Source organism: Collinsella sp. LCP19S3_H3, from assembly GCF_052119145.1.
Classification (GTDB): domain Bacteria; phylum Actinomycetota; class Coriobacteriia; order Coriobacteriales; family Coriobacteriaceae; genus Collinsella.
Genome location: NZ_JBQKFW010000002.1, coordinates 57,672 through 173,014 on the forward strand (window position 1 = coordinate 57,672; position 115,343 = coordinate 173,014).

General features: G+C 60.0%; 108 protein-coding genes and 1 tRNA gene (2 of these 109 cut by a window edge). 15 read left to right on the top strand and 94 right to left on the bottom strand.

Going from position 1 to position 115,343, the window contains the following annotated elements; genetic code table 11:
- Positions 1–816 carry the 3' portion of a DegV family protein gene (locus tag ACTQZF_RS01200; RefSeq protein ID WP_441554325.1) on the top strand. It extends 51 nt beyond the left edge of the window, so 816 of the gene's 867 nt are visible here — the last part of the coding sequence; its start codon lies off the left edge, out of view; it ends in the stop codon at positions 814–816.
- Positions 817–889: 73 nt separating this feature from the next.
- Here the strand turns inward: ACTQZF_RS01200 and ACTQZF_RS01205 are convergent, their stop codons facing one another.
- Together ACTQZF_RS01205 and ACTQZF_RS01210 are read right to left on the bottom strand one after the other, a co-directional pair.
- Positions 890–1,501, bottom strand: coding sequence for a DUF1836 domain-containing protein (locus ACTQZF_RS01205; RefSeq protein WP_427726793.1), 612 nt, complete (start codon positions 1,499–1,501; stop codon positions 890–892).
- Positions 1,502–1,655: 154 nt separating this feature from the next.
- The gene (locus ACTQZF_RS01210) at positions 1,656–2,594 is read right to left on the bottom strand and encodes an NAD(P)/FAD-dependent oxidoreductase (RefSeq protein ID WP_441554326.1); all 939 of its coding nucleotides are present in this window, start codon (positions 2,592–2,594) and stop codon (positions 1,656–1,658) included.
- Between the two features lie 117 nt (positions 2,595–2,711).
- Here ACTQZF_RS01210 and ACTQZF_RS01215 point away from each other — a divergent pair, with 117 nt between their 5' ends.
- Positions 2,712–4,013 carry an MGDG synthase family glycosyltransferase gene (locus tag ACTQZF_RS01215; protein WP_441554327.1) on the top strand — a complete coding sequence of 434 codons (1,302 nt, stop codon included), beginning with the start codon at positions 2,712–2,714 and terminating at the stop codon, positions 4,011–4,013.
- 451 nt (positions 4,014–4,464) lie between these two features.
- Here ACTQZF_RS01215 and dut read toward each other — a convergent pair whose 3' ends face one another.
- The 3 genes from dut to ACTQZF_RS01230 are packed head-to-tail and all read right to left on the bottom strand — an operon-like array spanning position 4,465 to position 5,857.
- Positions 4,465–4,908, bottom strand: coding sequence for a dUTP diphosphatase (gene dut, locus ACTQZF_RS01220; protein ID WP_154516364.1), 444 nt, complete (start codon positions 4,906–4,908; stop codon positions 4,465–4,467).
- A gap of 4 nt (positions 4,909–4,912) precedes the next feature.
- Positions 4,913–5,356 (bottom strand): transcriptional regulator NrdR, encoded by a 444-nt coding sequence (nrdR, locus tag ACTQZF_RS01225; RefSeq protein WP_154516361.1) that lies wholly within the window; start codon positions 5,354–5,356, stop codon positions 4,913–4,915.
- A gap of 51 nt (positions 5,357–5,407) precedes the next feature.
- A complete protein-coding gene (locus tag ACTQZF_RS01230; protein WP_441554328.1) occupies positions 5,408–5,857 on the bottom strand; it encodes a LysM peptidoglycan-binding domain-containing protein in 450 nt (149 codons plus the stop codon).
- 163 nt (positions 5,858–6,020) lie between these two features.
- Between ACTQZF_RS01230 and lexA the strand changes: the two genes are divergently transcribed.
- Both lexA and ACTQZF_RS01240 read left to right on the top strand, forming a co-directional pair.
- Positions 6,021–6,665, top strand: a complete 645-nt coding sequence (gene lexA, locus ACTQZF_RS01235) for a transcriptional repressor LexA (RefSeq protein WP_427717464.1) — start codon at positions 6,021–6,023, stop codon at positions 6,663–6,665.
- On the top strand, positions 6,665–7,369 hold the full coding sequence (locus ACTQZF_RS01240; RefSeq protein WP_427748033.1) for a heparan-alpha-glucosaminide N-acetyltransferase: 705 nt from the start codon (positions 6,665–6,667) through the stop codon (positions 7,367–7,369). The genes lexA and ACTQZF_RS01240 overlap by 1 nt, the downstream gene beginning before the upstream one ends.
- Here the strand turns inward: ACTQZF_RS01240 and hflX are convergent.
- The 42 genes from hflX to pyrR all read right to left on the bottom strand — a co-directional run bounded on the left by hflX (position 7,354) and on the right by pyrR (position 53,170).
- Positions 7,354–8,643, bottom strand: coding sequence for a GTPase HflX (gene hflX, locus ACTQZF_RS01245; protein ID WP_441554329.1), 1,290 nt, complete (start codon positions 8,641–8,643; stop codon positions 7,354–7,356). The two genes, ACTQZF_RS01240 and hflX, sit on opposite strands and share 16 nt — an antisense overlap.
- Positions 8,643–9,581 (bottom strand): tRNA (adenosine(37)-N6)-dimethylallyltransferase MiaA, encoded by a 939-nt coding sequence (miaA, locus tag ACTQZF_RS01250; protein ID WP_441554331.1) that lies wholly within the window; start codon positions 9,579–9,581, stop codon positions 8,643–8,645. Before miaA ends, hflX begins: the two co-directional genes overlap by 1 nt.
- Positions 9,581–10,951, bottom strand: coding sequence for a tRNA (N6-isopentenyl adenosine(37)-C2)-methylthiotransferase MiaB (miaB, locus tag ACTQZF_RS01255; RefSeq protein ID WP_441554332.1), 1,371 nt, complete (start codon positions 10,949–10,951; stop codon positions 9,581–9,583). Before miaB ends, miaA begins: the two co-directional genes overlap by 1 nt.
- A gap of 64 nt (positions 10,952–11,015) precedes the next feature.
- Entirely contained in the window at positions 11,016–11,333 is a 318-nt protein-coding gene (locus ACTQZF_RS01260; RefSeq protein WP_118079896.1) for a stage V sporulation protein S, read from the bottom strand.
- 74 nt (positions 11,334–11,407) lie between these two features.
- Positions 11,408–12,493 (bottom strand): ATP-binding protein, encoded by a 1,086-nt coding sequence (locus tag ACTQZF_RS01265; protein ID WP_427717475.1) that lies wholly within the window; start codon positions 12,491–12,493, stop codon positions 11,408–11,410.
- A 1-nt stretch (position 12,494) separates the two neighbouring features.
- Positions 12,495–14,048: a ribonuclease Y gene (gene rny, locus ACTQZF_RS01270; protein ID WP_441554333.1), complete on the bottom strand. Its 1,554-nt coding sequence runs from the start codon at positions 14,046–14,048 to the stop codon at positions 12,495–12,497.
- Between the two features lie 257 nt (positions 14,049–14,305).
- Positions 14,306–14,998 (bottom strand): regulatory protein RecX, encoded by a 693-nt coding sequence (locus ACTQZF_RS01275; protein ID WP_441554334.1) that lies wholly within the window; start codon positions 14,996–14,998, stop codon positions 14,306–14,308.
- 11 nt (positions 14,999–15,009) lie between these two features.
- Positions 15,010–16,158, bottom strand: a complete 1,149-nt coding sequence (recA, locus tag ACTQZF_RS01280) for a recombinase RecA (RefSeq protein ID WP_154516331.1) — start codon at positions 16,156–16,158, stop codon at positions 15,010–15,012.
- 257 nt (positions 16,159–16,415) lie between these two features.
- Positions 16,416–16,931: a CinA family protein gene (locus tag ACTQZF_RS01285; protein ID WP_441554335.1), complete on the bottom strand. Its 516-nt coding sequence runs from the start codon at positions 16,929–16,931 to the stop codon at positions 16,416–16,418.
- Between the two features lie 27 nt (positions 16,932–16,958).
- Entirely contained in the window at positions 16,959–17,507 is a 549-nt protein-coding gene (pgsA, locus tag ACTQZF_RS01290; RefSeq protein WP_441554416.1) for a CDP-diacylglycerol--glycerol-3-phosphate 3-phosphatidyltransferase, read from the bottom strand.
- A 99-nt stretch (positions 17,508–17,606) separates the two neighbouring features.
- On the bottom strand, positions 17,607–18,956 hold the full coding sequence (gene rimO, locus ACTQZF_RS01295; RefSeq protein WP_441554336.1) for a 30S ribosomal protein S12 methylthiotransferase RimO: 1,350 nt from the start codon (positions 18,954–18,956) through the stop codon (positions 17,607–17,609).
- 26 nt (positions 18,957–18,982) lie between these two features.
- A complete protein-coding gene (locus ACTQZF_RS01300; RefSeq protein WP_154516322.1) occupies positions 18,983–19,480 on the bottom strand; it encodes a YajQ family cyclic di-GMP-binding protein in 498 nt (165 codons plus the stop codon).
- A gap of 26 nt (positions 19,481–19,506) precedes the next feature.
- On the bottom strand, positions 19,507–20,997 hold the full coding sequence (locus ACTQZF_RS01305) for a RodZ domain-containing protein (RefSeq protein ID WP_441554337.1): 1,491 nt from the start codon (positions 20,995–20,997) through the stop codon (positions 19,507–19,509).
- On the bottom strand, positions 20,997–23,777 hold the full coding sequence (locus ACTQZF_RS01310; RefSeq protein ID WP_441554338.1) for a DNA translocase FtsK 4TM domain-containing protein: 2,781 nt from the start codon (positions 23,775–23,777) through the stop codon (positions 20,997–20,999). Before ACTQZF_RS01310 ends, ACTQZF_RS01305 begins: the two co-directional genes overlap by 1 nt.
- A 1-nt stretch (position 23,778) precedes the next feature.
- On the bottom strand, positions 23,779–25,449 hold the full coding sequence (locus ACTQZF_RS01315; RefSeq protein ID WP_117654800.1) for a ribonuclease J: 1,671 nt from the start codon (positions 25,447–25,449) through the stop codon (positions 23,779–23,781).
- Positions 25,450–26,101: 652 nt separating this feature from the next.
- Positions 26,102–28,348, bottom strand: coding sequence for a polyribonucleotide nucleotidyltransferase (locus ACTQZF_RS01320; RefSeq protein WP_441554339.1), 2,247 nt, complete (start codon positions 28,346–28,348; stop codon positions 26,102–26,104).
- A 150-nt stretch (positions 28,349–28,498) separates the two neighbouring features.
- On the bottom strand, positions 28,499–28,777 hold the full coding sequence (rpsO, locus tag ACTQZF_RS01325; RefSeq protein ID WP_154516313.1) for a 30S ribosomal protein S15: 279 nt from the start codon (positions 28,775–28,777) through the stop codon (positions 28,499–28,501).
- Between the two features lie 138 nt (positions 28,778–28,915).
- Positions 28,916–29,665 (bottom strand): DNA repair protein RecO, encoded by a 750-nt coding sequence (gene recO / locus ACTQZF_RS01330; RefSeq protein WP_154516310.1) that lies wholly within the window; start codon positions 29,663–29,665, stop codon positions 28,916–28,918.
- A 15-nt stretch (positions 29,666–29,680) separates the two neighbouring features.
- On the bottom strand, positions 29,681–30,754 hold the full coding sequence (era, locus tag ACTQZF_RS01335) for a GTPase Era (RefSeq protein WP_441554340.1): 1,074 nt from the start codon (positions 30,752–30,754) through the stop codon (positions 29,681–29,683).
- A 12-nt stretch (positions 30,755–30,766) separates the two neighbouring features.
- Positions 30,767–31,144, bottom strand: a complete 378-nt coding sequence (locus ACTQZF_RS01340; protein WP_099431794.1) for a diacylglycerol kinase family protein — start codon at positions 31,142–31,144, stop codon at positions 30,767–30,769.
- Between the two features lie 9 nt (positions 31,145–31,153).
- The gene (gene ybeY, locus ACTQZF_RS01345; protein WP_441554341.1) at positions 31,154–31,663 is read right to left on the bottom strand and encodes an rRNA maturation RNase YbeY; all 510 of its coding nucleotides are present in this window, start codon (positions 31,661–31,663) and stop codon (positions 31,154–31,156) included.
- The gene (locus ACTQZF_RS01350) at positions 31,660–32,646 is read right to left on the bottom strand and encodes a PhoH family protein (protein WP_441554342.1); all 987 of its coding nucleotides are present in this window, start codon (positions 32,644–32,646) and stop codon (positions 31,660–31,662) included. Before ACTQZF_RS01350 ends, ybeY begins: the two co-directional genes overlap by 4 nt.
- Complete coding sequence (locus ACTQZF_RS01355; protein ID WP_441554343.1) at positions 32,627–33,919, bottom strand: MiaB/RimO family radical SAM methylthiotransferase; 1,293 nt, start codon at positions 33,917–33,919, stop codon at positions 32,627–32,629. The genes ACTQZF_RS01350 and ACTQZF_RS01355 overlap by 20 nt, the downstream gene beginning before the upstream one ends.
- Before the next feature lie 9 nt (positions 33,920–33,928).
- Positions 33,929–35,077 (bottom strand): molecular chaperone DnaJ, encoded by a 1,149-nt coding sequence (gene dnaJ, locus ACTQZF_RS01360; RefSeq protein WP_427726832.1) that lies wholly within the window; start codon positions 35,075–35,077, stop codon positions 33,929–33,931.
- A gap of 81 nt (positions 35,078–35,158) precedes the next feature.
- Positions 35,159–36,280 carry a DnaJ domain-containing protein gene (locus ACTQZF_RS01365; protein ID WP_441554344.1) on the bottom strand — a complete coding sequence of 374 codons (1,122 nt, stop codon included), beginning with the start codon at positions 36,278–36,280 and terminating at the stop codon, positions 35,159–35,161.
- A gap of 58 nt (positions 36,281–36,338) precedes the next feature.
- Positions 36,339–37,571: a radical SAM family heme chaperone HemW gene (hemW, locus tag ACTQZF_RS01370; RefSeq protein WP_441554346.1), complete on the bottom strand. Its 1,233-nt coding sequence runs from the start codon at positions 37,569–37,571 to the stop codon at positions 36,339–36,341.
- A gap of 2 nt (positions 37,572–37,573) precedes the next feature.
- Complete coding sequence (gene dusB / locus ACTQZF_RS01375; RefSeq protein ID WP_427717514.1) at positions 37,574–38,617, bottom strand: tRNA dihydrouridine synthase DusB; 1,044 nt, start codon at positions 38,615–38,617, stop codon at positions 37,574–37,576.
- A gap of 4 nt (positions 38,618–38,621) precedes the next feature.
- On the bottom strand, positions 38,622–40,433 hold the full coding sequence (gene lepA / locus ACTQZF_RS01380) for a translation elongation factor 4 (RefSeq protein WP_441537017.1): 1,812 nt from the start codon (positions 40,431–40,433) through the stop codon (positions 38,622–38,624).
- Positions 40,434–40,529: 96 nt separating this feature from the next.
- Positions 40,530–40,796, bottom strand: a complete 267-nt coding sequence (gene rpsT, locus ACTQZF_RS01385; protein WP_022094714.1) for a 30S ribosomal protein S20 — start codon at positions 40,794–40,796, stop codon at positions 40,530–40,532.
- A gap of 133 nt (positions 40,797–40,929) precedes the next feature.
- Positions 40,930–41,892, bottom strand: coding sequence for a DNA polymerase III subunit delta (gene holA / locus ACTQZF_RS01390; protein ID WP_427747932.1), 963 nt, complete (start codon positions 41,890–41,892; stop codon positions 40,930–40,932).
- Between the two features lie 78 nt (positions 41,893–41,970).
- The gene (locus ACTQZF_RS01395; protein ID WP_441554347.1) at positions 41,971–44,274 is read right to left on the bottom strand and encodes a DNA internalization-related competence protein ComEC/Rec2; all 2,304 of its coding nucleotides are present in this window, start codon (positions 44,272–44,274) and stop codon (positions 41,971–41,973) included.
- Entirely contained in the window at positions 44,271–44,981 is a 711-nt protein-coding gene (locus tag ACTQZF_RS01400) for a helix-hairpin-helix domain-containing protein (RefSeq protein ID WP_441554348.1), read from the bottom strand. The genes ACTQZF_RS01395 and ACTQZF_RS01400 overlap by 4 nt, the downstream gene beginning before the upstream one ends.
- A 214-nt stretch (positions 44,982–45,195) precedes the next feature.
- Complete coding sequence (gene thiI / locus ACTQZF_RS01405; RefSeq protein WP_427726849.1) at positions 45,196–46,440, bottom strand: tRNA uracil 4-sulfurtransferase ThiI; 1,245 nt, start codon at positions 46,438–46,440, stop codon at positions 45,196–45,198.
- Positions 46,441–46,722: a DNA-directed RNA polymerase subunit omega gene (locus tag ACTQZF_RS01410; RefSeq protein WP_370450597.1), complete on the bottom strand. Its 282-nt coding sequence runs from the start codon at positions 46,720–46,722 to the stop codon at positions 46,441–46,443.
- A 5-nt stretch (positions 46,723–46,727) separates the two neighbouring features.
- Positions 46,728–47,297 (bottom strand): guanylate kinase, encoded by a 570-nt coding sequence (gmk, locus tag ACTQZF_RS01415; RefSeq protein ID WP_441554349.1) that lies wholly within the window; start codon positions 47,295–47,297, stop codon positions 46,728–46,730.
- Complete coding sequence (gene mihF / locus ACTQZF_RS01420) at positions 47,298–47,606, bottom strand: integration host factor, actinobacterial type (protein WP_006236130.1); 309 nt, start codon at positions 47,604–47,606, stop codon at positions 47,298–47,300.
- A gap of 240 nt (positions 47,607–47,846) precedes the next feature.
- On the bottom strand, positions 47,847–48,563 hold the full coding sequence (gene pyrF / locus ACTQZF_RS01425) for an orotidine-5'-phosphate decarboxylase (RefSeq protein WP_441547812.1): 717 nt from the start codon (positions 48,561–48,563) through the stop codon (positions 47,847–47,849).
- Positions 48,557–49,465 (bottom strand): dihydroorotate dehydrogenase, encoded by a 909-nt coding sequence (locus tag ACTQZF_RS01430; RefSeq protein WP_427717595.1) that lies wholly within the window; start codon positions 49,463–49,465, stop codon positions 48,557–48,559. The genes pyrF and ACTQZF_RS01430 overlap by 7 nt, the downstream gene beginning before the upstream one ends.
- A 14-nt stretch (positions 49,466–49,479) precedes the next feature.
- Complete coding sequence (locus ACTQZF_RS01435) at positions 49,480–50,247, bottom strand: dihydroorotate dehydrogenase electron transfer subunit (protein WP_154516544.1); 768 nt, start codon at positions 50,245–50,247, stop codon at positions 49,480–49,482.
- Between the two features lie 116 nt (positions 50,248–50,363).
- Complete coding sequence (locus tag ACTQZF_RS01440; RefSeq protein ID WP_154516264.1) at positions 50,364–51,653, bottom strand: dihydroorotase; 1,290 nt, start codon at positions 51,651–51,653, stop codon at positions 50,364–50,366.
- A complete protein-coding gene (locus ACTQZF_RS01445) occupies positions 51,637–52,581 on the bottom strand; it encodes an aspartate carbamoyltransferase catalytic subunit (protein ID WP_035138537.1) in 945 nt (314 codons plus the stop codon). The genes ACTQZF_RS01440 and ACTQZF_RS01445 overlap by 17 nt, the downstream gene beginning before the upstream one ends.
- Before the next feature lie 4 nt (positions 52,582–52,585).
- Entirely contained in the window at positions 52,586–53,170 is a 585-nt protein-coding gene (gene pyrR, locus ACTQZF_RS01450; RefSeq protein WP_138374176.1) for a bifunctional pyr operon transcriptional regulator/uracil phosphoribosyltransferase PyrR, read from the bottom strand.
- Between the two features lie 450 nt (positions 53,171–53,620).
- On the opposite strand from pyrR, the gene rpmB reads away from it, so the two are divergent.
- Positions 53,621–53,809 (top strand): 50S ribosomal protein L28, encoded by a 189-nt coding sequence (gene rpmB / locus ACTQZF_RS01455; protein WP_022094725.1) that lies wholly within the window; start codon positions 53,621–53,623, stop codon positions 53,807–53,809.
- Positions 53,810–54,038: 229 nt separating this feature from the next.
- Here rpmB and ACTQZF_RS01460 read toward each other — a convergent pair whose 3' ends face one another.
- A complete protein-coding gene (locus ACTQZF_RS01460) occupies positions 54,039–54,482 on the bottom strand; it encodes a hypothetical protein (protein WP_441548254.1) in 444 nt (147 codons plus the stop codon).
- A gap of 233 nt (positions 54,483–54,715) precedes the next feature.
- On the opposite strand from ACTQZF_RS01460, the gene adhE reads away from it, so the two are divergent.
- Together adhE and ACTQZF_RS01470 are read left to right on the top strand one after the other, a co-directional pair.
- A complete protein-coding gene (gene adhE / locus ACTQZF_RS01465) occupies positions 54,716–57,364 on the top strand; it encodes a bifunctional acetaldehyde-CoA/alcohol dehydrogenase (RefSeq protein WP_154516260.1) in 2,649 nt (882 codons plus the stop codon).
- An 87-nt stretch (positions 57,365–57,451) separates the two neighbouring features.
- Complete coding sequence (locus ACTQZF_RS01470; protein ID WP_441554350.1) at positions 57,452–58,216, top strand: phosphotransferase; 765 nt, start codon at positions 57,452–57,454, stop codon at positions 58,214–58,216.
- A gap of 173 nt (positions 58,217–58,389) precedes the next feature.
- Here ACTQZF_RS01470 and ACTQZF_RS01475 read toward each other — a convergent pair whose 3' ends face one another.
- The 26 genes from ACTQZF_RS01475 to rpsP all read right to left on the bottom strand — a co-directional run bounded on the left by ACTQZF_RS01475 (position 58,390) and on the right by rpsP (position 85,152).
- Positions 58,390–60,111, bottom strand: a complete 1,722-nt coding sequence (locus tag ACTQZF_RS01475) for a proline--tRNA ligase (protein WP_229770666.1) — start codon at positions 60,109–60,111, stop codon at positions 58,390–58,392.
- Complete coding sequence (gene ispG, locus ACTQZF_RS01480; protein ID WP_441554351.1) at positions 60,112–61,194, bottom strand: flavodoxin-dependent (E)-4-hydroxy-3-methylbut-2-enyl-diphosphate synthase; 1,083 nt, start codon at positions 61,192–61,194, stop codon at positions 60,112–60,114.
- A 13-nt stretch (positions 61,195–61,207) separates the two neighbouring features.
- Positions 61,208–62,569 carry a M50 family metallopeptidase gene (locus ACTQZF_RS01485; protein ID WP_441554352.1) on the bottom strand — a complete coding sequence of 454 codons (1,362 nt, stop codon included), beginning with the start codon at positions 62,567–62,569 and terminating at the stop codon, positions 61,208–61,210.
- A gap of 25 nt (positions 62,570–62,594) precedes the next feature.
- On the bottom strand, positions 62,595–63,782 hold the full coding sequence (gene dxr, locus ACTQZF_RS01490; protein ID WP_441554353.1) for a 1-deoxy-D-xylulose-5-phosphate reductoisomerase: 1,188 nt from the start codon (positions 63,780–63,782) through the stop codon (positions 62,595–62,597).
- Positions 63,782–64,681 carry a phosphatidate cytidylyltransferase gene (locus ACTQZF_RS01495; protein WP_441554355.1) on the bottom strand — a complete coding sequence of 300 codons (900 nt, stop codon included), beginning with the start codon at positions 64,679–64,681 and terminating at the stop codon, positions 63,782–63,784. The genes dxr and ACTQZF_RS01495 overlap by 1 nt, the downstream gene beginning before the upstream one ends.
- A gap of 2 nt (positions 64,682–64,683) precedes the next feature.
- Positions 64,684–65,478: an isoprenyl transferase gene (locus ACTQZF_RS01500; protein WP_441048376.1), complete on the bottom strand. Its 795-nt coding sequence runs from the start codon at positions 65,476–65,478 to the stop codon at positions 64,684–64,686.
- A 1-nt stretch (position 65,479) separates the two neighbouring features.
- Positions 65,480–66,016, bottom strand: a complete 537-nt coding sequence (gene frr / locus ACTQZF_RS01505) for a ribosome recycling factor (RefSeq protein WP_006236112.1) — start codon at positions 66,014–66,016, stop codon at positions 65,480–65,482.
- Between the two features lie 2 nt (positions 66,017–66,018).
- Positions 66,019–66,741 carry a UMP kinase gene (pyrH, locus tag ACTQZF_RS01510; protein ID WP_427717558.1) on the bottom strand — a complete coding sequence of 241 codons (723 nt, stop codon included), beginning with the start codon at positions 66,739–66,741 and terminating at the stop codon, positions 66,019–66,021.
- A gap of 117 nt (positions 66,742–66,858) precedes the next feature.
- Positions 66,859–67,728, bottom strand: a complete 870-nt coding sequence (gene tsf, locus ACTQZF_RS01515) for a translation elongation factor Ts (protein ID WP_022094736.1) — start codon at positions 67,726–67,728, stop codon at positions 66,859–66,861.
- Between the two features lie 45 nt (positions 67,729–67,773).
- Positions 67,774–68,502 carry a 30S ribosomal protein S2 gene (rpsB, locus tag ACTQZF_RS01520; RefSeq protein WP_055285135.1) on the bottom strand — a complete coding sequence of 243 codons (729 nt, stop codon included), beginning with the start codon at positions 68,500–68,502 and terminating at the stop codon, positions 67,774–67,776.
- Between the two features lie 230 nt (positions 68,503–68,732).
- Complete coding sequence (locus ACTQZF_RS01525; RefSeq protein WP_427717601.1) at positions 68,733–69,686, bottom strand: tyrosine recombinase; 954 nt, start codon at positions 69,684–69,686, stop codon at positions 68,733–68,735.
- Positions 69,650–70,987, bottom strand: a complete 1,338-nt coding sequence (trmFO, locus tag ACTQZF_RS01530) for a methylenetetrahydrofolate--tRNA-(uracil(54)-C(5))-methyltransferase (FADH(2)-oxidizing) TrmFO (protein ID WP_441554356.1) — start codon at positions 70,985–70,987, stop codon at positions 69,650–69,652. The genes ACTQZF_RS01525 and trmFO overlap by 37 nt, the downstream gene beginning before the upstream one ends.
- Before the next feature lie 14 nt (positions 70,988–71,001).
- Entirely contained in the window at positions 71,002–71,934 is a 933-nt protein-coding gene (locus ACTQZF_RS01535) for a DNA-processing protein DprA (protein WP_427717562.1), read from the bottom strand.
- Entirely contained in the window at positions 71,934–73,457 is a 1,524-nt protein-coding gene (locus ACTQZF_RS01540) for a YifB family Mg chelatase-like AAA ATPase (RefSeq protein WP_427717565.1), read from the bottom strand. The genes ACTQZF_RS01535 and ACTQZF_RS01540 overlap by 1 nt, the downstream gene beginning before the upstream one ends.
- Complete coding sequence (locus ACTQZF_RS01545; RefSeq protein WP_427717567.1) at positions 73,457–73,942, bottom strand: YraN family protein; 486 nt, start codon at positions 73,940–73,942, stop codon at positions 73,457–73,459. The genes ACTQZF_RS01540 and ACTQZF_RS01545 overlap by 1 nt, the downstream gene beginning before the upstream one ends.
- 188 nt (positions 73,943–74,130) lie before the next feature.
- Positions 74,131–74,919 (bottom strand): ribonuclease HII, encoded by a 789-nt coding sequence (locus tag ACTQZF_RS01550; protein WP_154516244.1) that lies wholly within the window; start codon positions 74,917–74,919, stop codon positions 74,131–74,133.
- 93 nt (positions 74,920–75,012) lie between these two features.
- Positions 75,013–75,354, bottom strand: coding sequence for a 50S ribosomal protein L19 (rplS, locus tag ACTQZF_RS01555; RefSeq protein ID WP_117583231.1), 342 nt, complete (start codon positions 75,352–75,354; stop codon positions 75,013–75,015).
- Positions 75,355–75,563: 209 nt separating this feature from the next.
- Positions 75,564–78,314: a pyruvate, phosphate dikinase gene (gene ppdK / locus ACTQZF_RS01560; protein ID WP_441554357.1), complete on the bottom strand. Its 2,751-nt coding sequence runs from the start codon at positions 78,312–78,314 to the stop codon at positions 75,564–75,566.
- 357 nt (positions 78,315–78,671) lie between these two features.
- Positions 78,672–79,547: a pyruvate, water dikinase regulatory protein gene (locus ACTQZF_RS01565; protein WP_154516238.1), complete on the bottom strand. Its 876-nt coding sequence runs from the start codon at positions 79,545–79,547 to the stop codon at positions 78,672–78,674.
- A 34-nt stretch (positions 79,548–79,581) separates the two neighbouring features.
- Positions 79,582–81,678, bottom strand: coding sequence for a glycine--tRNA ligase subunit beta (gene glyS / locus ACTQZF_RS01570; RefSeq protein ID WP_441554358.1), 2,097 nt, complete (start codon positions 81,676–81,678; stop codon positions 79,582–79,584).
- Between the two features lie 3 nt (positions 81,679–81,681).
- Positions 81,682–82,593, bottom strand: a complete 912-nt coding sequence (locus ACTQZF_RS01575) for a glycine--tRNA ligase subunit alpha (RefSeq protein ID WP_117716653.1) — start codon at positions 82,591–82,593, stop codon at positions 81,682–81,684.
- A gap of 59 nt (positions 82,594–82,652) precedes the next feature.
- Entirely contained in the window at positions 82,653–83,216 is a 564-nt protein-coding gene (lepB, locus tag ACTQZF_RS01580) for a signal peptidase I (protein ID WP_441554359.1), read from the bottom strand.
- 2 nt (positions 83,217–83,218) lie between these two features.
- Complete coding sequence (gene trmD, locus ACTQZF_RS01585) at positions 83,219–83,977, bottom strand: tRNA (guanosine(37)-N1)-methyltransferase TrmD (RefSeq protein ID WP_427747915.1); 759 nt, start codon at positions 83,975–83,977, stop codon at positions 83,219–83,221.
- A gap of 10 nt (positions 83,978–83,987) precedes the next feature.
- Positions 83,988–84,479 (bottom strand): ribosome maturation factor RimM, encoded by a 492-nt coding sequence (rimM, locus tag ACTQZF_RS01590; RefSeq protein WP_441554360.1) that lies wholly within the window; start codon positions 84,477–84,479, stop codon positions 83,988–83,990.
- Between the two features lie 34 nt (positions 84,480–84,513).
- The gene (locus ACTQZF_RS01595) at positions 84,514–84,759 is read right to left on the bottom strand and encodes a KH domain-containing protein (RefSeq protein ID WP_154516529.1); all 246 of its coding nucleotides are present in this window, start codon (positions 84,757–84,759) and stop codon (positions 84,514–84,516) included.
- A 42-nt stretch (positions 84,760–84,801) separates the two neighbouring features.
- Positions 84,802–85,152: a 30S ribosomal protein S16 gene (rpsP, locus tag ACTQZF_RS01600; protein WP_427717582.1), complete on the bottom strand. Its 351-nt coding sequence runs from the start codon at positions 85,150–85,152 to the stop codon at positions 84,802–84,804.
- 201 nt (positions 85,153–85,353) lie between these two features.
- Between rpsP and dinB the strand changes: the two genes are divergently transcribed.
- Positions 85,354–86,610 carry a DNA polymerase IV gene (dinB, locus tag ACTQZF_RS01605; protein ID WP_427794791.1) on the top strand — a complete coding sequence of 419 codons (1,257 nt, stop codon included), beginning with the start codon at positions 85,354–85,356 and terminating at the stop codon, positions 86,608–86,610.
- Positions 86,611–86,838: 228 nt separating this feature from the next.
- On the opposite strand, the gene ACTQZF_RS01610 is transcribed toward dinB, so the two are convergent.
- The 20 genes from ACTQZF_RS01610 to ACTQZF_RS01705 all read right to left on the bottom strand — a co-directional run bounded on the left by ACTQZF_RS01610 (position 86,839) and on the right by ACTQZF_RS01705 (position 107,812).
- The gene (locus tag ACTQZF_RS01610; RefSeq protein ID WP_441554362.1) at positions 86,839–87,588 is read right to left on the bottom strand and encodes a transposase; all 750 of its coding nucleotides are present in this window, start codon (positions 87,586–87,588) and stop codon (positions 86,839–86,841) included.
- 228 nt (positions 87,589–87,816) lie between these two features.
- Positions 87,817–88,272 (bottom strand): ribosome silencing factor, encoded by a 456-nt coding sequence (gene rsfS, locus ACTQZF_RS01615; RefSeq protein ID WP_441554363.1) that lies wholly within the window; start codon positions 88,270–88,272, stop codon positions 87,817–87,819.
- 28 nt (positions 88,273–88,300) lie between these two features.
- Positions 88,301–88,834 carry a bis(5'-nucleosyl)-tetraphosphatase (symmetrical) YqeK gene (gene yqeK, locus ACTQZF_RS01620; protein ID WP_427718844.1) on the bottom strand — a complete coding sequence of 178 codons (534 nt, stop codon included), beginning with the start codon at positions 88,832–88,834 and terminating at the stop codon, positions 88,301–88,303.
- 87 nt (positions 88,835–88,921) lie between these two features.
- Positions 88,922–89,599 carry a nicotinate-nucleotide adenylyltransferase gene (gene nadD / locus ACTQZF_RS01625; protein WP_441067780.1) on the bottom strand — a complete coding sequence of 226 codons (678 nt, stop codon included), beginning with the start codon at positions 89,597–89,599 and terminating at the stop codon, positions 88,922–88,924.
- A 3-nt stretch (positions 89,600–89,602) separates the two neighbouring features.
- Positions 89,603–91,069 (bottom strand): GTPase ObgE, encoded by a 1,467-nt coding sequence (obgE, locus tag ACTQZF_RS01630; RefSeq protein ID WP_441554364.1) that lies wholly within the window; start codon positions 91,067–91,069, stop codon positions 89,603–89,605.
- Between the two features lie 85 nt (positions 91,070–91,154).
- On the bottom strand, positions 91,155–91,412 hold the full coding sequence (gene rpmA / locus ACTQZF_RS01635; protein ID WP_154516202.1) for a 50S ribosomal protein L27: 258 nt from the start codon (positions 91,410–91,412) through the stop codon (positions 91,155–91,157).
- 33 nt (positions 91,413–91,445) lie between these two features.
- Positions 91,446–91,820, bottom strand: a complete 375-nt coding sequence (gene rplU, locus ACTQZF_RS01640) for a 50S ribosomal protein L21 (RefSeq protein ID WP_035138585.1) — start codon at positions 91,818–91,820, stop codon at positions 91,446–91,448.
- 67 nt (positions 91,821–91,887) lie between these two features.
- Positions 91,888–92,700 (bottom strand): TIGR03936 family radical SAM-associated protein, encoded by an 813-nt coding sequence (locus ACTQZF_RS01645; protein WP_427726904.1) that lies wholly within the window; start codon positions 92,698–92,700, stop codon positions 91,888–91,890.
- Positions 92,697–94,574 carry a TIGR03960 family B12-binding radical SAM protein gene (locus ACTQZF_RS01650; RefSeq protein WP_427748094.1) on the bottom strand — a complete coding sequence of 626 codons (1,878 nt, stop codon included), beginning with the start codon at positions 94,572–94,574 and terminating at the stop codon, positions 92,697–92,699. The genes ACTQZF_RS01645 and ACTQZF_RS01650 overlap by 4 nt, the downstream gene beginning before the upstream one ends.
- A gap of 9 nt (positions 94,575–94,583) precedes the next feature.
- Positions 94,584–95,513 carry a YcjF family protein gene (locus ACTQZF_RS01655; RefSeq protein ID WP_441554366.1) on the bottom strand — a complete coding sequence of 310 codons (930 nt, stop codon included), beginning with the start codon at positions 95,511–95,513 and terminating at the stop codon, positions 94,584–94,586.
- Between the two features lie 18 nt (positions 95,514–95,531).
- Positions 95,532–96,758, bottom strand: coding sequence for an FtsW/RodA/SpoVE family cell cycle protein (locus tag ACTQZF_RS01660; RefSeq protein ID WP_154516190.1), 1,227 nt, complete (start codon positions 96,756–96,758; stop codon positions 95,532–95,534).
- A gap of 9 nt (positions 96,759–96,767) precedes the next feature.
- On the bottom strand, positions 96,768–98,837 hold the full coding sequence (gene mrdA, locus ACTQZF_RS01665; protein WP_441554367.1) for a penicillin-binding protein 2: 2,070 nt from the start codon (positions 98,835–98,837) through the stop codon (positions 96,768–96,770).
- 13 nt (positions 98,838–98,850) lie between these two features.
- Entirely contained in the window at positions 98,851–99,417 is a 567-nt protein-coding gene (locus ACTQZF_RS01670) for a hypothetical protein (protein WP_441554368.1), read from the bottom strand.
- Positions 99,418–99,429: 12 nt separating this feature from the next.
- Positions 99,430–100,371, bottom strand: a complete 942-nt coding sequence (gene mreC / locus ACTQZF_RS01675; RefSeq protein WP_427726915.1) for a rod shape-determining protein MreC — start codon at positions 100,369–100,371, stop codon at positions 99,430–99,432.
- Between the two features lie 78 nt (positions 100,372–100,449).
- Positions 100,450–101,481, bottom strand: a complete 1,032-nt coding sequence (locus ACTQZF_RS01680; RefSeq protein ID WP_006236061.1) for a rod shape-determining protein — start codon at positions 101,479–101,481, stop codon at positions 100,450–100,452.
- A gap of 127 nt (positions 101,482–101,608) precedes the next feature.
- On the bottom strand, positions 101,609–102,913 hold the full coding sequence (locus ACTQZF_RS01685) for a tetratricopeptide repeat protein (RefSeq protein ID WP_441554369.1): 1,305 nt from the start codon (positions 102,911–102,913) through the stop codon (positions 101,609–101,611).
- Between the two features lie 12 nt (positions 102,914–102,925).
- Positions 102,926–103,468, bottom strand: a complete 543-nt coding sequence (locus tag ACTQZF_RS01690; protein WP_154516178.1) for a peptidylprolyl isomerase — start codon at positions 103,466–103,468, stop codon at positions 102,926–102,928.
- A 105-nt stretch (positions 103,469–103,573) separates the two neighbouring features.
- The gene (locus ACTQZF_RS01695) at positions 103,574–104,728 is read right to left on the bottom strand and encodes a zinc ribbon domain-containing protein (RefSeq protein ID WP_441554370.1); all 1,155 of its coding nucleotides are present in this window, start codon (positions 104,726–104,728) and stop codon (positions 103,574–103,576) included.
- Positions 104,729–104,942: 214 nt separating this feature from the next.
- A complete protein-coding gene (locus tag ACTQZF_RS01700; protein ID WP_441554371.1) occupies positions 104,943–107,660 on the bottom strand; it encodes an HAD-IC family P-type ATPase in 2,718 nt (905 codons plus the stop codon).
- A gap of 75 nt (positions 107,661–107,735) precedes the next feature.
- Positions 107,736–107,812: transfer RNA gene (locus ACTQZF_RS01705), tRNA-Arg, on the bottom strand.
- 203 nt (positions 107,813–108,015) lie between these two features.
- Here ACTQZF_RS01705 and aroF point away from each other — a divergent pair.
- From aroF to ACTQZF_RS01740, 7 genes are all read left to right on the top strand, one after another.
- Positions 108,016–109,038 carry a 3-deoxy-7-phosphoheptulonate synthase gene (gene aroF / locus ACTQZF_RS01710; protein ID WP_441554372.1) on the top strand — a complete coding sequence of 341 codons (1,023 nt, stop codon included), beginning with the start codon at positions 108,016–108,018 and terminating at the stop codon, positions 109,036–109,038.
- Between the two features lie 3 nt (positions 109,039–109,041).
- Positions 109,042–109,956: a prephenate dehydrogenase gene (locus ACTQZF_RS01715; RefSeq protein ID WP_441554374.1), complete on the top strand. Its 915-nt coding sequence runs from the start codon at positions 109,042–109,044 to the stop codon at positions 109,954–109,956.
- Positions 109,957–109,992: 36 nt separating this feature from the next.
- On the top strand, positions 109,993–111,099 hold the full coding sequence (gene aroB, locus ACTQZF_RS01720; protein WP_441554376.1) for a 3-dehydroquinate synthase: 1,107 nt from the start codon (positions 109,993–109,995) through the stop codon (positions 111,097–111,099).
- On the top strand, positions 111,093–112,412 hold the full coding sequence (aroA, locus tag ACTQZF_RS01725; protein WP_427794801.1) for a 3-phosphoshikimate 1-carboxyvinyltransferase: 1,320 nt from the start codon (positions 111,093–111,095) through the stop codon (positions 112,410–112,412). Before aroB ends, aroA begins: the two co-directional genes overlap by 7 nt.
- Before the next feature lies 1 nt (position 112,413).
- Entirely contained in the window at positions 112,414–113,511 is a 1,098-nt protein-coding gene (gene aroC / locus ACTQZF_RS01730; RefSeq protein WP_441554377.1) for a chorismate synthase, read from the top strand.
- Positions 113,512–113,680: 169 nt separating this feature from the next.
- Entirely contained in the window at positions 113,681–114,826 is a 1,146-nt protein-coding gene (gene pheA / locus ACTQZF_RS01735; protein WP_441540737.1) for a prephenate dehydratase, read from the top strand.
- A protein-coding gene (locus ACTQZF_RS01740; protein WP_441554378.1) for a shikimate kinase crosses the window boundary here: on the top strand, positions 114,827–115,343 show its 5' portion. It continues 722 nt past the right edge of the window; the window shows 517 of its 1,239 coding nt (coding positions 1–517); the start codon lies at positions 114,827–114,829; its stop codon lies beyond the right edge, outside the window.

Sequence of the window (115,343 nt, forward strand, 5' to 3'; positions counted from 1 at the left end):
CCAACCGCACCTCATACCACCTTTGCATTTGCACCCCTTAAGATCCGAGTGGGGGAGCGTGAATTTGTCGACGATCTCTCGCTCGATGTTCACGAGCTTAATGTTGCCATTCAATCGGAATCCAGCGCATCATCGAGCTCCTGCCCAAGCGTAGGGGAGTGGGCTGAGCTCTTTAAGCTCGCCGACAAGACGATCTGCATGCCCATCTCCGAGGGCGTCTCGGGAAGCTACAATGCCGCGGCCACGGCACGTGACATGGTGCTTGCCGAAGAGCCCAATCGTAAGATTCACCTGGTTAATTCGCGCGCAGCAGGCGGCAAGATGGACCTGATCTTCTTACTGTTTGATCGTTATCTAGCAAGTAAACCGGATGCCTCCTTTGAGGAAGCCTGCGCCTACTTCGATAGCTTGGAGCAGAACAGCAAGATCCTCTTTAGTTTATGCAATTACGAAAACCTTGCGAAGGCCGGACGTATCCCCAAGGCGGCCGGTGTTATTGCCAACAAGCTCAACATCCGCATTTTGGGCACGGCGAGCGAAGCGGGTGAAATTGAACTCGTTGGGCATACGCGTGGCGAAAAGAAGATGCTCGCCAAGATTGTCGACACCATGGAGGCCGAGGGTTTCACGGGCGGCGAGGTCATCATCGATCACGTTGAGAACGAAGCTGGAGCCCAAGCGCTTGCCGACCGCATTGTGGAGCACTGGCCAGGCTCCAAGATTATCATCATGCCCTGCAACGGCCTAGATTCCTATTACGCCGAGATGCATGGTCTCATCATCGGCTACGGCATGGGCATGGCTTCGGGCCAATAAAGCTCAACCAAGCAAAAACGCGGGCGGGACAAAGTGCCTGATGGCTCTTTATCCCGCCCGCGTTATACGTCGCCTAGCTATTAAACCCATTAAACTTGAGGTAGCTCATCAGATACGCCTTCGATACAAAGGACGAAACCGCACTGCGTACGAGCAATGACTCGCGCGTAACCTGATGTGCGGTATCGGGCACCGGAGTCTGCTCAAGGGAAAAAGCCGCACGAATCGATGCCTCAAGCTGATCGACTACATAATCGAAAGCCGTCGGAGCGTCGTAGCTCAAGCGCTGAATATTAAAGAGCGCCTGAACCGCAGCGATGGGCAGCACCTGCTTAAAGATACAAATGGCGATGAGACGCGCAATCTGCTCACGGCCATACTGCTTTTTAACCGGAGCAGGAACGAGGCCGACCTTTACGTAGTTATTGATCATCGAAGGCGTGATAACGGGCTGCTCTACGCAAATCGAAAGCGGCTCCATCCACAGCGCAACATATTCAATAACCTGATCGCGATAGAGTGTTACGTTGGGTAGCTGGTCATAGCGTGGCAGGCTCAACGCATTGAGTTTACCCACCATATCGGACTGAATAAATGCATCCGGCAGCACCGTCGGCTGAATATCCTCCGGCTTAATGCTGACCGATGTATCGGACATCGGGATAACATGTTTGACGTGGTTCATAAGAGGCCTCCGTTCGTTTTCTATATTGTATTCTAGATTATCTAGTTTTGCATACCACATAGCCGCTAAGTAAAAGTGGTTGGACAGCACATTGACGCACCGTCCAACCACTATGTATAAAGATAGCAACCTTACATAAGATATATTATCGTACTTATCCTCGTAAGAAGGCGTATGCGCTGGTTGCCGCTATGGCTCCGTCCGAAACGGCGGTCACAACCTGGCGTAAACGCTTGGAACGGATATCGCCGGCAGCAAACAAGCCCGGCGTGCGCGTGGCCATCGAGTCGTCGGTAACGATACCGCCGTCAGGCGCCAGATCCACCAGATGCTGTACAAGCTCGGTATGGGGCTGTGTTCCGGCAAAGACAAAGATGCCAAACGAACCTGGATCGAAGGACTCGGAATAGGTATCACCGGTGGCGTTGTCCTTAAACGTGATAGTTGTAGGCATGGCCTCGCCCGATAGCTCCACAATACTAGTTTGGTACCTAACAGAAATATTATCTTTTGCGAGCACCTTTTGAACCACGCCATCGGGAGCACGGAACTGATCACGGCGCAAGACGATGGTCACGCTGCTGGCAATTTCTGATAAGAACAGGGCTTCCTCGCAGGCAGCATTACCGCCGCCAATGACAAAGACCTGTTTGCCACGAAAGAACATGCCGTCGCACGTCGCACAATACGAAACGCCGCGACCGCGATACGTATCCTCGCCAACAAAACCAGCAGAGCGCGGCGTGGCGCCCATGCAAGCGATAACACTCGAGGCCACCGTGTCGCCCGTATCGTGATGCACCGTAAACAGCGCCGCATCCGTATCGTAATCGATACCCGTCACCATGCTCCATACGACCTGCGCACCCAGGCCCTCTGCATGTTGCTGAAAACGCTCGCCGAGTTCGGCGCCGCTCAAGAGCGGAATGCCCGGATAGTTTTCGACCTCATTGGTTGTGGCGATCTGTCCTCCCGACATGCCTTGCTCAATCACGGTCGTCGTTAGATTGGAGCGCGACGCATAAATGGCTGCAGCATAGCCCGCTGGGCCGCCGCCGATAATCGCAACATCGATCGGCTGATTGGTAGTCATGGAGTGTCCTCTCATCGAAACATTGGTGTTCTTTGCGCTCATACCCAAATTTAGGAGAACATGACAGTCATGCACTACAATGATTCTTTGCGAAACAACGATGAAGGGGAGTTATCGATGGATCAAACGCAGATGGGCAATGACGCTCCCCTGCCCACGCAAAGCGCCCCTCAATCGGAGCAATTGATGCCGTCACCTGGACAAAAGCCCTTAGTGACCATTGTCCACGCATCGGTTGGTTCGGGACACAAAGCGGCAGCCAATGCTATCGCACAAGCATTCGAGCTTATACGCGGTACCAAGGGCATACCGCAGGATGTCGAGATTGAGGTCTTGGATATCCTCGATTTTGGACGCATAAAATTCGACGGCAACAAAACGGCCGCATCGTTTACCGGCGCCACACGCCCAATTTATGACTTGACCTGGCGATATACCCTTACCGGACACCTGCTTTGGGGCGGCGGCACGGCATGGTCGCGCATTATGTTCCCCGCATTTAACGAATACGTTCGCACTCGTAGGCCTATTGCCGTGGTCGCCACACATATCACGGCAGCCAACGTTGCGGTTGGTGCGCGCGTCATTACGGGCATCGACTATCCCGTCATTTGCGTGCCGACCGATTACGAGGTCGAGGGCTGGTGGCCCCATAAGGACACTGACTTATTCTGCGTGGCAAACGAGTTTATGGCCGAGACGCTCCGCCCACGCAAGGTTCCCGAGGCAAAGATACGCATTACGGGCATCCCTATTCGCACTGGATTTGACACGGATTACAATCGTGAGGAAGAACTCGAGAAGTTCAATCTCCCTATCGACAAGACCATTGTGCTGGTAATGGCCGGCGCCAGTTTGCCTCAACCGTACGTTCGCTTTCGCGCGGCGATGGACCACACCCTCCCCTTCCTCCGTAGCTTCGAGGATATGCACTTTGTCTTTTTGCCGGGCAAGGACACGGAATACGCCACGCGCCTGAAAACGCTCTTCGAAGCCATGAAACTCGAAAACGTCACGGTCCTTGACTATGTCGATGACATGGCAGCGCTCATGCACGGCTGCGATCTGGCCATTCTCAAATCGGGCGGACTCACTGTTACCGAATGCCTGTGTGCACACCTGCCGATGATTCTGCTGGGCAAGTCCTATGGCCAGGAAAAGGCCAACACCACCATGCTCACCGACTTGGGCGCCAGTATGCATGTCACCACCGCACGCGAGCTCATCGTGACGCTGCGCCATCTCCACGATCATCCCGAGTCGCTCAAGGCACTGCTCATCAATGGCGAAGTGCTACGCCGTCCACACGCGGCCGAGGACATCGCCATCGCAACCATGGAACTTGTAGGCAAGCCCCAAAAGCGCAAACGAGCCTTCTGCCGCTTCTACTGGGGCGGAAAACCCGCGCATATCCGCTAGCATTGGACTGTCCGCTTGCCTGCGGGAGGCCCCTATATATCATCCCGTGCTCAAACATTCTCGCTTCGCTGCGAAACTGCGCGCGGGACGATATATAGGGGCCTCCCGCAGGCAAGCTGCGTTTACGTATTAGCAGCTATACCAGATTCCCCACCATTAGAATCTGCAAAGGCGAAACCGGAAAATTCAAATGTAGTAAGCCAATGCGACAAAGGGACTGTTCCTTTGTCGAATTGGCTTACTAGAATGTAAATATTTTTCAAGCGAGTAGCCGCCCGCCCGCCTCTCACACATATCGTTCCACGCGCAGTTTCGCAGCGAGCGAAGCGAAGCGAGAATGTTTGAGCATGGAATGATATGTGTGAGAGGCGGGCGGGAGGGATACGAGCGCCCCCGCGAGAATGTTTGAGCATGGAATGATATATAGGGGCCACCCACGGGTGAGCGGACATTACAATACGCCGCTAGAACCGAAACCGCCGGCTCCTCGGTCGGTTTCGTCTAGTTCGTCTACCTCCACGAGATTGACCGTGGGAACTTCTTGGATGACAAGTTGAGCGATTCGGTCACCCTTGTTGATCTGGATTTCATTGGATGGATCCAGGTTGATAAGGATGACTTTGAGTTCTCCTCGGTAGTGGGCGTCGATGAGGCCAGGAGTGTTGACTATAGACAGACCCTGCTTAATAGCCAGGCCACTGCGAGGCTGAACGAAGCCAGCGTATCCATCGGGCAGCGCGATCGCAAGGCCAGTAGAGACCAAGCGTCGCTCGAAGGGCTTAAGGGTACAGTCCTCATTGGCACGGAGGTCCAAACCGGCATCAGTGGGATGGGCGTATTTGGGAAGCTCGATCGTAGGGTCGAGACGCTTAATGTTGACCGTAATGTTGGACATAAAATCACCTTAGCTTGTCGAGCTCTTGCAAAAACTCATCGATGTCTTTGAAATCGCGATAGACCGAGGCAAAGCGAATGTAGGCCACCTTGTCGATCTTGGCCAAGCGCTTAAGCACCATGTCGCCCAGGTCGTGGGACGTAACAGCCGTCAGCGTACGGGAACGCAGCTCCACCTCGATGTCATCGATGAGCTCATTGAGCTTTTTCGTGTCGATGTCGCGCTTAATCGTAGCGCGCATTAAGCCGACCAGCAGCTTATTGCGATCGAACCGCTGCTTTGACCCGTCAGATTTGATGACCTCGATGGGGTCTTCGCATCGCTCGAATGTTGTGAAGCGATAGTTGCACGAACAACATTCACGACGACGTTTAATGGTGTTATTAGATTCCTGCATACGGGAATCGACAACACGGGTATGTGCATTGCCGCATCTGGGACAGCGCATGGTACCTCCTCCAAAACGATAACAAGGGTACCATGTGCCGGAGTTTAAATCTTACGAACGCGCAGGAACTTTAAGAACGTCACCCGCATCGAGTGACCCATGCTCCAGATGATTGACACTGCGAATTATGTCAGAAGTCTCCTGTGTAGAAAGACCGTCGACGGAATGCTCCTGAGCAAGCGACCACAAGGAATCTCCGGACTGTACATGAATCGTCTCGTAGGTAACGTTGGCAACGGAATCAGCATATGCTGCATGACGAGCAGAAAAGACTGAAGCGGAAAGAACAAAAAACAAGGTGAACGCTACGGCAACAGCGACTATTGTCGAGGCCTTTAGGGCAACGGGAGCCGAAACAGCGACTGCATGTTTGGAGCGAACAGGCCCAGCGGCCATGGCTTGAAAATCGCAGCGTCCGCCCTTCACGACCGTAAAGGAAGGCGATACGGGCGTCTCATACTTAAGGGCGAGGTTTCCCTGGACCATATCCGTTGCATTCATCATGTTCTCCTCTCGCGTTTTTTGACGAGAACTGTTTTATCAAGCCGCGAGGACAAAAAAGTCTAGCGCGGGAACGAGTGTTCGGTTATTATTATCTTCGAACAGTTGTTCCTGTCAAGCAAACATAGAACATTTGTTTGGGTTAGGTAGAGAGGAATCCCTGATGGCTCGCAAAATTACCAAGCGACAGCAGCAGATTTACGACTTCATCAAGGAGTATCAGCAGGAAAAGGGCTATCCGCCCAGCGTGCGTGAGATGGCTTCGGCTGTGGGTCTTTCCTCCCCTAGCACTGTACATGCACATCTCTCCGCACTGGAAGCACGCGGCCTGCTCAAACGTGACGCCACCAAGCCTCGTGCCCTAGAGCTCTTTGACGAGGACGGAGCCTCCGTCTCCATCTCAAAGTCCGATGAGCCCACGGCACCCCGCGGAACCGTATCGCTACCCCTCGTGGGCCGTGTCGCCGCAGGGATCCCCATCCTTGCCGAGCAGAATATCGAGGACACCTTTACCATCCCGACCGAGATCGCAACGGACCAGGGGTCTTTTATCCTCGAGGTCCACGGCAATTCGATGATTAACGTCGGTATCCTTAACGGCGACTATATCATCGTTCGCGAACAGAAGAGTGCCATGAATGGCGAGATCGTTGTGGCCATGATCGATGGCTCCGCAACGGTCAAAACGTTCTACAAGGAGCAGGGACGAGTTCGCTTGCAGCCCGAAAACGACACCATGGAGCCCATCTATGCGACAAATCCGACGATCCTGGGCAAGGTTGTTGGATTGATGCGCCGGTTCTCGTAATGCAAAACCGCATCACGGTCTTTGATACCATTCGCGGATTTACCATGCTGTCGATGGCAGGATTTCATGCTTGCTACGATCTTGCCTATCTTTATGGTTGGGATATGCCCTGGTTTACTCAGACCATCTTCCAAGACATCTGGCGTGCCAGCATCAGTTGGGTTTTTTTGTTTATTGCCGGCTGGATGTGCACCCTCTCGCGCAACAACATCAAGCGTGCCGTCAAATATGCCGCTGCCGCTTTTGTCGTATGGGTCGCGACGACGCTCGTCTCAGTCGATGACTCGGTGAACTTCGGCATCATGTTCTGCATGGCGGCCTGCACCGCCATTGTCGCGCTCGCGCGTCCGGTGATCGTTAAAGTGCCGTCGGTATGGGGTATAGCAATTTGCCTCACACTTTTTACCCTTACCTGGAGCATTCCTAAAACGGTTTATCCTATCCCCTATTTAGCTTGGCTGGGTTTCCCAAGCCCAGACTTTGTCTCTGGTGATTACTATCCAGTCATACCATTCTTATTTATGTACCTTGCAGGCTTCTTTGCCGCCCACACGACTCAGGAAGCAAACTATGAGGCGCCGGGATGGGCCTATGCGAATCCCATCCCGGCGCTCGCAAGTCTCGGGCGCCATGCGCTGCCGTTCTACCTGCTGCATCAACCGGTTATCTTGGGTGTACTGGAGCTGATTTACTCTGTTCGATAACGCTCGAGACGCGGTGCGATACGGGCTGGAAGCTTTGCCACAATACGAACGCCGTCCTCGAGGTATTCCTCGTGCAGAAGGGTTCCCTGTTCGTGCACAAGCGTGATTAACGCGCCCTCTCGATACGGGATATCGGCCGAGAGCAACACGTCCGTAGCGGCCGCCTCACGAGCGATGCGGTCGACTAAGTCATCAAGGCCCTCACCCGTCTGAGCCGAGAACAATACCGCCTCGGGATAGCGCCGGCGAAAGCTCAAGCGGTCGACGCTATCGAGCAGATCGATTTTATTGAACACGGTAAGCGTCAGGCGCTCACCGGCACCAATCTCGTCAAGGACACGATCAACCGCCTCAAGCTGACGCTCGTAATCCTCATCGGAAGCATCCACAACTTTAAGAACCAAATCGGCGCCGAGCACCTCGGAAAGCGTAGATTTAAACGCGTCGACCAGGCCATGGGGCAGCTTTTGAATAAAGCCAACGGTATCAGTGATCGTCATGCCACGGCCACCGGGTAAACGGTACGAACGCGTCGTAGGATCGAGCGTGGCAAACAGCTTATCCTGCGAAAGTACCGTGGATCCCGTCAATCGATTAAGCAACGTCGACTTACCGGCATTGGTGTAGCCAGCCAACGCTACGCGAAACGCCGGCGATTCAATACGGCTTTTCGATTGCACATCACGACGTTGTTCAACCTGTTTCAATTCGCGGCGAAGCGCAGCGATCTTGTCGCGAATCAGGCGACGGTCGACCTCGAGCTGGCTTTCGCCCTGGCCAAAACGCGATCCAATGCCGCCACGCGTCTGTTCCTTAGCAAGGTGGCTCCACATACCTCGCAGACGAGGCAGTAGATACTGCAACTGAGCCAGCTGCACCTGTAAGCGACCCTCACGCGTCTGAGCATGCAGGCCAAAGATATCCAAAATCAACGCCGTACGGTCAATAATCTTGACCGGTTCGCCCACGGCTTTCTCAAGATAGGACTGCTGTGAAGGAGTCAAGTCGTCGTCGAAGATTACAACATCCGCATCCATACGATGAACCAAACCGCATAGCTCCTCGACCTTACCGGAGCCGATAAACGATTTGGGATAAGGTTTAACCAGACGCTGAGACAAGCGTGCCACGCATTGGGCTCCAGCAGTGTGAGCCAAGCGCTCGAGCTCGTCGAGCGAACGGTCGAGCGGCCAGGCGTTATCGCGCCACTCAACACCAACCAAGACGGCACGCTCAGGTTCAGGCACCGTGGGAACCAAGGGAAAACGTGCCATTAGGCAGCCTCGATACGACGGTAGATATCATCGACGACCTCATCGATCGTAAACTCATCCATATCGAACCACACGATGCGGTCGTCACGCTTAAACCAGGAAAGTTGGCGCTTGGCATAGCGACGTGAGCGCATCTTAATAAGCTCGCGGGCCTCATCCATGGTAATAGCGCCTCGCAAGGCATCAATAATCTCTTTGTAACCGATTGCCTGCATCGACGTGAGTGCATCACCCAGGCCCTGGTCCATAAGGCCACGGACCTCATCAACCAGCCCCTGCTCAAACATAAGGTCGACACGCAGGTTAATGCGCTCATACAGCACTTCACGGCTACGCGTCAGACCAAACCACATGGCATGATAGCGCTCACGTGGAACGCTGAATTTAGACTTCTGCTGGGCATACGACACACCGTCATCGTGCATCTCGAGCGCACGGATCACGCGGCGCACGTTATGGGGATGAATCACGGCAGCCGATTCCGGATCACGCTCGGCAAGCAGGGCATGCATAGCTTTCTCGCCAATACGCTCGGCAAGCTCCTGATAACCCGTGCGACGTTCGTCCTCGAGCTCTCCCGAAGGAAAATCCATTTCATCGAGTGCAGCCTTAAGATACAAGCCCGTGCCGCCGCAAAAGACCGGAAGCCGTTGCTCACCAAGCAAACGCTCGATATGCGCCCGGGCATCAGACTGATAGAGCGCAGCAGAATACGCGACGCCCGGGTCCACGATATCGACAAGACGCAGGGGCACCGAGCACTCCTCGGGCATCATCTTGGCCGTACCGATATCCATACCGCGATAGATTTGCATCGCGTCACACGATAACACTTCAGACGACAGACGAGCAGCCAGGCGGTCGGCAACATCACTCTTGCCGACCGCCGTCGGACCGACGATCGCTACGGCAGAAAGGTTTGTGCCGGGGGAAACCATTAGCGAGGCTCACCCACAACGGAGCCAGACAGATACCACGTCTTGGCGACATCCACATCGACGTCGACGAATTTGCCGATAAGCTGATCGATGCTATAGCCAGCGGGAATCGGCGCATGCACTGTCTGGTTCTTAGGACTTTTACCAAGAAGGACAGCGTCGTTTTTCTTGCTCGTGCCCTCAATAAGCGCAGGCACCACGGTGTGAAGCTCGCCCTGGTTATACTCGTATGCCGTCGTCTCGATAACCTTGACCAGACGGTTAAAGCGCTCAAGGATAACCTCATGCGGGGTGGGATCATAGATCTCAGCTGCCGGGGTACCGGCGCGCTTGGAGTAAATAAACGTGTAGGCCTGGGCATAGCGCACCGTCTCGGCAAGCGAGAGCGTCTGCTCAAAGTCTTGCTCGGTCTCGCCCGGGAAGCCCACAATGATGTCGGTCGAAAGCGCAATTTCGGGCATACGGTTACGAATGCGATCGACCAGGCCCAGATAATCCTCGCGCGTGTACCGACGATTCATCTCTTTAAGGATGCGCGTGGAACCCGACTGAACGGCTAGGTGAAGCTGCGGCATAACGGCAGGTGTCTCGGCCATAGCATCGATGGTCTCGGGAAGCAAATCCTTGGGGTGCGAAGAAGTAAAGAAGATACGTTCGACGCCCGTATCACCCACGGCGCGCAGCAGGTCGGCAAAGCGCGGCTTGCCAAAGAGATCGCGACCGTAGGAGTTAACGTTTTGTCCCAGCAGCGTAATCTCGCGCACACCCTGACGCACCAGACCCGTCACCTCGTCGACAATCTCCTCGAAGGGGCGGCTCTTCTCGCGACCACGGACGTACGGCACGATGCAGTACGTGCAGAAGTTGTTGCAGCCCGTCATGATGGGCACCCATGCATGATACTGCGTCTCGCGATGCCACGGCATACTCATGGCGTCCGTATCTTCATGCTCATTCGTGCGGATATGGCGCTTGCCATCCATAAACGCCTCGGCGATAAGCTCCGCCACGTGCGCAATCGAATGCGTACCAAAAATAACGTTGACGTTATCGACGTTGGTGAGCAGGCCCTCGCCATCGCGCTGAGCGATGCAACCACCCACGGCGACCACACGCTTGCCCGAAGGAGAAGGAGGAAGACTCTTGCAGGAATTGCACTGACCGTACAGGCGCGTATCGGCAGCCTCGCGCACACAGCACGTCATGAATACGACAATATCGGCATGCTCCGGATCGAGCGCCATAAGACAGCCATAGGAATCGAGCAAACCGCTCACGCGCTCGGAGTCGTGCTGATTCATCTGGCAGCCGAATGTGCGGATAAAATAGGTTTTACCGGCAAGAATATCGCGTACGAAGCGCTGGTCCATGAGTTTACATCCTAACGATGATATCGACGGGGCACAAAGGTGCTAAAAACGTGCGAAAACTCGCTTACGCAACAGGCTTAACGTCGTCCATGACGACATTGTCCATAGCAGCCCGATTAATCTGGTGAACGTAGATAGAGAGACGGATTGCCGTGCGAGACTCCCCGTTAATGAGGATGTCAGAGAACACCGGCGCACAAGAGACATCAAAGCCAGTAGGGATCAAAAAACCTCGCGCAATGGCAACGGCCTTTATGGCCTGGTTGACGGCGCCGGCACCGACGCACTGAATGTTGACGGGAACGCCATCTTTGACCATACCGGCAATGGCGCCGGCAACGGACGCGGGCGATGATTTGCTTGATACCTTCAGGCAATCCATGAAGAAACTCCTGCGTTTAAAAGTACGTTTTAACTGCAATAACTGTATCGTACCGAGCGGACTCGGTAAAGATGCTACTCCTCTTTGGCAAGATCGAACGTCACGGTGATGCGATCACGTGAAACGCGAATCTTAGGGTCGCCGCACAGATTGAGGTAATACCGGGCGGCGAGGTCATTGAAGTCGCGCTCAACAGCACGCGAAAACTGCGCCATGTCATCCTTGGCAATGCGAAGGCCTCGACGGTCCTTGGCAAGATCGACTGGAGCCGGCAAATGCGAGGTGGAATCGCGCTCGCGCAGCAGGCGCGCACACACGCCGCGAACGGGCTTAATCTGTCCTGACAGAATACGGTGGGCAGTACGCTCGGACATCTCGAGACCCAGCCCGGAGCAAATCCGGATAAAGTCCTCGGCATCCGAAGCGAGACCTAAACGATCGATAACCGGAAGCTCACACTCGTCATCGATAAAGAGCAAGCGTGACGTATCGAGACGACTGGAAGCCTGGGCGTACAGGGTCGCAGCGATCTCGGACGGAGAGCCCAGATACACGTCGCAGTCGCGCAGCTCCTCAAGGGCAAACTCGCAGGCTGCGCGAATGATGTTGTGAGGACCGCGAGCGCATACATAGCGGCCGTCTTCGTCTTTAACCGCCTGAGGCCAGCTCGACTGGTCGGCGCGCTCAGCCAAGCGATCGGTATCAACGCACACCTTAAACGCTGAGCCCAAATCGACGCCCGATGTAACAACGCGTGCCTCATCGGTGTTCTGCTTGATAGAGAACAGCGCCATACCACGACCGTGAACACCCCAACGGTCCATCTTCATGCTCTCGAGCTTGGAGGTGACACGGGCATCGAAGATACGCTCCTGCATATCCTGCGGCACACCCGAACCGTTATCCAGGAAGAGGAGGGTACGAACACCCTCCTCCTTGGTCGTGGCTAGATAGACCTTATCGGCTCCGGCATCGCGAGCATTACGCAGCATCTCGATGACAATGTCCTCTACATGCTGAATGTCATGCTTGGCCTGACGGCGCTCGGCCTCCGAAACGCGGAGGCGGACATACCCCTCGCCAAGGTTTTCCTCGACGCGAAGGTTGCCCTCCCCCGACATCGACGCGATAAATGAGATGAGCTCGTTCGCGTCGTTCATGTTATTTAGCGATATCGACGGCACGGCTCTCGCGAATCACGACAACGCGCACCTGACCGGGATACTCCATCTCTTCCTCGATCTGATGGGCGATATCGTGCGCAAGCACCGTGGACTGGGCATCGGAAATCTTGTCCGGCTGAACCATGACATGGACCTCGCGACCGGCCTGCATAGCATAGGTACGCTCGACGCCGTCATGAGAGTTGGCAATCTCCTCGAGCTTCTCAAGGCGCTTGATGTAGCTCTCGGCCGACTCGCGACGGGCGCCGGGACGAGAAGCGGAAACAGCATCGGCAGCCTGGACCAGAACGTCGAGCACCGTGTTGGGGTCGACATCGGCATGATGGGCCTCGATTGCGTGGACGATAACGGGCTTCTCGCCATAACGGCGGGCAAGCTCGGCACCAATCACAGCATGCGGACCCTCAACGTCGTGGTCGATGGCCTTGCCCAGGTCATGCAGAAGACCCGCGCGCTTGGCGGTCACAACATCCAGACCAAGCTCGGAGGCCATGATGCCGCACAGGTCGGAGACCTCAAGCGAGTGCTGTAGCACGTTCTGACCAAACGAGGTGCGGTAGCGCAGAGCGCCCAGGGTTTTGACGATCTCGGGATGCAGGTCGTGGATTCCGGTATCGAAGGCGGCCTGCTCGCCGGCTTCGAGCACACGCTGCTGAACCAAGTCAGCGGCCTTGTGGTACATCTCCTCGATGCGGGCGGGGTGAATACGACCGTCGGCAATGAGGTTCTCGAGCGCCACGCGGGCGGTCTCACGACGGACCGGATCAAAGCTCGAAAGCACGACAGTCTCGGGGGTATCGTCGATCACAAGGTTGACGCCGGAAACCTGCTCGAAAGTACGGATGTTACGACCCTCGCGACCGATGATGCGGCCCTTAAGGTCATCGGAGGGAATATGAACGGACGTGACGGTGACCTCGGCGGTATGGTCGGCGGCACAACGCTGGATCGCCAGGGAGAGAATCTCCTGAGCGGTCTTATGGCACTCGGCGCGGACATGTTGCTCGGACTCACGGATGATGGTGGCCGCCTCATGGGTAACCTCGCCGCGGACCTTATCGAGCAGCTCCTTGTGAGCATCCTCGCGCGTAAGGTCGGCAATACGCTCGAGCTCGGAGGTCTGCTTGGCGCAAAGCTCCTCAAGTTCGCGAGAGCGCTTCTCGACCTGACCGGCCTGGCTGGACAGCTGATGCTCGCGCTTATCGAGCGCATCGTTGCGTCGGTCGAGCGATTCCTCGCGCTGCATCACGCGATTTTCGAGCGCGCGAATCTCGCTCTTACGCTGCTTGTCCTCGGCCTCGGCGGCCTGTTTGTTCTTGATGATCTCTTCCTTAGCCTCGAGCAGAGCCTCTTTTTTGAGGGTCTCGGCCTGACGCTTAGCATCACCGATCAGGGACTCTGCCTGCGCGTGTGCCGACTGAATCTTTTCTTCGGCCTCGTGAAGACTACCCTGCTTGGCGGTGCGCATGTAGGCAATGGCGACGATGGCACCCAAAACAATGCCAACGAGCGCTGCAATGATAGGCGGCATGCTCACTCCTTTTTATGGATTCGTTACACAACAAAGCGAACCGTCCATACGAACGGCTCGCGACATTTGAGTAATATGGGCGCAGCTTATGCGGGTCGGATACAGATAAACATATAAACAAACTCATCGCAGATGAGCACATATCACAATGCAAATGACAGTAATTATCCTACGTTGAACCGCAACAACTGTCAAATTAACGCACCCAGCACGGCGCCTATCGAGCGGTGAACGGCAGGAGCGTAACGTGCGCATGCTTAAACGTCGCATTTCTCGCTTAAGGCATCGAGGCGCGCCTTAACGGCATCGGCGGCAATGTGATAGGAAAAGCCCTTGCCCATCAAAAATCTGACGAGCTTTTCGAATGCACGTGCCTCGGGAACGCGACGCTTAGCGAGCAAAGCCGATGCGCGAGCCAAGTCGTCATCCTCGGCAAAATAAGCCTCGGGATACCCTGGAATCTCATCAAGTGCAACATGGCGACGCTTGAGTTCAGTCTCGATTTTGCGCTGTCCCCAACCACGACGCTTACGCTCCTCGATAAAGTACGAGCAAAAGCGGTTCTCATCTAAAAAATGATACTCGATGGCACGATTGACGGCAAAGTCGATCGCGGGCTGTCGAAAGCCATAGCGAGCCAACTTATCGCGCACCTCGCCTGTAGCATGATCACGACGCGAAAGCATCTCGGTCACCATGGTGAGCGCACATTTGCATTCGATAAGCTGCACCGCCTCGCGAAAGTCATCCCAGTCGCAGGGAAGATCGAGACGGTTCTGAACGTACACACGTGCCACACGCACGGGAATCCAAATGGACCGTTCAAAACCGCCCTCCAGATCGCAATCGATATGTGCACAGGGCTTTTTAGACGCATAACCGCTCGAGAACGAGGAGGCCGTCTTCTTATCCGGAAAAACGACCCTAGCCTCGGTAACCGTATACGACATGTCGGCATCCGTTACTCGTCGTCATCGTCGAGCATCGCGGAGCCATCGATGGCATACAGCTCGTCAAACTCCTCGGGGGCGGGCTGATCGGTCAACTCAACCTCGGAGGGGGCATCATCGTCATACTCAAGACCGCAGGCAAGGCGAACCTTGTGCTCGATCTCGTCGGCGCAATCGGGATGCTCGCGCAGGAACGTCTTAGCGGCCTCGCGACCGTTGCCGAGTTTGTCCTCACCATAGGCAAACCAAGACCCCATCTTTTTGCATATGCCGCACTCGACAGCCATATCCAAAATCGAGCCCTCTTTAGAAATGCCGGTGCCATACATGATGTCAAATTCGGCCGAGCGGAACGGAGCAGCCACCTTGTTCTTAACGACCTTGGCACGTACGCGATTGCCGATAACCTCGTCCTTGAGCTTGATGGTATCGATTTTGCGAATATCGATACGCACGGAAGAGAAAAACTTGAGTGCGCGGCCGCCTGTGGTGGTCTCGGGGTTGCCGAACATGACGCCGATCTTCTCGCGCAATTGGTTAATGAAGATGCAGGTTGTGTTGGACTTGGCAAGCGAGCCGGCGAGCTTGCGGAGCGCCTGACTCATCAAGCGAGCCTGCAGACCCACCGTCGTGTCACCGATCTCGCCCTCGATTTCGGCACGTGGAGTCAAAGCGGCAACAGAGTCGACGACGATGGCGTCGATGGCACCGGAACGCACAAGCATGTCAACGATCTCGAGCGCCTGTTCACCCGTATCGGGCTGGGAAATCAGCACCTCGTCGATATCGACGCCGATGCGCGCGGCGTAGGTGGGATCAAGCGCATGCTCAGCGTCGATAAAAGCCACGACACCGCCCATGGCCTGCGCCTCTGCAAGAATCTCGAGCGAAAGCGTTGTCTTACCGGAAGACTCGGGGCCATAAATCTCAACGATACGGCCGCGCGGCACGCCGCCGATACCCAAGGCGGCATCGAGCGCCAGAGAGCCCGTCGGAATAGCCTCGACCTCGAGCTCGGGACCGCCGTCGCCATACCTCATAATAGAACCCTGGCCGAACTTCTTCTCGATCTCGGCCTTGGTAGTGGCGATCATCTCGTCGCGCTCTTTGCCCGTCGTGCGCGTATGAACGGTACGTACGGGACCTGAATTCTTGGCCATGAATAGCCCTCCTCTTAACAACCTGAATCGATGATAAACGAACGGCTGTTCGTGGTCAACCGTTCAGGTTCATCATATACACCCGTCCATTCCAAAACCCGACCAAACGCCGACCAATCACCGACCAAACGCTTGACCATGCCAATCGCAAATACGAGTGCTCGTACAAATTAAAGACATGTGCCAGCGCAAGCGCATTCCTTGCCAAAGGTCCCTATCTCCACAATTAAGGGGCCCTAAGGCCCCTTAAAACACGTCTATTCCATGGAATTGAGCACGCGGACAATGCGTTCCAAAGCCTCAGCGACCGCATAGGCACGGACGCACGACCGATCACCCTCGTAGTGACAGCGCGCAGACTCAACGACCGTCGCTCCCCCATCGGCCGCACGATACGCCCAGCCGATATAGAACGTGCCGACGGGGTCTTGCTCGGTGCCGCCGCCGGGCCCAGCGTAGCCCGTTGCGCTCACGGCGACATCGCTCTGATAGAGGCCCAGCGAGCCCGCGGCCATCTCACGCGCCGTCTGATGCGACACGGCGCTAAACCGATCGAGCGTTTCCTGCTCGACGCCGAGCACGCGATGTTTGATCTCATCGCAGTAGGTCACCGCACCGCCACGAAGCACCGCCGAGGCACCCGGGATATCGGCAATCGTCGAGGCGATCATGCCCGCCGTCAGCGACTCCGCCGTCGACACCGTCACGCCACGGGCACTCGCGCGCTCGACAATATCGCGCGCCAGCTCCTCGTTGTTTGCGGCGATCTGCAAATAAGACTCCGTCATACCCACCAGGACCTAGACCGAAAAGACGATCTTGCGGCAGTTCCAGAAGTACTGGGCACCCGAGATAATGGTCAAAATGACAGCGATGACGTACAGGAAGCGCGACACCGAATAGACACCGAGCAGCAGCGACTCCGGCCCCAGCTGAAGACCGGCCATCGCAAAGACGCACAGATAGCCACAGATGGAGACCATCGTGGTCGCCGTCTTGTACTTGCCGAGCTTATCGGCGGCAACGACCACACCGGCAGCACTCGCGACCATGCGAAGTGCGCTCACCAACAGCTCGCGAAACAGGATAATGAACACGGACCACACGGTCACCGCGCCAAAATCCAAGAACAGCAGCAAGGCCGAGAACACCAGCAACTTGTCGGCGATGGGGTCCAAGAACTTGCCGAAATCGGTGATCTCGTTGCGTGAGCGCGCCAGATAGCCGTCGACCTTATCGGTGCACGACAGGATCACATACAGAATGAAGGCAGCGGCGGCGAGCGGGCCGTCGAAGGTGCTCCAGTCCGTACCGGCAACGCTCGCGTGAGACAGAGCCGAGACGATCATGAACACCGGAATAAAGACGATGCGCACGCACGTCACGATGTTGGCGGGCGTCCAAACGCTCGTCAGTTCCTTATTGCTCTCGTTTGCCACGACGCTCTCCTACTCCACAACATGGCCGATAAGCTCATAGCAGAAGCTATCGGTAAACTCGACGGTCAAAATATCGCCCACGGACGCCTCGCTGGCGTCCAGATGCACCGCGCCATCGGAATCGGGCGCCTGGAACCAGGCATGACCGATCAGCTCGGCGCCGTCCTCGGTCTCCTCGATACCGTCGACGATTACCTGGGCGCGCTCGCCCACATGGGCTGCCGTGGCGGCAAAACCCAGCGACTCGGCCAGATCCATGGCCTCCTGGGCGCGCTCGAGCTTGACCTCCTCATCGACCTGGCCCTCCATATTGGCGGCCAGGCTGCCCTCCTCCCGCGAGTAGGCAAAGACGCTCGTATAGTCAAAGCCGACGGTGTCCATAAAGTCGATAAGATCACGGAACTCGTCGTCGGTCTCGGTCGGAAAGCCGACCATGGCCGTGGAGCGAATCACGATGCCGGGGATACGATCACGAAGATCGCGGAACAGTTCCTCGAGCTCCTGACGCGAACCGGAGCGACGCATGGCCTTGAGGATGCGCGCGTCGCAGTGCTGCACGGGGATATCGATATAGGGCAATACCTCGGGCGTATCGCGAATCGTCTCGATAAGCTCGTCGGTCATGCCCTCGGGCTGCAGATAGAGCACACGAACCCAGACGTTGTGCGGGCGCACAGCCTCGGCGACGGCGCGCAGCAGCTGCGCCAAATTGCGCGGTGAGGCCTCAGCGGCGTCCTCATCGGCAAAGTCGGTGCCCCAAATGCCCGTGTCCTGGCCGATTAGCACGATCTCGCGCACACCGCCGGCAACCAGGTCGCGCACCTCGGAGATAATGCTTTCGGCATTGCGCGAATGATAGCGACCGCGAATGTAGGGAATCATGCAGAAGCTGCAAAAACGATTGCAGCCATCGGAGATCTTGACGTAGGCGACAGCGCCCTCGACGGTACGCTTGACCTGCGGGATATAGGCAGCGATTTTACGCTCCACACCAAGAACGCCATCGATGACAGAGACGATACCGTCTTCCTCATCGGCCTTCACAAATGCCGCGACCTCGGGCAGCTCGTCGGGCAGGTCGTCGCCGTAACGAGACGGCACGCAACCACACATGACAATGGGGCAGGAGCGAACGCCGTCCTGCACCTCGTTAGCGAGCTCGAGCGTGGTCTCGATGCTCTCAGACGTCGCCGAGGTAAGAAACGAGCACGTATTGACAATGGCGATATCGGCATCCTGAGGATCGAATGCCTCCTCGTAGCCCGCAGCGGCCAGCAGCGAACGCATGCGGTCGGTATCGACCTCGTTCTTGGCGCAGCCAAGCGTGATATAGAGTACGGAACCCAACGGAGTATCCATGTTGGAGAGCGGTCCTTTCGAGTAAATTAGCGGTAGTTGGTAAACTGCAGCGGCTGTCCGTAGTCCTGGTCGCGCAGGAACTGAATCACCGTCTGTAAAGCGTCCTTAGAAGCCGAGGAAACGCGCAGCTTATCGGCCTCGATGGTCACCTTGACCTTAAGCTTTTGATCCTTGATATCTTTATTGATCTTCTTTGCGGTCGCCTGGTCGATGCCCTCGACGATATGACCGAGCACGCGCACGGTACCGCCCGAAGCCGCCTGCGGGGTGTCCCAAGAGACAGCCTTGAGGTCGATACCGCGCTTGATGAGCTTGGAGCTCAAAACATCGATGATCTGCTTGGAGACAAAATCGGCCGGAGCGTTAATCGTAAAGAGCTTGTCGCCCTTCGAAAGCTCGATGGTGGCGCCGGAGTCTTTAAGGTCATAGCGCTGGGAAATCTCGCGGGCGGTCTGCTGGAAGGCGTTATCGACCTCCTGCATGTTAACCTCGGACACAACGTCAAAGCTGGAATCTTTAGCCATGGTTCTTCCTTTCGGTACGGGGAGCCTTAGTAGCTGTCGTACGAATAGTCATCTGAATCGTTCACTGTCTGGCCGTCGGATGCCGTGTCGGTGCCGACGGTAGACTGGACATCGGTGCCGTCGGCATTATCGGTACCGCCGGCATTATCGCCGTTCGCGGAGTCAGCGGTCTCCTTCTTGGGAACGGTAATGGTCACGCGCGCCACACCCGATGTCTTGGTGTCATAGCGAACCTTTTCACCATTCTTGGTGACCGTGACATCGGAGGGCTTGGACGTGGTGATCTCAATCGAGGACTCGGGCGTGTACTCCTGCTCAAAAGGACCGGTCGCTTGAGCGCCATAGACCGATTTACCGTCGACCTTGACCTCGATCCAGGCGGTCTTGCCCTTGGCTACAGAGACCTTGACCTTGGTGACCTCGTCCTCTTCCTTTTCCACCGTCGCCTTGGCAGCATCGGAACCGGCCGCATCCGTCGCCTCGTCGGCGTCTTCATCCTCGTCAGTGGATTCGGTCTTCTTGGAAGATTTCTTAGTCGTCGTCTTGGTAGCCACGGGTGTCTCGGGCGTCGACTCGGGTGCAGCAGAGCCGCAACCACGCAGGAGTACCACGATGAGCAAAATCAACAGTAGCACCACGGCACCGATGCCGACGTAAATAATGCGCGGATCGATCGTGTTGTATTGAGAGGCGCGCCCAACGCCGCGTCCGCGATTGGAGCTACCACGACCATTACCCTGCGGTATGCGGCCGCGACCGCTATCGGGACGACCACGATAGCTACTCTGGCGCTGCGAACCCCGCAGGCCCGGACGCGGCGCAAGCTCGCCACGGCCCTGATAGCCGCGCTGGCCAGAGCGAGGCACCGAAGAGCGCTGCCCATAGGGCTGGGATTGCGAACGGAGGCGCGGCGTCACCTGCGTGGTATCGGCGTCGGAACAGCCATCGTGGGAACGCCCGGCGGGTACTCCGCGATAGCTACGACCGGAGTATCCGCCGTCGCCGTAACCGGCGCGAGGATCGCGACTCAACCCACGAGCGGCGGGAAGCGCACGGTCATCTGGCAGGGGCGTACTGCGAAAACGATCTCGCTGAGAACGAATTTCCTCGCTGGAGCCCGTCTCGGTGATATAGCCCGCCTGCGGAGGGCGCTGGCCGTACCGTGTCGTACGACCACCCTGAACCATCAAAAAACGACCGTTATCGACCGAAGAACGCGAGTTAACGTAGCCGGCAGCATCCTGAAAACGACCGCCCTGCTGCGAGGTATCGCGTTCATATGCCATGAGGTCGTCAAAATAAGCGTTGACGACCTCGCGCGGGTTAAGCCCCAAAAAGCGAGCGTAGCTCGATATCATGCCCTGCGCATAGCCACGCGGGGGCATCGATGCAAAGTTACCAGTCTCGAAAAACTCGATGATCTGCGGCCTGATTTTGATGGTGTTGGCGACCTGCTGGATGGAAAGGCCCATCCGGCGACGCTGCTCGAGCAGCATGTCACCAAAGCGTGCAGCCATCAGAATCCTCCAAACTCACGATCTTCACGTACCATCTCGGCGTCGACAGACTCCAGCGCGGCAAGCCCTTCGTCATCCAGCAGGACCTCGCGCGGCTTGGAACCGTCGGGCGGGCCGACGACGCCCTTTTCTTCCAGCATGTCCATAATACGCCCGGCGCGCGCATAGCCAACCTTGAGGCGGCGTTGCAGGCCAGATGTGGAGCCAAGCTGCGATTCCACCACAATATGGGCGGCCTCCCAGATAAGCGGGTCGTCATCCTGCGGCTCGGCAACGCCCGTGCGAACAATGCCGCCACCAGCCATGGACATGGAAGCAGGCGCCACGGCAGACAGAATCTCCTCGTGGTAGTCGGGCTCGCTTTGCGACTTAACGAACTCGACGATCTCGTTGATCTCATCATCCGAGACAAAACAGCCCTGGATACGGCGGGGCTTGCCCCAGTCGACCTTGGAGAACAGCATGTCGCCCAAACCGGTGAGCTTTTCGGCGCCCATCTGGTCGATAATGACGCGGGAATCGATGCCCGTGGCCACGTTAAAGGCGATACGATTGGTAATGTTGGCCTTAATGAGGCCCGTCACCACGTTGGAGCTGGGGCGCTGCGTAGCCACGATAAGGTGAATACCGGCGGCACGGCCCAGCTGGGCGATACGAACGATCGAGGCCTCGACATCCTTGCCGGCAACCATCATCAGGTCCGAAAGCTCATCGATGATAATGACCAGATAGGGCATCTTTTGCGGCGGGTTATCGTAGTGTTCGAACTCGCCGGCGGCCTGCTTTTCGTTATACGTCGAGATCTTGCGAACGTTGAGGCGCTCGAAGACCTTCAGGCGACGCTCCATCTCGGACACAGCCCATTGCAAGGCACTCGCAGCCTGCTTGGGTTCGGTCACCACGGGCACATAGAGATGGGGCAGGCCGTTATAGCCGGCAAGCTCAACGCGCTTGGGATCGACCATGATCAAGCGAACGTCCTCGGGAAGCGCGCGCATGAGCAGGGTCGTGATGATGGAGTTGATCATGACCGACTTACCGGAACCGGTGGTACCGGCAATAAGCAGGTGGGGCATCTTGGCGAGGTCGGCGACAACCGGCGTACCCTCGGCATCGCGACCGATGGCCAGCTCGAGCGGACCGCCCTTCACATAGGGAAGCACGTCGCCCAGGTTAACGTTCTGGCGCTTGCGATTGGGAATCTCGATACCCACAAGCGAGGTGCCGGGAATCGGCGCAAAGATACGCACCGACTGGGCGGCAAGCGAAAGCGCGATATCGTCCTCGAGGCTCGAAATCTTGCTCACGCGCTCGCCCTCGCCGGGCTGCAGCTTAAAGGTCGTCACCGTGGGACCGGCAATCCAGCCGACGACGCGAGCGCTACGGCCAAACTCCAGCAACGTGGACTGCAGCGACTCGGCAGTCTGCTCCAACTCCTTGTCAGAAGACGCGGCGGACGCCGACTGCGGGTTGGCGTGCAGGATTTCGAGCGGCGGGAGTTTGAGGCCATCCTCTTGCTCGCCCTCGACATCGGCAGCGGTGCCGTCAGCTCCCCCATCGCCGGCTGCAACAGGAGCAGCGAAAGCCGTAGGGGTGGGGGCATCGGCAACCTTGGGGTGTTTCAGGAAATCGGGGATCTGCGGGGCAGCAGACACGGGGTTCACGGCAAACGGCGGCTCGGACTCGTCGACCTTGTCCGGGTCGTCTTCCATCGAAAGCTGTCCGGTGACCTGTCCTCGCCTGTCTTGGCGACGCGGCAGCAAAGTTGTCTTGGCGGTCTCGAGCGGACACTCGTCATCCTCGTCATCGCCCGCGGTGAGTTCGATTTCGCTATCGGACCAAGACGGGTCGGGCTCACTCGTGTTGAGCTTAGGCGCGGACTTGCCATGCTTGGCATGGCGACGCGGCAGCAGCGTGGTCTTGGCGCGCTCGGCCTCCACAGCCTCGGACACGTCGACAAACGGATCATCGTCCTCGTCATCATCGTCCAGAACAGGGTCCGCGTCATTGCCCATGACCGTGGTCACGGCCATATCGGAGCCCTTCTGACGAAGAATGCTCAGGTGCGGACGGGCGATGCCGGGAACCGACAGGGCCTCTTCGTCGCCCCACGGGCTCGCATTGACATCGGCACGACGACGCTCGGCAAAATCGGCAGCGCGATTGCGCGCAGAGCGCAAAACGCCGCCCACCGAAAAGCCGATGATGACAAAGCCAACGACGGCCAAACCCAACAGGACCACCATCGCGATAGGTTTACCCAGGGCATTCTGCAGCGCACTCGCAATAAACGCACCGATGTAGCCACCCGAAGCGGATAGGTTTTGCGGCACAAACATGAGGTCGCACGAATCGCTCGTGCCCGGCACCATCAACGAAAGAATGGAGACGACGGCGATAAAGACAACGGCGCCACCCGCGACCGAGCGAATGTTGAGCGGCGAGTCCTCACCCAAAAAGAGCGTGGCGGCAAACAGCAAAATGACGATCGGCAGCACGTAGGCGCCCAGGCCAAAGCCAAGATGGTAGAAACCGGCAACCGCTGCCGTCACGGGTGCCGTTGCCGGAGAAATCACGGCAATGAAAGACGCAATCGCCAAAACGGCAATAACCACGCCGGCGATATCGCGGTTGGCCGAAGGCTCGACCAGGGGCTCAACATCGTCGAACTCGGCCTCGTGGCCCTTATTGGCACGAAGATGGGAACCGGCACCCTTAGCAGATGCCGGTTGGTTGTTGGCTTTATTGCCTTTGGCGTTTTGTGCAGATCCGCGCGCCAAACTAAACCTCCATGACGACCGGGATGATCATCGGACGGGTGCGCGTACGGCTCCAAATGAAGTTGGAGAGCGAATCGCGCACGGCCTTGCGAATGGCATCGGAGCCGCTGCTCGTAAAGCTAAACTTGCCCTTCTCGATTGTCTTCATGATGGATGCGGAGGCATCCTCGGAGAACTGATCGTCAATAGCAAATGAAACGCCACGGCCCGAGAACTCAATAGCCTCGATCTTCTTGTGCTTGAGCGAGACGATGGCGACAGCCGTGACCATACCGTCATTGGCGAGCTTCTGACGATCGCGCAGGACGATGGGGTCGGTATCACCGATGCGCAGGCCGTCGACGTAGACGACGCCGGATTCGACGGGCGTACCGCGCTTGACAATACCACCGCGCATCTCGAGCGTGTCGCCGTTATCGAGGATAAAGATGTGATCATCCTTAATACCCATCTTACGGGCGAGCTGGGCATGGGCTCGCAGGTGCACGGCCTCGCCGTGAACCGGCATAAAGTAGGTGGGCTTGGCCATGGCCATCAGAAGCTTGAGCTCCTCCTGGCTGCCGTGACCCGAGACATGGACGAGGGCGCGATTCTTATCCCACACGTCGCAGCCAAGCTTGGCCAGGCTGTTGACGACCTGCTGGACGGCCTTCTCGTTGCCGGGGACCGGCGTTGCCGAGAGGATGACGGTATCGCCCTCGTGGATGGAGAGCGTCTTGTGCTCGCCGTTGGCCATACGGGACAGCGCCGACAGCGGCTCGCCCTGAGAGCCGGTGCACATGACGACAATCTTGTCGTCAGGCAGGTTATCGATATCGAAGGCATCGATGATATCGGCATCGTCGATGTTGAGGTAGCCCAGCTCGCGCGCCACGCGGGTGTTGGTGAGCATGGAACGTCCGGTCACGACGACCTTGCGGCCGCACTTGCGGGCGGCGTCGCAGATCTGCTGCAGGCGATGGATATGGCTCGAGAACGACGCGACGAACACGCGGCCCGGGGCATTCTTGATGGCGTGCAGCAAGTTGGGGCCGACTTCGGCCTCGGACTTGGTAAAGCCCGGAACCGTGGCGTTGGTGGAGTCGGAAAGCAACAGGTCGATGCCCTGCTTGGCAAAGCGACTGATGGCGGCATAATCGGGCGTGACGCCATCGATGGGCGTCTGGTCGAGCTTAAAGTCGCCCGTGTGCATAACGGTGCCCTGGTTGGTGCGAATGAATACGCCCAAAGCGCCCGGAATTGAGTGCGTCATAGAGAAGAAGTCGAGCGAAATGCCACCAAGATTGACATGGCTACCGCCCTTGACCTCGCGGAACTTGGGCGCGCGGATGCGGAACTCGGAAAGCTTGCCCTCGATGAAACCAAGCGTCAGCTTGCTCGAGAAGATGGGCACCTTGTTGTTGAGGTCCTGCAGCAGGTACGGAAGCGAACCGGTATGGTCCTCGTGGCCGTGGGTGACGATGATGCCGCGGAGCTTCTCCTCGTTCTCTAGAACATAGGTGTAGTCGGGAAGCACCAGGTCAATACCGGGCTGGGAGTCGTCGGGGAACATAAGGCCGGCGTCGACGAGCACCATGTCGTCGCCGCACTCGAAGACCGTCATATTCTTGCCGATGCCGTCAAGGCCTCCGAGCGGAATGATCTTCAAGGGAGATGATTTTTTAGCTGCCATAGGTTCGTGCGGTTTCCTTTCTTCGAAACGGGTCTGGAACAACCGACGGGGCGCTTCTGGCAAACCGACCGCCGGGAACGTACAAACATGCATCACGGAGTCGATGCAGTAACCGCATTATGATACCCATTTGCCCACCAACAGACCACCCATGCATCAAAGCCCCATCCAAACCGGTCTATCCCGCCGGTCTGGGGCCATCGGGGGCCGGGGCGGGTTAAGTTTGCTGCTCTACAGTCCTGCGCAAGACGGAAAGCACATTAAGTGCTTTCCTTTGCGTGCGGAACTCGCGACAAACTTAACCCGCCCCGGCCCCCGATGGCCCCAGACCTGCCAAAAAGGGACAGGTTTATTTTGGTCGGTTTTATCTGGGGTAATGCCGCACATGCGATTATCTAAAGATCTGAATTCAGATAACTGAATAGACTATCTGACAAAATCGAAAACCGCACCCACCAGCCCTTTTGCTATTCCCGGCGGGGGCCGCGGGTAAAGTTTATCGCGAGTTCCGCACGAGCCGGAGAGCACTTAATGTGCTCTCCGTGCGAGCAGGACTGTAGAGCAGGAAACTTTACCCGCGGACCCCGCCGGGAATAGCAAAAGGGCGACCCCTGTCCGGAGTCGCCCTTGTTGAGCTGCTTATGTGTAGCTGTTACTCGGCGTCGTGGTGACGGCGGGGCTTGCGGCCTCCGTTGTCGCCGGGACGGCGCGGACGGTCGCTGCGCTCGGAGCGCTCGCGACGCGGACGCTCACGGCGCTGGAAGTGCTCACCGTCGCCCTCGGGGGCACCCTCAGCACAAGCCGGGGCCTCGGGCTTATCCAAACGATCGAGCGAGATCTTGCCGCGATCATCGACCTCGATGACGACGACCTTAACCTCGTCGCCCACGTTGAGGACGTCCTCGACCTTCTCCACGCGGCCCTTGGCGACGCGGGAGATGTGCAGCAGGCCGTCCTTACCGGGCAGCAGGTTGACAAAGGCGCCGAAGGGCTGGATGGAGACCACGCGACCGGTGTACTCCTCGCCCGGCTCGGGAACCTTGATGATGAGCTTGATGCGCTCGACAGCCTGGTCGACGGACTCGCCGGTGCCACCGACAAAGACAGTGCCGTCCTCCTGGATGTCGACCAAAGCACCGGTCTCGTCTTGGATGCCGCGGATGACCTTGCCGCCGGAACCGATGACGTCGCGGATCTTGTCGGTCGGAACCTGGATGGAGACGATGCGCGGAGCGGTGCTGCGCGTGGTGTGGCGCGGCTCGGGGATCACATCGAGCATCTTCTGCAGGATGAAGGCGCGACCCTCCTTGGCCTGCTGCAGGGCGCGGGCCAGGATGTCGAAGGTAAGGCCGGTGGCCTTGTTGTCCATCTGCAGAGCGGTAATGCCCTCGGTGGTGCCGGTGACCTTAAAGTCCATATCGCCCAGGAAGTCCTCGAGACCCTGGATGTCAGACAGGACCACGGTCTTGCCCTCCTCCTGGATCAGACCCATGGCGATACCGGAGACCGGGCGCTTAATGGGCACGCCGCCGTCCATAAGGGCGAGCGTGGAGCCGCAGGTCGAAGCCATCGAAGAGGAGCCGTTGGACTCCATGACCTCGGAGACCACGCGGATGGCGTAGGGGAACTCGTTCTCGTCGGGGAGCACCGGAAGCAGGGCGCGCTCGGCCAGGTTGCCGTGGCCGATCTCGCGACGCTTGGGGCTACCCATGCGGCCGGTCTCGCCGGTGCAGAACGGCGGGAAGTTGTAGTGGTGCATGTAGCGCTTGCCCTCGGTGGGCTCGATGGTATCCAGACGCTGGCCCTCGTTGAGCATGCCGAGCGACAGGACGGAGAGCACCTGGGTCTGGCCGCGCTGGAACAGGCCGGAGCCGTGAACGAGCGGCAGGTAGTTGTCCTTCACCATAATGGGGCGAATCTCATCGGCGGCACGGCCGTCGACGCGCTCACCGGTCTCGACGACCATGGTGCGCATGGCCTTCTTCTCGAGCTTCTTGAGTGCCACGGGGATCTCGCGCTCCCAAGCGGCCTGCTCCTCCTCGGTGAACTCGGCACGGATGGACTCCTTCAGAGCCTCGACCTTGCCGATACGGGAGAGCTTGTCGGCGTCGCGAAGGGCGGCTGCCATCTCGTCGTAGTGGGCGAAGATGCGCTCCTGGACCTCCTCGACGGGCTGGTCGAGCGGGTACTCCTTCTTGACGATAGCGCCGTTGACCTGCTCCCACTCGGCAACGAACTCGTCCTGAGCCCGGCAGAAGGCAGCGAGGGCCTCCTGGCCAAACTTCATGGCGGCGAGCATATCGTCCTCGGAGATCTCATCGGCGCCGGCCTCGACCATCGAGATGAAGTCGGCAGAGCCGCCCAGCTCCAGGTCCAGATCGGAGTTCTCGCGCTCCTCATAGGTGGGGTTGACGATAAACTCGCCGGTCTCCACGTTGCGGCCGATGCGCACGCACGCAAGCGGGCCCTCGAAGGGCACGCCACCGAGCGTCATGGCCAGGGAGGCACCCATGACGTTGATGACGTCGAAGGGGTTGACCTGGTCGGCGACGAGCGAGGTGGCGACGATGTGCACCTCGTTGCGGAAGCCGTCCGGGAAGCTCGGGCGAATGGGACGGTCGATCATGCGGGCCGTAAGCGTGGCCTTCTCGCTGGGACGGCCCTCACGCTTGAGGTAGCCACCCGGGATGCGGCCGGCAGCGTACATCTTCTCGTTGAAGTCGACGGTCAGCGGAAAGAAGTCGTAGTTCTTGCGCTCCTTGGAGACGACCACGGTGTCGAGCATCGTGGTGTCGCCCTGCTTGACCAGACAGGCGCCGGTGGCCTGCTTGGCAAGCTCGCCCGACTCAAAGGTGTAGGTCTTGCCGTACAGCTCAAAGGTCTTGGATACGAGTGTCATTGTTCTCCTTTACCCCGCAGGCCCCTTGCCTGCGGGCTTCTCATGTGACGCGGGCCCCCTGCCCCCGCCACGCTTCAGAGCGTGATTGTTCACGCCCTTACACAAAAAGAGCGCCCCGCTGCGCAGGACGCTCTTAGCATGTACAAATCCTTACTGGATATTGTCGCGGATGCCCAGAGCCTTGATGAGCTCACGATACTCGACGACGTCGTTCTTCTTGATGTAGGAGAGAAGACGACGACGGCGACCGACGAGCATGAGCAGACCACGACGGGTGTGGAAGTCCTTCTGGTGGGACTTCATGTGCTCGGTCAGCTCCTTGATGCGCTCGGTCAGGATGGCGACCTGAACCTTGGGGTTGCCGGTGTCGACCGGGGTGTTACCGAACTGGGCAGTCAGCTCCGCCTTGCGCTCTTTGGAAACAGTCATTGTTTCACCTTTCGTTTCGCGTCGCCCGCGGGCGACTCTATTCGCCTCGGACTGGGAAGCCGCCGGTGGAGCGAGCATCCAAGGTCGAGGTACCAACAGGTCGGTATGTTACCACAAGCGGACCGCGTATGCCCATCATCACCGACCCAACATGAATTCCATCGCGCGAAGACGCTGATCGGTGTGCGTCGCAGCCCAAACATGCGAAAGCCCCAGCAAAAAGGCGGCAGTATGGGGATCGACCCTCTCGGCCATGAGCGCATCGAAGGTCATGGACATGAGGGCGCGAAGCCATGCGACCTCGCCGGTCGACACCAGCTCGGCACCCGGAACGCTCGACGCGCACGACCCGCACATGAGCCCGCCCGCCTGGGGCGAAAAATACGACAGCATGGGGTCTCCGCACAGTACGCAGGCCGAAAAATCGGGTCGATAGCCAACGTGCGACAACAGCTTAAAGACATATGCCGCCACAAGCAGGTCCATATGTGCCGTGTCGAGCCTGCTGCCCACCAGGGCAAGTGCTCGCTGCGTAATGGCAAAGGTAAACGGGTCCTCGGCGTCCTCGAACGAGCACACGCGCGCGACCTCGGCGATCGCGCTTGCGGCGCAGGTCGTCTCGTAATCGGGCGCGGCGCCGAGCGGCGCCTCCATAAGCTCGGCCTGGGAAACCACGTCGAGCGACCGTCCGTGCGCGAGCAGCATATCGACGGTACAGAACAGCTCGCAGCGCGCCGCCAGGCGCCCGCCGGGTTTGCGCGCGCCCTTTGCCACGGCACGGACCTGCCGACCCCGCTCATCGAGCATCGTCAAGATCAGATCGGTCTCCTTGAGCTTGGTCTTATCGAGGACGAGTACCTTTGTGCGATATGTCCGTGAGCCTGCCATGAGCGCCGCGCGCCCTTAGTCCTCGGCGTTGTAGCCAAAACGGCGAATCTGGGCCTCGTCGTCACGCCAGCCGGCCTTTACCTTCACGTCCAGCTCCAAAAAGACCTGCGTGCCAAAGATGCGCTCAAGATCGCGACGGGCGTCGATGCCGATATGCTTGATCATCTCGCCGCCCTTACCGATGATGATGCCCTTTTGGCCCTCGCGCTCGACGTAAATGGTGGCATGCACGCGCAGCACCTTCTTGGTCTGCTCGAGCGCATCGCAGATTACGCCAACGGAGTGCGGAATCTCATCACGGGTGCGGCGCAAGACCTTCTCGCGCACAAACTCGGCAACGAGCGTCTCGTCGGAAGCGTCGGTACCCATGTCCTCGGGGAACCAACGCGGGCCCTCGGGCAAAAAGTGCGCAACGGTCTCGATGAAGGCATCGACGTTAAAGTTCTTGACCGACGACGTCACGATCTCATCGTCATATTCCATGAGCTCGTGGGCGGCCTTAAGCTGCTCCATGACCTGTGCGGGATCGGCCTCATCGGCCTTGGTGAGCACCAGGACCTTCTTGGAACGGGCGCATCTGACGCGCTCGGCAACCCAGGCGTCTCCCCTGCCGATCGGTTTGGTGGCATCAATTAAAAACGCGACGACATCGACATCGTTCAGCTCGAACAGCACGCTCTTGTTGAGCTCGGACCCCAGGCCGTCCTTGGGTTTGTGAATACCCGGGGTATCGACAAAAACCAGCTGGTAACCGGGGCGATTGACGACGGCGCGCATGCGACGGCGGGTCGTCTGGGCCACCGGCGAGGTGATGGCGACCTTTTTGCCATAGCAGGCGTTGAGCAGCGTGGACTTACCGGCGTTGGGGCGGCCGACCAGGGCCACGAAGCCGCTGCGGAAACCGGGCTCAACGTCGCCAAAGCCCGCGAGGCTGTCGCCCTCGTCGCACAGGGCGTCGAGCTCCTCGTCACTCATGCCCTCAAACGGGTCGAACCCCTCGACCTCGCAAGCCTCAGTCGCTTCGGCATCCACAGCATCCAGGGACTCGTCGTCCAGCGTTTCATCGATAGGCTGCATATTGTCGGACATGAAGATCCCTTTCTAAATAAAGCCGAGCGCGTGGGCAAATACCAACAAGCCCACAATCGCGGCGGTGATGGAAAGAACGTATACGGAGGCGGCGGCGATATCCTTTGCACGCTTTGCCAGCGGATGGAGCTCCTGGGTCGCCAAATCGACAATCGCCTCCATGGCGGTGTTGCACAGCTCGCCGTGAATCACCAGGCCGCAGCAAATGATAATCGTAGCCCACTCGGCAATGTCGAGCCCCACGATGCAGCCGGCAATGACAGTGCACACACCCGCCACGAGCATGACCTTAATGTTACGCTCGGTCTTGACGGCGGTAACGAAGCCCTCCATGGCGTAGGAGAACGACTTTAAAAAGGACGGATGGTCCTTGTTCGATCCGGGAATCATAGACGGCTCCTAGTCGTGGGCATGGTTGGTGATGGGGCCGACGTGAACCAGCTTGGGGTCCTCGCCGCGCTCGAGCGCCAGATCGCGCAGGATGGCGTCCTCGCGGGCCTCCATGACCTCGGCCTCGTCGTCCTCGATATGATCGTAGCCCAGTAAATGCAACATGCCATGCACGAGCATCAGGCGGCACTCATCGGCAGGGCTATTGCCAAAGCCGGGGGCCTGACGGGCAATGACCTGCGGGGCCAAGATGATATCGCCGAGCTCGAGCGTCTCGTCGGCTGGGATATCCTCGTCAAAGGCCGAGTCGCATTCAAACGAGAGGACATCGGTGGTACGGTCGATACCGCGCCACTCGTGGTTGAGCTCGTGCATCTCATCCTCATCGACATACGAAAGGGAAATCTCGACTTTTCGCTCAACGCCCTCGGCAGCAAGCACGACCTCGCAGATGTGCTCTATCTCCTGCGCGACAAGCAGCGTATCGAGCTCGGCATCGTTGCTGATCAATACACTCAACGGGACTCCTTTCGGTCGTGCACGCGTTTCTCGCGCACGTCATCATAAGCATCATATGCCTCGACGATTCGCCCCACCAAGGCGTGACGCACCACGTCGGCACGCTCGAGGTGCGAAAACGCGACATCGTCGACACGACCCAAAATCTGCTCAACGTCGGCAAGACCGCCGCGACGACCTACCAAGTCACGCTGGCTCAGGTCACCGGTAATCACAAACTTGGAGTTAAAGCCCAAGCGCGTCAGGAACATCTTCATCTGCTCGGGCGTGGTATTTTGAGCCTCGTCGAGCACCACGAAGGCATCGCTCAGCGTACGACCGCGCATGTAGGCAAGCGGGGCGATCTCGATCACGCCACGCTCCATAAGCTCATCGGTGCGCTCGCGATCCATCATGTCAAAAAGGGCGTCGTAGAGCGGACGCATGTAGGGATCGATCTTTTCCTCGAGGGTACCGGGCAAAAAGCCCAAGTTCTCCCCCGCCTCGACAACCGGACGCGTCAAGATCAGACGGCCCACCTCGTGACGCTTGAGCGCGGCAACGGCAAGCGCCATGGCCAGATAGGTCTTACCGGTACCGGCAGGACCCAAGCCAAACGTGATGGTATGCGAGCGGATGGCATCCACATAGCGCTTTTGACCGAGCGTCTTGGGGCGAATGGCACGACCGCGATACGAAAGCAGCACATCATCGCGAAGCGACGTAGCCCCGTACTCACCGTCGCGCAAGACGGCCAGGCAGCGAGAGACATCGTCGACAGACAGCGTCCGTCCGGCGGCAGCCTCGCGAAAAGCATGCTCGAAAAAGCGCGCCACGAGCTCGACCTCGTCCGGGTCACCGCACACGGCGATACGGTCACCACGGGCGACCACGTGGGCGCGAACCAAACTCTCGAGCGCACGAAGGACGCCGTCGCCGGCACCCAAAACGCGCGAGGGATCAATTCCATCGGGAACGGTAAGTCTAATCTTCGAGGCTTCCATGAACCTCCCTGCGTGCATGGACCAAGCCGGAATCATCGACTCCGATGATAGCAACATCGAGCAGGCACGGGGCTGTGAGTCCGCAGGTATCGTCAAGACGGGCATGATGGAACGAACCGAGCGTCAGGTTGTCGCCATACTCGAGCACGGCACGCTCGACGGTGCCCACGCGACGGCGGGCGTCGGCAATGGCGAGTTCCTGCGCCGCGGCTCGCATACGACGGCTGCGCTCAGCCATGACCTCGGGCGGCACCTGGTCGGGCATATCGGCAGCAAGGGTACCGGGACGCTTGCTATAGCGGAAGACATGCATGCGCGAAAAGCCCACGCGACGGCACAACGCCAGCGACTCCTCAAATTCCTCGTCCGTCTCGCCGGGAAAACCGACGATGACGTCGCACGAAAGGGACGCCTGGGGCAAGTTGGCGCGAATCATACGCACCGTCTCCTCAAATGCCTCGGCGCTATAGGGACGGCCCATGCGATGCAGGGTCGCCGTGCAGCCAGACTGCACGGGCAGGTGCAAAAACGGGGCGATGCGCTGCGGATAGCGCGCCATGACCTTAAGCAGGGGCTCGGAGATATCCATGGGCTCGACCGAGGAAATGCGCACATGAGGAATAGACGTACGCTCCATGATTGCCTCGAGCAGCTCATCGATCTCGACGTGTTCGTCAGTCGCACTCTTGCCATCGTAGGCGCCCAGGTTCACGCCCGTCAGCACCACCTCGGGCACGCCGGCCTCCTGAGCCTCACGAACTTGTTCGAGCACAGACTCGACCGGCACGGAGCGCTCGGGGCCGCGGGCCTTCCACACAATGCAATAGGTGCAACGATGGTTGCAGCCGTCCTGGATCTTCACACCCAGACGCGAGCGACCGAGCGCGTCGACCACATCGCCGTCGCTACAGGCGGCCACGCTATCGGACTCAACGCCCAGCACCTCGCAGACGCGTTCGGCGACATCGATCTTAGACGGCTCCGCGATCACGCGGTCCGAAAGCTCCAGAAGCTCCTCGGGGTGCAAATTGACAACGCACCCGGTCACGACCACATAGGGCTCTTTTGGATGAGCCAGCGCATGGCGGACGGCCTTACGGGTCTTGGCCTCGGCCTCGCCCGTAACGGCACAGGTGTTAATGACGATCAGCTCCGCATCCTGAGGCTCCACCATTGCAAAACCCAGGCGCATAAGATCGGCAGTGATACGGTCGGACTCAACCCGGTTGACACGGCAGCCGAGGTTGACAACAGAGATATGAGGTGCGAGCACGCGGGCTCCTTAATCGAGGATGTCGTCGAGAGCGCTCTTAATGCGATCGGTCACCGATTTCTTGCCGGAAGCGACATCGTCGCCCGACTCGGCGGCGAAAGCCTCGAGCAGCTCGCGCTGCTTGGCGGAAAGGTTCGTGGGGACGAGCACGCGCAGCTGAACGATCAAGCGTCCACGCGAGCCGCCACCGCCGATACGGGGCATACCGTAGTTGTTGACACTCACGGTGTCGCCGTACTGCGTACCGGCGGGGACGCACACCTTGACGACCTCGTCGGGTAAAATGCCCTCAACCTTAATCTCGCAGCCGAGCGCAGCCTGCGCAATCGAGATATCGCTCACGAGGTACAGGTCGTCGCCGTTGCGTTTAAAACGCTCGTGATCGGCGACGCGCACGTTGACGATCAGGTCGCCCGAGGGCTCACCACGAAGGCCTGCCTCGCCAAAGCCGCTCACGCGCAGCTGGCGACCGGTCGAGACGCCGGCGGGGATATCGATGTCGATCTTTTCATGCGAAGGCGTGCGGCCCTGACCGTCGCAGGTCTCGCAGGGATGGTCGATGACCGTACCTTCGCCATGGCAGTCGGGGCAGGGCGAAGAGGACTGAACTTGACCCAGGAACGAGCGCTGGACCGTCGTGACATAGCCCGTGCCGTGGCAACGGCTGCACTGCTTTTCGGCCGCACCCTCGGCCCTACCGGTGCCATTGCAATCATCACAGGGGGCAAGGCGGTCATAGCTGATCGTCTTTTTGCAACCGAGCGCCGCCTCCTCAAGGGTCACCGAAAGGGAGATGGCCATATCGCGGCCGCGACGACGCTCGCGGCGATTTCGGGCGCCACCGCCGGCGCCGCCGCCAAAGAACGACGAAAAGAGGTCGTCCATGCCCATGCCGCCAAAGATATCGTTAATGTCGACATAGCCGGAGCCACCGGGGCCGTCGGGCGAACCGTAGCGATCGTAGTTTGCACGCTTCTGCTCGTCGGAAAGAACGGAATATGCCTCGTTGAGCTCTTTGAACTTGGCCTCGGCATCGGGGTCGTCCGAAACGTCCGGGTGTACGATACGGGCCTTCTTTAGAAACGCGCGCTTAATCGTCCGCGCGTCGGCATCCTTGTCGACGCCAAGTACCTCGTAGTAATCCCTATTTTCCGACACGACCGAATCCTTCCGACTTTCATTATTGTCACAGTGCGTCCTATACCCAAGCTGGGCCGACCGCAAACAAAGGGTTTGATGTTATTGCATTGCGTAGGGCGAAAGCATGGCACGTTGCGAGCAGCTCGCAAACCAAACCGACACGAGAGCAAACATAAATCCGTTGGCAAAACCGTTGGCAAACTGCATCGCGCCGCGCTTCCACCACAGCAGGCTGCGGTGAAGCACGCCGTCCGAGAGCACCATGAACAAGCCCATGGCAAACGGAACAAAGCACATCATGGCAAAGGCCGAGAACACGCCCGAGATGGCCGACAGCACCAAAAAAGGCGCCACGATGCCCATCAGGTAAAAACCGGTACGAGCCTTGCCCTCCAGGCGTTCGGCCTCGACATGGGCGCGCCCGACCAAATCGCCGCCCGAGGCACCGTTGGTGCCGGCGTGACCCATGCCGTCAATATGGACCTCGTCGCCATCATGCGTGCCGGCAGGAAACTCAATCGTCTGCTCGGAGGTCACACGGGTCCGCCCGCTGCCACCGCAATCGGGGCAGGGGTCGGCGACGACCTTACCGGAACCGCCGCACTCGGGGCAGACCGACTGGAACGTGCCGGCACCAAACAGGAAGGACAGGTCGACGTCGATGTGGCCGCGACCGCCGCAGCTCGGACAGGTATGTGCATGCTCGGACGAGACAGAGCCCGAGCCCCCGCAATGACCACAGGTATCGAAGCGCGTATAGCGGACGGTCTTGCGGGCACCACCCTTGGCCTCCTTGGCGTCGAGCTTAATATCGACGACCACGTTGGCGCCGTTCTCGGGATTATAGGCAGCCTGGCGGCGACGCTGCTGGCCCCAGGCGCCACCAAAGGGAAAGCCGCCCTCAAAGGGAAAGCCGCCCTCAAAGGGATTGCCATAGCCTGCGCTGCCGGCGTAGCCGCCGCCATAGGGCGAAGCAGAAGGAGCGCCGGCGAAGGGATTGCCCGAGCGCATGGCATCATAGCGCGCACGCTTCTGCTCGTCCGAAAGCACGGCATAGGCCTCGGAAACCTCTTTAAACTTTTCCTCGGCATCCGGCTCTTTGTTGACGTCCGGATGGAGCTTGCGGGCCTTTTGCTGAAAGGCCTTCTGGATATCACGCGAGGTGGCGTCCTTGGAGACACCCAAGATCTCGTAGTAATCTTTTTCGTTCATCGTCGCCATGCGCGGCAACCTCCTGCTCACAGCAGCGTATATATTGCGGTAATTCTACCCGAGCGGCCTAAGCTAGACCCCAAAACAGCTCGAACAGCATATTTCCATCGAGCCAGCCCAAGTGGGTGGGCGCTAAACGGGCGCGGGCGCGACCTGCTACAACATCTTTTGAGGTGATGCGCCCCGCATGCCCCTCGACATCAATGGGCACCCAGGTGGCAAGGCCCAACTCGAGCGCACGGTCACAGGACGCCGCCAGCTCGTCTGCAGGAATCACGCTTGCCGAGCGAACCAACAGGTCGGGCCCAATGCCACGCGTCATGCGGCAGGCGAGCATCAAATCCTCCGCCGCCGCCTCGCGCCGCGACAGATACTCGGCATCAAACGTCGTCGCGGCATCGTCGCGTTGTACCAGACGCACGCGATACGCATCGCCGCGAGCGGGCACGTGGGGATAAAGCCCGGCCAAGCGATCGAAATCCTCGGCGTCGAGCATGCCCGCGGCAGAGCGACCCAGGCCCAGATAGCCCCGTCCGGTCCAATAGGCGATGTTATGCGAGCACTCATGTCCGTCGAGAGCATAGCTTGCCACCTCATACGGGTGATAGCCGGTCACGCCCAGACGCTCGCGCGCCGCTTCCATGCACGCAGCCTGAAAATCCTCGTCGGGCTCGAGCGACTCGTCGTAACACGCCATGCGGTAGAGCGGCGTGCCTTCCTCGAGCGTGAGCGGGTACACCGACACATGTTGCGGCGCCGCTGCCAACACGCCATCGAGCGTGCGCTTCCAACTCGCTGCGGTCTGCCCGGGAAGGCCGCACATAAGGTCGCACGACACATCGAGCCCAGCGTCCTTAACCGTCGTGATGGCAGCGAGCGCCCGATCGGCATCGTGAATACGGCCGATGGCGGTAAGTTCGGCATTATCGAGCGTTTGCACGCCCAGAGAGACGCGTGTGACACCAACCTTGGCAAGCGCAGCGGCAAGCTCGGCGGTCAGCGACTCAGGATTAGCCTCGCAGGTAAACTCGACGGGCTTGCACCACATGCAAATACGCCGGGCAAGCTCCACCAGACGCTCTCCCGCCAGCGACGGTGTGCCGCCGCCAACATAGACGGTGCGGACCTGTGCAAGCGCCCCGGTGTCTCCAAAGGCATCAAGGCGCGCATACAGCTGCTCAAAATAGGCATCGAGCGCTGCGCTCAGGTCGCACGGAGCAAAACCGCGTGAGTCAAAGTCGCAGTACCGACACTTTTGAGCGCAAAACGGCACATGCACGTACAGCGCGGTAACGGCCACCGTTAGGCCTCCAGCGGATGAGCGGGCACCGACTCGCCAGCGGCAAGCGCGGCCTCGCAGGCCACCACATCGCGCTCGATATCATCGACCAATGCCATGAACTCCTCATATGTGGAGCAACGCACCACCTGGGCACGCCAGGCGGCGGCATGGGGCATGCCCTTTAGATACCAACTCGCGTACGTACGGGCACGCGACATGAGCGGCAGAAGCTCATGCGTCAGTGTGAGATGCTCGCGCAGGGCGTCCAGGCGCTCGACAGAGCTGCGCACCGGCACCGGTACGCCATTGAGCGCAAGGGCGCGAGCATCACCAAAGACCCAGGGATTACCGTAGATACCGCGTGCGATAAACACCGCGCTGGCACCCGAGTTGCGCAGATGCTCCGCGGCATCCTCGGCCGAGAACACGTCGCCCGAACCGATGACGGGAATCTCGACGGCATCGGCCACCTCATCGACGACCGACCAATCGGCCTGACCCGTATAGAGCTGCGTGGCACAGCGACCATGCACCGCCACAGCAGCGGCGCCCGCCCCCTCGAGCATCTGGGCAAACGTCGCGGCATTGCGATCTTCGGCATAAAAGCCTTTGCGAATCTTAACGGTCACGGGCACGTGCGCCGCTCCCACCGCCGCCTCGACGATCTTCTCGGCCAGCTCGGGCGTGCGCATGAGCGCCGAGCCCTCGCCTTTGGTGACGACCTTGCGAGCCGGGCAGGCCATGTTGATATCGATCAGCGACAGGCGATCGCCCACACGCTCCTCGACGGCAGCGACGGCGCTCGCAAATTGATCGGGCTTGGAGCCAAAGAGCTGCACGCAGATCTGCCGCTCCTCGTCTGCCGGCAGCACCAGGCGCCACGTCTTATTGCTGGCATAGGCAAGGCCCGCCACGCTCACCATCTCGCTGTAGGCAAGATTGGCGCCGCGGCGGCGGCACATGATGCGATAGGCGGGATCGGTCACGCCGGCCATGGGAGCCATAAGGAACGGCTGCTCGGCATAGGCACCCAGCAGCCGCGTACTGTATTCGGAAAGCGCCATGGAACTACTCGTCCACCTTGAGGATAGCCATAAAGGCCTCTTGCGGGACCTCGACCGAACCGATGGCCTTCATGCGCTTCTTGCCCTCTTTCTGCTTCTCGAGCAGCTTGCGCTTACGCGAGATATCGCCGCCATAGCACTTGGCCAAAACGTCCTTGCGGCGCGCCTTGACGGTCGAGCGGGCAATGATCTTGTTGCCGATGGCACCCTGAATGGGCACCTCGAACAGCTGGCGCGGAATAATTTCCTTAAGCTTGTCGCACAACCCGCGGGCCAGGCCATAGGCCTTGTCCTTGTGCACGATAAACGAAAGCGCGTCCACCTCGTCGCCCGAAAGCAGGATATCGAGCTTGACGAGCTCGGAGGGACGATACTCGTTGAACTCATAATCGAGCGACGCATAGCCCTTGGTGCGGCTCTTGAGCTGGTCAAAGAAGTCCAGGATGAGTTCGGCGAGCGGCATGTCGAAGCGCATCTCGACCGATTTGCTCGTGAGGTGGATCATGTCGGTCGTAATGCCGCGGTGCTCGATAGCGAGCTGCATGACGGCTCCCGTATACTCGGGCGGGCAGATAATCTTGGCCTTGAGGTAGGGCTCCTCAATGCGCTCGATGCGCGTAGCCTCGGGCAGATCCTGCGGGCTGCGGACATCAAGCATCTCGCCGTCGGTCTTGTAGACGTGGTAGTCCACCGAAGGGCTCGTGGCGATGAGGTCCAGGTTGAACTCGCGCTCCAGGCGCTCCTTGACGACCTCCATATGCAGCAGGCCCAAGAAGCCAACGCGGAAGCCAAAGCCGAGCGCCACCGAGGTCTCGGGCTCCCACACCAACGACGGGTCGTTGACATGCAGCTTATCGAGAGCGTCACGCAGGTTCTCATAATCCTTGTTGTCGATCGGGAACAAGCCCGTGTAGACCATGGGCTTGGCCTCACGGTAACCGGGAAGCGGCTCAGGGCAGGGATTCGACGCCCACGTGAGGGTATCGCCCACGCGAACGGCCTCAGGGTCCTTCAGGCCCGTGACCACGTAGCCCACCTCACCGACCGTCAGCGCGTCGACCGGAGTCTCGGCGGGACGCTTGACGCCCACGCCATCGACCAAAAAGTCGCCCTCGGCCTGCATCATGCGCAGGGTATCGCCCTTCTTGATGGAGCCGTCAAAGACGCGGACCGTGGCGACGACACCGCGGTACTCGTCAAAATACGAATCCAGGATGAGCGCCTTGAGCGGCGCCGTCGCATCGCCCTTGGGCGGTGAGATCAAAAAGACGATGGACTCCAGCAGATCATGGATGCCCTCGCCGGTCTTGCCCGATACGCACACGGCATCGTCGGCAGGAATCGCAAGGTCATCCTCGATCTCGGTCTTAACCTCGTCGGGGTGTGCCGACGGCAAGTCGATCTTGTTGATAGCGGGCACGATATCCAGGTTGGCGTTCATGGCGAGCGTCGCGTTGGAGACGGTCTGCGCCTCGACGCCCTGCGTGGCGTCGACGACGAGCACCGCACCCTCGCAAGCGGCAAGCGAACGCGAGACCTCGTAGGTGAAGTCCACGTGGCCCGGCGTATCGATCAGGTTGAACTGATACGTCTCGCCATCGTCGGCGTCATAGGAAACGCGAACGGCATTGGACTTGATCGTGATACCGCGCTCGCGCTCGATATCCATGGTGTCGAGCAGCTGCGATTCCATGTCGCGCTCGTCGACGGTATGGGTGAGCTCGAGGATGCGATCACTGATCGTGGACTTGCCATGGTCGATATGCGCAACGATCGAGAAGTTGCGGATGTGGGAAATGTCAATTGAAGTATTCATGCGGACTATCTTACCCGAGCGGTACAAAAAATGGAGCCTGTTCCATAAAACAGGCTCCATTTATGCGCGTAATCTATGTGGTGTGAAATTTACAACTTAGGCGTTGATGCTGTTCACGAGCTTGGCAAGACCGGACTTGCGGTTGGAAGCCTGGTTCTTGTGGATAACATGCTTGGCGGCAGCCATGTCGAGACGCTTGGTGACGGTCTTGAGGGCAGCCTGGGCCTTCTCGGCGTCGCCCTCGGCGACGGCGGACTGGACGTGCTTGGTCAGCGTCTTGAGCTCGGACTTGACAGCCTTGTTACGCATGCGAGCTGCCTCATTGGTGCGGATACGCTTCTTCTGAGACTTGATGTTTGCCACTTCTGGAGTTCCTTTCGAGTTCCTTGCAAAAAATGTATGACACCTCTGAGACACGGTGAGGTCATGCAAGCGCCTACTATAGCACGCTCCCCCTCAAAGGGATAGAACGAATTTGTCAAATAGACAGGTATCATCACGATTTTCTCAAGATGTTCGTAATCCAGAGCAAAAGCGCGTTCTGAGAATCGGCCGAACCCTTAAGAGCGAGCTCAACATCGACCGCGCCCTCGAGCGCCGCGACGAGCTCCGCCATCGAAAAGCGGCGTGCCCAGGTCAGGTGATTCTTAACCTGCCAGGGTTGAAGCTTGAGCGTCGCGGCAAGCTCGCGACCCTGCCCACGCGCATCGAGCGCCTTGGCGACGATAAGCTCGCGAATGCGTCCGCACAGCAGCGTGTAGGTCCACACATAGCTCTTGGCGGGTAGCAGCCCAAAGAGCTCAAGCGAGCGGCGCATATCACGAGCCGAGACCGCGTTGAGAAAATCCCAGGGCTGAACTTCGGCCGTGCGCACGATCCAGCGTTCCACATCGGCAAGCTCAATTTGCGGCGCATCGACCATCTGGGCAAGCTTGGCCAAGTCGTTATCGAGCATGCGAGTGTTTTCACCCGAACGCGAGACGAGTTCCTCGGCGGCCGCCGTCGAGATCGACTTGCCGTGCTGCGTCGCCATCTGCTGCACGCGGCGCGGTAGCTCCCAGCGCTTGGTGCCGGAGCAATCGATCACGGCCTTCTTGTCGATCTTGGCGATCGCCTTATACAGGCGCGTGTTCTTGGCAAGCGAGTCGGCGATGATGAGACAGACCGTTGTGGGGCTTGGACTCGCTAAATACTCGACAAGCGGCTCCGAGACCGCCTTGGCGAGCTTTGAGCAGCCGTCAAGGATTACCAAGCGAAACTCGCTGCCCATGGGAAAAGTGTTGAGCGATCCGATAATGGACTCGATATCGGGGTCCTTGGTCATGTCGCGCTCGTCGAGGTTGAACTCGACCATACCCGACTTTTCCAGACGTGCTTTCATACGCGAGACGGCGTGGTCGCGCTTGACTCCGTCGGTACCGACGATCAGATATGCCGGCAGCAGACCGGTTTCAGACATCGCGCTCCCCTCCCGCAGGCTCTCCTGTTCGTACCGTGCCATTCTATCCCACGGGTTGGTCCCGCGCCAACGGCAGCATCACGGTCGCTGACATCGCATGGCAAAACCGGCCGCAGTCGGCGAGACGGTAATGTCGCCTCTCTCGATAGTGCATGCGAACGCGCCGCCCGCATCGCTAACGGCATCGATGCAGGCATCGGATGGATGGCCGTAGCGGTTGCCCTCGCCCGCGCTCGCAATAGAGAGCTCGGGCTTAAGGGTTTCCAGCAAGTCTGTATCGACAGAATCTTTTGAGCCGTGATGCCCCAGCTTGAGCACATCGATATCACCCACCTCCTGTACAAACTCGCGCTCCTGATCGAGCTCGGCATCACCAGTGAGGAGCATACGCAGGCTTTTGCCTTCCTGAGCATAGGAGAGCAGCAAGACAAGCGAGTCCTCATTGCCCTCACCGTCAACCGTATCAAACGGCCACATCACACGAGCCCGAAATGCGCCGATATCGACTGTGTCTCCGCGAGCCACCTGCCGATACGTGACGCTTGGGCGATTCAGGACCTCAGCAGGCGCACTGCCCAGCGCATCCGCCGCAACCGCAATGGTTCCTACCGAAAACCGATCGAGTACGTCGGGAAGACCGCCCCAATGGTCTTCATCCCAATGCGTCACGAAGACGGCGTCGATATGGTGGACGTTATTGCGAACCAACGCCGACACCACGCGCGCGTCGAGGCCACAGTCGACGAGCGCCACGGCGCCACCCTGACGAACCAGAATCGCATCGGCTTGGCCAACATCAAGGACTGTCACCGAAGGCGGCGCACATCGATCCCAATAGACATACGGAACGCCCGCCGCAAGCATCAAACACAGCAGCCCCACTGCCATGGGCCGCGCGCTGGGGCGTGGCCACAAGACCAAGAGGACCACCAGCGAAAAAGGCACCACGTATACCAAGGGCGTATCGGGCGGCACGCTTACGGATGCGCCCGGAACGGCAGCAAAGAGTTGCTCAAAGAACAGGGCACAGCGAGCGATAGCCATGGGCACCACAAGCGCCCCGTGACGCAAGAGCGGCACAAGCGAGCAAGGCACCAGCACAACCGAAGATGCGAGCAGAACGCTTATCACCGGACCGATCACGGCATTTGCAAGCGGGGCAATGAGCGAAAACATCCCAAATGCGGGAATGATTACGGGAAGTGTCGCGATCTGCGAGCACAGCGTGACGGACAAAATACTGGCAACCCCCGATGGCACGCCCAGCTCGCCCAAGGCGTAGGTAGCGTAGGGGCAAAAACAAAGGATGGCAAAAACACTGGCGCACGATAGCTGAAAACCCATCTCGAACAATACTGTCGGCCGCAGCAACATAAAGATTGTCATGGTCAAAAATAGAGCCGAAAGGCCATGCCGACGACGTCCGGCGCCGTTGACGACAAGCGTCACCGCCACCATACAGCACGCGCGCACGGCCGAGGGCGAAGCGCCTGTAAAGACGGCATAGGCAGCGAGGGCCAGCACCAACAGCCCCCTCTGCAGCCCACGAGAGAGGCGAGTCTTTTGCAGGGCGCTCTCAATCACAAACCCAACGATGGCAAGATGGCTGCCCGAGACGGCGATAAGATGTGCGGTGCCCGTTACCGAAAACAAATCGCCCGCCGGCTGAGCACGCAGCTCGGAGGAGCGTCCGCAGACAACGCCGTCAATGAGCGAGCGCGCCGGATCGGTCTCGGGCGCGATAGCGGCAAGGAGCTCGTTTCGCAGCCAGGGCAACGGCCCCGGAAAGCCCTCGTCAACCGATACCAACCGGATGACCTTAACTTTTCGAAGCTCGCCCCGAAGCACGCGTGAGCGCCCATACGCATCATTCTCAAAACGCGACATTCGACCAACAGCATGCACACGCGAACCGGCGCTGAGCTCACGATCACACGACAGCCGTATCTCGCCCAAGCGCTTTTCGCCCGCATATGAATCACAGGTATAGGAGTACGTCCCATCATTGATGGATGGATCGCCCTGCACAACAAACTCGAGACTGCTCGCAGCTCGATTATCCAGTGCCGTCGAAGCACGCAGCGCCCCTATCGCCCAACCCGCGGACACGACCGCTCCCGCCAGGAGGCCGAGGGACGCGGCATACAGCCATCGCCTCCACCGCACAAGACTCATACAAAACCGAGCCAATACGATGCACGCGGCAGCCGCAACGGGAATGGCCATAAGCAATGTGACGGGCGCTGCCCGCTCTCCCAGCAGCAAATCGGCTGCCACGTTAAGCACCAGGCCGCAGCTCGCACACAAGCCAGAACAAAGGGCAATCGTCCACGGCATCAGGGGCCGCGGCGGCATCACATGCTCGCACTCGGACACACTCATACGCAGATGCAATCTTTAATTTTGGCGAGCTTTTTCTCACCGATCCCCGATACGCGCATGAGGTCATCGACCGAGGCAAAGGCCCCGTTTTGAGTCCGCTCATCGATAATCGACTGGGCCGTAGAAGGCCCGATGCCCGAAAGCGTCTGCAGTTCCGCCGCACTTGCCGTATTGATATTCACAAGCCCCGACGAAGACCCCGCACCAGCAGTCATGGCAGCACCGCTTTCGACCCCGCCGACCGACGCAGCCGCTTGTTGCTCCCCCACCATCGGAACATAGATCTTTTGACCATCTGTGATCTTGGACGCACGATTAAGCCCTGTCACATCCGCCTCAGCCGTGAGCCCTCCGGCGGCATCGATCGCTTGGGACACCCGCGCTCCGTCTTTGAGCCGGTACACGCCAGGCCTCGCAACGGCGCCATCGACATCGACGTACACCTCAGCAGCAGAAGAACTCTTGGCAGACGACTCATCGGCATCATCAGGTAACCCATCCCCGGCCCCGCGCACATCCGAGGCGCCCGCCTCATCACCACGCTCAAACGACACGCCGCTGGAGCGGCTACCAAAACTTGCCATCGCCAAGCCGCTCGCGGCGGCAATGACAATCAGAATCGCCACGACCATCGCCTTATGGCCGAGCAGCTTTTCTGCCCAGCGGTCCATCCGTTTAACCCGTTCGTGTTGCTCGCGTTGCGCCATAGCAAACACCTCCCAACACCATCGTGTCAGGAAACGAGCGCCGTAGCCTCCGCACGCCCACACCGGTTATCGAAGTCAAACCAAAAGCTGACCAAAACCTTGCAGGATAGTGTCCATTTATTCAGATACACGTCGACAAATGAACCGTTTATCGCCTAATGCCCAGATAGATTAAGACCGACGATGCAAATGCACCGCCGGTCTATACACAACATTATTCGTGATCTTGGTAAATCTCACGTGGAGCAAGCTGAGGATGTTTACGTTTTAAGGTCTTAGGGGCCTTGTACGTGTTGCTCTCGAAGTCGATGTACTCGGTCTGTTTGAGCAAGCGCTCAATCATCTCCTCGTGATCGAACAGCTCCCACGCCTCATGCACGGCATCGAGTTTTGCGTGCGTCTCGGGGCGGCGCGGCATAAAGAGCGTGCAGCAATCGGGAGCAGCCTCGGTCGAGATATCGAAGGTACCGATTTCCTCGGCACGCGCGATGATCTCCTGCTTGTCCGAACCGATCAGCGGGCGGAACACGGGGATCTTGACGGCCTCGTTGACGGCCATAATGTTCTCGAGCGTCTGGGAGGCAACCTGACCGAGCGATTCACCGGTCACGATAGCCTTGGCGCCCTCGATATGCGCAATGCGCTCGGCAACCGAATACATAATGCGGCGATACATGATCACGCGCAGGTTGCTGGGACAGGCCACGGAAATCTCACGCTGGCAATCGCCAAACGGCACCACGTACAGGCGGCCGATCTGGACGCCCGGCGCAAGCGCACGGATAATGTCCTGCACCAAATACTCGCTTGTATCGGGTGTCTGCGGACGACCGGAGAAATGTACCGGCACGCACACCGCGCCGCGACGCGCGAGCATCCAGGTCGCCACCGGAGAATCGATGCCCGACGACAGAAGCGTCACAACCTTGCCGGCGGAACCCACCGGCAGACCGCCCACGCCGCGCTCGGAGCGCGCATACACGTAAACGCTACCCTGGACCACCAGCACGTGCACCATCGCGTCGGGGTCGTGCATCTGGACCTTTTTATCAGGGAAGGCCTCGCACAGTACCTCGCCAACCTGACGATTGATATCAATCGAGGTGAGCTCGTAGTCGGTGTTAGAGCGTTTGGCATGCACCTTAAACGAATCGAAGGGACCAAACTCGCGCAGCGCCTTCACGGCGGCGGCGCAGTACTCCTGCGGGTCGCGGTTGGTGTGATATGCCAGGGACACGCGGGCAACGCCGGGGACGGTGCGAATGACACGCGCCGCCTCGTCGGCCTGATGCTCGTTAAAGGTCACGAGGATATAACCGGAAATTCGAGACACGGCATTCACGGAAAAGGCGGCCAAGGCCGCCTTGATGTTATCCATGAGGATATGCTCAAAATGTGCGCGGTTCTTGCCCTTCAGTCCAACCTCGTGATAGTGGACCAGGCAGACGCGAGCTGCCATTTAGGCTTCAGCAACCTTGTGGCCGAGCGCCTTCTTGTAACGAGCCTCGTCGTAGGAGATATCGCCGTCGACAATCTCGTCCATAGCCATCGAGATGGTATCGGCGCCGGAAAGGCCAATGGTAATGTCATCGACATCCTGAACGGCAAGCACGCGGTTGTGCTGGCCACGCAGCATGCTGTTAATGTCGCAGGCGCGCTTGGAGGCAAGCGAGGCGAGCAGGAAGCGGTTGTGATCGGTCTTCTCCAGAAGATCGTCAATACAAGGCTTTACAACGGACACGGACCTCAGATCCTTTCATGCATATCGAGAACGCGAACGAGCTCATCGGTCGCGCGGTCGAGATCGTCATTCACCACGACGTCGTCGTAGCGGTCGGCAAGGGCAAGTTCATCGGCGGCGTTTGCCATGCGCAGCTCGATCGTCTCGGGCGTCTCGGTACCGCGACCGACCAGGCGATCGCGTAACACCTCAAGCGAAGGCGGCTTGATAAAGATCAACACGGCCTCGGGGAAACGCTCCTTGACCTGCAGGGCACCCTGGACATCAATCTCCAAAATCAGAGACGAGCCAGAGGCGAGCTTGGATGCGACCTCGCTCGCCAACGTACCGTAGCAGTTACCGTGGACCTCGGCCCACTCAACAAACTCACCGTTTGCCACGCGGCGGTCGAACTCCTCGCGCGTCAGGAAAAAGTAGTTGACGCCGTCGACCTCACCTTTACGTGGCGCTCGCGTGGTAGCCGAAACCGTCAGGCCCAGGTTCGAGCGGCGCTCGCGCACACGAGTGACGAGCGTGCCCTTGCCTGCACCTGACGGTCCAGAAATCACAAAGAGCTTTGAATCCTGAGCGCTCACTTATTTGGTCAGCTGCTCGAGGAGCTGCTCGCGCTGACGGACACCGAGGCCCTGGACGCGACGGGTAGCGGAGATGCCGAGCTCCTCCATGATCTTGGCGGCCTTGGCCTTGCCATAACCGGGCAGAGACTCGATGAGGGTGGAAACCTTCATGCGGGAAGCGATGGGGTCATCGGAGTTGAGCACGGACTCGAGAGACTTCTCGCCCTTCTTGATCTGCTCGCGAAGCTCAGCGCGGGCGTGACGTGCGGCGGCAGCCTTCTCAAGAGCCTGCTTACGCTGCTCGTCGGTAAGCTGAGGGAGTGCCATTCGAACCTCCAAATAGTTGGGTTATATCTGATGCAATAATTGGCATTTTAGCACGTCAAACGCACTAAATGCCCAATCGACGGCTCCATAGGTTAGACGATACCTGCGAAAAGTGCAATATACGGAGGTCAAAGTTGAGCCCCTGACCTGTGATTCCACACAAAGGATGGGAAAGTTTTCGCAGGCACAAGGGCTAATTTGTGCTAATAAGACCCAAAAGTGGTGACTTGAGGGAATCTTTTACGCGACGTTTTCGACCAGCTCGGCGACGATGGCGTCAAAGGCCGCAACCGGATCGTCGGAGCCGGTAATAGGACGGCCCACCACGATGTGGCTCGCACCGCGCTCGATAGCCTGGGAAGGTGTCGCCACACGGGATTGATCGCCCAGGGCGGCACCCACCGGACGCACACCCGGAGTCACAATCAGCGCGTCGGGGCCGAGCAGCTCACGCATGTCGTGAGCCTCCATCGGCGAGCACACGATACCGTCGATGCCGTTGGCCTGAGCGAGCTTTGCCAGGCGAGCGGCCTCCTCGGCCACGGGCGACTCGACGCCGATCTCCGCCAGCGCATCCTGATTCATGCTCGTAAGTACGGTGATGGCGACGAGCTTGGCGCGGTCCTCGCGCGCCTCCTCGGCACCCTCGCGGCAGGCAGCGAGCATGGCGCCCGAACCCAAGCCGTGGACCGAGAGCAGGTCGGCACCGGCAAGCGAGGCCGAGCGAGCGGCACCGCGCACCTGATGCGGAATGTCATGGAACTTGAGGTCGAGGAAGACCTTAAAGCCCAAATCCTTGAACGTCTTGACGATCTCGGGACCCTCGGCGTAATAGAGCGTCATGCCCACCTTGAGCCAGACGGCATGGCCCGAAAGCTCATGGGCGAGCTCGAGTGCGCGCTCGCGGTCGCAGTCGAGGGCGACGATAACACGGTCGCGGGCATCGGTCTCTAGCATTCGAACGCACCTACCAGCTCGTTGATGTCCTTTACGCCCTGGGACTCCGCCCAGGCCTCGAGCTCGTGCGCGATCTTAAGCGAAGCACACGGGTCGACGAAGTTGGCCATGCCGACCGACACGCAGGTGGCGCCGGCCAGGATAAACTCGGCCGCATCCTCGCCGGTCATGACACCGCCGACACCGTTGATGGGGATATCGACGGCCTGGGCGACCTCCCAGACCATGCGCACGGCGATGTGGTGGCACAGCGGGCCCGAAAGGCCGCCCTTGGGCTTGGCCACACGGGACTTGCGGGTGTGCACGTCAATGGCCATGCCCTGGATGGAGTTGATGACCGAAAGGCCATCGGCGCCGGCAGCCTCGAGGGCGCGGGCGATCTCGGCGACATTGACCGGAGCCATCTTAACGAACAGCGGCTTATCGGTCACCTTGCGGCAGGCAGCCATAACGGAAGAGGCGCCCTCGGGCGTGGAGCCCATGGCGGCACCGCCGGCGGCAATGTTGGGGCAGCTCACGTTGATCTCATAGCCGGCAGCCCAGGGGCACAGCTCGACATACATCTCGAGCGCGCGCACGAACTCATCAACGGAGTGACCGGCAACCTGGCAGATGACCTGGCAACCGTCCTTGGAGAGCTGCTCGAGCCACGGACCGGACTCGCGGGCGAAAGCGGCCACACCGGGGTTCTGCAGGCCCACGGAATTGATCATGCCGCCGGGGATCTCGGCCATGCGGGGTGCGGGATTGCCGGGCCAGGGCTCGGCAGCGCAACCCTTGGTGGTGATGGCACCCAGCTGGGAGACATCAAAGAAGTTCTGGAACTGCCAACCGTAGCCAAAGGTACCGGCTGCGGTGTTGATGGGGTTCTGCATCTTGACGCCGCCGAAATCGACGGACATGTTCACGGTACCCACTAGAAGACCACCACCTTGGAAGCATCAAACACGGGGCCGCACATGCAGGCGCCCTTCATACCGTCGACCGTCTCGACATTGCAGGTGTTGCAGGCACCAAAGCCGCAGCTCATCATGCGCTCGAGCGACACCTCGCAGTACGCGCCGGCCTCGGCGGCAGCGGCGGCGACTTTCTTCATCATAACGGCGGGACCACAGCTGGCGACGTAGTCGTAACCGCCCTTGCCGAGCAGCTCAGCGGCAGGATCGGTGCATAAGCCGTGCGTACCCAACGAGCCGTCGTCGGTGCACACGTTGACCGTGGCTCCCAGCGCGCGGAACTCATCGACGCCCACGACCTTGGACGCGGTGCCAAAACCCAGGCACACGTCAACGGCCACGCCCTGCTCGGCAAGCATGCCAGCGAGGCACAGCACGGGCGGAACACCGATGCCGCCCGCCACGAGCAGCGCCTTCCTGGTGCCCTCGGGTACCAGCCAGCCGCGGCCGCCAGGGCCCAACAGGTTGGACTTGGAGCCGGGGCCCATTTGCGACAGACGACGGGTGTCGTCGCCCACGACGGCGTACCACAGCTCGACGGTACCGGCCTCGGCGTCAGAGCGATAGAAGCTCAAGGGCACGCGAAGCAGCGAAGAGGCATCGCCGGGCACGGCGATGTTCACAAACTGACCGGGCTTGAGCGCACTTGCAAGCTTGGGGGCCGAAATAACGAGCGAGAAGATGCCGTCGGCGATCTCCTGGTTCGAGACGACCTCGAAGTCGTGCATGCGTGCAGTGGAAGGTGTGGGCATAGACGCTCCAATCCCCCATGCAGTTGCATGGACCAAACGAACAGAAAGCGCGGCACCGCAAGGGCACCGCGCGCAAAAGCGATAAGGCTATGCTAGCAGATGCAGCCGTCGGCAAGCGTCTGTTTACCGCCGACAAACACATCAGTGGCACGACCGGTGAGCGTGCGGCCGGCAAAACCGGAGTTCTCGGCGCGCGACTCGTAACCGTCCTCGCCGACCGTCCAGGTGACAGACGCGTCGAAGACGGTCAGGTCGGCAACAGAGCCCGCCTTGACCTGAACCTGATCAAGGCCCAGGATCTCACGCGGCTTAATAGCCATGAGCTCGACCATGCGGCCCATACCCATCTTGCCCGTGTTGACCAGCTCGGTGAGCACGAGCGACAGCGAGGTCTCGAGGCCGATCATGCCAAAGGGCGCGAGCTCGAACTCACGGGCTTTCTCCCACGGCGTGTGGGGAGCGTGATCGGTGACGATGACGTCGACGGTGCCGTCGATGACACCCTGGCGGATGGCCTCGGCATCCTCGTCGGTACGCAGCGGCGGGTTAACCTTGAGCGAGGTGTTGTAGGTCTCGTCCAGGTCGTTCTCGGTCAGGAACATGTGATGCGGGGTGGCCTCGCAGGTAACCTGAACGCCAGCGGCCTTGCCGGCACGCACGAGCTCCAGGCCATGGGCGGTGGAGATGTGCTGGATGTGCAGCTTGGCACCGGTCAGTTTGGCGATCTCGATGTCGCGGGCGATCTGGAGCTCCTCGCCGGCAGCCGGCCAGCCCTCGAGGGCCAGACGAGTCGAAACCTTGCCCTCGTTGATCTGGCCGTGGCCGACCAGGTCCTCGTCCTGGCAATGGCTCATGAAGACCTTGCCGAACATCTTGCCGTAGTCCATGCAGCGACGGAGCATGCCTGCACCCTGCACGCCGCGACCGTCGTCGGTGAAGGCGACGGCGCCGTGGGCGACCATATCGCCCATCTCGGACATAGCCTCGCCCTTAAGACCGCGGGTCATGGCGCCAGAAGGATAGACGCGGCAGTGGCCGACCTCGGCAGCGCGGGACTTGACGAACTCAACAACGGTACCGTTATCGGTAACGGGGTCGGTGTTGGGCATGGCGCACACGCCAGTGAAGCCGCCCTTGGCAGCTGCGCGGGTGCCGCTCTCGATGTCCTCTTTGACCTCATAGCCGGGCTCGCGCAGGTGGACGTGCATGTCCACCAGGCCAGGGACAAGGTACTTACCGGAAAGGTCGCGGACCTCGGCTCCCTCGGCGGCGAGGTTCTCGCCGACCTCGGCGATCTTGTCGCCGTCGATCAGGACGTCAACGACACCGTCAAGCTCGACGGACGGATCGACGACGTGGGCATTCTTAAGAAGCAAGGCCATTATCGGCACCTCCAAGCAGCAGATACAGGATAGCCATACGCACGCAGATACCGGCGTAGACCTGCTCCAGGATGACGGAGCGTTGCGGGTGGTCGGCCATATAGGAGTCGAACTCGACGCCGCGGTTGATGGGGCCCGGGTGGCAAATGATCGCGTCGGGCTTCATGAGCTTCTCACGGTCCTTGGTCAGGCCGAAGAGCTTGTGGTACTCGCGAATGGTCGGGAACGGGGCACCCTCGAGGCGCTCCTGCTGTACGCGCAGCATGTAGACGACGTCCAGCTCGGGCAGGACGGAATCGAGGTCGCTCGTCACGTGGTCGCAGCCCAGAACCTCGGGCGCCGGCGGCAGCAGCGTGCCGGGGGCGACGGCGTAGGTCTCGCAGCCCATGATCTTCAACGCGGGGATCAGCGAGCCGCAGACGCGGGAGTGGGCGATGTCGCCGACGACGGCGACTTTCAGACCGTGGAAGTCACCCTTGTGCTCCCAGATGGTGTACAGGTCGAGCAGAGCCTGCGTGGGGTGATTGTGCTTACCGTCACCGGCGCAGATAACACTCGCGGGCGAATTCTGCGTGACGATGTAGGGAGCACCGGCATGTTTGTCGCGCACGACGATGCAGTCGATCTTGTAGGCGTTGAGCGTCTCGACGGTATCGACGAGGCTCTCGCCCTTGACCGTGGAGGTCGAGGAGCCGCCAAAGTTGAGGCTGTCGGCCGAAAGACGCTTCTCGGCAAGCTCGAAGGAGCTGCGGGTACGCGTCGAGGGCTCGTTGAACATATTGACGATGGTCTTGCCCTTGAGCGTGGGGACCTTCTTGATGGCACGCTCGTTGACCTCGGAGAACGCCTTGGCGGTCTCGAGGATGAGCTTGATGTCCTCTTCGGAGTACTCGGTAATGTCGATCAGGTGCTTATGATTGAACGCCACGGTACTACTCACCTCCCAGCGGCGCGGAGCCCACGTGGGAACCCGGCGCGACGTCGTTGATCTCGACAGCGGTACGGCCGTCGACTTCCTTCATATAAAGGTGCACGTTCTCCTCGTGCGACGAGGGAACGTTCTTGCCGACAAAGTCCGGCGAGATAGGGAGCTCGCGGTGACCGCGGTCAACGAGAACTGCCAGCTCGATGCGGCTCGGACGGCCCAGGTCCATAACGGCGTCCAGAGCGGCGCGGATGGTGCGGCCCGTGTACAGGATGTCGTCCACCAAAACGACGCGCTTGCCGTCGACGCTGAAGGGAATGTTGGTAGCGTGGATCGCGGGAGCGAAGTTAGTCGCATAGTCATCGCGATAGAAGCTGATGTCCAGGCTGCCGAGCGGAACGTCAACACCCTCGATCTCCTTGATCGCCTCGGCGAGCTTCTTTGCCAGAAGGTCGCCGCGCGTGACGATGCCGACCAGAGCGAGGTCTTCACAGCCCTCGTTGCGCTCGAGAATCTCGTGCGCGATGCGGGTCATCGCTCGGTTGACGGCGGTCTCGTCCATGATGACCGCCTTGGGGGAAGTCGTGCCCATCGATCTCCTTCCTCACATGTCTTGACTGCTGATACAGTCAAAAAAATAGATGCCCGACCGCTCAAAGCGGACCAGACACCCACAGGAAGGACTGCTCTATGGCAGCAATATAAATCCATGTGGGTATCTCGTACCCCTTTAATGGTCAAGGGATAGTGTAGCCAACCCCGAGCTTAATTGCGAGCATTAATACGGAGCAATCCGCAAACGGACTCAACGCTCCATAAACCTATATATATTTGCGGGACAAGCTTGAAAACGTCGATGCGAGCTGGCATAATCCCCTCTGCTACACGCAAATCGGATCTACGTCCAGGGCCGTAGCGTGGGCACTATCGCCATAAGAGAAATATCTCTGTGTAGATTACGCACAGGGAGCTGCTTCTGTGCTATAGTTCAGGCTTGTTTGTTAACGCGACATGTTCGTTTGTCGCCCAAGGAGGGTCAGTTATGTCCAAAGTTTGCGAAGTTTGCGGTAAGCACCCCGTTGCCGGTCGCTCTATCAGCCACTCTCACCGCGTCACCAACCGTAAGTTCCGCCCCAACATCCAGCGCGTCTACGTCGTCGTCGATGGTCACCGTCGCAAGATGAACGTTTGCTCCACCTGCCTTAAGTCTGGCAAGGTTGCGCGCTCCTAAATAAGGTCTTACCAACAAGTACCTCGGACTCTCCGGGTCAAAGACCTCGCGTTCACATAGAACTTACCAAAGGCGTCCTCTCTTGTGGAGGGCGCCTTTTTGCACTCATTGGGGACAGACTTACATGGGTGTTTTCGCTCATTGGGGACAGACTTACATGGGTGTTTTCACTCATTGGGGACAGACATGATGCATGTCTGCGGCGCCCCGACTAGCTCCGGCCCCTGCCTCACGCAGCTTCCTTCCAGCCCGCGGTGGCCTTGGTCACACTTGTAGCGCCGATACCGGTGATACGGGCAATTTGCTTGACCGTAAGATGTGCCTGCCGGAGCCTCAGCAGGCAGGCATCGCGTTCGGGGCGTGGCAGGGCCTTAAGCAGCGTAGGATCTATGCTCGGCAGGACTTCGCGCGCAACGGAAAGGGCCTCCTCATCGGGGATCCGACGGCGTGGAAGAACCTCCACCGACCAGATGCGCCCGGCAGCTTCCTTGAGATGTTCGCAATAGCAACGGGAGCCTCCGACAATATCGAGCATAGGGGCCGCATCACAAATGTCAAAGGGATCGTAGCCCAGCTGATATGCCTTGAAGCTTGACCATCGGTACGCCTCGAGTGAGTCGAGCGCACCTTTCACGGGATTGAGATGAATATAATCGAGCAGCTGCACCGCCATAACAGGTCCAGAACAGCGAAATGACAAAACTATGTCTGTCCCAAATGAGTGAAAGCACTCATATAAGTCTGTCCCCAATGAGCAGGCCGATGTCAGGCTGATATTTTTAATTAAAACGCTTCAGCTAGTTGAAGCGTTTTAGTGTGCCTTTTACGGGAATCTTACCGTTCGCCGAATAATTTCTTGCTATCATGCAACACGTAGGGTAAATCTCCGATCGCAAGGAGACACAAATGGTGAAAAAGTCACCGGAAAACACTACTCCCGCAATTGTGGACAACGTAGAGGCGCTTGAGGCTAAGCTCGCTCAGATGCGAGAGGCCCAGGCGCTTTTTGCTACGTACACGCAGGAGCAGGTCGACAAGATCTTCTACGAGGCCGCCATGGCCGCCAACAAGGCTCGTATCCCGTTGGCGAAGATGGCCATCGAGGAGACCGGTCGCGGCGTTCTTGAAGACAAGGTCATCAAGAACCACTACGCCGCAGAGTACATCTACAACGCTTACAAGAACACCAAGACCTGTGGTGTCATTGAGCGCGACGAGGCCTACGGCATCACCAAGATCGCTGAGCCCATCGGCATCGTGGGCGCCGTCATCCCGACGACCAACCCCACCTCCACCGCGATCTTCAAGACGCTGATCAGCCTGAAGACCCGCAACGCCATCATCATCTCCCCGCACCCGGCTGCCGCCAAGTGCACCATCGCCGCCGCCAAGCTCGTGCTTGACGCCGCCGTCAAGGCCGGCGCCCCCGAGGGCATCATCGGCTGGGTCGATGTCCCCTCCATCGAGCTGACCAACATGGTCATGCGCGATGTCGACATCATCCTCGCCACCGGTGGCCCGGGCATGGTCAAGGCCGCCTACTCCTCGGGCAAGCCCGCCCTGGGCGTTGGCGCCGGTAACACCCCGGTCGTCATCGACGACACCGCCGACGTGCTGCTCGCCGTCAACTCCATCATCCACTCCAAGACCTTCGACAACGGCATGATCTGCGCTTCCGAGCAGTCCGTGACCGTCATCGACACCATCTATGACCAGGTTAAGGCCGAATTCCAGAAGCGCGGCTGCTACTTCGTCAAGCAGGGTGCCGAGATGGAGGCCCTGCGCGGCGCCATGTTCAAGAACGGCGCTCTCGATCACCGCATCCCCGGCATGGCTGCCGCCAAGATCGCCGAACTCGCCGGTATCGAGGTTCCCGCCAAGACCAAGATCCTGATCGCCGAGGTCACCTCCACCGACCCCGCCAAGGAGGAGTTCTCCCACGAGAAGCTCTCCCCTGTCCTGGCCATGTATCACGCCAAGGACTTCCAGGAGGCCGTCGACAAGGCCGAGCACCTGGTACTCGCCGGTGGCCCGGGCCACACCGCCTCTCTGTACGTGCATCCCGCCCAGGCCGAGAAGATCAGCCTGTTCGAGCATGTCATGAAGGCCTGCCGTATCGTCATCAACACCCCGTCCTCGCACGGCGGCATCGGTGACCTGTACAACTTTGGCATGAAGCCGTCTCTGACCCTGGGCTGCGGCTCCTGGGGCGGCAACTCCGTCTCCGAGAACGTTGGGGTGAAGCACTTGATCAACGTTAAGACTGTGGCCGAGCGCCGTGAGAACATGCTGTGGTTCCGCGCTCCCGAGAAGGTCTACTTCAAGAAGGGTTCCACGCCCGTCGCTCTCGACGAGCTGGGCAGCGTCATGGGCAAGAAGCGCGCCTTTATCGTCACCGACCAGTTCCTCTTCAAGAATGGCAACACCCGCGCCATCGAAGCCAAGCTCGACGAGATGGGCATCGCCCACGACTGCTTCTACGACGTCGAGCCCGATCCGTCGCTGCAGTGCGCACGTCGCGGCGCCAAGCAGATGGCTCTCTTTGAGCCGGACGTCATCATCGCCGTCGGCGGTGGCTCCGCTATGGACGCCGGCAAGATCATGTGGATGATGTACGAGCACCCCGAGTGCAAGTTTGAGGACATGGCCATGGACTTCATGGACATCCGCAAGCGTATCTTCACCTTCCCCGAGATGGGCAAGAAGGCCTACTTCGTCGCCGTCCCGACCTCTTCGGGCACCGGTTCCGAGTGCACGCCGTTCGCCATCATCACCGACAAGGAGACCGGCATCAAGTGGCCGCTCGCCGACTACGCGCTGCTCCCCAACATGGCTATCGTCGATGCCGACAACTGCATGACCGCCCCGCGCGGCCTGACCGCCGCCTCCGGCATCGACGTCATGACCCACGCCATCGAGTCCTATGTCTCCATCATGGCCTCCGACTACACCAAGGGCCTCTCCGAGCGCGCTGCCAAGCTCGTCTTCGAGAACCTGCCCTCCAGCTTCGAAAACGGCGCCAAGGACCCGCATGCCCGCGAGGAGATGCACAACGCCTCCTGCATGGCCGGTATGGCCTTCGCCAACGCCTTCCTGGGTCTCAACCACTCCATGGCCCACAAGCTCGGTGCCTTCCATCACCTGCCCCACGGCATCGCCAACGCCATCATCCTGACTCGCGTCATGCGCTACAACGCCGCCGAGGCCCCCGTCAAGATGGGCACGTTCTCCCAGTATCCTTACCCCAACGCGCTGCACAACTACGCCGAGATGGCCAAGTACTGCGGTATCGAGGGCAAGGACGACAAGGAGGTCTTCGAGAACTTCATCACGAAGCTCGAGGAGCTCAAGGACTTCATCGGTGTCAAGAAGACCATCGCCGACTACGGTGTTGACGAGCAGTACTTCCTCGACACCCTCGACGAGATGACCGAGCAGGCATTCAACGACCAGTGCACCGGCGCTAACCCGCGCTACCCGCTCATGAGCGAGATCAAGGAGCTCTACCTGGACGCCTACTATGGCCGCGAGCCCCAGGACTACGCCGTCTGCTAGTTTTTAGCACGGTTATTTCGGCGGGGGTGAACGGGCGCACGCACGCCCCCGCCGCTGCTTCTATCGCATCGTTGAAAGGATGCAATCATGCTGCTCCCCGAATCCAAGACCGAGCTCGTCCGTCGCGGCAACAAAGTCGTTTACGACCTGGGCGACAAGATCGTCAAGGTCTTTAACGAGACCAAGCCCGTCTCCGACGTGTTCAACGAGGCTTTGAATCTTGCCCGCATCAATGAGTGCGGCATCCGAAGCCCCAAGGCTCTCGAGGTTTCTCAGCTCGAGAACGCCAACGGCTGGGCGCTCTTGACCGAGAAGGTTCCGGGCACCACCCTTGCCGAGAAGATGACTGCCGAGCCCCAGCGCTTTGGTGAGTACCTCGAGATGTTCGTCGACCTCCAGATCGAGATCCACGGCTACACCTCCCCGCTGCTCAACCGCCAGCGCGACAAGTTCGCCCGCATGATCGACAGCCTCGATCAGCTCAATGCCACCACGCGCTACAACCTTCAGGAGCGTCTGGACGGCATGACCAAGGAGTTCAAGGTCTGCCACGGCGACTTCAACCCCTCCAACGTCATCGTTGGCGACGACGGCCAGCTGTACGTCTGCGACTGGGCACACGCCACCCAAGGCTCCCCTGCTGCCGACGTTGCCACCACCTACCTGCTCTTTGCCCTCAACAGCAAGGACCAGGCCGAGGCCTACCTGGAGCTCTACTGCGATCGCGCCGACATGCCCATGCAGGTCGTGCGTCAGTGGACGAGCATCGTCGCCGCTTCCGAGCTCGCTCGTAAGCGCAACGTGAACGATGAGTTCCTTAAGAACTGGATCGACGTCGTCGATTATCAGTAATATCTGAGCGATTTATTTCGCATCGGAGGCACAAAGGAAAACCCCACAGCTCGCATGGGCTGCGGGGTTTTCCTTTTAGCAACAAATGTCCCTTAGACGCAAAAGCGGCCCTGCATCTCTACCTCGAGAGACGCAGGGCCGCTTAACAAGTGCACTAAACGCAGCGGGCTCGATTAACGGCGTGCTGCTTTCACAAGCTCAGCGACCTTGGCGACAACCTCATCGATCGCCACATCCTCGCGCTCGCCCGTGGCACGATCCTTGAGCTCGACGGTGCCGTTCTTAAGGCCGCGCTTGCCGAGCACCACCTGATAAGGGAAGCCCATAAGGTCGTTGTCGGCAAACTTAAAGCCGGGACGCTCGTCACGGTCGTCAACGACAACCTCGATACCCTCGGCGCACAGACCCTCGACGATTTGATCGCAAACAGAAGCGCACTCCTCTTTCTTGGGGTCGAGCGGAATCACCGCAACCTCGTACGGTGCAACGGAGACCGGCCAAACGATACCGTGCTCGTCGTTGTGCTGCTCCACGACGGCAGCGAGCGAGCGGGACACGCCCACGCCGTAGCAACCCATGATAAGCGGCTTCTCCTTGCCGTCCTCGTCCATAAAGGTGGCACCCATGGCCTCGGAGTACTTGGTGCCCAGCTGGAAGACCTGGGAAACCTCGATGCCGCGAGCAGCGGAGAGCGGCTTGCCGCAGTGCGGGCAAGGGTCGCCGGCAACGACGGTAACCAGGTCGGCCCACTCGTCGACGGTAAAGTCGCGCTCGGGGCAGGCACCGGTAAAGTGATAGTCGACTTCGTTGGCACCGCAGGCCCACTGCTTGGACTCGCGCAGGCTCTCGTCGCAGACCAGACGAATGCCCTCCGGCAGGTTAACCGGTCCTATAAAGCCCTTATGCAGACCGTAGGTCTGGAGCTCCTCGTCGGTCATCATGCGATAGCCCTTGCCAAAGACATGCTCGGCCTTGCAGTCGTTGAGCTCATGATCGCCCGGAACGATGGCCACAACCGGCTTGCCCTCGGCGTCGATGAGAGCCAGCGACTTGCGCGTACCGTTCTCGGGGAAGCCGAAGAACTTGGCGACGGCCTCGATGGTGCCCATACCCGGAGTCTCGACCTTGGTGAGTGTGCCGTCGCCGGGGCCCTCGGTCACAACGACCTTGGTGCTTGCCGCCTCGTCGTCGGCAGCAAAGCCACAATCGTCGCAGTAGACCAGCGAAGCCTCGCCGGCATCTGCCAGCGCCATGAACTCGACGGAGGTGTCGCCACCGATCTCGCCGGAATCGGCGACGACGGGCAGGGCCTTGATGTAGCAGCGCTCGCAGATATTGGCGTAGGCCTGCTTCATCTTGTCGTACTCCTCCTGCAGGCTCTCCTGCGTGGCAGAAAAGCTGTAGGCGTCTTTCATGATGAACTCGCGACCGCGCATCAGGCCAAAGCGGGGACGGAACTCGTCGCGGAACTTGTCCTGGATGTGATAGAGATTCACCGGCAGTTGCTTGTATGAACGCAGCTCGTTGCGCACCAGGGCAGTCACGGTCTCCTCGTGCGTGGGGCCGAGCACGAACTCGCGGCCGTGGCGGTCATCAAAGCGCACGAGCTCCTTGCCATAGGCATCGATACGACCGGACTCACGCCACAGCTCGGCATCGACCATGATGGGCATCATGAGCTCCTGGGCGCCGGCGGCGTCCATCTCGTCGCGCACGATGTTCTCGATCTTGCGAATCGAGCGCCACGCGAGCGGCAGATAGGAATAGAGACCGGCGGCCTCCTTGCGGATCATACCGGCACGGAGCAGCAGGCGATGGCTCGCAAGCTCAGCGTCAGCCGGATCCTCTTTGAGCGTCGGAGCATACAGCTTAGACATATACATTGCTCGGGTCATTTATTTCTCCTCAATAAGCTTGTCGACCTCGGCCATAAGCGCGTCGACAATTTGGTCCTCCGCTACTTTACCAATGATCTGGCCGTGCGAAAAGAGCAGGCCCTGACCACGTCCGCAAGCAACGCCCAGGTCGGCATCAGAAGCCTCACCGGGACCATTGACGGCACATCCCATGACGGCAATCGAAAGCGGCGCGGCATAGTTCTTAAGCCGCTCGGTTACTTCCTCGGCGATTGCGATCAGGTTAACCTGACAGCGGGCGCACGTGGGGCACGAGACAATCTCGGGGCCGCGGCGACGCAGGCCCAGCGACTGCAAAATTCCCCAGGCGACCGGCGGCTCCTCAACCGGATCGGCCGTGAGCGAAACGCGCATGGTGTCACCGATTCCCTCGGACAGCAGGATTCCAAGGCCCACCGAGCTCTTGACGGTGCCCTGCAGCTTGGTACCCGCCTCGGTTACGCCCAGGTGGAGCGGAACGTGGGGAATCTCACGCGACAGGGCACGATAGGTGTCGAGCGTCGTTTGCACGCTATGGGCCTTGGCCGAAAGCACAATGTTCGTAAAGCCGCGGTCTTCAAAATGCTTGACGAAACGTTCGCTCGACATCACGAGCTTTTCGGGCTGCGTGAGGTCGTCGCGCTCAGCGATATCCTGCTCAAGCGAACCAGCATTGACGCCGATACGAATCGCACAGCCCGCGGCACCCGCAGCATCGATCACCGCGTCAACCTTGGCCCAATCGCCGATATTGCCGGGATTGATGCGCAGCTTGGCAGCACCGGCCTCAACGGCACCAATGGCGAGCTTATGGTTAAAGTGGATGTCGGCAACGATCGGCACCGGAGACTCGGCACAGATGGTGCGGAAACCCTCAAGCGCGGCCTCGGTGGGCACGCTCACGCGCACGATATCGCAGCCAGCCTGCGCCAACGCGCACACTTGAGCAAGCGTTGCCTGGGTATCAGCGGTATCGGTGCAGGTCATGGATTGGACCACCACCGGCACGCCTCCACCGATCTGCACGCCGCCCACATGCACGGGGCGCGTCAACTCGCGAGGCAAAGGATGGGATAAAGACAATCCAAACACTCCCCTACAGAATAAATCGAAGGATGTCGGAACGAAGCATATAGATAAACAGCAGCGCAAAGAGCGCGATGCCCACATAGCTCACGATCGTCTGGACCTTGAGCGGAAGCTCGCGGCCCGCAATCTTTTGAATGATCTCGATGACCAACTTGCCGCCATCGAGTGGCGGGATGGGCAGCAGGTTCATAAAGCCAAGCGAGAACGAAATGAGGGCGGCAAACGAAAGGAACGTGGCAGGGCCGGCAGCAGCAGCTTGCGAGGACATAACGCTAATACCCACGATCGAAGAGGACTGATCGAGAATCTCCATCGTATGCTGAGGCTGGAGCAGGCGCATCACGCCCTGCGCTGTCTGCACGACATAGGAGAACGACAGGCGAGCCGACGTGATAGGGTCTAAACGGACCACCTGCGTAGAGACATACACACCTAGGCGTTCGTCCTCTTTGAGCGCAACCGTAGTCGAATGCTTCTTGCCGTCACGCTCGTACTCAATGGCGATATCGTCCTTACCAGCAGCCTTGCCAATGGCATCGTAAACGTCCATCCAGGTAGAGCACGATACTCCGTCGACCGAAAGAATCGCGTCGCCATCCTCGATTCCCGCCGCGGAGGCAATCGAGCCTTCGTCAACCTGTCCGATCACATTGGTGTCCACCGGCACCGTGACACCCGCGATGGAATAGATGCTCATAAGGAGCAAAAAGCCCGTCAGGATATTGACGATAATGCCCGCAAGCAGCATAAAGGCACGCTTGAAAAAGCCCTGACCCAAATAGGTGTGCGAGCGCTCGCGTGCAAGGAATTCGGCCTCGCCGCACGGCAGTTCCCATACATCGCCCTCGGCAGTCGCGTGCTCGCGATCGAACCGACGGCCGTCAAAGGTGGTATAACCCGCCGCATCACGCGGCAGGGTCTGGTACTTGGTGGGATAGTAACCAGGCGAAGGCTTTTCCCCTTCTTCATACCAAGGAGCTATGGAGCCCCAACCCAGCAGCAAAGCACAGGCCTCGAGCACATCCTCCTCGGACAGCTCGAGCTCGACGGCAAGATCGGCCACCGTCACACGGCCGTGGCGATAGATGGCGGCAAGCACGCGATCGGCACACGAGACATCGGTCGGATCCATGCCACAGATGGCAGCATACCCACCCAGCAACAGCGGGGTCACGCCAAACTTGGTTCCGATGCGACGCGACGTATGATGGATATCAAAGCGACACGGCAGGCCCAAAAAGAACTCAGTCACCCGGACGCCGCAGGCACGCGCCGCCAAAAAGTGGCCGCCCTCGTGCAAAAACACGAGGACGGAAAGCATCAGCAGGCCCCAAAAGACCGATGAGAGAACGCTCAGAACAGTTTCCATACAACGAAAAAGCAATCCTTATGGGTTAAGAACGGGTTGCGACGAGCACTTGCGCGGCCTTTTCACGCGCCCACGCATCGATACCGCGAAGCTGTTCAAACGAATCGACCGTCTGCGTATCATGCGCATCCATACAGGATTCCACAATGCGATCGATATCGGTAAAACTGCAGCCATCATGCAGGAAGGCATCGACGGCAACCTCGTTGGCGGCATTGAGCACGCACGGCATGGTGCCGCCCGTCTTGCCCGCACGCTCGGCCAGCGCCAGGCAGCGGAACGTATCCATGTCGGCCGCATCAAAGGTAAGCTGACCCAACTCGCGGAAATCGATGCGCGGAGCCGGAGTATCCCAGCGCTCGGGATACGAGAAGGCAAACTGGATGGGAATGCGCATGTCAGATGCCCCGAGATGCGCCATCACGGAGCCGTCGGCAAACTCGACCATCGAATGAATCTTTGACTGGCGCTGCACGACCACGTTGATAAAGTCGAGGTCGCAACCGAACAGGCGCATCGCCTCGATACGCTCCAGGCCCTTGTTCATGAGGGTAGCGGAGTCAATCGTGATCTTGGCACCCATAGCCCACGTAGGGTGCGCCAGGGCATCGGCGCGCGACACACGGTCGAGTTCCTCGCGCGAACGGCCAAAGAACGGACCGCCCGAGCAGGTAAGCCAAATACAATGGGCCTCGCGCGGATTCTCACCCAGATAGCATTGGTAAATTGCAGAGTGCTCGGAATCGACCGGGATAAGCTGACCGGGCTGAGCCAACGGCATCAGCAGGTCACCGCCAACAACGAGCGACTCCTTATTGGCAAGGGCAAGACGCTTATTCGAGGTCAAGGCCGCGTGGCTTGCCTCGAGACCGGCGGCGCCCACAATAGCGACAAGCACGCAGTCAACATCGTCGCGACGCGCGAGCTCGCAAACCGCTTGCGCACCAACGCCGAGCTCCGTTCCCTCGGGCAACTCCTGCAGCACGGCGTCATCGCCATAAGCGACATCGGCCACGGCAACCGCCGGAACCGAAAACTCACGGGCAAACGCAACGAGCTCAGTGGTACTGGAATTAACGGAAAGCGCCGTCACCTGCAGACGATCGGCATGCTGACGGCAAACATCGAGTGCCTGAGTGCCGATAGAGCCCGTACAGCCCAGGATGGCAACACGGAGACGTCCATCGGAGCCATAGGTCGTCTGGAAGGACATTACAGCACGCCTCCGATCATCAGCATCAGCTGCGCGGTGATGCAGCCGAAGATAAGCGAGTCGCTACGATCGAGCATGCCGCCGTGGCCCGGGATAAGGTTACCGGAATCCTTGACGCCCACACCGCGCTTGATGCGCGACTCGATAAGGTCGCCGATAACGCCCAGGATGGACACAACCACGCCGCAAAGCAGCGCATAGGGCAAGCTCAGCTTATAGAAATGCGTCACCCACAAAATGAGCCAGATGAGAACCGAGCCCAAGATGCCACCAACAAAGCCCTCCCAGCTCTTGTTGGGAGAGATCTTGGGAACCATCTTGTGTTTGCCGATACGACTGCCCACGATGTAGGCAAACGAATCGGAGACCCAAAGGGACGCGCAAACACCCACTGAAAGCAGGGCGCCGGCAAAACCGGGCACGGCATCGCGCAGCAGCACAATAGCCGACAGCATAAAGCCTGTGTAGATGGGACCCATGAGCGTCACGGCCACATCAGAGATGCGGGTACGCGGCGACCAAACATACCAAATGCCCACCGCGAGCATCAGTGCAAAAAGCAGGGCGTTCAGCAAAAGCGAATCGCCAAGCGCCGATAACGGAAAGAGCACGGCGGCAATAATGCCCAGATGCTCGTTGGCGACCTTGCCATCGAGCCTCGTCATACGGAAAAACTCAAAGCAGCAAAGCCCGCTCATGACAGAGACAAAAATGGCGGTGGGCACGATACCCAAAACCAGGCACAGGATAAAGACGACGGCGTAGACGATACCGGCGGCGGCACGGGTAATAAAGCCCGCAAGCCACGAACCGGTGCCGCTCTTCGCTGCAGGCGCTCCCGCAGTGGCAGCTTTGCGCGCAGCCGTCTTGGGAGCGGATGCCTTGGGACGATCGGACACGATTAAGCCTCCTCGGTCTTGCTCAGTCCACCAAACCTACGGTCACGGCCCTGATAGGCCAAAATGGCGTCAACAAGGCCCCAACGATCAAAGTCAGGCCAATAGGTATCGGTGACATAGAACTCGGAATAAGCCACCTGCCACAGCAGATAGTTCGAAAGGCGAAGCTCACCAGAGGTGCGAATGACCAGCTCGGGATCGGGAAGACCGGCGGTGTACAGGTGCGAAGCAACCATATCATCGTCGATAGCAGCAGGGTCAATCTTGCCGGCGGCAGCATCGAGCGCAAGCTGACGGGCGGCACGGGTAATCTCGGCACGCGCGCCGTAGTTGACGGCAAGCGCCAGCGTCATACCGGTGTGATCAGCGCACTCGGCAAGACCGCATTCAAAAACGTCGCGGGTCTTCTTGGGCAGCGCGGAAATATCACCCAAAAAGACAACACGGACGTTTTCGCGCTTCAGAAGCGGCAGCTCATCGATAAACGTCTTGGCAAACAGATGCATCAAGACGTTGACCTCATGCTGCGGGCGGTTCCAATTTTCGGTTGAAAACGCATAGGCGGAAAGCACGTCGACGCCCAGACGCACGCAGGCGGTAATGACCTCACGAAGGGAGACGATACCCGCCTTGTGGCCCTCGGTACGGGCAAGACCTCGCGCCGTAGCCCAGCGACCGTTACCGTCCATGATGCAAGAGATATGGCGCGGAATGTTATTGAGGTCAAGGTCGGAAAAACCGACGCCCGCAGGGGCGTCGGCAAAGTACTCGACCAGTTTGTTCTCGTCGTATTGCACCTTAGATCTCCATGACCTCGGCTTCTTTTTCCTTCAGAAGCTCCTCGACCTTGGCGACATACTCGTCGGTATGCTTCTGCACCTTGGCCTGCTCACGGCGGACGTCGTCCTCGGTGAGCTCCTCATCGCGCTCGAGCTTGTTGTTAAAGTCGCGACGGATGTTACGGATAGACACCTTGGCCTGCTCGGCGTACTCGCGGCACTCCTTGACGAGCTCGCGACGGCGCTCCTCGGTGGGAGCCGGGAACGGAAGACGAACAACGGTGCCATCGGAGTTGGGGGTAATACCCAGATCGGAAGCGCCGATGGCCTTGACGATGGCGTTGATAAGCGCCTTATCCCACGGCTCGATGAGCAGCATGTGGGCCTCGGGGGTCTTTACGGCGGCAACCTGCGTGACCGGCGTGGGAACACCGTAATAATCGACGGTGATGTCGGACAGAATGTTAGCGTTGGCTCGGCCGGTACGGACCTTGGAGAAGTTGTGCTTGAGGGACTCAAGCGACTTGTCCATGTGGGCGGTGATGTTCTCTGCCATGCTTAATCCTCCTGATAGACGAGCGTGCCGACGGGCTCACCCGAAAGCGCGCGCTTGACGTTGTCCTCGCCATCGATGTTGAGGACCAAAATGGGCATACGGTTATCCTGGCACAGGGCCGTAGCCGTGGAATCCATAACCTGCAGGCCGCGGACGAGCACCTCGTGATAGGTGATCTTGTCAAAGCGGACGGCATCGGCGCACTTGACGGGATCTTTGTCGTAGATACCGTCGACCTTGGTGGCCTTAATCAGAATCTCCGCACCGATCTCGCAGGCACGAAGGGCCGCGGCGGTGTCAGTCGTAAAGTACGGATTGCCCGAGCCGGCTGCGAAGATAACGACATTGCCCTTGGACAGGTGATTGATGGCGCGACGACGAATATAGGGCTCGCAAATCTCGTTCATCTGGATGGCACTCATAACGCGGCAAGGAACATCGTTATGCTCGAAGGCATCCTGCAGGGCGAGCGCGTTCATAACGGTTGCAAGCATGCCCATGTAATCGGCCTGAGCACGCTCCATACCGCCGGCAGCTCCAGCCATGCCGCGGAAAATATTGCCGCCGCCGACAACGATGCCGACCTCATGGCCAACGGCGAGCAGCTCCTTGACCTGCTTGGCAAGATGGTCGGTAACCTTGGGGTCGATGCCATAGTGGCCATCGCCCATCAGTGCTTCGCCGGAAAGCTTCAAAAGCACGCGTTTATATCGGATGTCGGACAAAGCGATCCTCCTTTAATTAGACTCTCAATATGATATCAAAGGCTCTGCTTAGAGGCATGAAAAAGCAGGCTGTGAGTAAAACCCACAGCCTGCTCATTACCAGCTACAAGAGCTTATTTACTCGCCACGGACCAGACGGTCGAAGGCAACGACGGTAATGGTATCGCCGAGCTCCTTGGAGACCTGCTCAGCGTACTTCTTGATGGTGAGGGAGCTGTCCTTGATGAACTCCTGCTCGGTGAGCACGGACTGCTTGTAGAACTTCTCCAGGCGGCCAACAGCCATCTTCTCCTGGATGGCCTCGGGCTTGCCGGACTCGGCAGCCTGAGCCATGTAGATCTGCTTCTCATGCTCGACGGTCTCGGCCGGAACCTGATCGCGGGTAGCGCAGATCGGAGCGACGGCGGCAACCTGAAGGGCAACGTCGTGGGCAAAGGTCTTGAAGGACTCAGCCTGAGCGGTCTCAGCCTTCTCGAAAGCAAACTCGACGAGGACGCCGATCTTACCACCCATGTGGATGTAAGAAGCGAGAGCGCCGTTCTCGGCCTTGCGGGCGGCGAAGCGGGAGATCTTCATGTTCTCGCCCATGATGTGAATCATCTCGGTGAGCTCGGAGGAAACGGTCTCCTCGCCCATCGGCTTCTCGAGCAGAGCGTCGACATCGGCCGGCTCGGTGGTGGCGACAACCTCGGCGACCTTGGAAGCAAAGCCGGTGAACTTGGCGTTGGAGCCGACGAAGTCGGTCTCGCAGGAGAGCTCGAGCAGAGCGCCGGTCTTGCCATCCTCGGAGACGAACGCGGCGACAGCGCCCTCGTTGGTCTCGCGGCCAGCCTTCTTGGCAGCCTTAGCGAGGCCGTTCTTACGCAGAACGTCAACAGCGGCGTCCATGTCACCGTCAGCCTCGACGAGAGCCTTCTTGCACTCCATCATCGGGGAGTCGGTCATCTCGCGGAGCTGCTTGACCATAGCGGCGGTAATCTGGGCCATTGTGGTTCCTTTCAAAGAGATGAAAAAGACTTAAATAGGACTGATTTACTCGGCCTTGGGCTCAGCGGCCATCTCGGCCTCGGAGACCTGCTCCTTGCCGGAGCCAGCGAGGCAAGCGTCGGCCATGAGCTCGCACATAAGGGTGACAGCGGAGATGGCGTCATCGTTGCAGGGGATGCCGTACTCGACCTCGTCGGGATCGGAGTTGGTATCGATCAGAGCGACGACGGGGATGTTCAGGCGCTGGGCCTCCTTGATGGCGTTCTCCTCGCGCTTAGTGTCGATGACGAAGAGAGCCTGGGGCAGACCCTTCATGTCGCGGGCGCCACCGAGGTTGGTCTGGAGCTTAGCGAGCTCCTTACCCAGAACAGCCTGCTCCTTCTTGGGAAGAACAGCCATGCGGCCGTCCTCGACCATGGCCTCGAGCTCCTCCATGCGGTTGATGCGGGAGCGGATGGTGACGAAGTTGGTCAGCATGCCGCCGAGCCAACGCTGGTTGATGTAAGGCATGTTGGCGCGCTCAGCGGCGTTCTTGACGGCCTCCTGAGCCTGCTTCTTGGTGCCGACGAACAGCACGTTGCCACCCTTGGCAACGTTCTTGACGAAGGTGTAAGCCTGGTCGGCGTCAAGAATAGTCTGCTTGAGGTCGAGGATGTAGATGCCGTTGCGCTCACCGAAGATGAACGGCTTCATCTTGGGGTTCCAGCGACGGGTCTGGTGACCGAAGTGGCAGCCGGCCTCGAGCAGGGTGCGGATATTAATCTTGGTAGCCATGTTAAACCTCCTGTGGTTTGCCTCCGCGCGGGGTCATCCTCCAAAACCAACCCGGACATGTGCTACCAAAGCCCGGGCACCACGGTATGAAGTAGCCGCGCGTGCGTGATAAAAACCTGTTGCCGTGAAGCAACCCGATGAATGATAGCAGGATTACATCTTTCTGCCAACCCGAAATCAAAACCACACACACGGACGCGCGATCGATTGGATAGAACCCCTCTCCTGCCTTACTCGCCGCGCGGAAGGGCTTGGGTAACGGCGCGTTTGAGCCGATCGGGCGTGAGATGCGTATAAATCTGCGTGGTGGACAAGCTTGCATGCCCCAGCAACTCCTGGACAGAGCGCAAGTCCGCTCCGCCCTCGAGCAAATCGGTCGCAAAAGTATGGCGCATCGCATGCGGGGCGATATCGGAAGGAATGCCCGCAAGCGTCGCCAACATATGAAACCGTCGCCTAAGCATGGCGGCGCTCATACGGTTGCCGCGTGCCGAGATAAACAGCGGATGCACACCGTTCGTACCGTCGCCACGCTTTGCCTGAGCAAGAAGCTCCGGTCTTCCTTCCTCAATATAGCGGCGGGTCGCATCGAGAGCACGCCGATACAGGGGCACGATACGCTCCTTGCTCCCCTTACCCCAAAGCCGCAGCGTTCGCTCGGACCAAGCAATGGACTCAACATTGAGTGCCGCAAGCTCGGAGATGCGAGCCCCAGATGCATAGAGCAATTCGAGCATCGCCGCATCGCGCAGTCCCGCAGGCGTTGAAACGTCTGGCGCTGCAAGCAGTGCCTTAACCTGCTGGGTGGTCAGCACCCCGGGCAAATCGCGTGGAAGCTTGGGCGAGGCAATCGCAGAGACAGCGTCTCCATCGATAAGACCCTCGGCAGCCATCCATCGATAGAACGAACGAATGGCAGACAGGTGCGCCGCAATCGTCCTGGGCGCCACCTGCTCGCGCGACAGCTCCGCCAGATACATGCGAACGGTACGTACGTCCGCCGTGCGTGCATCGATATCCCCACGCTCGCACCAAGCGGCAAAACGCTCCAGACGAGAGCCGTAAGCGATAACAGTGTTAGAAGAAAGCCCCTCGACGCGTGCAATATAGGCTATGAACGAGTCGACGGCACCGTACAGGTCAAAGGCTATGGCCGGTCGCCCCCAAACAGGTCGGAGCGCGATTCCAGATAGGAATCCAGGGCCTTAAGGGCGCGATCCGCATAGGCCTGATAGCGCTCACGTTTGCTGCGGCGTTTACCGTCCTCGAGGGGAGGCACCAGGCCAAAATTAACATGCATGGGCTGATATCCGACCGTAGCGGGATCGGTCGCATAGCCCACGAGCGCGCCGAGAGCGCCCACGCGCGGCAGCTCGACAGGAGCAACCTCGATAGCCTCGGCATAGGTATTGAGCGCAGCGAGGAGACCCGTCGCGACCGCTTCCATGTAACCCTCCGTACCGGTAATCTGTCCGGCAAGGCGCACGCCCGTGCCGGGTACGGCGAAGGTCCCATCGAGCACATGGGGAGCATCGACAAAGGTATTGCGATGCATGACGCCATAGCGGAAAAACTCGGCATTCTCCAGACCGGGAACCATATGAAAAACGCGCTTCTGCTCGCCGAAGGTCAGGTTGGTCTGGAAACCAACCAGGTTATAGGCGGTCTTCTCCTTGTTCTCGGCGCGCAGCTGAATCGCCGCCCAGGGACGGCGACCGGTGCGCGGGTCGGTGAGCCCGACGGGCTTCATAGCGCCAAAGCGGATGGCATCCTTGCCCGTGCGCGCAACCTCCTCGGCTGGCTGACAGGCCTGGAAGAGATCCCCGCCCTCAAAGTCCTTGAGCACCACGCGATCGGCCGTGGTAAGCGCCTCGATAAAGGCCTCGTACTCCTCCTTGTTGAGCGGGGCATTGAGATAGTCGCCACTCCCCTGCTCCTCGTAGCGCGACTGCGAGAACAGCACATCCATATCGAGCGTCGAGGCATCGACAATCGGGGCCGCGGCGTCAAAGAACGCCAGGGAATCACCACCGACGAGCTTCATGACCTCCCCGCTCAACGCCGGCGAGCACAAGGGACCCGCGGCGATAACCACATGGCCCTCGGGAATCTGGGTGATCTCGCCGTGAACGACCTCGATATTGGGGCGGGCGGCAACCTCGGCCTCGACGAGCTCGGAGAATTTAACACGGTCGACCGCCAAGGCGCCACCAGCGGGAACGGCAGCGCGATGAGCGCAGTCGAGCAGCACCGAACCCATGCGCTCGAGTTCGGCCTTCAACAGGCCGGCGGCGGAATCGGGTCGGGTCGACTTAAACGAATTGGAGCAGACGAGCTCCGCCAAGTGATCGGTATGGTGGGCAGGAGAGGTCACCAGCGGCCGCATCTCGCACAGCTTTACGGCAAACCCGCGATCTGCCAGCTGAATCGCGCATTCCGATCCCGCCAGACCGCCACCGATAACCGTCACTTGATCAAACAGCATCTGCAAACACCTCTCTAATTGACACGCTTTCCATTGTGACCGAAGGGCGTCTGAGCGTGAAGCGCAAACTTTGAGGGCGCATACCTTCCATCCATCATGCGCTCGATGAGTCCCTCGAGCTCGAGTGAGCCCAGGAGTTTGAGCACGCCGACGGCATCGAGGGAGACGAGCGCGGCAATGTCATCGACCTTGAGCGGCGAGGCAATGAGCGCGTGCATCACGGCCTGCTGCGTGGGGTCCAGATCGGCGATACCGGGCGCATCGGGACGTGAATAACGCAGGGTGCCGTATATTCGCGAGATGGCCATCTCAATAGACTCCTCGTCAACAATGCAGCAGGCCCCGTTGGCGATGAGGTAGTTGGTCCCACGCGACTCTGGTGACAAAATGGAGCCCGGTACCGCGAGCAGTTCGCGCCCCAGGTCCATGGCGGCCTCTGCTGTCGAGAACGTGCCCGAGGGCATGCCGGCCTCCGACACGAAGAGCGCCTGCGAAAGCGCGGCAATCACCCGGTTACGCCGCGGAAAGGCAAACTTGCGTGGCCCCATACCCCAAGGCGAGATGGACACGACCGCGCCGCCCGTATCGATCGTGCGCGCGATGAGCCCTGCACTCGAGCGCGGGTAAACCACGTCGGCGCCCGTACCCAACACCACGACGTGCCTGCCACCAGCGTTGACCGCAGCCCAACCCGAGGCCTGGTCGCAGCCGACCGCACCGCCCGAGACCACCGTCACCCCCGCCTCGACCGCAACTTTCGCGGCCAGCTCTGCCACGGCAAGGCCGTACGGCGAGGCCTTACGAGCGCCGATGATTGAGAGCGCGGGCGTCGACAGTGCGGCGGGGTCGCCACGCACATAAAGCGTCTGGGGTACATCGGAGAGCTCCAAAACGGTAGCTGGATACAACGCATCACCGGGATGCAGCTCAAAAGTCTCCTTGGGCATTACTGGTCCCTCCTCCCCTGGTACATCGCCGCCTCGAGCACGTGGTCTTGGGTTACCCGCTCACTTTCGGCAACATCGGCGATCGTGCGCGCGATACGCACCAAGCGCACGATGCCGCGCCCTGTGAGATGTGTGCGCCTCGACAGGCCGAGCACGCACTTTTCCGCTGCCCCATCGAGCGCAAAGGTCGACACGACGCCGTCGATGGAACGTGACTCATCGTCCTCGGCCTCGGCATCTGCATCGTCCAAACGGGACTCGCGCCAGGCACGAAATGCCCGACCCCGCACAACATAGTCACGTAGTTCAGCTGACGACATACCCTCGGCACCCTCGATAATTACCTGCGGATCGGGTCGGGTCACGTCAATCATAAGGTCAATACGATCGGCCAAGGGACCACGTAGCTTAGACCGATAGCGCTCAACCATCGAAGCCGAGCAGCGGCACGGTACCTCGCGATCGCCCAAAAAGCCGCAGGGACAGGGATTGCTCGCGGCAAGCAGCTGGAACCTCGAGGGAAACGTGAAAGCCCCATCGACGCGTACGATCTTGACGTAGCCGCGCTCTATGGGCTGACGGAGTGTCTGCAGCACGCTGTTGGGAAACTCGGCAAGCTCGTCTAAAAAGAGCACGCCGCCGTGCGCTAGGCTAATCTCGCCCGGGTGCACCGGCCGTCCGCCGCCAATAAGGCCCGCAGTCGAAATGCTGTGGTGGGGGCTACGGAACGGCCGGTGTCCCGCCAGCAAACCATCGATGTTCTCGCCCAAGACCGAATGGATGCACAGCGCCTCTTGCTGATCCTCGAGAGAAAGCTCGGGCAAGATACCCGTCATGCGGCGTGCGAGCATGGTCTTGCCCGAACCCGGCGAGCCAATCATAAGCAGGCCGAGCTCCCCCGCCGCCGCGAGCGCAATGCCGCGCTTGGCAACCTCCTGCCCCAGCACATCGGCATAATCAAGTTCTGGCTCAAACGACGCCTCGACACCCTCGGAATCCAGATAATGCCGAGCCGCCTCGCCCATACCGCGGGCGAGCTGAGACAGATGGTCGATAAAGCCACAGTCCACACCGGCAAGCGGTACATGTTGATCCGATCTTCCTGCAATAAAGGACAGGCCCATATCACGCGCCAACAACTGAAACGCAACCTCGCCTTTTACGGGCAGCACGCTACCATCCAGCCCGAGCTCACCGGCAATAAGGCAATGGTCTAGATGGTCGCGGGGAATCTGCCCATCGGCCGCCAGTACCGCGATGGCAATCGGCAGGTCAAAACCACTGCCCGTTTTACGGATGTCGCCCGGAGCCAAGTTGACGGTAATGCCCGCCCGTGGAATCTCAAATCCCGCCGAGCGCATTGCGCAGCGTATGCGGCCACGCGACTCCATCACCTCCATACTTGGAATGCCAAGCATTTGGATACCCGGAATACCGCCGGCAAGCGAGACCTCGACCGTGACGGGAATCGCCTCGACGCCACGAATACATGCAGCGTGGACGGCAAAGGTGTCAAACGCCATCACGATACCTGCCAATCGAATGCGTTGTATTGATGCTCAATCTCCGCAATATGACCGCCGCGGATAGTAACGCCCACCGCGTCGAAGCGAATCGCCCTAAGGGGATAGTGATCCATAAGGTAACAACTCGCGATACGGCGGTAGCGACGCTGCTTCTGGGCGTCCACCGCCTCCTCGGGAAAGACCCGCGTGTTGCAATCTAGGGCGACGCGCCTTGTCTTGATCTCAGCCATCACCACGACATCATCAAGTTCATCAAGCAGTACCAGATCGGCCTCGCCCTCGGGACACCGGTAGCCCTGTTCCAAGAGGGCATAACCGCGCTCGCGAAAGTAATCGATTGCAATAAGCTCGCCCAGCATGCCCAGTTCTCGAGGACTGAGGCCCTTAATGAACCCAGGCGTAATCGACGCGCAATCAATCTCCCCGCTCTCCCAAAGCTCTTTGAGCTGTTGCGTCTTGCTCTTTGCACTTGCGGCGCACATGGGGTCTCCTTTCCCGCGCACGATATTGACCCGATCATGGGGCCGCCTTTCTTGCGGGTAAGTACCAAAAGAAAACCAAAGTCCAACCAAAAACAAACAAAAAAGGGACCGCATGCAACAATTGCGTTGCATGCGGTCCCCACCAGCTGGTTTATAAAATCCCAGAAGTCCCTGTCTCCATATTTGCCTTAAAAAAGACGCTCCGTCTGCAAAAAATTTCCGCAGAAGCTCACACGATGCAACGGAGAAAGGCCATGTTTACGAATAGCCTCAATGTGCTCGGGGCTCGCATAGCCCTTTGACTCAGCAAGATGATATTCGGGATACTCGGCATCGTACTCGACCATCATCTCGTCACGCGTGACCTTGGCCATAATGGAAGCAGCGGCGATGCAGGCGATTTTGGCATCGCCCTTGACCACATCGCGCTCGTTGGGAACGGCGCCCAAGGGGTTGCCGTCCATAAGCACGCAATCGGGCTCGAGCCCCGTATCGGCCACGGCGCCCGCAACGGCAGCGCGGATGGCGCGGGCCATGCCCATCTCATCGATGTCCGCAGGCGCGATATGGCAAAAACCAATGGCCGTAGCCACCTCGGCAATCTGCACCGAGAGCAGCTCACGACGGGCAGGCGTGAGCTTTTTGGAATCGTTAATGCCCCAAACGCGCGGCTCCATGGGAAGGCAGACAGCGCAGACCGTCAACGGGCCGGCGACAGAGCCGCGCCCCACCTCGTCAACACCAACGACCACGCCATCGCCGCCGAGCTCATGCATAAGCTCGTACATGCCGTTGACGCGCTCGCGCTCGGAAAGTTCCTTGGCATGGCGCTTAAGTGCGCGTTCGCAAGCCTTGATCACCTGCTGGCGCGGATCCTCGCGATAGTGCTCCACGAGGGCGGGAATCTCCTCGAACGTGGCACTCGCCAGCTCGCCGGCAACCTGCGATGCCGAAATCGAGCTCGTCATATTGGCCATACCAGGCCCTCCTTGCATGGAAATCAGATAAAAAGAAGGGCCACCCGAAGGTGACCCTTGTGTCCAAACGAGTGGACAGACGCTGCGATCTTCTTAGCGCTTCTCGGGGATGCGAGCAGCCTTGCCCACCTTGTCGCGGAGGTAGTACAGCTTGGCGCGACGGACGCGACCATGACGGACGACCTCGAGCTTGGCGATCTTGGGGCTGTGAAGCGGGAAGGTACGCTCAACACCGACACCGAAGGAAATCTTGCGGACGGTGAAGGTCTCACGGGCACCGGCGCCGGCCATGCGGATAACGTCACCCTGGAAAACCTGGATGCGCTCGCGGTCGCCTTCCTTAATGCGGTAGTGAACCTTGACGTTGTCGGCAACGCGGACCTGCGGGATGTCCTCGCGGATCTGCTGACGCTCGATTGCGCGGATGTAATCCATGTGCAATTCCTTACTCTTCTAGAGGTGCCGTACCACCTTGGCCGGCACGTAGTTGAACAAACGTATTCGAGTATACACGCGCGGGTTTCTGCTGCAAGAACAATTTTTTTCGCAGACAAAAAGACAAAACCCGCACATGATAACCGCCCGCCTCACAAATGAGACGGGCGGCATGAAGGGGGCTACGCTAGGGGTCTATACACTAAACGCTAGGCGGAACGCTTGGCATCGAGCTTGGCCTGGGCGGCAGCCAGTCGTGCGAGGGGCACGCGATAGGGCGAGCAGGACACGTAGTCCACATCGGCCACGTTGAACAGGCCCTTGATGGACTTGGGGTCGCCGCCGTGCTCGCCGCACACGCCAAAGTGCATGTCGGGGTTGGCGGCGCGACCCTTCTCGACTGCCATACGCACCAGCTCGAGCACCGCCGCGTCGATGGTCTCGAAGGGATTATCCTTCAGGATCTTCTTGTGCATGTACAGCGGGATGAACTTGGCCTCGGCGTCGTCGCGCGAGAAGCCGAAGGTTGTCTGGGTGAGGTCGTTGGTGCCAAAGCAGAAGAAGTCGGCATGGTGGGCGATCTCGTCGGCGACCATGCAGGCGCGCGGCAGCTCGAGCATCGTGCCCACGGGAATATTGAGCTCGACGCCCTCCTCGGCGGATACCTCGGCGATCACGCGCTCGATGACCTCGCGGGTCTGGACATGCTCGGCTGTGATGGAAACGAGCGGGACCATGATCTCGGGGCGCGGGTCAACGCCCTCCTTGATAAGGCGGGCAGCAGCCGTGGCGACGGCGCGAACCTGCATGAGCGGCAGATCGCCAAAGACAACGGACAGGCGCACACCGCGCAAGCCGAGCATCGGGTTGGACTCAACCATGCCGTCGATTCGACGCAGGCGGGCACGCAGGGTGGCAAGCTCTTCCTCGCCGGCGCCGGCGGCTTCCTTCTTGGTGATGGCGACCTCGAGCTCGCGAGGATTATCCAGGAACTCATGCAGCGGCGGATCGAGCAGGCGAACGACCACATCGCGACCGGACATGGTCTTAAACATCGCCAGAAAGTCCTCGGTCTGAACCTTGAGCAGGTCGGCCAGGGCCTGCTGCTTCACGGCCTCGTCGTCGGACAGGATAAAGCTCTGGATAATGTTCTTGCGATCGCCCAGGAACATGTGCTCGGTGCGGCACAGGCCGATGGCCTCGGCGCCAAACTCGAGTGCGAGCGCGGCATCCTCGGGGTTGTCGGCGTTGACGCGCACGTGGTTGGCGTGACCGTCGGTCTCGTCCAGGCGAATCTCGTCTGCCCAGGACAGAATGGTGTCCAGATCGCCGGTGAGCTCGGCGGAGACCAGATCGACGGCGCCATCGACGACAATGCCCTGAGTGCCGTCGATGGAGATGATGTCGCCCTCGTGAAGCACGCGGTCGCTGCCCTCGATGCGCACGACCTTCTCGGCGGCGTCAATATGGAAGCGCTCAACGCCGCAGACGCAGGGCGTACCCATACCGCGGGCGATAACGGCGGCATGGCTCGTCTTGCCGCCGTGGCTGGTAAGGATGCCCTCGGCAGCGACCATGCCCTTCAAGTCATCGGGGTTGGTCTCCCAGCGAACCAGAATGACCTTGTGGCCCTCGTTGGCGCGCGCGACGGCATCGTCGCTCGAGAACACGACCTCGCCTACGGCGGCGCCGGGGCTGGCGTTAAGGCCGCTGGCCAGGGCCTCGTACTTCTTGGAGGAGTCGAACTGCGGATGCAGAAGCTGGTCGAGCTGCGCGGGATCGATGCGACTCACGGCCTCCTCGCGGGTGATGAGGCCCTCCTCGACCATCTCGATAGCGATGCGCAGCGCGGCGGTAGCGGTGCGCTTGCCCACGCGGGTCTGAAGCATCCAAAGTTTACCCTGCTCGATGGTGAATTCGATATCGCACATATCGCGGTAATGATCCTCGAGCGTCAGGAAAACGCGCTCGAGCTCCTCACCAGCGGACTCGAGGCCCGGGGTGGTCTTGAGGTCGGCGATGGGCTCAGTGTTGCGGATGCCGGCGACGACGTCCTCACCCTGGGCGTTAACCAAAAAGTCACCGTAGAACTCCTTGGTGCCATCGGCCGGATTGCGCGTAAAGGCGACGCCGGTCGCAGAGGTCTCGCCTTTGTTGCCAAAAGCCATGGCCTGGACGTTGACGGCGGTACCGAGCTCGTCGGAAATGCCATGTTGTTTGCGGTAGATGCAGGCGCGCTCGTTCATCCAGCTGCCAAAGACGGCCTGGATGGCAAGGCGCAGCTGGAGCTCCGGATCGTGCGGGAAGACGGGCTTGCCGTCGACAACCTCGAGCTCGGGATACAGGGCAGCCTCGACGTTCTCGGAGAATATGCCCTTGAAGGTCTCGACGAGCTCCTGCAGGTCCTCGGCCGAAAGCTCGGAATCGACGCGAACGCCGGCGACCAAGCGAGCCTGGGTCAGGGCGTTCTCAAACAAGTCGGCATCGACACCCATAACGACGTTGGAGAACATCTGGATAAAGCGGCGGTAGCTATCCCAGGCAAAACGCGGATTTTGCGTCTGGGCAATGAGGCCCAGAACGGAGTCGTCGTTAAGGCCCAAGTTGAGGACCGTGTCCATCATGCCGGGCATGGAGAACGGAGCACCCGAGCGAACTGACACGAGCAGCGGGTCGGATGCGTCACCAAGCTTCTTGCCGCAGCGGGCTTCGAGATCGGCCTCGGCGGCAACGATCTCATCGAGTGCGCCTTCGGGCCACACGTTGCCGGCGCCGGAGTACTCGACACAGGTTTGGCAGGTAATGGTAAAGCCACCGGGAACCGGCAGGCCGATGCGGCTCATCTCGGCAAGATTTGCACCCTTGCCGCCAAGCACAAAGTTCATGGACTTGTCGCCCTCAGTGACACAGGTGCCCTGGGCGTCGGTTCCAAAACGGTAAACCCTCTTGCAATCGCTCACGATACTCCCCTTCCATGCGCTGTCGCGCACGACCGTGGTAACGAATCGACCCGCCGGATGCGGGCCGTGAGGGTACTATACGGCGGGTATTGGAAGTGCTTGCGTAGAGGGTGCGAGGTTTGGTAAACGTGGTAAAACTGACGGTAAACGGTAGATAAAGGTGGTTACCTTATGAAGATACCAGTGTAGGAGACTTGCAGGTTAACTGAAAGAACTTTGTTAAATCGCTTTACCATTATCATGCATTATTTTTGTTAGTCTTTTTAGGACGGGGCTTTTTTAGCTACCCCGTCGGCAATCGGCCAAAAAGCTCGCGGCCTCAGCCGGGGTAGCTAAAAAAGCCCCGTCCCAAATTAGCTACTTTTGTTGGGCTCGGCGAGCGGCACGACGGGCTCGAGCTTCTTGGATTTCCTCCAAATGACCGATGATCTCGGATGCACTCTCCTCAATCGCCTTACCGTCGGTACGCACCACAAAGCAGCCTAGGCGCTTCATGAGGGCACGGGCTTCCTCAAGCTCGCTGCGCACACTCTCGGGCTCGGCATAGGAGCCGGCGACGGCGCGGGCGTAGTCATCGCCCAAGCGGCTGTCGCGAATCTCAGAAATTACGTCAACGGTCGAAATCAGGCCGAACAGGCGCATCGGGTCGACCTCGTAAATCGACTTCGGCGGCTCCATGCCGTGCGCCAGCGGAACGTTTGCGACCTTGTAACCCTGATAGGCCAAATACATCGACAGCGGCGTTTTGGACGTACGCGACACGCCCAGCAGCACGATATCGGCCCCCGAAAGGTCGTCGCAACCGCGCCCGTCATCGTGCTCAACGAAATACTCCATAGCCTCAATGCGGTGGAAATAGCGGTCATCCGTTTTGTGAATAACGCCCGCAACGCCCTTGGGCGGCACACCGATGAGCGACGACAGCACGGCAAGGGTCGGACCGATCAGGTCGACAGAGCGAATATGCAGCATACCCAGGTAATCGAGCACGCGGGCGCGAAGCGCCGGATCGACGATAGTGTGGAACACGGCGATATCACGATGGTCCGCATCGACGCGCGGGCCCACAAACGACTTGACCTGCTCCACCGAGTTCACTTTGGGCAAGCGCAAGAGACGAAAAGCCCCTTCATCAAATTGCCCGGACGCCGCAAGCACCACCTCACAAGCGGTATCACCGAGCGAGTCGGAGATAACGATAACGGTGGGACGTGCGGTGACCGGGCAATCCATGCGGGGCTCCTTTTGCGCTTATGCGCAGGCTGGCTTACTTTTTGCGGGCAAGCTCACCGATGTTGGCGATGCCAGAGAAAACGGCCTCGAAGCGGTTGAGCAGCTTAAGGCGATTATCGCGGAGCTGCTCGTCCTTGTCCATGACCATAACCTCGTCGAAGAAGCGGTCGATGGGGGCACGCAGGGCGGCAAGGGCGGCAAATGCGGCCGGGTAATCCTCGGCAGCAAGGGCGCCATCGACAGCGATCTGAGCAGCCTCGGAGGCATCGGCGAGCGCGAGCTCGGCCTCACCCATCAGACTGCGATCGTACTCCATACCCAGCTCGGGCTTGGAGATGTGCGCGGCGCGGGCATAGGCAGTAGCCAGGTTGTCGAAGGTCTCGGCATCGTTCTTACGAGCCTCGTCGAGCGCGGCGCAGCGGGCGAAGAAGACGGACGGAGCGATGATGTGCACCGCGGAGACGGCGGCGACGGTATCCGCCGGAATCTTCTCGTCGCGGGCCATGCTCACCAGACGGCCGTGGAAGAATTCACGGACCTGCTGGGCGACCTCGGCGGTGTCGAACTCGATGCCCTGCTCGCTATAGAGCTCAAGGGCAAAGTCGATGAGCGTCGTGGGGTCGATCGGCAGACGATCGCGCAGGATGTTGATAATGCCGATAGCGGCGCGACGCAGCGCGTAGGGGTCGGAAGAGCCGGTCGGGGGCTCACCGATGGCAAAGATACCGGCAATGGTATCGAGCTTGTCGGCACAGGCCACGATGCAGCCAGCGGTGCCCTCGGGCAGCTCATCGCCGGCAAAGCGGGGACGATAGTGATCGCGAATGGCGTGGGCGACCTCGTCGTTCTCCCCCATCGCAGTTGCGTAATAGCCACCCATCACGCCCTGCTGGCTCGTAAACTCGACGACGGCGTTGGAAACCAGGTCGGCCTTGCACAGGTGCGCGGCGCGAGCGGCATCGGCAGCGAGGTGGGCGCCCAGATGGGCCTCGCGGGCAATAGCGAGCGCGAGCTGCTCAATGCGCTCGGACTTGGCGAGCACGCTGCCGAGCTTCTCCTGGAAGGCAACCTTGGCCAGACGCTCACGGAACTCGTCGAGGGAGATCTTCAGGTCCTCCTCGTAGAAGAACTTGGCATCGTCCAGACGGGCGCGCACGACGCGCTCGTTGCCGTCGATCACACGATCGGCATTCTCGGGCTTGCTGTTGGAGACGACCACGAACTCACGCGTGAGCTTGCCCTCGCCGTCATAGATCGGGAAGTAGCGCTGGTTGGTGAGCATGGACTCGCAGATGATCTCGTGCGGGACCTTGAGGAACTCCTCGTCGAAGGTACCGACGAGCACCGTCGGCCACTCGCAGAGGTTAATGACCTCCTCGAAGACCTTCTTGGGCGTATCGACATGGCAGCCAGGGCGAGCGGCCTCGACCTCGGCAATACCGGCAAGGATGGCCTCACGACGACGCTCGGCAGAGAGCACGCCGGCGTCCTCGAGCACCTGCTCGTAGACGGCGGGGCTGGCGACAACATGGTCACCGGCGCCCAGCACGCGATGTCCGCGCGTGGTATTGCCGCTCGTCACATCGGCAAACGTCACGGGCACAACGTCCTCGCCCAGAAGGCAGCAGATCCAACGGACCGGACGCACAAACGTCGCGTGCTCGTGGCCCCAGCGCTGGCTGCGGTAGTTGGGCCACTGCAGGCCGGCAATGGTCTTCTCGCACAGGGCCGTCAGAATAGGGGTAGCCGGCACGGAGGGAATGTTCTTCTCGGCGAACACGTACTCGCGGCCGTCGGTGTCCTCGCGACGGATCAGGTCCTCGGCAGCCACACCGCACTTGCGGGCGAAGCCCTGAGCGGCCTTGGTGGCGTTGCCGTCGGCATCGAAGGCAATGTTTGCCGCAGGGCCGCGCTTGACCTCGTGGACCTCATCGGTCGCGGTGGCGACGTTGGTCACGAGCGCAGCCAGACGACGCGGGCTCGAGATCACGCGGACCTCGCCATGGGCCAGGCCGGCCTCGTCGAGGCCCTTGGCGATCATATCGCCAAGCTGCTTGACGGCATTGTTCAGCGGTGCGGAGGGCATTTCCTCCGTACCGATCTCAAACAGGAAATCCTTAGCGTCTGCCATGGCTTACGCCACCTCGCCTTCCTGGTCGGCATTCTCGTTAACTCCGGCGACCTCGGCCATATAGGCCTCGCAGCACGCCTTGGCGACGGCGCGGACGCGCAGGATGTAGTTGGCGCGCTCGACTGCGGACAGGGCGCCGCGGGCATCGAGCAGGTTGAAGGCATGGCTGCACTTCATGACGCAGTCGTATGCGGGCAGCGGCAGCTTGCGCTCCAGACAGGAGTGGCACTCGGCCTCGTAGTCGTCAAACTTCTGACGCATCATCTCGACGTTAGCGACCTCAAAATTGTAGGCGCTAAACTCGCGCTCGTTCTCCAGGAACACGTCACCGTAGGTCATGGGCGTGCCGTCGGGCAGATAGCTCCACACCAGGTCGTAGACGGAGTTGACGCCCTGGGCGTACATGGCGATGCGCTCCAGGCCGTAGGTGATCTCGACGGGCACGGGGTCGACCTCGATGCCGCCCACCTGCTGGAAGTACGTAAACTGCGTGACCTCCATGCCGTTGAGCCAAACCTCCCAGCCAAGGCCCCAGGCACCGAGCGTCGGGCTCTCCCAGTCGTCCTCAACAAAGCGGACGTCATGGTCGTTGGGGTCCAGGCCAATGGCGGCAAGAGACCCCAGGTAAAGCTCCTGAGCATTAACCGGGGAAGGCTTAATGAGCACCTGGAACTGATAGTAGTGCTGCATGCGGTTGGGGTTCTCGCCGTAGCGGCCGTCGGCGGGACGGCGGCAGGGCTGCGCATAGCAGGTGCGCCACTCGGAAGGACCGAGCGAGCGCAGCGTGGTCGCGGTATGGAAGGTACCGGCACCGACCTCGGAGTCATAGGGCTGCATAATGACGCAGCCCTGCTCGCCCCAATACTGCTGGAGGCGCAGGATGATGTCTTGGAAGGAAAGCGATGAAGCGTTCATGCCTCTAATATCCCCTCGTCGAAACGATTACACGGTTAGGTACTGTACTATAGCGGTTTTTAGTCGATAGCGCCCAGACGGTTGAGCGGCCAGTAACGCACGAGCGCCACGGCGATCAGGTCCGAACGGTCGACCGGGCCAAAGTAGCGTGAGTCGGCTGAGTTCTCGCGGTTGTCGCCCATCACCCACACGCACCCGTCGGGGACGGTGTAGGGATAGCTCACCTGAGCACCAGGCGCCTGGACCGACAGTGGCCAGCTCATGCCCGTCGTATAGTCCTCGTCGAGCGCTTGGCCGTCAACGACCACCTTGCCGTCCTGCAGGTCGACCGTCTGGCCGGCCGTAGCGATGACCCGCTTGACGAGCACATCGTGCTCAGAGGTGCCATCGGGGTTGTGGAACACCACAATATCGCCCTGTTTGACAGGCTGGCCGAGCTCAAGCGTCACCTTTTGCGCCAGGATCTGGTCGCCAATCTCAATCGTGGACTCCATGGAACCGGTGGGAACCACAAAGGGCTCGACCACAAAGGTGCGAATCAAGAAGGTGGCCACGAGCGCGATTGCGACGATCACGACCCACTCAAACGCGCCCTTTAGCATGGAATGCTGCGACGGAACCATTCTCACTCCTCGCTCTGCGAATACGAAGCGTCCAAAATCTCTTGCGCATACGCGCGTTCCTTAGGCGTAAGCCGCGCCGTCTCAATTAAGTCGGGACGCCAGCGACAGGTGCGCTCGATGGCGTTCTTGCGGCGCCAAGCGTCAACCTTGGCGTGGTCACCACTTACAAGCACGGGAGGCACGCCCTCGCCGTTAAACTCGGCGGGGCGGGTGTACTGCGCGTACTCGAGCAGGCCTCCGTCCTCAGCGGTCGAGAATGATTCGTCAACGTTGCTCATCTCGTCACCAAGTGCGCCGGGAATCAGACGCACGACGGCGTCAGCAACGACCATAGCAGGCAGCTCGCCGCCCGTGAGCACATAGTCGCCGATCGACAGGCGCTCGTCGGCATAGGCATACGCGCGCTCATCGACACCCTCGTAGCGGCTGCACACAAACAGCAGGCGCTCGCTTTGGAGCAGGCGCTCGGCTACATGCTGCGTAAAAGGCTCACCGCAGGGCGTAAAGAACACCACGGTGGGCTTGGGACCCTCAGAGCTAATGGCCTCGATTGCCTCGGCAATAGGCTCGACCTTCATGAGCATGCCCTGCCCGCCGCCGTACGGCTCGTCATCGACGGTACGGTGGCGATCGTGCGTCCAGTCGCGCAGGTTATACGCCTTAAAATCAAAAAGGCCGGCCTTGCGGGCACGGCCCAAGATCGATGTGGACATGACGGGTTCAAACATCTCGGGAAAGACCGAAAGGGTCTCGATCAGCATGTTGTCCTCCCTACTTGTCCATATCGATCAAGCCGTCCATAACGTGGACGGATATTGCTCCCCAATCGGGAAGATCGAGCACAACTTGCTCGATCACGGGAATCAGCACCTCGCCGTACCGATCACCCTCGACAACCCAAACGTCGTTGGCGGGCGTCGACATAACCTCAACGATCGTTCCGAGCGACCCAAAGCGCTCGTCAACCACCTCGCGACCCATAAGGTCGGTATAGGCGGCATCGAGTGAATCGAGCTCAAAGTCATCACGGTTCGCCAGAACGAAACAACCCGTGATGCCCTCGGCGGCCGTCAAGTCGTCAATGCCCTCAAACGAAACCAAATCGCCATCGCCCGTATCGGTAACGGATGTAACCGTGCAAAAGCGGTCACGCTTGAGCGCCGGTGGCGTCAGGGCGACGCGCATACCCGGCTCCAATACAGAAGGAAGCCCCCGCAGCGGCTGCGCGAGGACCTCCCCCTTCCTTCCGTGCGGCTTAACCACACGGGCGATGTTTTTGTACTGGGACCTCAAGGTCCTAGCCCAGAACCTCTACCTCGACGGAAGTGTCGAGGCGAGCGGCCAGTGCACGGGCGAGCGTGCGAATGGCCTTGATGGTCCGGCCGCGACGGCCGATGACCTTAGCTACGTCATCCTCGGCGACCGAAACCTCAATAGTTGAGGCATCGTCACCATCGATAACTTCCAGGCTCACGGAATCCGGGTCGTCGACGATCTGAACAACGAGATATTCGACGAGATCGGCGATGCGATCTGAGAGCATTGCCTCACCCTCGAGCTGTGCAGCGTCAACCTCAGGCACGATTTACTCCTCGGCGCCCTCAGCGGCCTCAGCGGCCTCAGCGGCAGCCTTAGCGGCCTCGGCCTCTTTGGCGAGCTGCTTCTTGGACTTCTTGACGACGGTCTCGGTCTTCTCGCCCTCGTTGGCGGCCTTGACCAGGGCGGCGACAGCGTCGGTGAGCTGAGCGCCCTTGGACTGCCAGTCAGCGATCTTCTCGAGATCGAGGTTGATGGTCTTGGGGGCGGTCATCGGGTTGTAGCGGCCAACCTCCTCGATGATACGACCGTCACGCGGGGCGCGGGAATCGGCGACGACGACACGGTAGTACGGACGCTTCTTAGCGCCGTGACGAGCAAGGCGAATCTTGACTGCCAAAGGAAACTCCTCCAACCAAGCAGCTTTAGGCTGCAACTACAAACAAACAGTTGAACATAATACGCCATCGACGCGGGCAGGTGAAGTCCGTGAGACCAACTTCTTCGGTGTAGTCGAAGGCAAATCCATATCTTAGACAAGAATTCGCGATTTGCAAGCACATCCACGCACCCCACATGAGCTGCGCGGTATACTCATGCCATGAAAAGATGCGAACATACATACGGTTATGAGGATACTGCGGGCGTCACGCCGCCGCCCTGGACGGGTCCGGCGGTGGGTCTGATGGATCTCGATGCGTTTTTTGCGAGCGTGGAGATGCTCGATCATCCCGAGTGGCGCGGCAAGCCGCTTATCGTGGGCGGAGACGCCGAATCTCGCGGCGTCGTCTCCACCTGCTCATACGAGGCACGCCGCTTTGGCGTGCACTCCGCCATGCCCTCGGCCGAGGCGCGCCGCCTATGTCCGCAGGCCATTTGGACACACGGGCATTTCGATCGCTACCACGAGGTTAGCGCACAGGTAATGAATATTCTTGCCGACGAGACACCACGCGTTGAGCGCGTGTCCATCGACGAGGCCTTTATCGACATCACGCCGGGCCGCTTTGCGCCCGAGGACCCACTGCTCGTCGTACGACGCATCAGCGATCGCGTGGCGGCACTGGGGGTGACCTGCTCCATCGGCGTCGGTTGCAACAAAACGGTGGCCAAGATTGCAAGCGAGCGAGACAAGCCGTTTGGGCTTACGGTCGTACGCCCGGGAACTGAGCAGCGTTTTCTGGCGCCGTTACCTGTTTCTGCGATGAGCGGTATCGGGCGCTCGGCCGAGGAGCGGCTGCGCCGCATGCGGATTTACACGCTGGGCGAGCTGTCGCGCGCACCGGAATCCACACTGTCTGCGATTTTTGGCGTTAACGGCGAGCGCATGCGCCAGCGTGCGTTGGGGCTCGAGGTTTCCGAAGTCACGAGCCTCGATGAAGAGCGTGAGGTCAAGTCGGTAAGCAATGAGCGCACCTTTGCGAAAGATTTGACCGAGCGCGGGGACATCGAAGCGGCGATTGCGCTATTGGGCGAATCCGTCGGACGTCGCCTGCGCCGCCAGGGGCTTACCGGCACCACGGTGACGCTCAAACTTAAGTACTCGTACGGCAGCGGTCGCTCGGCACAGCGACGACTCCCCCATCCCACCGACGACGAGAACATCTTTGTGGCGGTAGCGATCGAGTTGCTCGACAACATCTGGCAGGAAGGAATGCATGTACGCCTTGCCGGCATAGGCATGAGTGACTTCAATCATCAAGGCGGCATACAGACCGACCTGTTTTGCGAAGTCGACGACCGCGGAGCCCAATCCAGCGACCGCCGTGACCTCTCCGTCGCCATCGACGCGGTCCGAGACAAGTTCGGCGACACCGCCCTATCCTTCGGCCGCCAATCACGCTTCTCCTCCCACTAAGTAGTCAATTTGGGACGGGGCTTTTTTAGCTACTTTAGATTGTCAGGGTAGTACGGGGTAGCTAATTTGGGACGGGGCTTTTTTAGCTACCCTTCAGCTGGCAGCGAATCACCCGGGGCCGGAATAAAACTCAACCGATTTGTAGGGTTAGCTAAAATAGCCCCGTCCCAAATTAGCTACCCAACCCATACCTGACGCGGTCGCAACACAGACCTCGTCCAAAATGAGCTATTTTTTGACTTTGACCTTTTGTATGGTGCAGTGTCCAATGCCCGTAAGGCGGACGATCTGTTTAATCGAAAAGCCCTCGCTCTTCAAAGTACGAATGCAGGCATCGCGCGCCCCCTTTGGCAAAGCCTCAAGGTGATGAGGCTCGTACGGCTTAAGAAGCGCCTGCGCAAACTCCAGCGCATCTGTGTCGCTCACATGAGCGCCGTCACGGAAGCAATAGCGATTGGGCTCACCCGAGGTGCTGAAGGCAAAAAATCTCTGAGAGTCACCGAGCAACCCGAGAACGCAATCCGTTTTGCAGATACCCGGATATCCCATATACTCGCGAAAGCTGCTCCATCGATACAGCGAAGCGGTCCCAATCCTCGCCTTCGCGGGATTGTCGTGAATGTATCTCACGCAGTTGAGCAGCTGATCATCATCGAGGATCGGCACACTCTTAAATCGATCCTGGAAAACAGGCCCCTTCCTGCCTGTCTTTGAGTTGAAATACATGGCATACGCCGTCGTAATCGAATGCATGCAATCGCTCAGATGAACATGCTCGTCGTCAAGCAGAAGATGAATATGGTTATCCATAAGGCACCACGCGATGACATCCACTTTAAACTTCTGGCATTTCGAAGCAATCAGCCGAATCAGATAGAGCCGATCTTCGTCATCCTCAAATATGAGTTGGTCGGCACATCCCTTTTGGACGACATGGTAAAAACCATATACAGAGATTTCTCGCGCAGTCCGAGTCATACGCATCCCCTCCTCTACAGATAACAATTACGTTACCCGAGCCAGAGTAGAAAAAAACGTACTGGGAGCTATAAATCGCGATGTTCGGCGAACGGTAGGTAGTAGCTAAAAAAGCCCCGTCCCAAATTAGCTACTTTTGGGCAAAAGAAAGCCGAGCGGCCGCGGAAAAACGCGACTGCCCGGCGAAATACTTGAGGGTAGCTAAAAAGCCCCGTCCCAAATGAGCTACTAGAGAAGGTCCAGGGAGAGCTGAGGAGCGTCACCCCAGAGCTTTTCGAGGCGGTAGAACTCACGCGCCTCGGGAGTGAAGACGTGGACGACAACCGAACCGTAGTCCATGAGCATCCAGGTCTTCTGCTCGCGGCCCTCAATGGAAAACGGGTGCTCGCCGCAAGCCTCGGCGACCTTCTCCTCAATCTCGTCGACGATGGAATCAACCTGGCGGTTGCTGGTGCCGGTAGCAAGGACAAAGTAGTCGCACACATCGGAAAGCTCAGTCAGATCGAGCACCTGAACGTCCTCGCCTTTCTTGTCGTAGGCGGCCTGCGCGGCAGCGCGGGCGACATCCTCGGCGGCGACACCGCTGGCGGAGAGCGTCGCGGCAGTGCGGTCGGACGTGGCCACGAAACTCTTGTGCTCCGCACCTTCAAGAATCTGCTCGTCGGTCATGGTCTCATCGGCCATGGAATACCTCTTTCTAGACGCACCCGAGCTAGCGCAGCTGGGCGTAATGGTTGTAAATCGTAATAGCCGTGGGATAAAGATAGCGCCCGGACTGGATCACATAGACCAGACCCTGCGCAAAACAGGAGAAGAACAACTCGTCGAGCGAGGACTTCCCCACCATCTTGCGCAGCGCATGGGCATAATCGCCGTGGCGGTTGGGTTCGATGGCATCGGCCACAAAGACCACCATATCGAGCGGCGTCATGTCGCAAGCGCCCACGGTGTGACGGTCGACAGCCTGAAAGACCGCCGGCGACAGCTCGGGAAAAAGTTGCGGAAGCTCATAGGCGGCAACCGGGCCATGCAAAAGCGGCGTCGCGGCAGACGGAGAGCCGGCAATCTTAATGCCATAATGCAGAGCGCGCGTGACCAGCTCGTCGTCGGAGAGCACTTTGTCCCAGTCATGGATCAGGCCGGCGGCAGCGGCATCAAAGCGGTCGACACCGTATACCTCAGCTAGGTGCAGCGCCGTCTCGGCAACCCCGAGCGAATGCACGTAGCGCTTACGCTTATCCTTCATGCGCACATCGAGCAACTCGTGGATACGCGTCAAGAGCGCGCGCTCGTCGCCCTCAAACTGATCTTCTACCGACAACGTTTCCCCCCGTCAATCAAAATCGTCTTGCCCAAGATCGGCATACAGGCCGCGTTTACGGATATAGCCGAGCACGGACTCGCTCGTAAGATAGCGCACGCTCATGCCGCGGGCAACCCGCTTGCGAATGTTGGTCGAGCTAATCGCCAGCGCCGGAATCTGAATATAGCGCACATCGAATGGCAGCCCCGATTCCTTAATCCTCGACCGGGCCGTATCGATGTCAAAGCCGGGGCGTGTCGCAGCGATAAAGGTTGCCAGTTCGGCAATCTCGTGAGCATTGTGCCAGGTCACAATATCGATAATCGCATCGGCACCCGTAATAAAGTAAAGCTTCACCTGTGGTGGGTAATACTCGCGAAGGGCACGCAGCGTATCGGCTGTATAGGTGACACCGGCACGATCGATCTCGAAGCGGCTTGCCAAAAAGGCCGGGTTCGCGGCAGTCGCGAGGACCGTCATGGCATAACGGTCCTCAGCAGGCGTCACCGGTTTGTCGAGCTTAAAGGCAGGAGAGCCGGCCGGCATAAAAAGCACAGCGTCCAAGTCGAGCGACTCGCGAGCCTGCTCGGCGGTAACCAAGTGCCCGTAATGAATCGGGTCAAAGGTGCCGCCCATAATGCCAAGCCGAAACTCGTGCCCATCCTTGATGGGCAGCTCAGGCAATCCGATTCCACCGCGCAGCGACATGGCTTACTCGCCCTCCGGGGTCTCAATAACGTCGACTTCGGTAGCGCCTTCGGAGCCCTCGGTGACATGAGCCACGTCCGCACCCTCGGCCGCTACGTCAATAACCTCAACGCCTGCATCCTCGAGCTCGTCCTCGAACTCCAAGAAGTCCTCGGCGCCCTCAAAGTCAAAGGCGCGCTGGCAAATGCGAACCTCGTCGCCCGCACGGCAGCCGGCCTTCTCGAGCGCGTCGTCAACGCCCATGCGCGCAAACTTATGCTGCAGGTAGATGACAGCTTCCTCGTTTTCCCAGTCGGTTTGGATGACCATGCGCTCGATCGCGCGACCAACCACGCGGAAAGCACCGGGCTCTTCCTCAACAATGCGGAAGCGCTTCTCACGCTGCAGGCGGCGACGCTCCCACTCCTCATCGCGCAAATCGACCGGCTCATCGGAAACCGCAAGCTCCGCGCGGAGCTTAGCCACCTGCTCGCCCACGGCAAGCATCAGGGTGTTGAGGCCGGCACCCGTAACGGCGGAAACGGCAAAAAACATATGGCCGTCATCGAGCGCTGCACGCTTAAGGTCGGCAATCTTGTCGGCCGTGCCCGGCGCATCGCACTTGTTGGCGACAACGATCTGCGGGCGGTCCGAGAGCTCGGCACCATACTGCTCGAGCTCACGGTTAATGATGCGATAGTCCTCAACCGGATCGCGATCCTCAAAACCGCCCGTCATATCGACAACGTGCATGATCAAAGCAGTGCGCTCAATATGGCGCAGGAACTGGTGACCCAGGCCCTTGCCTTCACTCGCACCCTCGATGAGTCCCGGTACGTCGGCAACGACGTAAGAATATTCATCGGCACGCACCATGCCCAGATTGGGCACGAGCGTGGTAAACGGGTAGTCGGCGATCTTAGGACGGGCGGCGCTCATACGCGCAATGAGCGAGGACTTGCCCACCGAGGGAAAGCCCACGAGCGCGGCATCGGCCATAAGTTTCATCTCGAGCTCGATCCAGTGCTCCTCGGCAGGCTCACCCAGCTGGGCAAACGCGGGCGCGCGGCGCACCGACGTCACAAAGTGGGTATTGCCCAGACCGCCGGCCCCACCGGGCGCCACGACAACGCGCTCGCCATCGTGCACCAGGTCGGCAATCTCGTACATCGGGGTCTGCGTCTCGGGATCGAGTTCGCGGACTACGGTGCCCATGGGAACTTTCAAAATCAGGTCCTCGCCGCTCTTGCCATTGCGACGGGCGCCCTGGCCGTGCGTGCCGCGCTCGGCACGGAAGTGATGCTTAAAGCGGTAATCGATCAGCGAAGACAGCTGAGCATCGGCCTGGATGACGACATTGCCGCCACGGCCGCCGTCGCCGCCATCGGGGCCGCCCTTGGGAACAAATGCCTCGCGCCTAAACGACATGCATCCGGCTCCGCCGTCGCCGCCGCAAACGTTAATGCGGCTGATATCGGTGAACTGTGACAACAGAATCGCCTCCTACAAAAAAGAGGGAGACCCTTGAATCCTAAAACTCAAGTGCCTCCCACATATGTGCTCTATGAAGGGTGAATTACGCGTTCGCGAGCGGGCGTACGCTGACCCTGTGCTTGATACCCTTGTGGAACTCAACGGTACCGTCGACCAGCGCGAACAGCGTGTCGTCCTTGCCACGGCCAACGTTCGCACCCGGGTGGATGTGCGTGCCATGCTGACGGACGAGAATCGTGCCCGTGGTTACCGTCTGGCCGGCGAAGCGCTTCGTGCCAAGGCGCTGACCGCGGGAGTCACGGCCATTACGGGAGGAACCGAGTCCTTTTTTGTGTGCCATTGTGTATACCTACTCTTTCGTTACGAGTGTAATCTACTCGGCGACGGGAGCCTCGGCAACAGCCTCAGCCTCTGCCTTGACAGCCTTCTTGGCGCGGGAGGTAGCCTGAACCTTCACGATCTTCAGCTTGGTGAGCTGCTGACGGTGACCCTTCAGACGACGATAGCGCTTACGCTTGTGGAACTTGAAGACCAGCTGCTTCTCGCCCTTGAACTGCTCAACGATCTGAGCGGTAACCTTGGCCTTGGCCAGCTTGTCGGGATCGGTGACGATCTTCTTACCATCGTTGAGGAAGATGACCGGCAGGGTGACCTTGTCGCCCTCATTGCCCTCGATCTTCTCGACGGTGATGACATCGTCGGTGGCGACCTTGTACTGCTTGCCGCCCGTGTTAACGATTGCGTACATGTTTACTTGCCCTTCATGCATCAGTTAGTGCAACAGCCGAATATAGTAGCAGGCGATAATACCCCCGTCAACGAGTATGTGGAGCAAATCCACAAGTTCGCACAGGTATGGGGCTGACGAGTCGGCCCTCGTCGTCTTCGCATGCTTGATTCTGACGCTCGACATCGTAGGAGCAGATGGTCACGAGGTCTTGCATACCGGTGGAAACAATAGGTGCATCGACGCCCGGGGTCAAGCCCTGCAACAAAACATCAGCAGCAGAAAGCAAAATCTCCGGACGCATGGAGCCCTCGTTGTCGGCATGGGTGTCGAGTATGAGCACCAGATGGTCCGGGCGCTCCCCCGCCTTAAGCTCGTAGCCCACGAGCGTATGGTCCAAGTCCAGGCGCTTGCTCTTTTTGCCGCGCGCATAGTCGATGCCGTGGGCCGCGCGCAACGTGTCGATTGCGCGACGCACCTCGTCGACAGCGACCGGCGCCTCAGGGTCCAGGTGCAGGTCGATGCGGTACGACAGGCGCGTGAGCTGCGCCGTCAGCGCCGGCGTGCGCACGTCGATGTAGGCGGCCTCGATGGGCGCCAAATCGGCCGGAGATGCCGCGGCCAGGCGCCCAAAAGCCTCGTCGAGCGCGACGAACTCGGTCATAAACAGGTCATACCACTCGCAGGTCGACGACGTGCCCACGGGCAACGCCGACGAAAAGCCCACACGCATATGCGGCGAGAAACCCTGCGTCACGGCATAAGGCAGGCCCGCGCGACGCACGATGCGTTCAATGGTATGGATTAGTTCCAAATGGCCCAGGTACTTGAGACGGTCGCGCTTGCCGTAGCGAACGCGAAGCCTAAAGAGCGTGGGGTTGTCGGTCAAGCGCTCACTCATGCGCGATCACCCACCAATACGTTCTTGGCGTGGAGCGTGGGGCAGATTCCGCAGCCGGTGCACGACGTGCGGGTGCAGTCGGGCGTCGTGACACCCTCCAGCGAGCGACGGTACTCGCGCTCGAGGAAGCCACGCGAGCAGCCGGGGCTCACATGCTCCCAGGGCAGATGCCAGTCCAGCTCGTAGGGCAGGTGCACGAGCTCGTTGAGGTCGATGCCGTTTTTGGCCGCAGCCTCCTTCCAGTTATCGAGCGAAAAATGCTCCACCCAGGCGTCAAAACGCGAACCGGCACGCCAGGCATCGATGATGACAGGCGTCATGTCGCGGCCTGCACGAGACAGCGCCGCCTCGATAAGCGAGGTCTCGGCATCGTGGTAGTGCACGCGGACCGCACGGTTGCGAACACTCGTAATGAGGAGCTTCTGACGGCGTTTGACGTCGTCGTAATCGAGCTGCGGGCACCATTGGAAAGGCGTGGCGGCCTTGGGAATAAACACCGACACCGAGATGGACACCGAGATGGAGCCGCGGCGCGCCTTGGGCACCACGGAGCGGCCGAGCTCCAGCACGTGATCGGCCAGGTTGGCGATGGCCACGATATCCTCATCGCGCTCACCGGGAAGACCCATCATAAAGTAGAGCTTCATGCGGTTCCAGCCGGCCTCGAAGGCCGCCTTGGCCGCGCGGTCCACGTCCTCCTCGGTCACGTTCTTGTTGATGATGTCGCGCATGCGCTGGCTACCGGCCTCGGGGGCAAACGTCAGGCCGCCCTTCTTTTCGCCGGCGACCGACTCGGCCATATCCACGCCAAACGAATCCAGGCGCTGCGAGGGAATGGACACGCGAATACCCGTATCCTCCAAGCGGCGGTTGAGCCTGCCAAGCACGTCGCGGATGCAGGAGTGGTCGGTGGTCGAAAGCGAGGTAAGCGACACCTCGTCATAGCCGGTCTTTTCCAGACCCTGGATCACCGAGGACACAATCTGGTCGGCCGAGCGCTCGCGCACCGGGCGATACGTCATGCCGGCCTGGCAAAAACGACAGCCGCGAGCGCAGCCGCGCAGGATCTCGATAGACAGGCGATCGTGAACGAGCTGTGCGTAGGGCACGCACGACTGCGACAACGGATTGGTAGCGCCAAAGTCCTCGACGACGCGCTTGTAGACCACCGGCGGCACGTCCTTACCCTCGCGCGGCACGGTGTAGCCATGCGGTGAGCAGGGTTCGTCATAGCGCACCTCGTACAGCGACGGCACGTAGGTACCGGAGACGGTCGCGAGCCGCTCGACAATCTGGGCGCGCGGGACGCCCTCGTCACGCAGGCGGCGATGCAACTGGCAGATCTCGAGCAGCGACTCCTCACCCTCGCCAATCAGGATGGCATCGAAGAAGGCCGCATACGGCTCGGGGTTATAAACCGAAGGTCCGCCGGCGACGACGATGGGATCGTCCTCGGTGCGGTCAGCAGCCAGCAGCGGAATGCCGGCGAGGTCGAGCGCCTCGAGAAAGTTTGTCACGGCCATCTCGTGCGGCACGTGCATACCGACGATATCAAACGAGGCCACGGGCGCTGCGCCCTCGAGCGACAGCAGCGGGATACCAGCCTCGCGCATGGCATCGCCCATATCGGGCCACGGCACATAACCGCGCTCACAGGAGATGCCCTCGGCCTGGTTAAGGATATTGTACAGGATGGCGATACCCTGGTTGGGCAGGCCGACCTCGTACACGTCCGGGTAAATCATGCAGCAACGATAGTCGGCATCGGCCTTGGAGAGCGTACCCCACTCGTGGTCGATATAGCGACTCGGCTTTTCGACCTTCGCGAGCAGCGGCTCGATCAAATGAAAACAGTCTTGGTATGGAACGCGCAAAAGAAACCCCTAAGCAGCGAGATCGGATGCATCCTCAAAAGGATTCATGGGACGGGTAGCGCCGGCAACCGTGGTCACCAGGTCGCGGACGCGCGAAAACGTGGCGGCAACCACCTCGTTGGCACGGCTGTAGTCGATATCGCGCTCGTAGAGAGACACGAGCGCACGACCCATGCCATAGGTGCCGACGGCGGCGGTCAGCGCCTTGACGGCAAAGCCGATATGCGGCGTCTGCTTTACCAGGGCGCGAGTGACGGCGCGCATTACCAAGCCGCCGGCAAGCACGCCCGCGACCTCGTAGCCGCGCTCGGGCTTAATGCCGCGTCCAAAGATAGCCGCAAGCTCAAAGAGCATGCCAACCTGCGCCAGCGCCATAACGGGATAATCGGCCCCCGGCAAAAACACCAGCGCGCCCGTCGCCATATTGGTAAGCGCGCACGAGGTGATGATGCGGTTGGCGGCGGCAATGCGCATAAAGGCAAAGTTCGCCGCAAAGGCCGTCTCCTTTTCCGTACGGTCCAGGATCCAGCGGGCGAGTGTCTCGAGCAGATACGTCTTATCGGTGGCCGCTACCACGCCGAGCATGGGCGTGGACTCCTGGATAAAAGGCACCTCGACAGCGGACTCGGCCAGCACGCACACGGGCGCACCGGCAATGACGAGCTCCTGCACGGCGCTTTCAAGGCGCTCAGATCCGCACGAAAGCACCAGCACCACGTCGGTATCGGTCTTGGGGACGATACGCTCCTCCCCCAGGCGCTCAACGCGCACAATACCCGACGTCGTCTGCGGCACAAAGGCATCGCGCACCGTCTCGACCAAAAAACGCGAGGCGGTCGAATCCAGGTAGACCGAAACGCGCACCGGCGTATCGGAATCCCTCTTGGTGGTCGCGCCCATTTTAAAAGCGCGAGTCAGCTTTTCCACGGGAATCTTCATGGCAAACCCCTCCAGCGGTTACGCGGCGCCCGAACGATGCCGCCATATGGATTGTACGATACCCACCGTCAACAACTGGATCATCATCGACGACGAACCAAAGCTAATGAACGGCAGCGGAATACCGGTAATCGGCATCATGCCAATGCACATGCCGATGTTCTCGAACGTCTGAAATGCCCACATGCCGACAATACCCACGCATGACAAGCGTAGAAACAGAGACTCGCACTTAAAGGCGACGCGGATCGTCGAGAAGATGAGCAGCACGTACAGGCACAGCAACAAAAAGGAACCGCAGAAGCCGAACGTCTCTGACAAAAAGGCGAAGACGAAGTCGGTATGGAACTCGGGCAGGAAGCCGCCGGCCGACTGCGTCGCATGCCCCAGGCCCTTACCAAAGAAACCGCCCGAGCCGACCGCGATCAACGACTGTTGCAGGTTATACGCATCGTCCGAATCGGCGTTATCGGGGTCGATAAAGACCGTCAGACGATTCATCTGGTACTGCTTAATGAGCACATCGTGGCCGAGCAGCGAATCGAAGACCGAATCGAGCGCCAGGACGAGCGCCACCAAACCCACGAGCAGAGCCAAAGTCGACAGCACCCATTCACGGCGCGCACCGCTCATGCAGATGACGATGGCGCCCGACACCAGCACGACCAGACCCGAGCCCAAATCGCCCATGGCGACGACGGCCAAAAACGGAACGGACAGCATGCCGCAGAGCTTAATGTAGTCGCGAGCGGTATCGATGCGCCCGTTGTACTGCGAGCCAAGCGTGGCCATAAAGAAGATGGTGATGAGCTTGGCAAGCTCAACGGGCTGGAATGTTAAACCGATACCGGGAATCTTGATCCAACCCGTCATTCCCAAGCCGCCCGTGTAGGACAGGCCCGGAATCTTAGGCGAGAAGATCACGATGAGATCGATGACGAGCAGGGCCGTCGAAAAGTTGGAAATGCCGCGCAGGTCGGTGCGCCAGACGAGCACCGCCAGCACCGCGCCAATACCGATACCCAGCAGGTGACGCGAGAACGAGGCGTCGGCTTTAAACTGCGAGGCGGACCAGATAATAATGGCGCCATAGGTGACGAGCGCCACAGTCGCCAACAGCACGCCGACGTGCACCTTTTGGCGAAACGTTCCGCGCGATGCGGAAATCTGCTTGTTAACGCGGTCCAGGCTGCTGCGAGAGCCGGTTTTGGTTGAGCGGAACAGGTCCGCCGGCGAAAAGTCCATCGCAACCTCCTATCGAACCGAGGAATCGCCCGTGGCCGTCGACGTGTCGGGCTCGTCATAAATCGCACCGAGGACATCGCGCACAACGTGCAGCGCGGTATCGGAGCCGCCACCGCCCTGTTCCAAGACAGTGGCGATCACGTACTTGGGGTCATCGGCCGGCGCGTAGGCGCAAAACCACGCGTAATCATCCTCGCCGCTCTTCTCGCCCGTGCCGGACTTGCCGTAGACCGTAGGGGTCAGGGAATTAAAGTGCGCGGCGGTCGAAGTCGACGCCGAGTAAATCACATCGTGCATGCCGTTGCGGACCAGCGCAAGATCGGCATCGTTGTTAATTTGAGCCTCAAGGCGCTTCTTTTTGCCCTTGCCGTTGTACTTGTAGGCATCGCCATCGCCATCACGCGAGACAGCAGACAAGAACACATGCGGCACATACTGTTTGCCGCCGTTGGCAATACCCATGTAGGCGCAGGCCATCTGCAGGGGTGTCACCAGAATGTCGCCCTGGCCGATGGCGATGTTGGTCATATCGCCGGCATTCCACTTGCGGTCCTCGGCCGAGGCGTCGGTAAAGTACGACTCTTTCCACTCTGCATCGGGAATGCGGCCCGCACCCTCACTCGGCAGGTCGATCCCGCAGGTCTTACCCAGGCCCCAACGGCGAAAGACCTCTTGCAGGCCTTCGGGATGCTGGTCGTTGTAGAAAAAGGCCTTGCCCATATCGTAGAACACGGGGTCGCAGGAGTTGGCGATACCGGACTGCAGCGTCATCGTGCCGTGGCCGGAGTGCAGCCAGCAGTACTTTCCCCAAGATTTGCCCAAGCCGGTCCAATATCCCGTGCAGTTGGTCGTTTGACTCGAAGTGTACGTGCCAAATTCGAGGCCAGCCAACGCCGAGAGGGGTTTGATGGTCGAGGCGGACATGTACTGGCCGCTAATGGCGCGGTTGAGCAGCGGATGCGAGCCCTCGTCATCGTTAAGCTCGGTCCACACGTCATTAGAGACGCCGCCGATAAAGACAGAAGGATCAAACTTGGGTTCGCTTGCCATGCCCAAGATCTCGCCGTTGTTGGGGTCAAGGCACACCACGGCACCGTTGCCGGCATTGCTATGACCCGTAGTCTTGGCAAGCTCAATGGCATTCGCCAGAGCCGTCTCGCAGGCCTGTTGAATCTTAAGATCGAGCGTAAGCTTAATGTCAGAACCGGCCTTGGCGGGAACGGCGCCGGCTTGACCGGTAACGTTACCCGAGGCGTCAACTTTCACGGTCTGCTCACCGCGAATGCCCTGCAGCAGATTTTCGTAGTAAATCTCTACGCCCGCCTGACCCACAATATCGCCCGATTGATACGAGATCTGGCCAGCCGCGCTTTCGTTGCCGTCCGACGACTTCTTGTTCTGCGCCTCGAGCTGCTCGGAGGTAATGGTGCCGGTATAGCCCAAAATATGGCAGGCGGTCTCGCCATACGGGTACTGGCGCTCGGTGCGCTCGGCGATCTTCACGCCGGGAAACTCACCGGCGTGCTCCTGAATGTAGGCGACGGTAGAGCGGCGCACGTCAGTCGCGATCGTATGCAGGCTCTGCGCGCCCTCGGAATTGTCCTGGATGTTGCGCAGCACCGCGACATACGGTATGCCGAGCACGTTGGCAAGATGACGCACCAGCACCTTGTCGTCGGCAAGATCGCGATAGGCAACGACGGCGAGCGAGGGGCGGTTTTGCACCAGTGCGACGCCGTTGCGGTCCAAGATGCGGCCACGCACGGCAGGCGTGGTAACGGTACGGGTCTGATTGCTCTTGGCCTGCTTGTCGTAGTAGTCCGACGAGACCATCTGCATGCCCCACAGCTTAACGGCAAGCGCGGCAAACATGGCACCCACGCCCGTGGTGAGGATGGAAAAACGGCCCTTGAAGGCCGTGGCGGCCGTATTGCCCTCGCCCTCGGTGGCGCGCGGGGCCGTTCCGTGCTGTGTGTCGTAGGTAAAGCGGGAGTCGCCGCGGCGCATGATGACCAGCGCGACCACAATAGCCACGACCAGCGCGATACCGGCGACAACAACCGTCAACTGGGAAGACATCTTGAGGCCTCCCCTATTTGAGCTTACGGGTCTTGGGCTTAAAGCGCATGCCCGTCTGACGCCCACCGCGCGCGGAGAACCCATAGCCAGACTGCGGAGCGGCGCCAGACATCAAAAACGGAATGGCAATCAAGCCCGTCAGGATCGAGGACGGCAGAGCGTGCCCAAAGATGGACACCACAAAGCTCGTCTCCAGACCCATAAACAGCAAGATGATGCTGTAGACCACGTTGATGGCAAGCGCAAAGGCGCCCACGGTAACGCCGCGCGCGCCCGGCGAGCCGCCCGTCTGACCAGCCGCGCTGTGCACCAAAGCAAAACTGCCCACGGTCAGCAGCAGCGACATAACGCCCACCGGCACGGCGGCGGAAAGGTCGTAAAACAGACCGCTGCAAAAGCCGCACACGACGGCACGCGTAGGGTCGCCCGAAAACACGCTCAGACACACCAAGATGATCATAAAGTTGACGCGGCCGCCCGCGATGGAGATTTGCGGTGCCAGTCCCGCCTGCAGCAGCACGCAGACGATAGCGGCGATTGCAAAGGCGCGGGAGCCAGTCCCCTGCTCGTGTAGATCCATGGACATGCCTCCCTATTCGCTCGATCCAGAATCGGACGCTTCGGCCGTGTCGGAATCATCATCCGATTTCTCGTCCTTAGACTGAGTCGCGGCATCGCGCGACGAGCCCTGCGGGGTACTATTGGCCGAGCTCACATCATCGTCCGAAGCCGACTGCTCGTCGGTCAGCGAGGTAATGACGAGCACTTCCTCGTTATTTTCGGCCGTGGTCTGCGCACGTACCACAATGGTGTAGTACACGTCGTTAGCCGACTTCTCGACCGAAGACACGGTGCCGAGCGGCAGTCCCTTGGGGAACACGCCACCGATACCCGAGGTCACGATGATATCGCCCACCTTAACATCGGAGTCGACGCTCACGTACTCAAGACGCAGCGTGCCATCGGGCTGGCCCTGTAGCATGCCTTGCGCGCGCGTGTCCTGCACCATGGCGGACACACCAGAGTTCTCGTCGCCAATCAGGCGCACGGTCGATGTCTTGGCCGAAACCTCGATAATCTGGCCGATGACGCCGGCCGAGCTCGTCACGGGCATGTTGATGGTAAGCCCGTCGGCAGAACCCTTATCGATGGTGACGGTCGACGTCCAGGCGTCACCCGAGGCTCCGACAATACGAGCCGCAGTGGACTTGAGGTTATAGGTCGACTGCAGGCCCACAAGACCCTCAAGGCGCTCAGCGGTCTTTTGGGCCTCGGAAAGCTCCGCGACCTTGGAAGTGAGGACCTCGTTTTGCTTTTTAAGGTCGTCGAGCGACTCCTGCGAAGCGGTGAGGTTGGAGAACACGTTGCCGATGGCATTGAATGGCGCCGCCACCGCCGAGCCAACGAAACGCACCGGAGAGGTGATTGTCGTGACGCCCGAACGCACGGCATGTATCGGCCCGGCCTCGCCCTCTCGAATGTAAAACGTGAGCAGCAACACAGAAATCAGGCTGAAAACAATCAACGGGCGCATACCCGTTGATTGTCGTTTGGTATTCAGATTTGAAGAGAAACCCGAAGATCGTGCCAAATGGAATCCACCTTTTGGAAATTAAGCATTGGTCTGGACGAAACCGCCGTCAAACGCGTTGGCCTCGAGCACGCGGGCGCAACCGTTTACGACGTTGTCGAGCGCCGTGGGGCTCACGTTGACCGAAACGCCTGTCTCGTCGCGCAAGCGGACGTCGAGGCCGCGCAGCAGCGCACCGCCGCCGGTCAACAGAATGCCGTAGTACATAAGATCCGAGGCAAGATCGGGCGGCGTGGCGTCGAGTGCGTCCTTGACGGCCTTGGCCATCTCGTCGAGCGGCTTATTGAGCGCACGACGAATCTCCTCGCTCTCGATGCGCACGGTCTTGGGCAGGCCCGTGATCACGTCGCGGCCATTGACCTCGACGTCAAGCTCGTCCTTGAGCGGCACGGCAGAGCCGACCTTAATCTTAATGTCCTCGGCCGTGCGCTCGCCGATGGCCAAATTGTAGGCATCGCGAACATGCGTGAGGATAGCCTGATCGAACTCGTCGCCGGCAATGCGGATGGACTGCGACACGACGATACCGCCCATGGCGATAACGGCAACCTCGGTGGTGCCGCCGCCGATGTCAATGACCATGGAGCCGGTCGGCTCCTCGACAGGCAAGTCAGCACCGATAGCCGCGGCCATGGGCTCCTCGATCAGATAGGCCTGGCGGGCACCTGCCTGGATCGTAGCCTCAAAAACGGCGCGCTTCTCGACCGACGTGACACCAGAGGGAACGCATACAACGACGCGCGGACGAGGGGTCCACGGATAGCGCTTCTCGGAAGCCTTATCGATAAAGTAGCGAAGCATGGCCTCGGTGACATCGAAGTCGGCGATGACGCCATCCTTGAGAGGACGCACGGCCACAATGTTGCCGGGCGTACGGCCAAGCATACGCTTGGCCTCGATACCGACTGCAAGGATGCGCTCATCGTTTTTGTCGATAGCGACGACGGAAGGCTCGCGAATGACGATGCCCTTGCCGCGCACGGAGACAAGCGTATTGGCGGTGCCGAGGTCGATGGCTAGATCGCCCGCATAGCTACCGAAAAACATGTCCATCAAAGAAAACAACGCAACTCCTGATGTGTTGGATGATTGCTGGAAAACTACTAGCCCATCATACTAGCGCAAGCCCGGCACCTCACTTGCGGTGAAGCACCGGGCAGCGCCAAATCTCATAAGGTCACTACTGGTTGTCAGCGGCCGAGAAATCGATGTCGAGCGAAGATACCGCCCAGCCGATATGGTTATCGGAGCGCACGAATTTGACGGTATATTCCTGCTCGCCGCCCTTGGACAGCGAAGCCTTCACCTTCGCGGTGGTCTCGGTCATGGACTGATCCATGCCCTCGATGGAGACGGTGGCGCCCTGCGGGATCGAGGAGATAATCATCGCCTTGGCGTCCTCGGACAGGCTCGAGGCCAGGCAGGACTCGGCCTTAGCGGTATCACCGTCGCCAGCAGCCTGGAACAGATCGGTGATGACGGACTCCTGCGAGGGAATACCCATGCCGCGCGTGTAGGCAAAGCCCAAACCGCCCGCGGCAAGAACAATCAGCAGAAGCAAAACCAGGAAGACCTTGAGGCCCGTATGGCGATGGCGACGACGGACCTTGGCCTGCTTGCGGTCCCGACGATCCTGCTGGACCATCTCGGACTCGGACAGCGTAAAGAAGCCCGTGTCGGACGGATCGGGCATAAACTGGCCAGTGGCACCCGTGGGATCGAGCGAATCGACAGCAGTCGTATCCATGGCGGGCGCCGGGGCCGTGGCCATGGCAGTCTGGGCCGAAAGCGCGGCAAGTGAATCGTGCACGCGGGCAAGCTCATCGGCCTGCTCGGGCGTGAGCTGATAGATGCCGTCGGCGGTGGCGGCATTAAAGGCATCGAGCGCCTCGGAAGGACGACCCGCGGCAGAAAGCGCCTCGCCCATACCCGCGTTAAGCGCACGCGTGTCATCGCGCGGACCGGCAAAGTCGATAGCGGTGCGATAGGTCTCCACGGCGTCCGCCGGTCGGCCAAGCTTGATGAAGCAGCGGCCGAGTTCGCCAAGGGCGGCCGCGGGGGCTGGATTGGCGCCATCGATGGCGGCCTGGCGGAAGGCAGTGCCTGCATTGGCGAAATCGCCCGACTGGAACAGCGCGTTGCCAAGACCCAGATAGGCCTTAAACGGCGTGGCGTAGGAAGCATCCTGCGTTGCGGCGGAGAACGCCTGGGCTGCGGTCACATAGTCACCCACGGCAGCGAGCGCCTTGCCGCGGTTGGTGAGCAGCGCGCCGCGCTTTCCATAGGTGCCATCGTTGAGGGCAGCCGCGTACGCCTCGGCAGCCTCGGCGTACATACCCAGGTGCATCAGAGCGTTGCCACGCAGATGGTCGGCCTCGCCCATGATCTCGCTGGGGGTCTTTGCCGCACCGAGCATCTGAGCGGCAGCGGAAAAATCACCCGCGCGGTAAGCAGCGCGGCCCTGTTGAATCAACTGGCTATTCAAGGAAGTCCCCTTTTACTCGTGAACGATCTCGACATGGACGATCTCGTCGCCGGCACGCAGCTGCGAAATCACGTCGAGGCCCTCGACCGTGGTACCAAAGACGGTGTAACCGGAATCCAGATTGTGCTGGGCACCCAGGCAGAAGTAGAACTGGGAGCCCGCGGAATCGGGATCCATGGAACGCGCCATGGCAAGCGCACCGTCCACATGGCTGTTGCGCGGGTTGGTGGCAAACTCTCCCTTGATGCAGTAGCCGGGGCCACCGGTGCCGGGCATACCGTCGGGGCCCTCAAGGCCGGCGGCGACGTCAGCGCCGGACATATCGCGGGTATTGGGGTCGCCGCCCTGGATCACAAAGCCGGGCACATAGCGGTGAAACTTAAGGCCGTCATAAAAGCCCATGGTGGAAAGCTCGCAGAAGTTCGCCACATGGATGGGAGCGCCCTCGCCGTCAAATTTGACCTTGATCGTACCCTTCGACGTCTCGATGATCGCACACTCATCACCAGCGAGCTGGTACTCGGGCGTATAAAGCTCTTTCTTAAAACCAAACATGTGGTTCCTTCCTCGTGCGTTTAAAGCATATTTGTACGAATTGTAGCAATAAGCACGGGCTTCCATCAATTGCGCACGCAGGTTATGCCGTCGGAGGGCAACAAATTACGAACGCGGCTGCGGCTTCCAGGCGCTCACATTGGCATCGTACTGGTTAAGGGCGCTGTTGCCGCCCTGTGCGATGGGCGCCAAGATTTCACTCTGGCGGGCGCTCAGCGACTCGCCATCGGGAATGGATAGCGAGATATCCCAGCTCTGGCAGATCATGTCGACGCGCTCGTACATCCACTCGGCAAGCTGCTTGAGGTGCTCGATATCCTCTGCGTAGACGGTATCATCTTGTACCTTAAGGTTGTTGAGCTCGTCTTGGGTCTTTTTGATCTGGTCGCGCAGGGCATAAGCGCTCTGCGACAGCTCCTGACGCGTGGAGAGCGGCGTGCGCAGGTACCCGCTGTTAAACGAGTCGACAACCTCGCCGATCTGATCATCGTCGCCATACGACACGATGGTCTGATACAGACCGTCGAGCTTGGTATAGAGCTGGTCGTCGGAAAGGACGGTCTCCTCCTGGACCACCTCGGCGGTATCGTCGGACCTGGCCTCTTCCTCGGTAGCCTCGCCCTTCTGGCGCGAGGGGAACGTCGTCTTGGCGGCCTGGCCAAACTGGTCGTAAAAGCCCGGCATAACGCCCATGGGGTCCGACGTCACAAACCAATAGGCACTGCCGCACACGGCAGCGAGCAACGCGATGACGATGAGCGGCTTGGGAATACGGCGCTTGTGCTTGTGGTAGGCATCCTCGTCCGGATGCACCTTGCGCTTGGGTTTTTGATTTTTGGACTGAGCGTCGTCACGAAGGGACACCGGCAGCGGGATATCGACCTTGGGAATGCCAAAATCCCTGTCGAAAGCCGGCAGCACGCAGGTCTCATTGGGATCGGCGGCATCGGAAAGTACCGCGGCGGCAGAGGCCGGCGCATGGGGTACCTCGGTATCGATCTGCTCCTGCGTCAGGCGGGGAAAACCAGCCGTGCGCCCAGCAGCCAGGTCGGATGCTGCCGCATCCTCGGATAGAATGCCCGGGGCAGGGCGCCCGCACTTGGAACAGGTACGGTCATGAGGCGACAGACGGGCACCGCAGCCTTCGCAGAACACAAACTCGGTGTGCTCGGGGCCATCGCCCGGGCCAACATAGGTATTGCAATAGGGGCAGAACGAGGAGCCGTCCTCTATGGTCTTGAGACAATGCGGGCAAATCACGGCATCCTCTTTTCGGAATCATTCGAACAATCGAGGTTAGAGCATAACATCGCTACGCCCCTAAAGGCACAGGGCACCAATTCAACATCGCAGGGTAGCTAATTTGGGACGGGGCTTTTTAGCTGCCCTGGCCGCCAATCGGCCAAATAGATCGCGTCATCAGCCGGGTAGCTAAAAAAGCCCCGTCCCAAATTAGCTACCCTGTGAGGTGCGGTTACTTCTTCTTTTTGCTCGGCATCGAGACCTTAATGCCCTGGGCGGACTTGGTCACACGCGAGCGCTTGGCGCCCGCGCCCTTCTTTTTCTTGGGCTGGGTCTTTTCCACGCCCTCGAGCGCGCGGGCTTCGGCCTCACGGGTCGTACGCTCCTCGCGGCGCTGCGCCATGTCGGCGGCGACGCGCTTGGCAAAACGCTCGGCCGTCGAGCCCGTCGAGCTCACCTTGCCGCCACCGCGGCCCAAGCGAACGCGCACGCCGCGGCCAAAGCCAGTGGCGGCATGGCGGCGACGCGGCTTAAGCGAATCCATCATCGAGGCGAGTTTAAAGAACACGCTGCAAGTAAAGACCACAATCACCAGAAGGATAATTGCCTCGCCCATCGACAAGTTGGCGATAGACAGCAGCTCGGGGAATCCGATAACGCCCACCAAGATGCCGACGACGACAAATACAAAGAGCACCACGCGCAAGGGAGTGAGCGGCTGCGAGATACGCCAGATCAGGCTCACGCTTGCCGCGCACGACGTGAGAAGGCACATCGTCGACAGCGTGAGCTGGCTAAAGCCAAACACGCGCGCCACAAAGATATCGAGCGCCGCAGCCATAATGACCGCCAGCGACGCCGGCAGCGCGCGCTTGAGCACATTGGTCAAGAATGACCCCTTCACGCGGGCATTGTTGGGCTCAAGGCCCAGCACAAAGCCCGGCGCGCCGATGCAGAAGAAGTTAATGAGCGTCATCTGGATAGGCTCAAAAGGATACGGCGGCAGCGCGATGCACAGCGCCGCCAGACCCATCGAGAACAGCGTCTTGGTCAGGAACAGCGAGGCCGAACGCTGCAGGTTGTTGATGGAGCGACGGCCCTCGGCCACCACGGCGGGCATCGAAGCAAAGTCGTTATCGACCAGCACGATCTCGGCCACGTTGCGTGCGGCGTCGGAACCGGCGGCCATAGCCACGGAGCAGTCCGCCTCCTTGAGCGCCAGCACATCGTTGACGCCGTCACCCGTCATGGCAACGGTATGGCCACGACGCTTGAGCGCCTGCACGAGCTCGCGCTTCTGCTGCGGGGTCACGCGGCCAAAGACGTGATAGCGGTCCACCGCCGCATCAATCTTGGACGGCGTATCGAGCGTCGTGGCGTCCACATAAGCGTCCGCCCCCGGCACGCCCACCACGCGCGCGATCGACGACACCGTACGAGGGTCGTCGCCACTGATCACGTTGAGGGTCACGCCCTGCTCGTTAAAGTAGCCGATGGTCTCGGCAGCCGAAGTGCGAATCTCATCGCGAATGGTCACAAAACCCACGGGCTCGGCCTCGCCCACCATATCGCCATCGGGCGTAAAGCCGTCCACACGGGCCACCACGAGCACGCGGCAGGTGTCGGCAAGCTCGGCCACACGATTTTCGACCTGCGCAAAGATACGCTCCGAAAGCACAAATTGCGCCGCGCCCATCACATAGGAGCCCTGCGCAAACGAGGCGCCGCTCCACTTTTTGGAGGACGAAAACGGAATGACCGACAGCGGCTCGGACACCTCGACCGGGCGGTCGGCGTAGTAGTTGAGCAGCGCCTGGCAGGTCTCATTGGCATCAGCCGAGGTCGCGCGCGCGACATTGGCAAGCGCAAAATCGAGCACGGTAGTATCGACGGGGACAGGTGCCTCGTCCGGGGCCAAGTCCACACCCTCAACGGGCAACGGATAGGTGCCCTCGACCTCCATGCGACCCGACGTGATGGTGCCTGTCTTGTCCAGGCACAGCACGTCGACGCGCGCGAGCGTCTCGATGCAATAGAGCTGCTGCGCGAGTACCTTGCGGCGCGCCAGGCGCACCGTGGCGATGGCAAGCACCGATGAGGTCAGCAGCACCAGGCCCTGCGGAATCATGCCCAAAAGAGCGCCCACCGTGGACAGCAGCGCCGACGAAGGCACGCGACCGGCCAGCAGCTCGGAAAAGCACCACGAAAGCGCGCTATCGCCCGGGGTACCGGCGGCGTCCCACAACCCACTTACACTCGAGGCGAACAGAGCCAGACCGAGCGGAATCATGATGACGCTCGCAAAGCGCACGATGGCGTTGAGCGCGTTCATGATCTCGGAATTGACCTTTTTGACGTACTTGGCCTCGTTGTTGATCTTGGCCACATAGTTATCCGCACCAACATGGACCACGCGGGCACGCAACAGGCCCGAGTCTATAAAGCTGCCGCTCATGAGCTCGGAACCAGGTTGCTTCTTAATAAGGTCGCTCTCGCCCGTCAGCAGACTTTCGTTAACGAGCGCCTCGCCCGATACCACCACGGCGTCGGCAGGTATCTGGTCGCCGCGCCCCAGACGAATGATGTCGTCGAGCACGATCTGGTCCAAGTCGAGCTCCACCTCGGCACCATCGCGCACCGCGATGGCCTTCTTTGAAGTGAGGAGTGTGAGCTTGTCGACCATCTTCTTTGATCGCATGGACTGGATAACGCCAATGGCGGTATTGAGGAACACCACGAACAGGAACGTCAGGTTCTTAAACGATCCGGTCATAATGACCAAAATCGCTAAGACCACGTTGATCAGATTGAACAGCGTGCAGAGATTTTCGATGATAAGCTCACGAACCGATTTGGTCTTGAGCTCCATGTTGCGATTGATCTTGCCGGCGGCAATGCGCTCCTCGACCTCGGCAGTCGAAAGTCCGCGCTCGATATCTGTAGCTGGCATACCACGTCCCATCACGTCGCATCGGTATAAGAAAACCGCCCGGACCATACGAGGTTCGGACGGTCTTACGTTCGATGGTGCCCCATGTTGGATTCGAACCAACGGCCTTCTGCTCCGGAGGCAGACGCTCTAATCCCCTGAGCTAATAGGGCCAACGGTTGGCATTATACCCAAGTGCGCCACGAGCTAACAACATAATAGAAAAAGCTTTGCAATTACGTGGGAGACGAAGCGCAACGGCTCACTTTAGGACGCAAAAGTGAAATAATTAGTATAAACTCTCATGCACCATATGATACGGCTCGCACTGCGGGCCGTTTTTGCAAGGGTTATCCATCGAGGTGAGAGGCACACCATGATTGCAATTTTAAAGCAGAGCGCAAGCGATGAGGCCATCGGCCACATCGTCAGCTGGATTGAGAAGAAGGGTCTCAAAACCGACGTGTCGCGGGGCGAGAACGAGACCATCATCGGCCTGGTGGGCGATACGACCAAGATCGACCCGTTCCTGCTCGAGTCCATGGACGTCGTCGAGCGTGTGCAGCGCGTCTCCGAGCCGTTCAAGCGTGCCAACCGCAAGTTTCACCCCGAGGACTCCGTCATCGACTGCGGCCACGGCATCAAGATCGGCGGCGACCAGTTCCAGGTCATCGCCGGACCCTGTTCCGTCGAGGGCGAAAACCTCATTCGCATCGCCCGTCGCGTAAAGGCCGCCGGCGCCACGATGCTGCGTGGCGGTGCCTACAAGCCCCGCACCTCCCCTTACGCCTACCAGGGCATGGGCCCCGCCGGCCTGGACCTGCTATGCGAGGCCTCGGCCGAGCTCGATATGCCGATCGTCACCGAGATCATGGACCCGCGCGACGTGCAGGTCTTCTTGGATAAGAAGATTGACGTCATGCAGATTGGCGCCCGCAACGCGCAGAACTTCCCCCTGCTCAAGGAGGTCGGCAAGACCCAGACCCCGGTCCTGCTCAAGCGCGGCATGTCCGGCACGATCGACGAGCTGCTCATGGCTGCCGAGTACATCATGAGCGAGGGCAACGACAACGTTATCCTGTGCGAGCGCGGCATTCGCACCTTCGAGACCCGTACCCGTAACACCTTCGACCTCAACGCCGTGCCGGTGCTACACCACCTGTCGCACCTGCCCGTCGTGGCCGACCCCAGCCACGCCACCGGCTACACCCGCTACGTTGAACCCATGGCGCTCGCCGCGACCGCCTGCGGCGCCAACGGTCTGGAGATCGAGGTCCACGACGAGCCCAGCCGCGCGTGGTCCGACGGCGCCCAGGCCCTCACCCCCGACCAGTTCGACGACACCATGCGCCGTATCCGCGCCATCCGCGAGGTTGTCTGCCAAGAGACCATGGAGTAGCCCATGGGTACGGTAAGAAACGCACGCGTTAACCAGGGCGGCCCCAAATGCGCCGGCGTTGTGGGCCTGGGTCTGATCGGCGGCAGCTTTGCCCGCGGCTATGCGCAGGCGGGCGTCCGCGTGCTGGCCTGGGACCCCGACGATGACGTCATGACGGCCGCCAGCATGGGCACCGTCGCCGGCGAGCTCAACGACGAGACGCTCGGCGAGTGCGACATCATCGTGCTGGCCTGTTACCCCGAGGCCTGCATCGAGTGGCTCGAGACGCACGCCCAGGCACTCGCCGACGCCACCGATACCGAGGCCATCATGGGGCCCGTGGTGATTGACACCGTGGGCGTGAAGGGCATCGTGTGCGAGCATGCCTTTGAGCTTGCCCGCGAGTACGGGTTTTACTTTGTGGGCGCGCACCCCATGGCGGGCACCCAGTACTCGGGCTACGCTCACTCCCGTGCCGACCTGTTCCAGGGCGCGCCACTCGTGCTCGTGCCGCCCGCGGTGGACGATGCGCTCAAGCTGGAGCTTTTAGGCCAGGTGCGCGAGATGGTGCGCCCCTTAGGGTTTGGCAAGTTCAGCGTGACCACCGCCGCCGAGCACGACCGCGTGATCGCCTTTACGAGCCAGCTCGCGCATGTCGTCTCAAACGCCTACGTCAAAAGCCCGACTGCCCAGGTTCACCACGGTTTTTCGGCCGGTAGCTACCGCGACCTTACCCGCGTGGCGCACCTCAACCCCCAGATGTGGTCGGAGCTCATGATCGACGACGCCGACGCACTTGCCTTTGAGATCGACCATCTGATCGAGGCACTCGGCGCCTACAGCCGTGCGCTCAAGGACCGCGACCAGCGCTATCTTGAGAATCTCCTTGCCGAGGGCGACCGCATCAAGCGCGCGCTCGACGACGAGGCCACCCACTAGACCACCTATCACGCCAGGTCGAAAGGACCAAAGCTTATGGCGATTACCATCGATATCGACACCGCACGCCCCTACCAGGTGCACGTCGGCACGTTTTTGCTGGAGCAGGCGGGCCCGCTCGTCCGCGCCAACGCCGGCGGATCGCGCGCCGTCATCGTGACGGACACCAACGTAGGCCCGCTCTACCAGATGCCCGTTAAGCAGAGCCTGGAGGCTGCGGGCTATACGGTGAGTGTCTGCACCTTCGAGGCCGGCGAGGCCCACAAGCGCGCCGATACCTACATCAACATCTTGGAGTTTGTGGCCGAGCACGAGCTCTCGCGCTCCGACGTGATCGTGGCACTCGGCGGCGGCGTCGTAGGCGACGTGGCTGGCTTTGTGGCCGCCACCTACATGCGCGGCTGTAAATTTGTGCAGATCCCCACGAGCCTGCTCGCCATGGTGGACTCGTCGGTGGGCGGCAAGACGGCCATCGACCTAGCTGCCGGCAAAAACCTGGCCGGCGCCTTTTGGCAGCCGAGTGTGGTTATTGCCGACGTGGGGTGTCTCGCCACCCTCACGCCCGAGCAGTTCGCCGATGGCTGCGGAGAGGTCGTCAAACACGCCGTGATCGCCGACCCCGAGCTTTTCACCGAGTTGGAGAAGACCCCGCTCACGCTGGAGCTCCTCAACCGCGACGTTGCCCGTGTGGCGCTCATCATCGCCCGCAATATCGACATTAAACGCGCCGTGGTTGTCGCCGATGAGCGCGAGTCCAACCAGCGCAAGCTGCTCAACTTTGGACACAGCGCTGGACACGCTGTCGAGGCCTGCGAGCACTTTGAGCTGGGACATGGCAACTGCGTGTCGATCGGCATGGGCATCATCACGCGCGCCGCAGCGCTTCATGGCATCTGCGACGCCGCGCTGCCCGCACGTATTGAGGAGCTCTGCGCACGCCACGGTCTCAAAACCCGCTGCGAGCTTTCGGCCGACGCCATCTTTGCCGAGGCGCTGCACGACAAAAAACGCGCCGGTGACACCATCGACCTGGTAATTCCGCACGACATTGGCCGCTGCAGCATCGACCGCACGCCGCTTTCCGCCTTTCATGATTTAATTGCCGAGGGCCTCGGCCAGAAGGGAGACGCCTCCGCATGCTAGCCCGCATCACTCCGTCCCCACTCAAGGGCACCGTCCCCGCCATCGCATCCAAGTCGATGGCGCACCGCCTGATCATCTGCGCCGCCCTTGCCAACGGTGAGACGCATGTGACCTGCAACACCACCTGCGCCGATATCGAGGCCACGGTGCGCTGCCTCACGGCGCTCGGCGCCCGCATCGAAACCGTCGAGGATGGCTTCCAAGTCCATCCCACTATGAAGAGTATTGAGTTCGGCCTGCTCAAGGCACTTGCCGGCGGCACGCTCGACTGCGGCGAGAGTGGCTCCACGCTCCGCTTTATGCTGCCCGTCGCCTGCGCGCTGGGGGCAGAGGCCACGTTTGTGGGCCAGGGCCGTCTGGGCGCCCGCCCGCTCTCCCCGCTCTCGGACGAGATCATCGCCGCCGGCTGCGACCTGCAGGGCCTGGGCGGCTTTCCGCTCAAGACGAGCGGCCGCATGCGCCCGGGCACATTTATCCTGCCGGGCAATGTGAGCTCGCAGTACATTTCCGGCTTGCTGTTGGCGGCCCCGCTGCTGGCCCAGCCCTCCTGCGTGCAGGTGACCGGCCTTATCGAGAGCCGTCCCTACATCAACCTGACGATCCAGGCCATGAAGGCGTTTGGCGTTGAGGTCAACGTCGAGCGCATCCCCGCCAAGAATGGCAAGCCCGAGGTCACGAACTTCCGCGTGAGCAGCGGCTCGTACCGCACGCCTGGCAACGTGGCTGTCGAGGGCGACTGGTCCAACGCCGCCTTTTGGCTGTGTGCCGGCGCCATCGGCTCCGACCCCATCACCGTCGAGGGCGTGTCGCTCAGCTCGGCCCAGGGTGATCGCAACGTGCTTGCCGCGCTCTCGCGCTTTGGCGCCCGCATCGTGCGCTCCACCAACGCCGCCACCGTGCAGTCCGACAAGCTCGCCGGCTTTGAGATGAGCGCGCACGACATCCCCGACCTGGTGCCCGTTATCTCGGCCGTGGCATCGCTGGCACAAGGCCGCACGTTCATCCGCGATTGCGCCCGCCTACGCATTAAGGAATCCGATCGCTTGGCTACCACTACCCGTGAGCTCACCGCGCTGGGCGCACAGGTGCGCATTGCCGGTGACGACCTCATCATCAAGGGCGTCGACGCCTTTACCGGCGGCGAGGTCGATTCGCACAACGACCACCGCATCGCCATGATGGCCGCCATCGCTGCAAGCCGTGCCACCGGCGAAGTTGTGATCCACGGCGCCGAGGCCGTCAATAAGTCCTATCCCGATTTCTTTGACCACTACCGCCTGCTGGGCGGCAAGGTCACGCTCGAGGAGGAGTAGCATGTCCTCGACCTTTGGCAACGTTTTGCACTTAAGCATCTTCGGCCAGTCGCACTCCCCCGCCATCGGCTGCTCGCTCGATGGCATTCCGGCAGGTATTGCCGTTGACCAGGAGGCGTTGCAGGCCTTTTTGGACCGTCGCGCCCCCGGTCGCGACGAGACCGCGACCAAGCGCCGCGAGGCCGACGCCGCGCACATCATTGCCGGTGTGGTCGATGGGCACACCACCGGCGCACCTATAGCCGCGATTATCGAGAACACCAACACGCGCTCCAAGGACTACTCCGAGCTGCGCCGCAAGCCCCGCCCGGGGCATGCGGACTACCCCGCGCGCGTGAAATACCACAACATGCACGATGTCGCCGGCGGCGGGCATTTCTCTGGACGTCTTACGGCACCCTTGTGCATCGCCGGCGGTATTGCGCTGCAGGCACTCGAGGCCCGCGGTATTCGGGTGATGGCTCACGTGGCTCAGATTGGTGGCATCTCGGACCTGCCCATGGACGACATGGTCTATCGCGAGGCCGACCGCAAGGCGATCCTTTCGAACGACCTACCGTGCATCGACGCGGCAGCTGCCGGCCGTATGCGCGAGGAGATTCTCGCCGCACGCGACGAGCTTGATAGCATCGGTGGCATCGTGGAGTGCGGCATCTACGGACTTCCCGCGGGCATCGGCGACCCCATGTTCGACGGCATCGAGAACCGCATCGCGCAGATCGCGTTTGGCATTCCCGCCGTAAAGGGCGTGGAGTTTGGTATGGGCTTTGCCGTGGCCGCCATGCGCGGCAGCGAGAACAACGATCCGTATCGCGTTGATGCCGAGACCGGCGAGATTGCGGTCGAGTCCAACAACGCCGGCGGCATCCTGGGCGGCATCTCCACCGGCGCACCCGTCATGTGGCGGATGGCCGTAAAGCCGACGCCCTCCATCGGTCGCGAGCAGCAGACCGTGGACATGGACGCCATGGAAAATGCGGAGCTCTCGGTCCACGGCCGCCACGACCCCTGCATCGTCCCGCGCGCCGTCCCCGTAGCCGAAGCAGCCGCAGCGCTCGCCATCTGGGACGCCCTCCTCGAGGACGCAGCCCAACGCTAGCCCACCCACCCCGAGGGTAGCTAATTTGGGACGGGGCTTTTTTAGCTACCCCCATATGCCAGTGAGTATTTGCCCCGGCACCCATCGATTCGCCACCAGTCAAAGGGTAGCTAAAAAAGCCCCGTCCCAAATTAACTACCCCAGGCAACGATTCACGAAAGGGGTCTCCATGGACCTTGCCGACATCCGCCAGGCCATCGATGGCATCGATACCACGCTCCTCAATAGCTTTGTCGAGCGCATGGACATTGCCACCGAGGTCGCCAAATCAAAGATCGAGATGGGCAAGGCCGTCTTTGACCCCGCCCGCGAGCGCTCCAAACTCAACAACCTTGCCAGCCGAGCACCCGAGCGCTACGAGGCCCAGACCATTACCCTGTTCCGCCTCCTCATGAGCATGAGCAAGGCCGAGCAGCAGCGCTACATCAACGAGCTCAAGGGCATCACCGTGTCGCAAAAGGCCCACGCCACGGCAGCAGCCTTCGATACGCCCTTTCCCCAGACGGCCAGCGTCGCCTGCCAGGGCGTGGAAGGCGCCTACAGCCAGATAGCCGCGTGCAAGCTCTTCGACGTGCCCGATATTGCGTTCTTCGAGACCTTCGAGGGCGTTATGCGCGCCGTACGCGACGGCTTCTGCGAGTTTGGCGTGCTGCCCATCGAAAACTCCACTGCCGGCTCGGTCAACGCCGTCTATGACCTGCTCGCACAGTTCGACTTCCATATCGTGCGTTCGCTGCGCCTCAAGATCGATCACAACCTGCTCGTCAAGCCCGGCACCAAGCTCGCCGACGTGCGCGAGGTCTACAGCCATGGCCAGGCCATCGCACAGTGCGCCGGCTTTATCGAGGCCCACAGCCTGCACGCCACCAAGTACCCCAACACTGCTATGTCGGCCGAGATGGTCGCCAACTCCGATCGCACCGACGTCGCCGCCATCGCCTCGCGCAGCTGCGCGGCGCTCTACGGTCTGGAGGTGCTGGAGCCCAACATCCAGGACTCGGACAACAACTACACGCGCTTTGTTGTCATCTGCCGCGAGCCGCGCGTCTATCCCGGTGCCAACCGTACCTCGCTCATGATCACTACGGCAAACGAGCCGGGCGCCCTCTACCGCGTACTCGAGCGCTTCTACGCGCTCAATATCAACCTCATCAAGCTCGAGAGCCGCCCCATCCCCGGGCACGACTTTGAGTTTATGTTCTACTTTGACCTGGACTGCCCCTTTGGCAGCAAGGCCCTCGACGACTTGCTCGATTCCATCGATGACGTGTGCGAGAGCTTTACCTACTTTGGCAGCTACACGGAGGTGCTCTAGATGACCGATGTCACCGCAACCCGCCCCTACGGCGTCCTGGGCCGTGTGCTGGGTCACAGCTACACCCCGACCATCTACAAGGAGCTCGCAGGGCTGGAGTACGTGCGCTTTGAGCGCGAGCCCGAGGACCTCGAAGCCTTTATGACGGGCGACGAGTGGGAGGGCACCAACGTGACCATCCCCTACAAGCGCGCCGTCATGGACTACCTGGACGAGCTGAGCCCACTCGCCAAGCGCATGGGTAACGTCAACACCATCACGCGCCTACCCGACGGCCGCCTGCGCGGCGACAACACCGACTACTTTGGTTTTCAGTGCCTGGTCGAGGAGCTGGGCGTTGAGGTTGCCGGCAAGAAGGTCCTCGTGCTCGGCGCCACCGGTGGTGCCGGCACCACAGCAAGCATGGTACTCGGCGACCTGGGCGCGGTCGTTGTACCTGTCGGCCGCACGAGTGAAGTCAACTACGACAACATCGCACAGCAGTCCGACGCGGCGCTGCTCGTCAACTGCACGCCCG

What these genes read in the sequence shown, in the direction of transcription:
- ACTQZF_RS01315 (WP_117654800.1), bottom strand. Translation starts at nt 25,449, where the DNA reads ATGGCAGCTAAAAAATCATCTCCCTTGAAGATCATTCCGCTCGGAGGC.
- pheA (WP_441540737.1), top strand. Translation starts at nt 113,681, where the DNA reads ATGGACCTTGCCGACATCCGCCAGGCCATCGATGGCATCGATACCACG.
- recA (WP_154516331.1), bottom strand. Translation starts at nt 16,158, where the DNA reads ATGGCCAAGAATTCAGGTCCCGTACGTACCGTTCATACGCGCACGACG.
- pyrF (WP_441547812.1), bottom strand. Translation starts at nt 48,563, where the DNA reads ATGCTAGAGACCGATGCCCGCGACCGTGTTATCGTCGCCCTCGACTGC.
- hflX (WP_441554329.1), bottom strand. Translation starts at nt 8,643, where the DNA reads ATGGCACGTTTTCCCTTGGTTCCCACGGTGCCTGAACCTGAGCGTGCC.
- ACTQZF_RS01700 (WP_441554371.1), bottom strand. Translation starts at nt 107,660, where the DNA reads ATGCCAGCTACAGATATCGAGCGCGGACTTTCGACTGCCGAGGTCGAG.
- yqeK (WP_427718844.1), bottom strand. Translation starts at nt 88,834, where the DNA reads ATGAAGGATAAGCGTAAGCGCTACGTGCATTCGCTCGGGGTTGCCGAG.
- pgsA (WP_441554416.1), bottom strand. Translation starts at nt 17,507, where the DNA reads ATGATCGTCTCGGCTCTGTCTCACGCGAGCGTTGCCGGTACGGACTGG.
- thiI (WP_427726849.1), bottom strand. Translation starts at nt 46,440, where the DNA reads ATGGCAGCTCGCGTCTGCCTGGTCCACTATCACGAGGTTGGACTGAAG.
- ACTQZF_RS01610 (WP_441554362.1), bottom strand. Translation starts at nt 87,588, where the DNA reads ATGACTCGGACTGCGCGAGAAATCTCTGTATATGGTTTTTACCATGTC.
- trmFO (WP_441554356.1), bottom strand. Translation starts at nt 70,987, where the DNA reads ATGCTGTTTGATCAAGTGACGGTTATCGGTGGCGGTCTGGCGGGATCG.
- ACTQZF_RS01680 (WP_006236061.1), bottom strand. Translation starts at nt 101,481, where the DNA reads ATGGACATGTTTTTCGGTAGCTATGCGGGCGATCTAGCCATCGACCTC.
- frr (WP_006236112.1), bottom strand. Translation starts at nt 66,016, where the DNA reads ATGGCAGAGAACATCACCGCCCACATGGACAAGTCGCTTGAGTCCCTC.
- ACTQZF_RS01305 (WP_441554337.1), bottom strand. Translation starts at nt 20,997, where the DNA reads ATGGCTGCACGCTTTGGTGACATGCTGCTCGAGCAGCGTCGCCGGATG.
- ACTQZF_RS01485 (WP_441554352.1), bottom strand. Translation starts at nt 62,569, where the DNA reads ATGGAAACTGTTCTGAGCGTTCTCTCATCGGTCTTTTGGGGCCTGCTG.
- ACTQZF_RS01440 (WP_154516264.1), bottom strand. Translation starts at nt 51,653, where the DNA reads ATGGCCTTGCTTCTTAAGAATGCCCACGTCGTCGATCCGTCCGTCGAG.
- ACTQZF_RS01540 (WP_427717565.1), bottom strand. Translation starts at nt 73,457, where the DNA reads ATGGCGTTTGACACCTTTGCCGTCCACGCTGCATGTATTCGTGGCGTC.
- ACTQZF_RS01715 (WP_441554374.1), top strand. Translation starts at nt 109,042, where the DNA reads ATGGGTACGGTAAGAAACGCACGCGTTAACCAGGGCGGCCCCAAATGC.
- ACTQZF_RS01340 (WP_099431794.1), bottom strand. Translation starts at nt 31,144, where the DNA reads ATGATTCCCGGATCGAACAAGGACCATCCGTCCTTTTTAAAGTCGTTC.
- nrdR (WP_154516361.1), bottom strand. Translation starts at nt 5,356, where the DNA reads ATGCGCTGTCCCAGATGCGGCAATGCACATACCCGTGTTGTCGATTCC.
- ACTQZF_RS01210 (WP_441554326.1), bottom strand. Translation starts at nt 2,594, where the DNA reads ATGACTACCAATCAGCCGATCGATGTTGCGATTATCGGCGGCGGCCCA.
- pyrR (WP_138374176.1), bottom strand. Translation starts at nt 53,170, where the DNA reads ATGGGCACGACTTCCCCCAAGGCGGTCATCATGGACGAGACCGCCGTC.
- ACTQZF_RS01230 (WP_441554328.1), bottom strand. Translation starts at nt 5,857, where the DNA reads ATGAATGCAACGGATATGGTCCAGGGAAACCTCGCCCTTAAGTATGAG.
- ACTQZF_RS01205 (WP_427726793.1), bottom strand. Translation starts at nt 1,501, where the DNA reads ATGAACCACGTCAAACATGTTATCCCGATGTCCGATACATCGGTCAGC.
- ACTQZF_RS01215 (WP_441554327.1), top strand. Translation starts at nt 2,712, where the DNA reads ATGGATCAAACGCAGATGGGCAATGACGCTCCCCTGCCCACGCAAAGC.
- rimO (WP_441554336.1), bottom strand. Translation starts at nt 18,956, where the DNA reads ATGGATACTCCGTTGGGTTCCGTACTCTATATCACGCTTGGCTGCGCC.
- ACTQZF_RS01395 (WP_441554347.1), bottom strand. Translation starts at nt 44,274, where the DNA reads ATGAGTGTGTCCGAGTGCGAGCATGTGATGCCGCCGCGGCCCCTGATG.
- ACTQZF_RS01300 (WP_154516322.1), bottom strand. Translation starts at nt 19,480, where the DNA reads ATGGCTAAAGATTCCAGCTTTGACGTTGTGTCCGAGGTTAACATGCAG.
- ACTQZF_RS01400 (WP_441554348.1), bottom strand. Translation starts at nt 44,981, where the DNA reads ATGGCGCAACGCGAGCAACACGAACGGGTTAAACGGATGGACCGCTGG.
- rplS (WP_117583231.1), bottom strand. Translation starts at nt 75,354, where the DNA reads ATGGATTACATCCGCGCAATCGAGCGTCAGCAGATCCGCGAGGACATC.
- ACTQZF_RS01575 (WP_117716653.1), bottom strand. Translation starts at nt 82,593, where the DNA reads ATGAACGCTTCATCGCTTTCCTTCCAAGACATCATCCTGCGCCTCCAG.
- nadD (WP_441067780.1), bottom strand. Translation starts at nt 89,599, where the DNA reads ATGTCGCTGCGCGGTGGAATCGGATTGCCTGAGCTGCCCATCAAGGAT.
- ACTQZF_RS01690 (WP_154516178.1), bottom strand. Translation starts at nt 103,468, where the DNA reads ATGTTTGGTTTTAAGAAAGAGCTTTATACGCCCGAGTACCAGCTCGCT.
- lepA (WP_441537017.1), bottom strand. Translation starts at nt 40,433, where the DNA reads ATGAATACTTCAATTGACATTTCCCACATCCGCAACTTCTCGATCGTT.
- aroA (WP_427794801.1), top strand. Translation starts at nt 111,093, where the DNA reads ATGCTAGCCCGCATCACTCCGTCCCCACTCAAGGGCACCGTCCCCGCC.
- ACTQZF_RS01645 (WP_427726904.1), bottom strand. Translation starts at nt 92,700, where the DNA reads ATGAGTGAGCGCTTGACCGACAACCCCACGCTCTTTAGGCTTCGCGTT.
- rpsB (WP_055285135.1), bottom strand. Translation starts at nt 68,502, where the DNA reads ATGGCTACCAAGATTAATATCCGCACCCTGCTCGAGGCCGGCTGCCAC.
- adhE (WP_154516260.1), top strand. Translation starts at nt 54,716, where the DNA reads ATGGTGAAAAAGTCACCGGAAAACACTACTCCCGCAATTGTGGACAAC.
- rpsO (WP_154516313.1), bottom strand. Translation starts at nt 28,777, where the DNA reads ATGACTGTTTCCAAAGAGCGCAAGGCGGAGCTGACTGCCCAGTTCGGT.
- ACTQZF_RS01550 (WP_154516244.1), bottom strand. Translation starts at nt 74,919, where the DNA reads ATGGCCAATATGACGAGCTCGATTTCGGCATCGCAGGTTGCCGGCGAG.
- ACTQZF_RS01655 (WP_441554366.1), bottom strand. Translation starts at nt 95,513, where the DNA reads ATGAAGATTCCCGTGGAAAAGCTGACTCGCGCTTTTAAAATGGGCGCG.
- ACTQZF_RS01350 (WP_441554342.1), bottom strand. Translation starts at nt 32,646, where the DNA reads ATGGAAGCCTCGAAGATTAGACTTACCGTTCCCGATGGAATTGATCCC.
- dusB (WP_427717514.1), bottom strand. Translation starts at nt 38,617, where the DNA reads ATGGCGCTTTCCGAATACAGTACGCGGCTGCTGGGTGCCTATGCCGAG.
- ACTQZF_RS01320 (WP_441554339.1), bottom strand. Translation starts at nt 28,348, where the DNA reads ATGACACTCGTATCCAAGACCTTTGAGCTGTACGGCAAGACCTACACC.
- ACTQZF_RS01265 (WP_427717475.1), bottom strand. Translation starts at nt 12,493, where the DNA reads ATGAACGACGCGAACGAGCTCATCTCATTTATCGCGTCGATGTCGGGG.
- mreC (WP_427726915.1), bottom strand. Translation starts at nt 100,371, where the DNA reads ATGCGCCCGTTGATTGTTTTCAGCCTGATTTCTGTGTTGCTGCTCACG.
- rplU (WP_035138585.1), bottom strand. Translation starts at nt 91,820, where the DNA reads ATGTACGCAATCGTTAACACGGGCGGCAAGCAGTACAAGGTCGCCACC.
- ACTQZF_RS01670 (WP_441554368.1), bottom strand. Translation starts at nt 99,417, where the DNA reads ATGGATCTACACGAGCAGGGGACTGGCTCCCGCGCCTTTGCAATCGCC.
- era (WP_441554340.1), bottom strand. Translation starts at nt 30,754, where the DNA reads ATGTCCGACAATATGCAGCCTATCGATGAAACGCTGGACGACGAGTCC.
- ACTQZF_RS01660 (WP_154516190.1), bottom strand. Translation starts at nt 96,758, where the DNA reads ATGGACTTTTCGCCGGCGGACCTGTTCCGCTCAACCAAAACCGGCTCT.
- ACTQZF_RS01595 (WP_154516529.1), bottom strand. Translation starts at nt 84,759, where the DNA reads ATGCTCTCAGATCGCATCGCCGATCTCGTCGAATATCTCGTTGTTCAG.
- dinB (WP_427794791.1), top strand. Translation starts at nt 85,354, where the DNA reads ATGAAAAGATGCGAACATACATACGGTTATGAGGATACTGCGGGCGTC.
- glyS (WP_441554358.1), bottom strand. Translation starts at nt 81,678, where the DNA reads ATGGCAGACGCTAAGGATTTCCTGTTTGAGATCGGTACGGAGGAAATG.
- ACTQZF_RS01475 (WP_229770666.1), bottom strand. Translation starts at nt 60,111, where the DNA reads ATGACCCGAGCAATGTATATGTCTAAGCTGTATGCTCCGACGCTCAAA.
- ACTQZF_RS01535 (WP_427717562.1), bottom strand. Translation starts at nt 71,934, where the DNA reads ATGCCCAAGGAGACTTTTGAGCTGCATCCCGGTGATGCGTTGTATCCA.
- ACTQZF_RS01470 (WP_441554350.1), top strand. Translation starts at nt 57,452, where the DNA reads ATGCTGCTCCCCGAATCCAAGACCGAGCTCGTCCGTCGCGGCAACAAA.
- aroF (WP_441554372.1), top strand. Translation starts at nt 108,016, where the DNA reads ATGATTGCAATTTTAAAGCAGAGCGCAAGCGATGAGGCCATCGGCCAC.
- aroB (WP_441554376.1), top strand. Translation starts at nt 109,993, where the DNA reads ATGGCGATTACCATCGATATCGACACCGCACGCCCCTACCAGGTGCAC.
- rpmB (WP_022094725.1), top strand. Translation starts at nt 53,621, where the DNA reads ATGTCCAAAGTTTGCGAAGTTTGCGGTAAGCACCCCGTTGCCGGTCGC.
- ACTQZF_RS01545 (WP_427717567.1), bottom strand. Translation starts at nt 73,942, where the DNA reads ATGTGCGCCGCAAGTGCAAAGAGCAAGACGCAACAGCTCAAAGAGCTT.
- ACTQZF_RS01460 (WP_441548254.1), bottom strand. Translation starts at nt 54,482, where the DNA reads ATGGCGGTGCAGCTGCTCGATTATATTCATCTCAATCCCGTGAAAGGT.
- ACTQZF_RS01240 (WP_427748033.1), top strand. Translation starts at nt 6,665, where the DNA reads ATGCAAAACCGCATCACGGTCTTTGATACCATTCGCGGATTTACCATG.
- mrdA (WP_441554367.1), bottom strand. Translation starts at nt 98,837, where the DNA reads ATGTCTTCCCAGTTGACGGTTGTTGTCGCCGGTATCGCGCTGGTCGTG.
- trmD (WP_427747915.1), bottom strand. Translation starts at nt 83,977, where the DNA reads ATGCTGATCGAGACCCTTTCGGTCTTTCCCGAGATGTTTGAACCCGTC.
- rpmA (WP_154516202.1), bottom strand. Translation starts at nt 91,412, where the DNA reads ATGGCACACAAAAAAGGACTCGGTTCCTCCCGTAATGGCCGTGACTCC.
- ACTQZF_RS01275 (WP_441554334.1), bottom strand. Translation starts at nt 14,998, where the DNA reads ATGTCGTATACGGTTACCGAGGCTAGGGTCGTTTTTCCGGATAAGAAG.
- recO (WP_154516310.1), bottom strand. Translation starts at nt 29,665, where the DNA reads ATGGCAGGCTCACGGACATATCGCACAAAGGTACTCGTCCTCGATAAG.
- holA (WP_427747932.1), bottom strand. Translation starts at nt 41,892, where the DNA reads ATGTCTGAAACCGGTCTGCTGCCGGCATATCTGATCGTCGGTACCGAC.
- ACTQZF_RS01435 (WP_154516544.1), bottom strand. Translation starts at nt 50,247, where the DNA reads ATGCACGACTTCGAGGTCGTCTCGAACCAGGAGATCGCCGACGGCATC.
- ACTQZF_RS01430 (WP_427717595.1), bottom strand. Translation starts at nt 49,465, where the DNA reads ATGTCCGTCGATTTCGGCGGCGTCAAGATGCAGAACCCCATCAACACC.
- miaA (WP_441554331.1), bottom strand. Translation starts at nt 9,581, where the DNA reads ATGGTTTCCCCCGGCACAAACCTTTCTGCCGTAGCGATCGTCGGTCCG.
- ACTQZF_RS01365 (WP_441554344.1), bottom strand. Translation starts at nt 36,280, where the DNA reads ATGGCGACGATGAACGAAAAAGATTACTACGAGATCTTGGGTGTCTCC.
- lexA (WP_427717464.1), top strand. Translation starts at nt 6,021, where the DNA reads ATGGCTCGCAAAATTACCAAGCGACAGCAGCAGATTTACGACTTCATC.
- ACTQZF_RS01260 (WP_118079896.1), bottom strand. Translation starts at nt 11,333, where the DNA reads ATGGATTGCCTGAAGGTATCAAGCAAATCATCGCCCGCGTCCGTTGCC.
- mihF (WP_006236130.1), bottom strand. Translation starts at nt 47,606, where the DNA reads ATGGCACTCCCTCAGCTTACCGACGAGCAGCGTAAGCAGGCTCTTGAG.
- miaB (WP_441554332.1), bottom strand. Translation starts at nt 10,951, where the DNA reads ATGGACCAGCGCTTCGTACGCGATATTCTTGCCGGTAAAACCTATTTT.
- rsfS (WP_441554363.1), bottom strand. Translation starts at nt 88,272, where the DNA reads ATGGCCGATGAGACCATGACCGACGAGCAGATTCTTGAAGGTGCGGAG.
- rny (WP_441554333.1), bottom strand. Translation starts at nt 14,048, where the DNA reads ATGCCGCCTATCATTGCAGCGCTCGTTGGCATTGTTTTGGGTGCCATC.
- dxr (WP_441554353.1), bottom strand. Translation starts at nt 63,782, where the DNA reads ATGTCCTTCCAGACGACCTATGGCTCCGATGGACGTCTCCGTGTTGCC.
- lepB (WP_441554359.1), bottom strand. Translation starts at nt 83,216, where the DNA reads ATGGTTCCGTCGCAGCATTCCATGCTAAAGGGCGCGTTTGAGTGGGTC.
- ACTQZF_RS01565 (WP_154516238.1), bottom strand. Translation starts at nt 79,547, where the DNA reads ATGGATTGCCCGGTCACCGCACGTCCCACCGTTATCGTTATCTCCGAC.
- tsf (WP_022094736.1), bottom strand. Translation starts at nt 67,728, where the DNA reads ATGGCCCAGATTACCGCCGCTATGGTCAAGCAGCTCCGCGAGATGACC.
- aroC (WP_441554377.1), top strand. Translation starts at nt 112,414, where the DNA reads ATGTCCTCGACCTTTGGCAACGTTTTGCACTTAAGCATCTTCGGCCAG.
- dut (WP_154516364.1), bottom strand. Translation starts at nt 4,908, where the DNA reads ATGTCCAACATTACGGTCAACATTAAGCGTCTCGACCCTACGATCGAG.